This is a genomic window from Streptosporangium vulgare, assembly GCF_042428775.1.
GTDB lineage: Bacteria > Actinomycetota > Actinomycetes > Streptosporangiales > Streptosporangiaceae > Streptosporangium > Streptosporangium vulgare.
Window position 1 is genome coordinate 1 of the sequence record NZ_JBHMBS010000027.1, and the last position, 108581, is coordinate 108581.

Consider the following 108581-nt stretch of genomic DNA (forward strand, 5'->3'; position numbering starts at 1 on the left):
CCCCACCCGAAGATGGGTTGGACGGGGTTGTGCTTCATGCACTGGCTTTTAACACACTGTTGAGTTCTCAAGAAACGGACGCGTACACCATCACCCAGACCCGGCCAACCAGCCGAGCAGAACTCCGGGGCGTTCGTTTTGTTTTATTCTGTTCTTTCGTTGTGCCTTTATTCTTTCAGGCCCGCTTTTTCGTGTCAAACCGGCTTGTTGTGATCCGGTTGATTCGATCTAGCTGACCTGCTGGAATTCAGGCGACTCCGTTTCCGGAGCAACCCCTCTAACTTACCAGCCCCTGAGCGGCTCTGCGAACCGATCTTCGAGACCGTTGGTTTCAAAGGGATTGTCGGCAAACACGACACAAGCCATACGGAAGTCACCGGAGTGATTGGAGTGGTTTGCGCCGGACCTTGCCGACGTCCAAAGATTAGCAGCCCCCGAAGACCGCTCGAGACGTAACGGCGAACCTCACGGCCGGGAAACAGGAGGTGGACGGAGCCGGAGGCGCCCCGGCCCACGAGAGGCCATGAGGGACCACGAGCGAAACGGGCCCAACCGCCCCAACCCGCCCTGGCCGCCGCCCCAACCACCTCCAACCACCCTGGCCACTACCTGGACGTCCCGACCCTCCGACCCCACCGGGCAGCCGAACCAAGACCGAACCAAGACCGCCCAGGACAGCCCAGGACCGCACCAAACGCGCCGGCAAGGTCGGTCGAGTCAGCTGAGCGGGTGGATCCGAACAGGGACCGGCGGAAACATAGACTCGGCTGAGTGAGCAGCCAGACGCCGCCGACGGCGAAGAAGGTTCCCAGCGAGCGCGTGCACCACGGGGACACCGTGGTCGATGACTACGCGTGGCTGACGGTCAAGGACGACCCGGAGGTGGTCGCCTACCTGGAGGCGGAGAACGCCTACACGCAGGAGGCGACCACCCACCTCAAGCCCCTGCAGGAGACGCTCTTCCAGGAGATCAAGGGACGCACCCTGGAGACCGATCTCTCGGTCCCCACCCGCAAGGGCGGCTGGTGGTACTACTCGCGGACGGAGGAGGGCAAGCAGTACGGCATCCAGTGCCGGGTGGCGGCCGACGGCGAGACGCCGCCCGAACTGAAGGCCGGGGAGTCGCTTCCCGGCGAGGAGGTCCTGCTCGACGGCAACGAACTCGCCGGAGACTCCGACTTCTTCTCGATCGGCACCAGCTCGGTCAGCCCCGACGGCACCCTGCTGGCCTACTCCACCAACTTCACCGGCGACGAGCGCTTCACCCTGAAGGTGAAGAACCTCGCCACCGGCGAGACCCTCCCCGACGAGATTCCCGGCATCTTCTACGGCGGTGCCTGGTCCGCCGACGGCACGACGTTCTTCTACACCACGGTCGACGACGCCTGGCGGCCCAACCAGGTCCACCGACACACGATCGGGAGCCCGGCCGAGGACGACGTGCTCGTCCACGAGGAGTCCGACGAGCGGTTCTGGGTCGGCATCGGGCTCAGCCGCAGCGAGCGCTACCTGGTCCTCTCCGCCGGAAGCAAGATCACCAGCGAGGTACGCGTCCTGGAGGCCGACGACCCCACCGGAGAGTTCCGGGTCGTCAGGCCCCGGGAGACCGGTGTCGAGTACGGCGTCGACCACGCGGGCGACCACTTCCTGGTCCTGCACAACCGGAACGCGGAGAACTTCGAGCTGGCCACCGCGCCCCTCGACGACCCCGGCAGCTGGACGCCGCTCATCGAGCACCGCACCGACACCCGGCTGCTCGACGTCGACGCCTTCGAGGGTCACACCGTCGTGCACTTCCGCAGGGAGGGCCTCACCGGCATCCGCATCCTGCCCCGCGGCGGGGAGGCGTACGAGATCCCCTTCCCCGAGCCGATCTACGACGTGGCGCCGTCGGGCAACCCGGAGTTCGTCACGGGACGGCTGCGGCTCGGCTACACCAGCATGGTCACTCCGCCGTCGGTCTACGACTACGACCTCGGCGCGCGCGAGCTGGTCCTGCTGAAGCAGAAGGTGGTGCTGGGCGGCTACGACCCGGCCGACTACGAGCAGTTCCGCGAGTGGGCGACCGCCTCGGACGGCACTCGCGTGCCGATCTCGATCGTGGTCAAGAAGGGCACGGAGCGGCCCGCCCCCACCGTGCTGTACGGCTACGGAAGCTACGAGATCTCGATCGACCCGTCGTTCTCCGTAGCGAGGCTCAGCCTGCTCGACCGGGGCTTCGTCTTCGCCGTCGCGCACGTCAGAGGCGGTGGTGAGATGGGCCGACGCTGGTACGAGAACGGCAAGTTCCAGCAGAAGAAGAACACGTTCACCGACTTCGTCGCCGCCGCCGAGCACCTCTCCGCCTCCGGCTGGTCGAGCGCGATCGTCGCCAGGGGTGGCTCCGCGGGCGGGTTGCTGATGGGCGCCGTCGCCAACCTCGCGCCGGAGACCTTCGCGGGCGTGGTCGCGGAGGTGCCGTTCGTGGACGCGCTGAACACGATCCTCGACCCGTCGCTGCCGCTGACCGTGATCGAATGGGACGAGTGGGGCGACCCGCTGCACGATCCCGAGGTGTACGCGTACATGAAGTCGTACACGCCCTACGAGAACGTGGACGGCCGGGTCTACCCGCCGATTCTGGCGATCACCAGCCTCAACGACACGAGGGTTTTCTACCACGAGCCCGCCAAGTGGATCGCGAAGCTCCGCGAGGTCGCGCACGGCGGGCCTTTCCTGCTCAAGACGGAGATGGGCGCCGGACACGGCGGCCGGAGCGGCAGGTACGACTCCTGGCGCGAAGAGGCCTTCACCCTCTCCTGGATTCTCGACACGACGAAGGTGGCGCAGTGACATATCTCGCGGCGAACGACAGGTACGACGATCGCCAGCCGTACAACAGGGTCGGCAAGAGTGGGCTCAAGCTGCCCGCCGTCTCCCTGGGGCTCTGGCACAACTTCGGTGACGACAAGCCCTTCGAGGTTCAGCGGGACATCCTCAGGAGGGCCTTCGACCTGGGGGTGACCCACTTCGACCTGGCCAACAACTACGGCCCGCCGCCCGGGACCGCGGAGACCAACTTCGGCCGGCACTTCCGCGAGGACTTCGCCCCGTACCGGGACGAGCTGGTCATCTCCACCAAGGCGGGCTACGACATGTGGCCGGGCCCGTACGGCGAGTGGGGCTCGCGCAAGTACCTGCTGTCCAGCCTGGACCGGTCGCTGGAGCGGATGGGGATCGACTACGTCGACATCTTCTACAGCCACCGGTTCGACCCGGACACCCCGCTCGAGGAGACGATGGGCGCGCTGGACCACGCGGTCCGGTCGGGCAAGGCGCTGTACGCGGGCATCTCGTCCTACTCGCCCGAGCACACCAAGGAGGCCGCGCGGATCCTGCGGGAGATGGGCACTCCGCTGCTGATCCACCAGCCCTCGTACTCGATGCTGAACCGATGGATCGAGGGCGGCCTGCTCGACGTCCTGGAGGAGGTGGGCGCGGGCTGCATCGCGTTCTCGCCGCTGGCGCAGGGCATGCTGACCGACCGCTACCTGAACGGGATCCCCGAGGGGTCGCGGGCCTCGCAGGGGCGCTTCCTCACCCCGGACATGCTCACCGAAGAGAGCATGCGGCACATCCGCACCCTGAACGAGATCGCGGGCCGGCGCGGCCAGTCGCTGGCGCAGATGGCGCTGGCGTGGGCGCTGCGTGACAAGCGGGTCACCTCGGTGCTGATCGGCGCGAGCAGCGTCGAGCAGCTGGAGAACAGCCTCGCGGCGGTGGAGAACACCTCGTTCGACGCCGGGGAGCTGGAGGCGATCGACAAGGACGCGGTCGACGCGGGGATCAACATCTGGGCCAGGTCCAGCGAGGCCTGACCTCCCCGCCCATCCGCTCGCCCGCTCTCACGTACGGAGGCCGCCGGTCCAGGTGACCGGCGGCCTCCGTCGTGAGGACCCGTCCATGAACACCCGTCCGCGAAGATCCGTCGAAAGATCCGCCTGGGAAGATGAAGATCCGCCTGCGAGAACCCGTCCGTGAGAGGACGCGGGCGAGGTGGCGAGGTCAGAGCGCCTCGTGTCTCTGCAGGTACGCGAACGAGGCCCAACCCGGCAGGACCGGCAGCCAGAAGGTCAGCAGCCGGAACAGCAGGACGGCCGGGGCCGCCACCTCGCGCGGCACGCCCGCCAGGGTGAGACCGGCCGTGAGGGAGAACTCGACGGCGCCGAGCCCGCCGGGGGTCGGGGCGGCCGAGCCGATGGCGTTGCCCGCGAGGAAGACGATGGCGACGGCGGCGAAGTTGATGGAGCCACCGAAGGCGCGGACACAGGCGTCCAGGCAGATCACGAAGAACAGGGTGAGCATCAGCGTGCCGCCGAAGCCCTCGATGATCTTCCGCGGTGACTGGAGGATGTCGAGCAGGCGCGGGATGACGCCGGAGAACAGCGAGCGGAGCCGCGCGGTGATCATGCGGCGCAGGCGTGGCACGCTCACGATGACCAGGATCAGCACGGCCGCGGCGAGCAGCGTGATCACGAGCGTGCGCGACGGGGTGAACGACGAGGCCGTGTTGGAGCCGGTGATGTAGGCGAACAGCAACAGCAGGGCGATGTGGCAGGCGAGCCCGATGAGCTGTGAGGCGCCCACGCTGGCCACCGCCTGCCCCGGAGGAATGCCACGTTTCTGCAGGTAACGGGTGTTGACCGCGACCCCGCTCACCGCGGCGGGCGCGACGAGCTTGACGAACGACCCGGCGAACTGGGCGAGCACCGTACGGCCGAGGGGCAGCTTCTCCGGCACGAACCCCATCAGCATGAGGGCGGCGGCGACGTAGCTCAGCATCGCGGCGACGAGCGCCACCCCGGTCCAGCTCCACTTGGCCGACGTGATCATGTTGAGGTTGATCTGGGTCAGGTAGTAGACCAGGAAGTACGCGGCGAACGCGGTGCCGATGATGGTGATCAGGGTCCGGGGACGGAAGCGCTCCAGGCGCACCTCCTCGGCCTCGGTCCTCGGCTTGAGCTCGACGATCCGGTCGCGGATCTCGGTGAGCAGCTCCTTGTTCTTGCTGAGCGCGGCCCTGGTCTCCCTGGTCAGCGCGATCCGCTGGAGCAGCGGGAGCGCGTCGGCGAGCACGCCCGACCCGGCCACGGCCGCGGCGGCGGCGACCGCCCGCTCGGCGCCGACGCGCAGGCTGAGATAGGTGAGCAACTGGGCGATGTCGAGGCGCAGCAGCAGGTCGCCGGCGGCGATCTCGCCGCTGCGGGCGTCCGTCAGTATGACCCGGCCCTCGCCGTCGACGTGGATGCTGTCTCCGGTCAGCCGCCGGTGGGCGAGCCGCTGGACCTGCAACAACAGGACCTGCTCCCAGATCTGGGCGAGCAGGTTGTCGTCGATCTCCTTGTCGGGGATGCTGTCGAGCGCGCGGGTGGGGGTGTGCTCGTAGGCGAGCAGCGCGGCCTCGGTGCCGATCTCGCTGGTACCGACGAGCCTGGGGGTGCTCGCTCCGGCCGCCTGCGCGGCGTACGCCATCAGGGCCTCGCGCTCCAGCTCGGCGCGGAGCGAGCGGATGGCCTTGCGGCGGGTCTCCGAGTTGAGGCGGATGCGCCGCCAGAGGCGGTAGAGCACCCCGGCGACCTGACGGTCACGGTCGAGGACGACGACGTCGAGGCGGCTGCCGTCCTTGAGGTCGACGGCGTAGCGGCGGCTGCTCTGGTAGTCGTCGTCGAGCCTGCGGGCCTTGACGGGGACGAAGCCCAGCTTGCGGAGCGCCGCGACGACCGTGCTGCCCGGGGGGCGGGTGTTGGGACTGCCCACGCCGTACAGGGTGGCGTAGCCGACGGCCAGCCCGACCAGGATGGAGACGACGATGCCGAGGATGGTGGCGGCGAGTCCGGCGAACAGGGCGACGGCGTTGAGCGCGACCGCGCTCCACAGGGCCGCCCGCCAGGTGGGACGGCGGGAGATCCGCACCGCGGTGACGTAGGCGATGATCGGGGTGAGCAGGGTGTTGATCGGCTCGACCCCGGCCCGCCCGCCGGTCAGCAGGACCCGCAGGTCCTCGGGACCGGCGCTGACGATCCACTCGCCGAGCACGAAGGAGAACACCATCGCGGCGATGGCCGCGAAGAGCCCCTCGGCCACCCGGAGGCCGTCGCGGTGGAGGACCCGCTCGATGGCGAAGGCGACGGGCACGCCGAGCATCGCCGACGCGCTCAGCACCCCGGCCAGACCGCTGAGCAGGAACGGCGCCCGGCTGGTGCCGTCGGCGACGTCGCCCTCCAGGCCGTTCAGGGTCTTCTTCGCGACGAGGGCGAGCAGGACCACGGCCACGAGCGCGAGCAGGGTCGCCAGGAAGCGCAGCAGGTCGGAGGGACGGCGGATCCTCTGCGGGAGCAGCGGCTCGACGACGTGCACGGTGAGATCGTCGTCCGTCGTCGGCCGTGTGCCGTCGACGGACGCCATCTCGTCCAGTTCCCCGATTTTCGTCACCGCCTGCGATTCTGCACGTTCCGCATTACAGGTGCGTCACCGATCTTCTCCTTGGGTGTCCACAATCAGAGTCATGCGTATCTCAGTGGCCTCCGACAGTCTTGACGGTGTGGCTTCCATCTTGGTGTCTGCGATCGAAAAAAGAGGTCACACGGTGATACCTCATGGTGCCGTGGCCGACGAGCGGGCCGACTGGGCCTGGTGCTGCGCGCGGGCCGCCCAGGATGTGGCCTCGGGGGCCGCCGATCAGGCGATCGTGTGCTGCTGGACCGGGACGGGGGCGTCGATCGCGGCGAACAAGGTGCCCGGGATCAGGGCGGCGCTGTGCGCGGACGCGGCCACGGCGGACGGGGCACGCCGCTGGAACGACGCCAACGTGCTGGCGATCAGCCTCCGGTTGATCTCCGCCCCGCTGCTCGGGGAGATCCTGGACGCCTGGTTCGCGGGGAGTCCCAGTCTCGACGAGGGAGACAGGGCGAACATAGCGTACCTGTCCGAGATGGAGAATTGACCGTTCTACCTGCGGGAACAATCAATTTGATGGATGACGGCCTGAAAAACTGACCAGCATGTTCCGTCACCCGTCCGCGTCCCTTCGAGCCGTGTCCGAGGGGCGGGAAGCCCCCTCCGTCGCTCCGAGGAAACTGCTGGCCGCGATCACCGTCCTGTCGGTCGTGTCCCTGGCCGCCGTGTCCGCCGTGTCCACCGTCCCGGCCGGTGCGGCGCCCGTGCCCGGAGGCGGCGATTCCGAACGGGCCGGCGCGGCGCCCGTCCCCGGAGCCGGTGACTCCGAACACGTCGGTGCGGTGTCCGTCCCCGCGGGCGGTGGTTCCGGACGGGCCGGCGCGGGGCTCGCCCCCGGAGGGCGTGCCCCCGGACCGGCGGCCGGGGACCCCCTGTCGCCGGGCGCGGAGGCGTTCGGGGCGTCGGTCAAGCTCGCGCCCCTCAAGGGGCACCTGGAGAGGCTCCAGGAGATCGCCCACGCCAACGGCGACACCCGGGCGGCGGCCACACCCGGCTACGACGCCTCGCTCGCCTACGTCGCGGGCAGGCTCCGGGCCGCCGGGTACCGGGTCACCTCGCAGGAGTTCAAGATCTCCTTCTTCCGCGAGGTCACGGCCCCGGTGCTCGAACGGATCCGGCCCACCGCCAAGACGTACGTGCCCGGCACCGACTTCAGGACCATGACGTACTCCGGCTCGGGGAACGTGACGGGCCCGGTTCAGGGGGTCGACCTGGTCCTGCCGCCGAAGCAGGGACCGGAATCCACCTCGGGGTGTGAGGCGAGCGACTTCTCCACGTTCGTCCGGGGCGACATCGCGCTGATCCAGCGCGGCACCTGCAGTTTCCAGGTCAAGGCGGAACGGGCCGAGGCCGCCGGCGCGTCCGCTGTGATCATCTTCAACGACGGCCGGACGGGCCAGGGGACCGAGGACCGCAGGGCCCTGCTCGGTGGCTCGATCAACACCTCCGCCGTGCGCATCCCGGTCGTCGGCACCGACTTCGCGACCGGTGAGGAACTGGCGGCGCCGGGGACGAGGACGAAGCTCGTCGTGGACGCCGAGAGCGCTCCCGACCGCAGGACGCGCAACCTCATCGCGGAGAGCGGCTGGGGGGACCCGGACAGGGTCGTCATGCTCGGTGCCCACCTGGACAGCGTCATGATGGGCCCCGGCATCAACGACAACGGCTCGGGCACGGCGGGCGTCCTGGAGACGGCGCTGGCGGCGAAGTCGCTGCGGACGAGGAACAGGCTGCGCTTCGCCTTCTGGGGCGCCGAGGAACTGGGCCTGCTCGGTTCGAAACACTATGTGGCCGCCCTGCCCCCGGCGGAGCGGGCGAAGATCAAGCTCTACCTGAACTTCGACATGATCGCCTCGCCGAACTACGTTTTCGGGATCTACGACGGCGACTCCTCAGGCCCGGTCGCCGGCGCGACCCCGCCCCCCGGATCGGGCCGGATCGAGAAACTCTTCCAGGGGTACTTCGAGGCGGTGGGCGAGCCGTACCAGGACGCCGAGTTCAGTGGCCGTTCCGACTACGGCCCCTTCATCGCGGTCGGCATCCCCTCGGGAGGGCTGTTCACCGGCGCCGAGCGCCTCAAGACCGCCGAGGAGGCCGGGAAGTTCGGCGGCAGCGCCGGGGTCGCGTACGACAAGTGCTACCACCAGGCGTGCGACACCATCGCCAACGTCAACGAGAAGGCGCTGAAGGTGAACGCCGGGGCGATCGCGACGGCGGCGTTCGTCTTCGGGTACGCCCGCGACCTCCCCGGCGCTCCCTCCGCCCTCGGTGACCGCGAGGATCGCGGGCGTCGTGAGGGACCCGGTACGGAGGAGCCCGGTAAGGAGGGGCCCGGCAAGGGGGTCGTCGTCGCCCCGGGCGAGGCGGGCATCGCCGGGCCGGGAACCGGCGCGGGCGGCCTGGAGCCCGGCCACGACCACGGGCACGGCGGCCTTCTCAGGTGACGCCCCTTCTCGGGTGACACGTCCCCGCTGGCGCCGGGGTTGGAGGAGGACCGGACGGCGAGGCCGGAAAGGGGCCAGAAAGGGGCCGGAAGGGGACCTGAAGGGGAACGCGCGTGTGTCCCGGCCAGGGGGCGCGGCTACAGTCGGGGCATGTCGTCAGGCGAATTGCGAGTGCTGGGGGCGTGCCCGCTGGACTGCCCCGACACCTGCTCCTGGGTGGTGACCGTCCAGGACGGCAGTGCCGTCAAGATGCGCGGCAACCCGGACCATCCGTACACCCGGGGCGCGCTCTGCGTGAAGGTCAACCGCTACCTGGAGCACACCCGGGCGGCCGACCGCATCCTGCACCCGATGCGGCGGGTCGGCCCCAAGGGGTCCGGGCGGTTCGAGCGGATCAGCTGGGACGAGGCCCTGGAGGAGATCTCCGTACGGCTGCGCGGCATCGTCGACGAGTACGGCGGCGAGGCGATCTGGCCCTACCTGGGCACCGGCACGCTGGGATACGTCCAGGGGTCGGAGGGGATCGCCGGGAGGCGGTTCTGGAACGTCCTGGGGGCGTCGAGGCACTTCCTGAACATCTGCTCCTCGGCCGGGAACTCCGGCCTGCGGCAGGTCTACGGCACGCCGGGCGGCATGGACCCGGAGACGTTCGCCCTGTCCAGGCTCATCCTGCTGTGGGGGACGAACACGCTGACGAGCGGGCACCACCTGTGGAAGTTCATCCAGGACGCCCGCGCGGCCGGGGCGCACGTGGTGGCGATCGACCCGATCCGCACCCGCACCGCCGAGCAGGCCGACGAGCACCTGCCGATCCGGCCCGGCACCGACGCCGCCCTCGCCCTGGGGCTGATGAACGTCGTCCTCGCCGAGGGCGCCGAGGACCGCGACTACCTGGAGAACCACACGAGCGGCTGGGAGAACCTCCGCGAGGAGATCCTGCGCCATCCCCCGGCGCGCGTGGCGGAGATCACCGGGCTGCCCGAGGCCGACATCCGGGCCCTGGGGACACGCCTGGCGCGTACGCGGCCCACCGGCATCCGGGCCACCATGGGCGTGCAGCGGCACGCGGGCGGCGGCACCGCGATGCGGACGATCGCCTCCATCCCCGGCGTGACGGGCGACTGGCGCCACCCGGGCGGCGGGATCGTGTACTCCACCAGCGGGCACGTCCACCTGAACATCGACACCCGCGACGACCTGCTCCCCGGTCCGGTCCGCACGCTCACCATGACCCGGCTCGCCGACGAGCTGGACGAGTCGGTGAAGTGCCTGTGGGTGTACGCGGCCAACCCGATGGGTTCCACCTCCGGCCAGAACCGGGTCCGCGAGAGGCTGCTGCGCGAGGACCTGTTCACCGTCGTGATGGAGCAGTTCCCCACCGACACCGTCGACTACGCCGACATCGTCCTGCCCGCCACCATGCAGATCGAGCACGCCGACCTGCACGCGGGGTACGGGCACATGTACCTGCTGTGGAACGAGCCCGCCGTCGAGCCGCCGGGCGAGTGCCTGTCCACCACCGAGACGTTCCGCCGCCTGGCGCGGCACATGGGGCTCACCGAGCCGTCCCTGTACGACTCCGACCTGGAGCTGGCCGAGCAGCTGCTCACCTCGGGGCACCCCTCGCTGGAGGGGATCACACTCGACCGGCTGCGCAAGGAGGGCTGGGTCCGGCTCAGCGTCCCCCGGCCGTTCGTGCCGTTCACCGACGGCTTCCCGACGCCCTCCGGCCGGATGGAGTTCGGCTCGGGACCGGCCTACGTCCCGCCGCACACGGCCTCGGCCGCGCCGGGGTCCTACCCGCTGGCGCTCATCACACCCGCCTCCCACACCTTCCTGAACACCACCTTCGGCAACAACCCCGAGCTGCTGAAGCGCTCGAAGGGCCCGCGGATCCTGGTCCACCCCGAGGACGCCTCGCGGAGGGGGCTGAGCGAGGGGCAGCGGGCCCGGGTGTTCAACGACGAGGGCGAGTTCGAGGCCGTGGTGGAGATCAGCGAGAAGGTACGGCCCGGCGTGGTCGCGTCCACCAAGGGACACTGGCGCAAGCTCAGCCCGGGAGGGGCGACGGCGAACGCCGTGGTGGCCGCCCGCGACGCCGACCTGGGCCGGGGCGCCGTCTATCACGACAACCTGGTGGAACTCGCCCCGTGCGCCACGACCGGATGACCGGCGCTTCCGGCCGGAGCCCGCGCGGCCCCAGGGCCGATCATCGTGGCGCCCCGATCGCGAGCCCACGCGAACCCGTGGCCGATCACCGAGGCGGGTCGACGGCCGAGTCGACGTGAACCTTTGGCGAGCCGCCGGATGATCAGGTCAGCGCGAGCTTGTACCCCTCGTGGGACGCGACGAAGCCGAGGGAGTCGTAGAAGCGGTGGGCGTCCGCGCGGGACTTGTCCGTGGTCAGCTGGACCAGGGCGCACCCCCGGGCCCGCCCCCGGTCGAGCGCCCACTCCATCATCGTGCGGCCCAGCCCCCGTCCCCGCAGGCCGGAGGCGATCCGCACCGCCTCGATCTGCATCCGGAGCGCCCCGCGACGGGAGATGCCCGGGATGTAGGTGAGCTGCATGGTGCCCACCACCTCGCCGTCCAGCTCCGCGACGATCAGCTCGTTGCCGGGGTCGGCGTCGATGGCCTCGAAGGCGGCGCGGTGCTCGTCGCCGAAGGCTCCCTGGCGCGAGGCCGCGATGACGTCGTCGGCGAGCATGGCCACGATGAGCGGGACGTCCTCGGCACGGGCGATACGGAATTCCACCGGCATGACGACCAACCTATCCAGCCAGTCCGGAGCCGCTGATCCCCCGGCCCCGCCCTTCCCCCGCCAGCACCCCGGCCACGTCGGCGGGTGTGAACCCCGGCCCCTTGGCGGCCTTGCCGTTCTCGGTGCCGGACTTCGTCATGTTGGCCCGGTGCACCTCGGCGAGCACCCGGTCCAGGTCGATTCCGTACGTCAGGGCGGTGCCGTACGCGACGTAGACCACGTCGGCCAGCTCGTGCGCCACCCCGGCCAGGTCGCCCGCCTCGGCGGCCTGCGCCACCTCGGCCACCTCCTCGTCGAGGAACCTCTGCCGAAGTCGGGCCAGCTCCGCGGAAGGCAGGCCGGGGGCGTCGGAGAGGGGGAGCCCGATCTTCTCGTGGAACTCTCGAACCAGGCGCGCCGGTGATCCATCCATGCCGGCCAGCCTAGGCCGTGCCCTCACCCCGAAAGGCCCTCAGGAAGTCCTCGGAAGGCCCTCGGAGGTTCTCGGAAGGTTCCCGGAGGGCGACCTGCGAGGCCCCGCGAGCGACGAGGTCCCGGAGCGCCGGAGATCTATCCGGACCAGGACGCCCGAGGTCCGGACCAGGACGCCCGAGGACCGGTCCTCCCCCGTGAGCCACCCGCTCCATGGGTCACCCGCTCCGTGTGCCACCCGGAAATCGTCCGGGCGGAGCCGTCGAGTGACCTTCCGTACCGCCGGCGCCGGCGGCGTCCCCGATGCGGCGACTCCGGGGACAGTCAGGGTTGCTCCCCGATGTGGGCAAGGGGGCGTGAAAGGCAGTCTGGTGGCATGAAAGAGGAACTGACTCGAAGTGATGAGATGTCCATCGCCGGGGCGGCGCTGCGCGGTGCTCCCTGGAAGACCGCGGCCGTGGTCGGCGGCGCGACGGCGACCACCGGTTTCGTGCTGAGCGTGTTCGCGGACGGCGGGGACCTGCCGTGGGCGATGGCCATCGGCATCGGCCTGTTCTCGCTCATCGCGGCCATCGGCTCGATCAGCAGGCCCGCCGTCGGAGACCGGGTGACCCGGGAGGCACGGCTCTGGGCGCTGCGCCACCCCTGGAGGTTCGCCCTCTATCCCGCGCTCGGCTCCGCGATCCTCCTCTATCCCGTGCAGCTCGTCCTCGACCGCGAGGGCGTCTTCGGGGCGGCTCTGGACGCGCTCCAGGGGGGTCTCGCGATCTACCTGATCACGGCGTTCGTCGCCATGACCCTCAAGGGGCGCGGCCAGACCTCGCTCCCCGGTGGCCGCTGAACCTCACGGCCCGGCCGTCCGGGCCCCGGTGGCCCCCAGCCTCCTCCCGGTGGCCGTCCGGTCTCACGCGGCCACCCGCTCTTCCCCTGGTTTCCCCTGGTCTCACGGCCCGGCCGAGCCTTTCGGCGTGACCGGGCCGAAGCCCGCCCCGAGACGTTAGACCCTCTCGTACTCGGCGCGGCAGACACAGAACTCGTTGCCCTCGGGATCGAGCATCGTGACCCAGCCGCTGCCGTCGGGGTTGCGGTGGTCCCCGGAGATCGTGGCGCCGAGGTCGGCGAGGCGTTCGACCTCCTCGTCGCGGGTGGTGCCCGCCGAGCCGGTGATGTCCAGGTGGACGCGGTTCTTGACCGCCTTGTCCTCGGGGACCCTGATGAAGAGCAGATCGACCCGGCCGCCCTGGAGGAGGACCTCGTCGTCGTTCTTCTCCGTGTCCGGGTGGAGCTCCCCGCCGGTGGCGTCGCGCCAGAAGGTCGCCAGCTCGTACGGCTGGGCGCAGTCGAAGGTCACACAGTGAACGTCAATCATGAGCCCACCCAACCCGACACCACCAAAGCCGTCAAGCTGGTTTCAGGCGAGCCGTTCCAGGATCCGCGCATCACGCCGCCGGACGCACCCGTACGGCCCGCCGAAACCCCCGGGCGGGCGGTCAGTGGCCGCCTCCGGCGAGGTTGAGCCCGACGACGCCCGCGATGATGAGCAGGATCGACGCGATCTTGAGAGCCGACGCGCTCTCGCCGAGGACGATGATGCCGAGCGCGGCGGTGCCGACGGCTCCGATGCCGGTCCAGACGGCGTAGGCCGTACCGACCTCCAGGGTTTTCAGCCCTATGGCGAGCAGGCCGAAACTGAGCACGCTGAAGACCACGAAACCGATGCTCGGCAGCACCTCGGAGAATCCGTCGCTCAGCTTGAGCGAGTACGCCATCGCGACTTCGAACAGACCGGCGACCAGAATGAAGACCCAGGCCATGACAGCTCCTCCTTGATCAGGAGCGTCGTCTTTGCCTACCGGGTACGGCGCGTCTCGTCCGGGAACGCCCTTTTGAGCGCTCTACCGGAGGAACGAGCCGGATCTCACTTTGATTCCCACCAGAGTGTGAACCACCGGTCGCGGGGCACCGGCCACATGTCCAGCTCGACCACCGCCGCGACGACCTCGTCGGCCCGCTCCGGGCCGAGGCAGAGCCTGCGGCAGGCGCTCTCGGCGAGGTCGTCGAGCCGGGTGAAGCGGGGCAGCGGGGCCACCCGCCACTCGTGGTGGACCTCGTGGCCGAGCCCCTCGGCGACGGCGATCACGTCGTGGGCCGTGGGCCTGGTGGGGCGGGTGATGCCGTGGAAGTGCTGCCAGAGGGGGTTGAGCCAGCTCATCGGGTGCCGGCCGGTGAGTTCCAGGACGACCCGGGCGCGGGCGTGGCGGGTGAGCTCGGTGAGGAATTCCGCCAGGTAGGGCACGTCGTAGACGACGTGGGCCGAGACCGCGACGTCCGCGACCGGTGTCCGGTCCGCGACGTCGGGCCAGCGGCCTCTCACGATCCGGGTGGGAACGCCGAGCGCCGTGGCCCTGGAGGACAGCTCGGCGAGCATGGCGTCGGAGGGGTCGACCGCGATCAGCTCCCCCAGGCTCCGGCCCAGCGGCAGGGAGGCCGCCCCGGTCCCGGCGCCGACGTCCAGCACGCTCCCGCCGGACGGGAGGGCCTCGGCGATCCGCGCCAGGGTCGGCCCCTCGGGAACCGCGAGGGCGAGGTCGGTGCGCTCGGCGAACCGCGCCGGGGAGTGGCCCCAGGGACTCACCGGCGCCCTGGCCGCGATCTCCTCGGGAATCCCCCATGTCCCGAGGTCGGCCCGCCACTGCTCGTCCATGGGACGAGCCTAGGAGAGCTTTCCCCGCCCGTCGATCGACCTCGCTGGAGCATCCGCGGGCCGTATGACGAACGTCCTAGTAGGGGTTGTTTTCTAGGGGTTACTCACGGGTAGCATTACAGGTAACGTTACTGGCGAGTATGGACAGTCCCGGATCCCCGGTTTCAAGGAGCAGACCCCATGGGCCACTACAAGAGCAACGTCCGTGACCTGGAGTTCAACCTCTTCGAGGTCTTCGGGCGCCGGGACATCCTGGGCACCGGCCTCTACGCCGATCTGGACGAGGACGTCGTGCGGAGCATCCTGGAGGAGGTCAACCGTCTCGCCACGGGCGTGCTCGCCGACTCCTTCGAGGAGGGCGACCGCACCCCGCCGGTGTTCGACCCCGCCACCGGGTCGGTGACGATGCCGCAGGGCTTCAAGAAGTCCTTCGCCGCCTACCGCGACGCCGGCTGGACCAACCTCAGTCTCCCCGCCGAGCTCGGCGGCCCCGGTCTGCCCAGCAGCGTGAGCTGGGCACTGGCCGAGATGGTCCTCGGCTCGAACCCGGCCATCTGGATGTACTCCAGTGGCCCGGCCTTCGCCCACGTGCTCCACGTGATCGGCACCGAGGAGCAGAAGCGCTACGCCGAGCTGGCCATCGAGAGGCAGTGGGGCGCCACCATGGTGCTCACCGAGCCGGACGCCGGCTCCGACGTGGGCGCGGGCCGCGCGAAGGCCGTGAAGCAGGACGACGGCACCTGGCACATCGAGGGCGTGAAGCGCTTCATCACCAGCGCCGAGCACGACCTGTCCGACAACATCTTCCACCTGGTGCTGGCCCGCCCCGAGGGGCACGGCGTCGGCACCAAGGGCCTGTCGATGTTCCTGGTCTCGAAGTACCACGTGGACCTGGAGACCGGCGAGCTCGGCGAGCGCAACGGCGTCTACGTCACCAACGTCGAGAAGAAGATGGGTCTCAAGGTCTCCACGACCTGCGAGGTCACCTTCGGCGGCGAGCACCCGGCCGTGGGCACGCTGATCGGCGAGGTTCACGAGGGCATCAAGCAGATGTTCATGATCATCGAGCACGCCCGGATGATGGTCGGCTCGAAGGCGATCGCCACGCTCTCCACCGGCTACCTCAACGCCCTCGCCTACGCCAAGCAGCGGGTGCAGGGCGCCGACCTCACCCAGATGGCCGACAAGTCGGCCCCCCGCGTGACGATCACCCACCACCCGGACGTACGCCGGGAGCTGATGCTCCAGAAGTCGTACGCCGAGGGCATGCGGGCCCTGGTCATGCTCACCGCCACCTACCAGGACGACGTGCTGATCGCCGAGCACGAGGGCCGCAGGGACGAGCACGCCGAGGCGATGAACGACCTGCTGCTGCCGCTCGTCAAGGGTGTCGGCTCCGAGCGCTCGTACGAGCTGCTGGCCCGCTCGCTGCAGACCCTGGGCGGCTCCGGATACCTGCAGGACTACCCGATCGAGCAGTACATCAGGGACGCGAAGATCGACTCCCTCTACGAGGGCACCACCGCGATCCAGGGCATGGACCTGTTCTTCCGCAAGGTCCTGCGCAACCAGGGGGCCGCCCTCGGCTCGCTGTACGCCGACGTGAAGGCCTTCTCCGCCTCCGAGGCGGGCAACGGGCGGCTGAAGGAGGGGCGCAAGCTCCTGGGCGAGGCCGCCGACGACGTCAAGGCCATGGCCGACACCATGGCGGGCTGGGCGATCGGCTCGCTGGAGACCCCGCAGGAGGTCTACAAGGTCGGCCTGAACACCACCCGGTTCCTGCTCGCCTTGGGCGACGTGGTGATCGGCTGGCTGCTGCTGCGCCAGGCCGAGGTGGCCCTGGCCGCGCTGGGCTCGGCCACCGAGGGGAGCGACCACGCCTTCTACACCGGCAAGGTCTCCGCGGCCGTGTTCTTCGCCCAGACCGTCCTGCCCCGCATCGCCGCCGAGCGCCGCACCCTCGAAGCCACCGACCAGGACCTGATGGAACTGCCCGAAGAGGCCTTCTGACCTGATCTGACCCAGCCCGACCCGACCTGCCCCGGCCCGAGCCGCGCCGCTTCGGGCCGACGGACCACCTGCTCCCGCGGCAGGCACGATGAGGGACCGGCCCCGTTCTCACGGGGCCGGTCCCTCATCCTTTTCCCGGCTCCTCGTGCTTTTCCCGGCTCCTCGTGTCGCGACGAGACCTCCCAGACGTCCTGGAACGGAAACCCGAACGGCCGACCGCCGATCCGATGTCGCCCCACCCCGAGTTGGCCGCCCAGGACGATCGGGGGGCGGCGAGGGACGAAGACGGATGGATCATCGCGAAGTCATTGACAGCCACACCTTGTTATTCTCATACTGAGATTGTCTCAACTTGAGAAGGACATGTGATGGATGAAACCGAGTTCCTGGCCGGATACGACCCGCGGGCATATCCGGCGGTCGCGGTGACGGTCGACGTGGTGGCGCTCACCATTCGCGGGGGCGGGTTGCGCGTTCTGCTGATCAAGCGGGCCGAGCAACCCTATGCGGGGCTGTGGGCGCTGCCCGGGGGTTTCATCCGGCCGGGAGAGGATCTGCCGCAGGCCGCGGCGCGGGAGCTGGCCGAGGAGACGGGGCTGGCCGGGCTGGCGGAACGGGTCCACATCGAGCAGCTCGCCAGCTACGGGGCGCCCGAGCGTGATCCCCGGATGAGGATCGTCTCGGTCTCCTATCTGGCGTTCGCGCCCGACCTGCCCGACCCCCGGGCGGGCTCGGACGCGGCCGACGCCTCCTGGCATCCGGTCGACAAGCTGCCGGAGCTCGCGTTCGACCACGACCGCATCCTGGCGCACGGGCTGGAGCGGGCCCGCGGCAAGCTGGAGTACACCCCGCTCGCCACCGCGTTCGCCGGCGAGAGGTTCACGATCTCCGAGTTGCGTGGCGTCTACGAGACGGTCTGGGGCGTGCCGCTGCACGCGGGCAACTTCCACCGCAAGATCCTGTCGGTGCCCGGCTTCGTGGAGAGCACCGGCGAGACCACCGAGAGCGGCGGGGCCAGGGGCGGGCCGCGCGCCAAGCTCTACCGGGCCGGCGACGCCCGGCTCCTGCACCCCGCCCTGTTGCGGCCGGCCAGGGAGGAGCAGATCAGATGACCACCACGGCCGAGGCGATCGCGCTGGTGACCGCCGCCCGCACGCCCGAGGACCTGTTCGGAGGGGATTTCCCGCACCGGACGTACCGGAGGCTGGCGAGGCTGCTCCACCCCGACCTCGCGCCGGGAGCGGAGGCCGCCGAGGCGTTCAGCAGGCTGGCGGGGCTGTGGGCGGCCCGCGGCGGGGCCCGGGACCGGGCCACGGAGCGGGCCAAGGAGACGGTGATCACCACCAGGCGGGGCACCTACCGGATCGGGGGCGTCTTCCGGCGGGGCGCGTCGGCCGTGCTCTACGAGAGCGGCACCGACACGCTGCTCAAGCTTCCGCGCAGCCACGCGGACAACGACCTCATGCGCCGCGAGGCGGAGTCCCTGGAGACGATCGCCCGCGACGGCGACCCGCTGCTCCTGCCGTACGTGCCCCGCCTGGTGGAGTCGTTCCGGCACCGCTCGGAAAGGGTCGAACGGCAGGCCAACGTGATCAGCCGGGTGCCGGACGGGTTCCTGAGCCTGGACGAGGTCCGGTTGCGGCGGCCGGTTCTCGACGTGCGGGACGTGGCGTGGATCTGGCGGCGGCTGCTGGTGGCGGTCGGCGCGGCCCACCGGGCGGGGGTCGTGCACGGCGCGGTGTTCGGGCAGCACGTCCTCGTCCACCCGCTCGACCACGGCCTGGTGCTCGTCGACTGGAGCCAGTCGGTCCCGCTCGGCACCCCGATCACCGCGCTCGTGGCCAGGCACCGCGACGACTACCCGCCCTCGGTCCTGGCCAGGAGGCCCGCGACCCCGGCCACCGACATCCACCTCGCCACCCGCTGCGTGGCCGCCCTCATGGGCGACCACGTCCCCGTCCCGGTCAGGAACTTCGTCCGGGGCAGCCTGCTCAGCCCGCCGAACGACGCCTGGCGGCTGCTGGGGGAGCTCGACGACCTGCTCGACGACCTGTACGGGCCGAGGAAGTACCGGCCGCTCCATCTCTGACTTTCACAAGACTCCCTATCGCAAGACTCCATAGAACGTTCCATCCCTGATCCGAGGAGATCATCCGTGGGAAGCGGAAACTGGTCCACCGACGTCTACTCCGCCGCCGCGAGCTACCGCGCGGCGAGGGGTTCGAGCGCCTTCGCCTACAGCGACAGCGGCGCCCGCTCCGCTCACCCCGACCTCGACCCGCACGGAGTGGCGCTCCGCGAGAGCCGTGACTCCGCCGAACACCCCAACTCCCTGGCCGTGGCCGTCCTGTTCGACGTGACCGGCTCGATGGGCGGGGTGCCCCGCACCCTCCAGACCAAGCTGCCCGACCTGCTCGGACTGCTGCTGCGCAAGGGGTACGCCACCGACCCGCAGATCCTCTTCGGCGCGATCGGCGACGCCACCTGCGACCGGGCCCCGCTGCAGGTCGGCCAGTTCGAGTCCGACAACCGGATGGACGAGCACCTGGGCAAGATCCTGCTTGAGGGCGGGGGCGGCGGCCAGATGACCGAGTCGTACGAGCTGGCGATGTACTTCATGGCCAGGCACACCTCGATCGACTGTTTCGAGAAGCGGGGCCGCCGGGGCTACCTGTTCATCATCGGCGACGAGCTGCCCTACCCGCAGGTCAGGCGGCGCGAGGTCGAGAAGGTCATCGGCGAGCGGCCCCGCGAGGACATCTCGACCAGGGACATGGTCGCCGAGCTGACCAGGATCTACGACGTCTACTACATCCTCCCCGCCGGGGCGAGCCACGCCGGGGACGGCCGGGTGCTGACCGCCTGGCGCGAGCTGCTCGGCCAGAACGTGCTGGAGCTGGACGACCTGGACGCGGTCTGCGAGACCATCGCGCTCACCGTCGGCCTCGGCGAGGACGCCATCGACCTGCGAGAAGGGCTCGACGACCTCGCCGAGCTCGGCTCGGACGCCGGAACCGCCGTGGGCAAGGCCCTCGCCAAGCTCGACCGGGGCACCCTCGTGGTGGCCGACGGGCTCGACCTGGGCGGCGACAGCGGCGTGATGCGGCTCTGAAGACCTCCCCGCCGTGCGGCGGCCACCGCGAAAGCGGCGGGGAGTGCCACCACGAAGGGAGAAGGCCCCTCCCCGGCGGGGACGACGCCCCGCCGGGGAGGGACCTCCGGTGGAGAGCCTGGCGGGCGACACCCCGCCCGCTGAACGGACCGGCAACGCCCCGGAGGGGCCGACAACGCCCCGGAAGGACTGGCCGACGCCCTGGAGGGGCCGGCGGGGAACGGCTCGCCGGGGAGACGGGAAAGGGGAGGAGACGAGGGTGAACGGGTGGACGCATGCGTGAGCACATGATCGTGACCGACCTCGGGTACGGCGACGCGGGGAAGGGCACCGTCGTCGACTGGCTCTGCGCCCGTGAGCCCGTCCAGGCGGTCGTCAGGTTCAACGGGGGCGGGCAGGCGGGTCACAACGTCGTCCTGCCCGACGGGAGGCAGCACACGTTCGCGCAGTTCGGGTCGGGCACGTTCAGGGGCGTGCCGACTCATCTGTCCAGGTTCATGGTGGTGGATCCGCTGTCGCTGGCCAAGGAGGCCGACCACCTGGCCGAGCTGGGGGTCCCCGACCCGTTCTGCCTGCTCACCGTGGACCGGGACGCCCTGCTCGCCACGCCGTACCACGTGGCGGCGGGGCGGGCCAGGGAGCTGGCGCGCGGGGTGGACCGGCACGGGTCGTGCGGGATGGGTGTCGGCGAGACCATGGCCTACGCCCTGGAGCACCCCGATCTCGCGCCGGTCGCGGGCGACTGCGAGGAGCCGGTCCGGCTCGCCCGCAAGCTGCGCGCGCTCCGCGAGGCCCTGGGGGTGACCGGGCCGCCCGTGGAGGACTGCGTCGACGCCTACCGGGCGTTCGCCGAGCGGGTGATCCTGGTCGGCTCCTCGTTCGTGACCGCGCTGCTGCGCAGGCGGCCCGTGGTCTTCGAGGGGGCGCAGGGCGTGCTGCTCGACGAGTGGCACGGCTTCCACCCGTACACCACCTGGAGCACGACGACCTTCGCCAACGCGCTGGAGCTGCTCGACGGGACGCCCGCCACGCGGCTGGGCGTGCTGCGGATCTACACCCCGCGCCACGGCCCGGGACCGCTGGTCACCGAGGACGCGGCGCTCGCGCTGCCCGAGGCCCACAACGGGACCGGCCCCTGGCAGGGGCCCTTCCGCACCGGCCACTTCGACGCGGTGGCCCACCGCTACGCGCTGGCGGTCTCCGGCGGGGCCGACGTCCTCGCGCTCACCCACCTGGACGCGCCGGTGTCGCGGATGTGCGTGTCGTACGACATCGGCGAGCTTCCGGTGGGCAGGGCGGGCGACCTGGACGGGCAGGCCGGGCTGACGGAGCGGCTGCGGGAGGCCGGGCCGCGCTACGCCGACGGGATCGACGACTGGCCCGCGGCGGTGGCGGAGGCCCTCGGAGTGCCGGTGTGGCTGGGTTCGTCGGGTCCCACCGCCGCGGACAAGGTCCTTCTCAGTGGTGTGATCACGCCAGAGAGGGTATGACCAAAGCCGGACTCTCTCTTTGCCTGGCGAACAGCCTTACCCGGAGGAACTCATGGGTGTCGGGGTCAGCATCTTCTTTCTCACGCTCGGCGCCATCCTCCGCTTCGCCATCGATCCCGACGTTCTCGGCGAGGCCGTGCACATCGACGTGATCGGCCTGATCTTCATGATCGTCGGTGCCGTCGGGATCGTGCTGAGCATCGTGATGGCTCCCAAGCGCGGGCACACGTCCGAGGAGCGCCTGATGCACCGCGAGAACAACCCGCCGGAGGTCTGAGGTCTAGAGCCGTGTCGCGGTCCGGACGAGGTCGGCGACGGCTCTGGACCGGCTGTGCGGTGGCCAGGCGATCACGGTGGTGACCGTCGGCGCGTCCAGCACGGGCACGGCGGCGAGGTCGTCGTGCAGCTGGGACCGGCACGACTCCGGTGAGATCGCGCACGCGCGGCCGAGCGCGACCAGCTGCAGCAACTGCGTGTGGTCGCGGACCCGCGGGCCGGGCCCGGGCGGGCAGGTGCCGTCGGGGGCGGGCCAGCGCGGCAGTGGAAGGTCTGGCAACGCGGTGATGTCGGCCATGTGCACGTGGGCCCGGAGGGTGAGTGGATGCCCGGCCGGCAGGATCACGACCTGGCTCTCCGTACTGAGCTCCTCGGTGTCGAACCCGGCCGTCGAGTCGAAAGGCCGGTGCAGCAGCGCCACGTCGGCCCGGCCCTCGCGCAGCAGCCGTTCCTGCTCGCCCGGCCCGCACAGGGTGACCTCGACGGGGACCGCGCCGGGGTCGGCCGCGTAGGCGCCGAGCAGTTTCGCCAGCAGCTCGCTGGACGCACCGGCCTTGACGGCGAGGACCAGGCCGGGACGGCCGGTCGCGGCGAGGGCGGCGCGGCGGGTCCGGCGCTCGGCGGCGTCGACCGCGGCGAGGGCCGCCCGGCTCTCGGCCAGCAGCACCGAGCCGGCCTCGGTCAGCGTGACGGTGCGGCTGGTCCGGTCCAGCAGCGCCGCCCCGAGCCGGCGTTCGAGCTGCTGGATCGCCCGCGACAGAGGCGGCTGCGCCATCCCGAGCCTCCGCGCGGCGCGCCCGAAGTGCAGCTCTTCGGCGACGGCGACGAAGTAACGCAGTTCCCGGGTCTCCACGCGGCCATGCTACCCGGGATCGATACCTGGAGGGTATCGCTGACCACCTGATCGGTGTTGGACCCCCCGCCAAGGTCCGGGGCAGCATCGTTCCCATGAGTCAACGGACAATCGCGCTGGTCACGGGCGCGAACAAGGGAATCGGGTACGAGATCGCGGTGGGCCTGGGCGCCCTCGGCTGGAGCGTCGGCGTCGGCGCCCGCGACGATCGGCGCCGTACGAGCGCGGTGGAGAAGCTGCGCGCGGCCGACGTCGACGCGTTCGGCGTACCGCTGGACGTGACCGACGACGCGAGCGCGACCGCCGCCGCACGGCTGATCGAGGAGCGGGCCGGGCGCCTCGACGTGCTCGTCAACAACGCGGCCATCACCGGTGGCATGCCGCAGGAGCCCAGCCGGGTCGATCCGGCCACCATCCGAACGGCCGTGGAGACCAACGTGATCGGCGTCATCCGCGTCACCAACGCGATGTTGCCGCTGCTGCGCCGCTCCACCTCGCCGCGGATCGTGAACATGTCCAGCAGCGTCGGCTCCCTCACCCGGCAGTCGGGGCTCGCCGGTGAACGGACGACGGGTCCGGTGGCCGTGGCGTACGCGCCGTCGAAGACGTTCCTGAACGCCGTCACCGTCCAGTACGCCCGGGAGCTGAGCGGCACGAACATCCTGATCAACCTCGGCTGCCCCGGCTTCGTCGCGACCGACCTCAACGGCTTCCGCGGCGTGCGCACTCCCGCACAGGGCGCGGCGATCGCCGTCAAACTCGCGACCCTCCCCGACGACGGCCCGACCGGCGGGTTCTTCGAGGACGCGGGCGAGGTGCCGTGGTGACGCGCCCTGGTGACGCGCACCGTGGTCGTCGCCCGCGCGCCTCGAACCGGGCGTTCCCACCCGCGCCCGCGTCCCCGTCGTGGCCACGATCCGGTGCGGCGCGGCCCGGAGCCCGGCCCGTGGGGAGGCGGCGCCACCGGCGACGGTCATCCCTCAGGGACCGGTAGACGGTCGCGTGGGAGATGCGAATGCTCGCGTCGGGTGTCGCCCGGCACCGGTGGCCCGAAGACCGTGCCGCCCTAGACCTCGAACTGCACCGCCGCCCGCGAGGCCACGATCGGCTTGATGTACTCGGCGATCGCGGCCTGGTGCAGCGGGTGGTCGCGGTAGACGATGAAGTCGTCGGCGCTGTCGAAGTCCGCGACGATGGCGAACTGGTGGTTGCCCGGGCTCACGCCCGCGTCGGGGCCGAGGGTGTAGGAGCGGATCTCCGTGATCGCCTCGGGCAGCTTGCCGAATTCCGTGGCGACCCTGGCCCGCTGCTCCTCGGTGGCCTCTTCCGACCAGGTGAACAGCACGACATGCCGGAACATGATCTTCCCTTCGTTCGGGTGCCCCAGGTGTCCTGAGCGCCCGGCCAGCGTACGGCCAGGCGTGCCGGGACCCGGCGGCACCCCGGCCCCGCCGCGTCACGGCGGCTTCCGGCGGCTTCCCGGGCGCTTTCGGAGGGCTTCCCGAGCGCTTCCCAGTGGCTCTCCGACGCTACGGAACGGTGCCGGTCCGCCCGTCTCGTACGGGAACCCGCTCTCGCGACGGACGCGGTGCGGACCCTCGGCCCCTGGCGGACTTGATCCTTATCCGGCTAGAGCGTCTCGGCACGGCTTCGAGCACGATCTTGTGAGCCGCCTCGGGGATGAACCGGAGGTCGTGGGTGATCAGGATGGTGGTGCGCCCGGCCATCAGCCGCTTGAGCGGTTCCATGATCCGTGCCGCGGTGGGCGCGTCGAGGCCCGTCATCGGCTCGTCGAGGACGAGCACGGGCGCGTCGCGCAGGATGGCCCTGGCGATGGCGATCCGCTGGCGCTGCCCGCCCGACATCAGCCGGCCCCGCTGCCCGATCGGCGTGTCGTACCCGAGGGGAAGCGTGGTGACGAAGTCGTGGACGTCCGCCATCACGGCGGCCCTGACGACGGCGTCCGGGTCCGCGCCGGGGCATCCGTAGGCGATGTTCTCGCGCACGGTCCCGGAGAAGAGCAGGTTCTCCTGCTGCAGGATGGTGATGTTGTCGCGCAGTGACTCGCGCGACAGCTCACGGATGTCCGTCCCGTCGAGCAGGACGTGCCCGGCCGTGGGGTCGTAGAAGCGCAGCAGGAGTTTCGCGATCGTGGACTTGCCCACGCCGCTGGGCCCGGTGCACACGACCAGCTCGCCCGGCTCGACGGCGAAGGACAGGTCCCGCAGCGTGGGCCTCCTCCTGTTCGGGTAGGTGAAGCCGACCCCCCGGAACTCGATGTGACCTCGTCCGCGCCCCATGTGGACGGCGTCGTCGCGGTCGGTCACGGCCGGCCGGGTCGTCAGGATCTCGATGACGCGGTCGGAGCCCGCCGCAGCCTCGGAGACGGTGAGGGCGATCTGTCCCAGGCTCTGCACCGCCGGGTAGAGGTAGGCGAGATAGGCGGCGAAGGCGAGCAGGCCGCCGATGGTGAGGCGTCCCGAGGAGATCTCCCAGGCGCCGAACCCGAGGATCGTGATCAGGCAGATGGTCTCGATGACCTGCACGACGGGTCCGTACAGGGAGGAGAGCCACGCCTGCGCCACGTTCGCCCGCATCCAGGTGTCTCCCTCGGAGTGCAGCCGCTCGGCCTCGGCGCCCTGGCGGTTGTAGGACTGGACGAGCGACTGGTTGGACAGGCCCTCCTCGATGACGCTGTTCATGATCCCGTTGCTGAGCCGCTCGCGCGCCGACACGACCCTGAACCTGCTCGCGAAGACCTTGGCGACCAGCAGGAAGGCCGGGACCAGCAGGAACGTCAGCAGCGCCAGATCCCACCTGATGTAGAAGGCGGCACCGGCGAAGAAGACGACGCTGACGAGCGTGGTGAAGAGTTTGACCAGGCCGGAGCCGATGAGTTCCTCGATGGCCTCGATGTCGTCGGTGAGCCTGGCCATCAGGTCACCCAGGCGGCGGTTGTCGAAGAAGTCGGGCGTGAGCGTCTGGATGTGCTCGAACACCCTGTCGCGCAACCGCAGCAGGAAACGCTCGCCACCGAGGGCGGTGAGGTAGGAGCCCACGAAGGAGACCAGCCCCGCGGTCGCCGCGAGGCCCAGCCAGGCGGCGGCGGGGAGCCAGAAGGCCCCCAGGTTCTGCTTGCTGAGGACCTCGTCCGTGATGTGGCCGAACAGGCCGATCGCGGCGACCTCGCAGACGGCCGCGACGATGGCGAGCGTGCCACCGGCCACGAGCAGATGGCGGAGGCCGCGGGTGTACGGCCAGAACTCCCTGAAGGTCCTGCGGATGGAGACAGTCGGCGCCAGCGGGGGACGGCGCACCGCGGCCCTCGTCCCGTGGGGCGAGAGCGATTCTGAGAATGAGAGCCGACGGTTGACCCGCCGACTCTCATTTGTTTCCGCTAGCACCGGATCTGACCTACCACCACCCGCCGCAGCCGCATCCACATCCGCAGCGGCGACGGCGTCGGCAGCATCCCCAGCCGCCTCCCCACTCCAAGAATCGGCCGGTCGGGAAGAGCTGCTTGAAAGTCATGGCTTCCCCCTTCGTGCTGAGCTTGTCGCGCTTACCAACCACGACACTAGCACCCATACCCTGACAAATCACCAAATTCAGCACGCATTAAAAATGTTTTAACAAGCCATTCGCGGAATCCATAAAACGTATCGAGGGTAAAGCCTTTCACAACTTCCGAGCGTCGCCCCACAGCCTAGCCCGAGCTGGGGATACGCACCCTAAAGCTTGATCCACAGGAGGCAAAAAGGGGTTTCTCGTTACCGCCCTTCCGGCGGCAGGTACGGCGTCCCGGCGGTCGGCCGGGATCACTTGAAGTCCTCGGCCGCATTCCCTTCGCGGCAATTGATGCGCGAAACCAGGAAATGTCGGGCAGGTACTCCGGGGTATATCGGAAGGCCCTCTATCCCCACCTTCCCGGCGGGTACAGGGGGCGGCGGGTACGAGAGGAAGGGACGCACCCGGGCCTCCCGCGGACTTCAGACGGAAAAGCCCCCGCGAACCGCTCCCGGACTCAAGCCGCGCAGGCGGGCGCCACCCGTACCCAAGACCGCCCAGGGAAGCACCACCCGTACCCAAGCCGTCCACGGGAGCCACCCCGTACCCAAAGGCCGCCCACGGGAGCGCCACCCGTACCCAAGCCTCAGGGGGGCACCCCGGCCCCCAAGCCGCACACGAGACCGGCAGGCGCCGCCTCCGGGCCGTTCGCCCGTCTCCTCGCCCGCGGGGCCACGACGGCCCGCGAACCGTCCACGGGTCCGCCCCCTCCTTGAGGGGGCGGACCCGTGGGTGTCGCGGGGTCAGCCCCAGGCGAGCATGCGGAGCGGGTCCTCAAGCATGGCGCCGACGTCGCGGAGGAAGAGCGAGCCCAGCTCCCCGTCCACCACCCGGTGGTCGAACGAGAGGGCGAGCGTGCAGACCCTGCGCGGCACGACCTGCCCGTCCACCACCCACGGCATCTCCCTGACCTGGCCGAAGGCCAGGATCGCGGACTCGCCCGGGTTGAGGAGCGGGGTACCCGCGTCCACCCCGAAGACGCCCACGTTGGTGATCGTGATCGTGCCCCCGGCCATGTCGGCGGGCTGGGTGCGGCCCGCCCTCGCGGTCTCGGCGAGGGCTCCGAGGGCGGCGGCCAGGCCGGGCAGCGACAGGCGGTGGGCGTCCTTGACGTTGGGGACGAGCAGGCCGCGGGGGGTGGCCGCGGCGATGCCCAGGTTGACGCGGTGCTTGACCACGATCTCCTGGCGGGTCTCGTCCCAGACAGAGTTGATCATCGGGTAGCGGCGGGCGGCGACGAGCACCGCCTTGGCGACCATGAGCAGCGGGGAGACCTTGACCTCGGCGAAGTCGGGCAGCCCGCGCAGGCGCTGGACCGCGTCCATGGTCGCCGTCACGTCCACCTGGAGGAACTCCGTCACGTGCGGCGCGGTGAACGCGGACGCCACCATGGCCTGCGCGGTCGCCTTCCGGACCCCCTTGACCGGGATCCGCTCCTCCTCCTCGCCCTCCCAGGTCACGGCCGCTCCCCGCGGCCGGGCGGGCGCGGCCTGGACGTCGTTCCCCGGGGCGGGGGCGGCGAGCGCGGCCTGGACGTCGTCCCTGGTGATCGACCCGTGCGGGCCGGTCCCCAGGAGGGAGGCCAGGTCGACCCCCAGGTCCTTGGCGAGCTTCCGCACCGGGGGCTTCGCCAGAACCGCGCCCCGCCCCGGCGACGAGGCCGTGGACGGGGTGGGCAAGACGGTGACCGCACCGGGCCCGTTCACCCCGGGCGGCACCGCCTCGGGGACCCGGGCCGCGGGCGCGCCGGGCGTCCCCGCGCCGGGCCGTGTGGCCTCGGGGGACGTACCGGACACACCTTCGGGAGAGGACGGTTTGCGGGGGCGACGCTTGGCGGCGCCCGGCTTGACGCCGTAGCCCACCAGCACCGGCTGCCGGACCTCGGCCGGAGGGGTCGGCACCATGTCGTCGGCCAGTGCCTCCGCCCGATCAGCCGTCCGGCCCGCCGCCGGGTCCGCGGCGGGAGCGGGGGCCGGAGGGCCGCCGGTGCCGTCGTCCACCGAGATGATCGGCCTGCCGACGTCCACGACCTCGCCCTCGTCCGCCATCAGGGCGGCGACCACGCCCTCGAACGGGCAGGGAAGCTCGACGACGGCCTTGGCGGTCTCGATCTCCACGATGATCTGGTTGACCTTGACCGGGTCTCCCGCCTTCACGTGCCAGCGGACGATCTCCGCCTCGGTCAGGCCCTCCCCCACGTCGGGAAGCTTGAACTCCTTCATCTCCAGCCCTTCCTCAGAACGCGAACGCGCGGTCGACGGCGTACAGGACCCGGTCCAGGTCGGGCAGGTAGTGGTCCTCCAGCCGCGAGGGAGGGTAGGGGGTGGAGGGTCCTCCGGCCCTCAGGACCGGGGCCTCCAGGTGGTAGAAGCACTCCTCGGTGACGCGGGCGGCGATCTCGCCGCCGAAGCCGCTGAAGACCGGCGCCTCGTGCACCACGACGCATCGCCCGGTCCGGCGCACCGACTCCACGATCCTCCCGGTGTCGAGCGGGTTGAGCGAGCGCAGGTCCACGACCTCCAGGGAGCGGCCGTCGTCCTCGGCCGCCTTCGCGGCCTCCAGGCAGGTCTTCACCATCGGCCCGTACGCGAGCAGGGTGAGGTCCGTCCCCGGCCGCACCACCCTCGCCTCGTCGAAGGGGGTCCAGCCGGAGGAGTCGACGTCCACCTCGGCCTTCTCCCAGTAGCGCCGCTTGGGCTCGAAGAAGATCACCGGATCGTCGCAGCGGATCGCCTGCTGGATCATGGTGTAGGCGTCGGCCGGGTTGGAGCAGGCCACGACGCGCAGGCCCGCCGTGTGGGTGAAGTAGGCCTCGGGCGACTCGCTGTGGTGCTCCACCGCGCCGATGCCGCCACCGCACGGGATCCGTACGACGACCGGCAGTTTCAGCTTGCCCAGCGAGCGCAGCGGCATCTTGGCGAGCTGCGTGATGATCTGGTCGGCCGCGGGGAAGACGAACCCGTCGAACTGGATCTCGCAGACCGGCCGGTAGCCGCGCAGCGCCAGGCCGATGGCCGTCCCGACGATGCCCGACTCGGCGAGCGGGGTGTCGATGACCCGCTGCTCGCCGAAGTCCTTCTGCAGGCCGTCCGTCACCCGGAACACCCCGCCGAGCTTGCCGACGTCCTCACCCATGACGAGGACCTTGGGGTCGTCCTCCATGGCCTTGCGCATGCCCTCGTTGAGCGCCTTGGCCATCGTGAGAATGCTCATGCCTCGAACCCCTCCAGGTAGGTGGCGAACTCGGCACGCTCGGCGTCGATCAGGGAGTGCCGCTCGGCGTAGACGTTGTCGAAGATGGCCAGCGGCTCGGGGTCGGGCAGTTCGAGGCAGCGTTTGCGGACGTCCCTTCCCAGCTCGTCGGCCTCGGCGTCGACCGCGTCGAAGAACTCCTGGTCGGCGATCTGGTTCTTGAACATGTAGGCTCTGACCCGCTCGATCGGGTCCTTGAGCTTCCACGCCTCCAGCTCGGCGGCCACCCGGTAGCGGGTCGGGTCGTCGGAGGTGGTGTGGGCGCCCATCCGGTAGGTGAACGCCTCGATCAGCATGGGCCCCTGCCCGGACCTGGCGTCGGCCAGCGCCTTGCGGGTGACGGCCAGGCAGGCGAAGACGTCGTTGCCGTCGACCCGGACGCCGGGGAACCCGAACCCGCTCGCCCTGCGGTACAGCGGGATGCGCGACTGCTTCTCCAGCGGCTCGGAGATGGCCCACTGGTTGTTCTGGCAGAAGAACACCACCGGCGCGTTGAACACCGACGCCCAGATGAACGACTCGTTCACGTCGCCCTGGGAGGTGGCGCCGTCGCCGAAGTAGACGATGCTGGCGGCCTCGGCGCCGTCGCGCTGGATGCCCATGGCGTAGCCGACCGCGTGCAGGGTCTGGCTGCCGATCACGATGGTGTAGAGGTGGAAGTTGTGCTCGGCGGGGTCCCAGCCTCCGTGGTTGACGCCGCGGAACAGGCCCAGGAGGTTCACCGGGTCGACCCCCCGGCACCAGGCCACACCGTGCTCGCGGTAGGTCGGGAACGCCATGTCGGCCTCGGTCAGCGCCCGGCCGGAGCCGATCTGCGCGGCCTCCTGGCCGAGCAGCGAGGCCCACAGACCCAGCTCGCCCTGGCGTTGCAGGGCCACGGCCTCCAGGTCGACGCGGCGGACCATGACCAGGTCCCGGTAGAGCCCGCGGATCTCCTCGGGCGTCAGGTCTATGTCGTAGTCGGGGTGCTCGACCCGTTCTCCCTCGGGGGTCAGCAGCTGGATGAGCTCCGGAGGTGCTTCCGCACCACGAGAGGCGTCGGCTGTCACGTGCCACTCCTGTGTGCTCGGGGCCGTCTGGATGGGTTCTCCACCGTGGTCCGGCCGATTCGCGACGCGTTCGACCCGTCTGGTGGTGGTTCGCCCGCGCTTGTGGCCATGGTGGCAGAGGTCACATACATGTGCGCAAGACCTGCCTCGGCGTCCATATGCTCCCCGTTCCCCGCGCGTTCCCTTTCACCCGCCCGTTTCGTTCGGCGGGGTGCCACCCCGGACTGCTCTCGCGCGTGCGGCGCGGATCCGGCTCCTGATCATCTTCGCGTGTACAGGGCGGGGTCCGGCCTCCCGTCCCCCTCGCCCGTACGGACCGGGGCCTCTCGCACGCGGGGTGTGAGCCGGATCCGGCCCCCGCGCCGGAGCGCGGCCGGAGCCCGTTACTCTTGAGGCGCCGGACCGTCCCCGTCTCAACCAGGAGGAACACCGTGGCGCGCGTCATCGTCGACGTCATGCTGAAGCCCGAGATTCTCGACGCGCAGGGGCAGGCGATCGCCCGCGCACTGCCGCGGCTCGGCTTCTCCGGTGTCTCAGCGGTACGGCAGGGCAAGCGGTTCGAGGTGGAGCTCGAAGGGCCCGCCGACGAGGCGGCACTTGCGGACGTCCGAAAAATGGCCGAGACCCTGCTCGCCAACACGGTGATCGAGGACTACACCGTCACCGTCGAGTCCTAGGCCGTCACCCCCTGCCGACCAACCGCCCAGATCCGGCTATGTCCGGCTTTATGGGCGGAGCAATCCCACGGCTTGACCACCAGTCAATAACATTACGGTTATTTTGCGGTTAGCCCGGATTCTGCAGGGAAGCCTTCACGAGGTGACATCTGACCCCGGGAGGAAACCGGTGGACATGGAGTTCTCGCTGGCTCTGCCGCGACAGGCCGTCGGTATTCCGATGGTCCGCAGGGCGCTCGGTGACTCCCTGCACTCGCTCGGAGTCACGGAAGAGTGCGTTGCCGACATCCTGCTGGCGGTGACCGAGGCGTGCGCCAACGCCGTGCGCCACGGTGGTCCGGCCAACCGCTACGAGGTCGAGACCGCCATCGGCCACGGCCGCTGCGACGTCCGCATCATCGACCGGGGCCAGGGCCTCGTCCGGGTGCCTGAGCACTACCCGCCGACCGACGCCGAGAACGGCAGGGGCCTGCTCATCATGCAGGCCGTGGTGGACGAGATCTCCTTCGACATCACCCCCGGCCGGGGCACCGTCGTGCACCTGCGCAAGCACCTCGACTGGGACGACGACGCCCTCTACTCCCGCGGCCGGGTGCTGGCCGCCGTATAAGGCCGTACGAACCCGGCTGGGTAAAGCCGTACGCCCCGGCCGTCGCCCGCTGAGCTGTGCGATCGGACACTCCGCGCCTGACCGCTCGCCGGGAGCGGATAGCCTGGGAGCACCGCCGCAGACCGACGTCCGAGTGTGTGAGATGTCGGCGCGGCGCTCGTGTGTGGAGGGGAACGCTGTCATGAGTGCTGCCCGTGTGGGCGTGGTCACTTTTCCCGGAACTCTTGACGATCAGGACGCGGCTCGCGCCGTGCGCCACGCGGGCGGCGAAGCCGTCCCGCTCTGGCACGCGGACCCCGATCTCAAGGGGGTGGACGCGGTCTTCCTGCCGGGCGGGTTCTCCTACGGAGACTACCTGCGCTGCGGGGCCATCTCCCGGTTCGCGCCGCTGATGGAGGAGCTGATCCCCGCCGCCGGAGCCGGGCTGCCGGTGCTCGGCACCTGCAACGGCTTCCAGATCCTCTGCGAGGCCCACCTGCTGCCCGGGGCGCTGATGCGCAACGCCGGGCTGCACTACATCTGCCGCGACCAGGGCATCCGGGTCGAGAACACCGCCACCCCCTGGACCTCCGACTTCACCGAGGGCCAGGAGATCGTGCTGCCGGTCAAGCACGGCGAGGGCCGCTACGTCGCCGACGAGGCGACCCTGAGCGCGCTGGAGGCGGGCGGCCAGGTCGTCTTCCGGTACGCGGGCGGCAACCCCAACGGCTCCCTGAACGACATCGCGGGCATCCGCAACGAGGCCGGCAACGTCGTCGGCCTCATGCCGCACCCCGAGCACGCCGTCGAGGACCTCACCGGCGCCCCGAGCACGGACGGTCGCGCCTTCTTCTCCTCGATCCTGAAGAAGCTGGTGAACGCATGAGTCTCGACACCGTCAAGCGGGCCGAGGACACCCCCGACGAGCGCCAGCCGTACGCCGAGCTGGGCATGAAGCTCGACGAGTACGAGCGGGTCCGCCAGATCCTCGGCCGTCGGCCCACCGGCTCCGAGCTGGCCATCTACAGCGTCATGTGGAGCGAGCACTGCTCCTACAAGTCGTCCAAGGTGCACCTGCGCCAGTTCGGCACCAAGGCCCCCACGTCGGAGGCGCTGCTCGTCGGCATGGGGGAGAACGCCGGGGTCGTCGACATCGGCGACGGCTGGGCCGCCACTTTCAAGATCGAGTCGCACAACCACCCGTCCTACGTCGAGCCCCACCAGGGCGCGGCGACCGGGGTCGGCGGCATCGTCCGCGACATCATGTCGATGGGCGCCCGGCCGATCGCGGTGATGGACGCGCTCCGCTTCGGCGCGGCCGACGCCCACGACACCCGGCGGGTGCTGCCCGGCGTGGTCGAGGGCATCAGCCACTACGGCAACTGCCTGGGGCTCCCCAACATCGGCGGCGAGGTCGTCTTCGACCCCTGCTACATCGGCAACCCGCTGGTGAACGCCCTGTGCGTGGGCCTGCTGCGCAAGGACCAGATCAAGCTCGCGGTGGCCCCCGGACCGGGCAACAAGGTCGTCCTGTTCGGCGCCCTCACCGGCCCCGACGGCATCGGCGGCGCCTCCGTGCTCGCCTCGGCCACGTTCGAGGACGAGTCGCAGGCCAAGCGTCCCAGCGTCCAGGTCGGCGACCCCTTCATGGAGAAGCTGCTGATCGAGTGCTGCCTGGAGCTGTACCAGGCGGACGTGGTCGTCGGCATCCAGGACCTCGGCGCCGCCGGGGTCTCCTGCGCGACCACCGAGCTCGCGGCCAAGGGCACCGGCGGCATGGACGTCAGGCTCGACCTCGTCCCGCTGCGCGATCCGTCGCTGCGGCCCGAGGAGATCCTGATGAGCGAGTCGCAGGAGCGCATGATGGCGGTCGTCACCCCCGACGACATCGACGCCTTCATGGCGATCTGCGCGAAATGGGACATCCCCGCGACCGTGATCGGTGAGGTCACCGACTCCAACCGCCTCGTGATGACCTGGCACGGCGAGACCATCGTCGACATCCCGCCGGGCACCGCGGCCGACGAGGGCCCGGTCTACGAGCGGCCGTTCCACGAGCCGGCCGGCCAGGTCGCGCTGAACGGCGACGACCCCGCCCGCCTCGACCGTCCCGCCGACCTGCGCGCGGCGCTGCTTGAGCTCCTCGGCTCGCCCAACCTGGCGTCCAAGGAGTGGGTCACCTCCCAGTACGACCGGTACGTACGCGGCAACACCGTGCTGGCCCAGCCCGCCGACGCGGGCGTGCTGCGCGTCAGCGAGGCCATGCCCGGCGCCGAGGAGACGACCAGGGGCATCGCGCTCGCCACCGACGGCAACGGCCGCTACGCCCGCCTCGACCCGTACGCCGGGGCCCAGCTCGCCCTCGCCGAGGCGTACCGGAACGTGGCCGTGACCGGCGCGACACCGCTCGCGGTGACCAACTGCCTCAACTTCGGCTCCCCCGAGGACCCCGAGGTCATGTGGCAGTTCGCCGAGGCCGTGCGCGGCCTCGCCGACGCCTGCAAGACCCTCGGCGTCCCGGTGACCGGCGGCAACGTCTCGTTCTACAACCAGACGGGATCCGTCCCGATCAACCCGACGCCGGTCGTCGGCGTGCTGGGCGTCATCGACGACGTGGCCACGCGCGTACGGACCGGCTTCACCGGCGACGGCGACAGGATCGTCCTGCTCGGCGAGACCGAGGAGGAGTTCGGCGGCTCGGAGTGGGCGCACGTGGCCCACGGCCACCTCGGCGGACTGCCGCCCGTGGCGCGGCTGGAGTCGGAGCGCGACCTCGCCCTCGTGCTGGCCGAGGCCGCCTCGCGGGGGCTGCTCACCGGTTCCCACGACCTGTCGGACGGCGGGCTCGCCATCGCCCTCGCCGAGGCCTGCATCGCCCAGGGCGTCGGCTGCGAGGTCTCCCTGACGGGCGACGACGCGTTCGTCGACCTGTTCAGCGAGTCGTCGGCGCGCGCGCTGGTGACCGTCGCGCCGGAGTCGTTCGACGCCTTCGCGGAGCTGTGCGCGGCCCGCGAGGTGCCCTGCTACGGCCTGGGCACGACCGGCGGCGACTCCCTGAACGTGACGGGCGTCCTGGACATCCCGGTCACCGAGCTCAGGGAGACCCACACGGCCACCCTGCCGGGCATCTTCGGCTGACCGTCTCTCGTACGAGATCCCAGAGGTCTCAGGGGTCTCAAGAGGTCTTTGGGAGGTCGGGCCCCTCACCGTCACGTGACGGTGAGGGGCCCGACCGATCTATATGAATCACACGGTCGGCGCCAAAAGACGGCGTGGTGAGGACGGTGAATCCCCACCGCGCCGCCCGCCGCTTTCCCGCGAGACAAGTCGGACGGATCACGTGGGTCGCGTTCCCGCGAAACGGGTCGGGCGACTGTACGGATCACGAGGACGGCGCCTGAGACACGAGGATTCCTCTCCCGTGACCACCACCGGTGACATCACACGGTGGACCGCGTGGCCGTCCGCGTTCCACGGCACGTGAAAGGCCCCGACAGTCGTCCGAGGTCTCTCACGTGCCGTCGAGTTCCGCCGTGGATCAGGAGGCGCTCATGCAGAGCGCGTAGACGCTGCCGCTGGCGTTCTTGCCGGCCACGGTCCAGCCGTTGCCGCTGGGCGCGCTCGTGTAGATCTGACCCGAACCACTGCCGCTGCTGCTGAAGCCGCCGCCCGTGACGACCTTGCCCGAACCGCAGCTCACACTCTGGCTTCCGCCCTGACCACCGAAGCTGAACGACCCGGGAACGGTGGTGATGGTGGGGACAGCGCCCTTGCCGTCCTTGCCGTCCTTACCGTCCACGCCGTCCTTACCGGCGGGACCCGCAGGTCCGGCGGGACCCTGCTTGCCGTCGTCACCCTTGGGGCCCTGAAAACCCCGGTCGCCCTTGGGACCGGCGGGACCCTGCCTGCCGTCGTCACCCTTGGGGCCCTGGAAGCCCCGGTCGCCCTTGGGACCGGCGGGACCCTGCTTGCCGTCGTCACCCTTGGGACCGGCGGGCCCCTGAGCGCCCGGCTTGCCCTCTTCGCCCTGCGGACCCTGCGGGCCGGTGTTGCCCTTCTCCCCGTCGGCCCCCTTGGGACCCTGCGGACCGGCTTCGCCCTTCGCTCCCTGCGGGCCGGTGGCTCCCTTGAGGCCCTGCGGACCCTGCGGGCCCTGCGGCCCGGTGTCGCCCTTGAGACCCTGCGCGCCTCGCGGACCCTGCGGCCCGGCGCTGGCGATGCCCTGCTGGCCCTGGGTCGTCTGCCCCCACGTGACCCGGATCTCGGTCGGCCTGCACCTGGCCGTCGCGTTGACGATCCGGGTGTAGCGCGTCTGCTTGTGGACGCACGCGTGGATCTCCGCCCCCGCCGACGATGCGACGGCGCTGCCGCTCGCGGTGAACAACGTTCCGACAAGCACGCCAACGGTCACTGCGGCGAGCGTGCGTCCGCCCGGCAACGTGATAGCCACTGGGCTTCCTTTCTGCGACACCAGAGTCTGGTGTGATGGGAGGGATACACGTAGTACACGTTTCGACCGTTCCATCGGTTGGCACCCGAAACATCACACTTCGGTGTCGGGGACCGGCGACCAACTCGCCTGCCGGCACCGGCCCCGTACGGGATAATCGGACCGTTCGGGGGAACCCGCCCGCTGGGCGTGGACGAACAAGACAGGGAACCGACAGGTTCTCCAGACGCGGAGGCCACCGTGCCGACCATCAACCCGACAGACGCGGTCGCGGAAGACCGTGCCCGACGGGAACCGTACCTGCCACCGGCGACCCAGCCGATCCGCACCGTGGTGTGGGTGCTGCATCTGGCGATGCCGTTGCTCGGCCTCTGGCTCCTGCTGGCCGAACCCGACCTGAACATCGTGTTGCAGGACAACCCCAGCCATTTCTGGCTGATCATCACCGTGGCCGGGATCAACCTGGTCCTGGGCCTCATGGTCGGCGAGGCGTCGGCCCGCCGGGCGGACGCCCGGCTGCTGCTGGTCTCACTGGTCTTCCTGAGCGGCGCGGGATCGTTCCTGGTGCACGGGCTGACCACGCCGGGGATCATCCTGGACAGGACGAGCTACGGCTTCGACCTCTCGCACCCCGTCGGTCTCCTCGTGGCCTCGGTGTTCGCGTTCGCGTCGGCCCTGCCACTGGGTGAGCGGGCGGCCGAGGCCGTGCTGAGGAACCAGGTGTGGCTGCGCGGCGGTCTCGCCGCCCTGATCACCCTGTGGGGGGTGGTCTGCCTGGTGCCGGGCCTCACCTCGCTCAGCGGTTCACCCCCCAACGGGCCTCAGGGGGTCGGCCTGGGCGGCCTGGAGTGGATCGGGGTGGCACTGTTCGCGGCGGCCTCGGCGATGATGTTCCAGCTGCACCGCAGGCGTCCGGCGGTCGTGCTGATCAGCCTGGTCACCGCGTACGCGCTGCTCGCCGAGGCGCTGGTCGCCGGGTTGTCCCACCGCAACTGGCACCTGTCGTGGTGGCTGTGGCACGTGCTGCTGACCACGGCGTTCGTCTTCGTCGCCTACAGCGCCTACCTGCAGTTCCGGCGGGAGGGCACGAGCGCGGGACTGTTCGACTCGGTGGCGCTGTCGGCGACGGTCCGCAGGATCAGGGCCGACTACGAGGCCGCCCTGGAGGAGCTCGTCGGCCACCTGCGGCGCAGGGAGGAGAGCAGGGTCCCGATCGCGAACAGGCTGGCGGGCAAGTTCGGGCTCACCGACTCGCAGGTGGCGGTGCTCGACCGGGCGGGCGAGGCGCTGGCCAACGAGCGGGAGCTGAGCGACCGGCTCGCGGCGCTGGCCGACATCGGCAGGCAGGCCCGCGTGGGCCTGCCGGAGAAGGAGATGCTGGCCCAGGGCCTCGACCGCGTGCGGCAGGCGTACGGGGACGTCCGGATCAAGCTCGTCGACAACGGCCGGGTCACCGTGAGCTCCAGGGAGTACGGCCAGCGGGACTTCCCGGAGAACCGGCCGATCCGCCTGGAGGGGAAGCTCCTGCACCCGCTGATGGTGAAGGGCAGGCTCGCCGGGGCGCTGGAGGTGCCGATCGGCAGGACCCCGCAGGACGAGGCGCTCGCCGCCACGCTGGCCGGGCAGATGTCCATCTCCCTGGAGAACGCCCGCCTCTACAGCGAGCTGGAGACCCTCTTCCGGCAGTACATGTCGCCGGACGTGGCCCAGTCGCTGCTCGCCGACCCGCAGACCGCCGCGCTCGGCGGCGAGCTGGTGGAGCTGACCGCGCTCTTCGCCGACCTGAAGGGCTTCACGAGCTTCTCCGAGCGGGTGGCGCCCGGGGAGATCGTCGAGATGCTGAACCGCTACCACACCGCGGCCGTGCCCATCGTGCTCGGCAACGGCGGCACGATCGTGCAGTTCGTGGGCGACGCGCTGCTCGCGCTGTTCAACGCCCCCGCCCGGCAGGAGGACCACGCCCTCGCCGCGGTGCGGGCCGGGCTGGCGATGCAGGAGGCGGCCGAGGAGATCGCGGCGGGAATGCCCGGATATCCTCGCTTCAGGATTGGCATCAACACCGGTGAGGCGCTTGTCGGAAACATCGGCAGTCCCGAGTTGCGCGGGTTCAACGCGATGGGCGACTGCGTCAACGTGGCCGCCAGGCTCGAGGGGATCGCCGAGCCCGGCAGCGTCGTGATCGGCCAGACCACCCTCGACCTGATCGGCCCCCAGGCCGAGACCCGGTCCCTGGGCCCGCTCAACCTCAAGGGCAGGGAACAACCCGTCCATGCCTACGTGCTGTCCGGACTCTCGTAAAAGTACCTTTCGCCGCGGGAGCCGTACGAACACAATCGAGATCGCCAGGAGGTGGTTATGACTTCTTCCCCCGAACCGGGCGAATTCATCACATTGCTCACGGAAGACGAGGTGAAGGCCCTGTACGCCGCCGGGCGACCCCGGCGCTGGGACAGGGGCGCGACGATGTTCACCGAAGGTGACGTGAGCGACTGGGTGCTCATCCTCACCTCCGGCCGCGTCAAGGTGTCCTCGCACACCGCGGTCGGCAGCGAGGTGGTCCTCGCGGTGCGCGGGCCCGGGGCGCTGCTCGGCGAGTTCGCGGCGATCGACGGGCTGCCCAGGTCCGCCACGGTCACCGCCCTCGAACCCGTGGAGGGGATCACGGTCCGCGACTTCTCCTCGTACCTGCAGGCTCATGGGAGAGTCGCCGTACTGCTGATGCAGATGGTGACCGGCAAGATGCGCGACTCCGACCGCAAGCGCATCGAGTACGGCGCGTTCGACACCACGGGCCGCGTGGCCACCCGGCTGGTCGAGCTGGCCGAGCGGTACGGCGAGCCGGACAACGGCGGGGTGCGGGTGGCGCTGCCCCTCTCCCAGGACGAGCTGGCCGGCTGGACCGGGGCCTCCCGTGAGGCGGTCAGCAAGGCGTTGCGCTCCCTGCGCGATCGCGGGCTGATCGAGACGGGCCGGCGTCGCGTGATCATCCACGACATGGAGGGCCTGCGCAAACGGGCCCGCTGAGGGCGTGCCGCACAACCTGCCGTACGGACCGTTGGAGGGGCGTGCCCGCCCGCGAGGGCACGCCTTCGGCACGCGGGGAACCCCCGGACGGGGCGGCGGCGAACACGAGACGCGGCCCCGGCCACGAAGGCGAAAGCGGGAGCGGGAGGCGCGCTTGGGGGTGACGCCGGACCACGGGCGACGTACAACTTACGTCAGACTGGGAGCCATGGTCGCAATCCCCCAAGACCTGCCCGGATCACCCGAATACCTATCAAAGCTCCGCTACGCGTGGCGGGTCTGCTCGGTCACCAGCCTCGGCCTGGTCATGATCGGCATCTCCGGCAGCACCCTGAACGTGGCGCTTCCCACCGTGGTCAGGCACTTCCACGCGGACGCCTTCTCCGCGGGCTGGGTCCTGCTCGCCTTCCTGCTCGTCAACACCGCGACACTGGTGTTCTTCGGCCGGGTGGCCGACCTGCTCGGCCGCCGGGAGATCTATCTGGCGGGGTTCGTCCTGTTCACCGTCGGATCGCTGCTGGCCGGGTTCTCGCCGGGCATCTGGTTCCTGATCGCGATGCGCGCCGTGCAGGCGGTCGGTGCCGCGATGATCCTCGCCAACGGAACCGTGATCATCACCGACGCCTTCCCTCCCGACCGGCTCAGCCAGGGCATGGGCGTCTACATCGGCACCCTCTCGGTCGCCCAGCTCGCCGGTCCCACCCTGGGCGGCCTCGTCGCCGAGGCCGCGGGCTGGCAGTGGATCTTCTGGATGAACGTGCCCGCGGGGCTGATCGCCCTCACCTGGGGCGCGTTCACACTGCGCCGCGTCTCGCGGGGAGCGCGCCGGCCGGTGGACGCGCTCGGCAACCTGATCGTGTTCGCCGCCCTCTCCGCCGCCCTGATCGCGCTGTCGGAGGCGGGCTCGCGCGGCCTGTCGAGCCCCGTGGTGATCGTCGGCGCGGCGATCGCGGCGGTGCTGGTGCCGGTACTGGTCGTGGTGGAGCGCCGGGCCTCGCATCCCGTACTCGACCTGCGGCTGTTCGGCGAGCGCATGCTGGCCTTCGCCAACGCCGCCTCCTTCTGCAACGCGCTGGCGCGCTCCGCGCTGATCCTGCTCGTCGCCCTCTACTTCCAGGCCGCCAGGGGCGTCGACGCCGTCACCGCGGCCCTGGGCGTGCTCCCCGTGCCGATCGGCATGGCCCTCGCCTCCCCCGTCGCCGGCGCCCTCGGCCGCCGCGTCAGGCCGTACGCGCTGTCGGTGGGCGGCGCCCTGATGAGCGCGGCCGGGCTGGGCGTCCTGCTCCTGAACACCGACCCCGTCACGCCGTACTGGATCATCGCGGTGGGCCTGTTCCTGTGCGGCTGCGGCAGCGGCACCTTCATGACCGGCAACACGACCCAGGTCATGTCCGCCCTGCCCGCCGGGAGCCTGGGCGTGGTGAACGGCTTCCGGCTCATGATCATGAATGTCGGGATCGTGCTGAGCGTCGCCCTCACGCTCAGCGTCCTGACCAGCTCGGTCAGCACCGAGCTGCGCGGGCAGGTGTACGCGGGCACGCTGTCACGAGTCTCCCCCGTCGCCGTCGAGCATCTGATGACCGGCTTCCAGCGGACCTACGCCGTCCTGTTCGCCGTCGCGCTCACGGGCGCCCTCACGGCCGCCCTCGCCCGCCCCCGCCGCTCCGGGCGCGCGGAGTCGTCCTCCTGAGTCGGCGCCCTCCCGAGTCGGCGCTCTCCTGCGTCAGCGCCCTCTTGGGTCAGTGCCCTCCTGAGCGGGCGGAGAGCGCCTCGATGCCGGCCATGAGGAGGTCGACGCCGAAGGTGTCGTAGAGGTCGGGAGCGCTGCCCTCGGAGAGGGGCACGGCCATCTCCACGATGTGCGGGTAGACGTCCGGCGGCAGCGACTGGAGCCTGAGCCGCTTGAGACGCGTCCGCTCGGCCGCCTCCTGCTCGGAGAACCCGGGAGGGGAGTGCCGCCCCGGACCCGCCGCCAGCGCGACCGCGCCGCTGAGCAGGTACTGGGAGATCATGCAGCTCTCGTCGCGGGAGAACCCGCCGCGCTTGGCGAGACCGAGGGCCGTGTCCCAGACCTGCAGGAAGGCGGGCACCTCGATGTGGTCCACCGCGTCCAGCACGTCCGCCGCGCACGGGTGGCGCCGGAGCACCCTGACCAGGCCCGCGACGAGCTCGCGGAGCCCCTCCTGCCACGGGCCCGCATAACCTCCCTCGATCACGAAGCCCTCGATCAGGTGGTCCGCCATGCCGACGGTCAGCTGCTCCTTGTTCTTGAAGTGCCAGTAGAGCGCCATCGGGGTGACGCCCAGCTCCTGGGCGAGCCGCCGGATGGTCACCGCCGCCAGCCCCTCGGCGTCGCCGATCTCCAGCGCCTGCTCTACGACCGCCTCGCGGGTCAGTTTCCCCATCACGCTTGACAACTATACGCCGTACGGGTTCCACTGTGCACCGTACATGTACGTCGTATAAGTACAACGTAGAGGACGGGGAATGACGGACACCCGCAGGTGGTGGGCGCTGGGAGCGATCTCGCTGGCCACCTTCATGACATATCTCGACAACAACGTGGTGAACGTGGCGCTCCCCACGATCCAGCGGGACCTCGGGCTGAGCATCTCCGGCCTGGAATGGATCGTGAGCGGCTACATCCTGGTGTTCGCCGGGCTGATGCTCGTCGGCGGGCGCCTGGCCGACGTCTTCGGGCGGCGGCGCGTCTTCCTGATCGGCCTCGTCGTGTTCACCGCGGCGTCGTTCGCGGCGGGAATGGCCACCGACGGCGGCGTGCTGATCGCCACCCGGGCGGTGCAGGGCGTGGGGGCGGCGTTCCTCACCCCGACGGCGCTGGCCCTGCTCACCTCGATCTTCCCCGACACCAGGGAACGCGCGACGGCGGTCGGCCTGTGGAGCGCGGTCGGCGCGCTCGCCCTCGCCCTCGGCCCGCTCACCGGCGGGTTGATCAGCGAGCGCTGGCACTGGGGCTGGATCTACCTGATCAACGTGCCGATCGGGGTCGTGACGCTCGGCCTCGGACTCTGGGCGATCAGGACCGCTCCCCAGGAGACGGTACGGCGCGGCCTCGACGTCCCGGGCCTGGTGACGTCGAGCCTGACGCTGTTCGCGCTGACGTACGCGCTCATCGAGGGCGCGGGGGCCGGATGGACCTCCCCGGAGATCCTGGGCGCCTTCGGGATCGCGGCCGTGTCGGCGCTCGCCTTCGTCACGATCGAGCGCCGGAGCCGGGAGCCGATGATCGACCTGTCGCTGTTCCGGTCGCGGGTGTTCAGCGGCGGCGTGCTGTCGATGGGCCTGTGGTCCTTCGGGGTGTTCGGCATCTACTTCTTCACCGCGCTGTACCTGCAGAACGCCCTGGGCTTCTCCCCGATCGAGGCCGGGTCGGCGTTCGTGCCGATGGCGCTGGTGATGGCCGTCACCGCCACCCTCGCCCCGAGGCTGGCCGGGGCCTTGGGCACCGCGCGAACCGTGGCGTCCGGGCTCCTGCTGATGGCCGTGTCGGTGTTCGGGATCTCGTTCATCGGCGAGGGCGGGTCGTTCGGCGACCTGCTGCCGTGGTTCCTGGTCTACGGGGTGGGCGGCGGCATGCTGGTGCCGCTCACCACGGCGATCCTCGGCGCGCTCCCGGCGGGCAGGACGGGGGTCGCCTCGGGTGTGCTGAACGTCTCGCGCGAGGTCTTCGGCCTGCTCGGCATCACGGTCCTGGGCGCGATCCTCGGCGCGCGGCAGTCCTCGCTCCTGGCGGAGGGCGCCGGGCAGCTGACCGCCTTCCTGGACGCGTACCGCCACACGCTGGTCGTCGCCGCGGCCATCGTGCTGGTGGGCGTGCCGGTGAGCCTGCTGTCACTGCGCGCCTCCCGGGCCGCAGCCGACCCGCCGAAGGCCGCCGAGGAACGCCCCGCCGTGCCGGTGGGCTAAGGTCCCCCGGACGCGGAACGGCACCGGCCCGCGCCCCCCTGAGCGGGACGCGGGCCGGTGCCGGAAGCCTGTGCCTGCCGGTGTCTGTCGGCGCCTGCCGGCACCGGTCAGTGCCGGTCAGTGCCGGCAGGCACCGGATCAGGAGCCGATCCTGCCGCCCCTCGCGTGCCAGGCGACCACGACGGACGGGCGGGGCTGGGAGGTCCCGCCGTCGGGCCAGTGGCTGGTGGGGGCCTCGGGGGTGGCGCCGGTGGTCTCACCGGGGTGCTGCACGGCCACGAAGACGCTGCGCTGGTCCTCGCTGACCAGCGGGCCGCAGGTCTCCGCACCGACCGGCACGCTCAGGAACTGCTTCAGGTAGCCGCGCTCGGGACCGCGCACCGGCATGACGAACAGGCCGTCGTGGGCGCCGAGCTGGCTGCCGTCGGTGGAGATCCAGAGGTTGCCGTCGGCGTCGAAGGCGACGTTGTCCGGGCAGGAGATCGCCGAGACCTTGGTCTTGTCGAACCCGGCGAAGTAGGTCGCCGGGTCGTTCGGGTCGCCGCAGACCAGGGGCAGGGACCAGGCGAAGGTCGTGGCCCCGGCGTCGTTGCGCCGCTCGACGATCTCCAGGACGTGGCCGTGCTTGTTGGCCGGACGCGGGTTGGCCTCGTCCACCTGGGCCGGGGTCCGGTTGGTGTTGTTGGTCAGGGCCACGTAGACGCCGCCGGTGACGGGGTTGCGCTCCACGTCCTCGGGACGGTCCATCTTGGTCGCCCCGACCTTGTCGGCCGCCGTACGGGTGTAGACGAGCACCTCGGCGGCCGTCATCCCGGGAACGTGCGAGACCTCGCCGGTGACCAGCGGGATCCACTCGCCCGAGCCGTCGAACAACCCGTCGGCGGGGAGCTTGCCGGTACCGTCGATCTCGGTGGCCGGGCTGTCGCCGGTGAACTTCGCCACGTACAGCGTGCCGTCGTCCAGCAGGGTCCGGTTGTGCCGGTCGAAGCCCCGGATGTAGCGCTCCCGGGAGACGAACTTGTAGACGTACTCGAACCGGGAGTCGTCGCCCATGTAGGCCACCACCCGGCCGTCGGCGGCGAGGGAGGTGGTGGCGCCCTCGTGGGCGAGCCTGCCCAGGGCGGTGCGCTTGATCGGGGTGGAGTCGGGGTCGAACGGGTCGATCTCCACGATCCAGCCGGTGCGGTTGACCTCGTTCGGGTGCTTGGCCAGGTCGAAACGCTCGTCGACCCGGTCGAACCTGCGGTTGCCGCCGGGGACGCCCGTGGTGGCGTTCACCCCGTACCGGGTGAGGTACGGCTTCTGCGCCTCGGGCACGCCGTTGCCGTTGACGAAGTACTGGTTGAAGTTCTCCTCGCCGCTGAGCACCGTGCCCCACGGCGTGGTGCCGCCCGCGCAGTTGTTCAACATGCCGACCGGGGTGGTGCCCCTGGGGTCGGCGGCGGTCCTCAGCAGGGCGCTGCCGGCCGCCGGGCCGGTGAACTTCATGGGGGTGTGCACCGTGATGCGGCGGTTGTAGCGGCGGGAGCCCCGGGTGACCAGCTTCCACTGGCCGGACCCGCCCACCCGCTCGATCTCGACCACCGAGCCGCCGTGCGCGGCCATCCCGATCTTGATCTGCTCCTCCGTCGCGGAGGTGCCGTCCGTGTAACCGCGGAACATCAGGTTCTCGTCGGTGTACTCGTGGTTGACCCAGAGCAGGCCCCGGTTCTGCCCCATGGGGAAGAGGGTGACGTAGTCGCAGTTGTAGCCGAACTGCCTGGCCTGTGCGGCGGCCGTCTGGTTCTCGAAGTCGAACGCGGGGGCGCCGGGCAGGACCGGGTCGCCCCAGCGCACCACGGCCGCCGACAGGTAGCCCGCGGGGACCGTCACCTTGTCGTCGGTGTTCGGCGCGATGGCGGTGAAGCGGAGACCGCCCTTCTGGCCGTTCCCGTGACCGTGGCCGCCGCCGAGGGTGTTCGCGTCCACGTCCGGGTCGGCGAGGGCGGGGGCCGCCGCGCCGATCCCGGCCCCGGCGACGATGGCGCCCAGGGCACCGGCGCGCAACATGCCGCGACGGGTCATCGCCTCGGCGACCACGTCGCCGAAGTAGGTGTTGTCGCTGGTGTTCGTCACATCGTGGGCGCACTGGTCACCGCAGCGGAACCGGCAGGTGAGCGCGCTGCGTCCACCCTTGTGAGGGCTCGTGAGCAGGGGGAGCAGTCGGCGCGGCGACATGTTCGCCACAGGTTCCTCCAAAAAGGGGCGAGGTCTTCCGGCCCGGAGGCTACGCGGACCGTCCGAACCCGAGGTGAACGACGTTTGCCGAGATGATGAACCGTTTACCGGAAAGAGCCGCCCGGATGGGCGTCACGCCGTCCCGGGGCGGGGTTCCGGCGGACGCCGGAGAAGGCGCTGTTCCCGAGAGAGGCCCGGCGGACGTGGAGGGCACCGCCCCCGAGACGGCCCCGGCGAGCGTCGAGGACAGCCTTGTCACCGGTGCAGGGCTCCGGCGAACGTTGAGGACGACGCCGTCCCTTCGAGCCGGCTCCGTCCCGGGGCAGGGCTCCGGCGAGTGTCGGAGACGGCGCCGTCCCGGGATGCGGCCGCGGCGGGCATGATGGATCGCGTGCCACCTCACAAACCCGACGCGACCAAGGTCCGCGCCGCCCTCGACACCCAGCTGAGCGCTCTCGACGAACCGCCCTACGACGGACCCGGAGGGCTCGCGGCGCTGCTGGGCGCCTGCGTGAGCGTGGTGCTGCGAGCCTTCGGGCGGGGGATCCGCCCGGAACGGGAGATCACTCGCTTCGCCGTACGGCACCTGCTGGACGAGCTGGCGACGGCCGCGCCGGGCCGGACCGTCGAGGTCCGGGTCCCGCCCTACGCGGCGGTGCAGTGCGTCGAGGGCCCCCGCCACACCCGGGGCACCCCGCCCAACGTGGTGGAGACCGACGCGCGCACCTGGCTGGAGCTCGCCACCGGCGCGCTGACCTGGTCCGAGGCGACGGCCGCCGGAAAGATCGCGGCGAGCGGGGCCCGCGCCGACCTGTCCGGCCACCTTCCTCTCCGATAGCCGTCCTGGGCGGGCCGTGAGCCCCGCCCTCCGTTACGGGGCCGGCACCTGGACGCCGAACCTGTCCTCGATACAGCGCCGTTGCAGCTCCGGGGGCAGGTTGACGCAGTCGCCGACCTTGCTGTAGAGCCAGCTCAGGAACACCGCGGCGATCACCAGGGTGAGAAGGCTCAGCGCGATCCCCACCCAGGCCCGCCCCGGCCTCGACTTCTTGGCGAGCGCGACGATGCCGACGATCAGGCCGACGATCGCCACCAGCACGCCGAGGCCGCAGAGGACGAGCGAGACGATCGCGACGATCCCGAGCACGAGCGCGGCGGTGCCCAGCCCCCCGCCGGGCTTGCGCCCGTCGTCCGGGTAGGCCGGGTAGGGCGTGGCGTGCGGATAGCCGGGCCCGCCCGGAGGGGCCGGGTAGGGCGTGCCGCCCTGGAACTGCTGGGAGGGACCGGTCTCGGGCGACGGCCGCGCACCGGGACCGCCGTAGGGCTGCCCGGCCTGCTGCGCCTCCCCGTACGTGGGCCGCTCCCCGTAGCCCGGCTCGCCGTAACCGTGCTGACCGGTCTGCTGTGGATGGTCCGGCTGAGGCGCTCCCGGAGTGCCCGGAGCCGGTGGCCGGTCCGCCTGGAAGCCACCGGCGGCCCCTGCCGCCCCCGCGCCCCCGGCGGCACCGGCGGCTCGTTGCGAGGTCTCCGGTTCCTCGGCGGACGACGGCTGCTCGTACCGCGAGGGTGGGGTGGGGGCGGCCGGTGTCCCGGGGTGCTCCGTCCCGGGACGGTCCGGCCCGCCGGGGGCCTCCGAGGCGCTCTCCCAGCCGGGGTAGGCGGACGGCGTGGTACCCGGCACCGTGCGGGGCTGCCCCTCGGCCGTTCCCTCACGGGTCCCCTCAGGCGCTCCCTCACGGGTCCCCTCAGGCGCTCCCCCGGTCCTCTCCCCGGGTGTCGCCTCGCGCCCCTCGCCGGGCTCCCCCCCGGACTGCGGGCCGCCCGGTGATCCCGGTTCCCGTCCTCCGGCCGACCCCTCGTATCCGGGGTAGCCCGAGTACTCCGGCGCGGCGTACCCGCCACCCGCCTGGTCCGGCGGGGGCACCTCCGGCGCGGACGGTGTGTCCGGATGCGGCGGGACCTGCGGTTCGGCGGGAATCCCGGACGGCGGCCAGCTCGGGGCCTCGTCGGGATCGGGCACGGGTGTCTCGGGATCCGGTTCCTTCCACGGCGCCGGGGTCGGGGGCGTGGACGCTCCCGACCCCCACACGGCGCCCTCGCCGGACTCCCGGCCCGCGGGCTCGGCCCGGCCGGGGATCTCCGTCCACCCGGTGGGCTCGCCCGCCGGGGTGGGCGGCTGGCGCCACGTGGGCGGCTCGTTCGAGGGCGGGACGGGCCAGGCGGCCGTTTCCGGAACGGCGGGCTCGTGCTCGCCGGGGACGGCCGCCTCCTCGGACTCGGAGGTGCCCGGCGGCTCCTCCGAGCCGGACCCTTCCTGTCCTTCCTGCTCTGGGCGCCTGTCCCGCGGCACTCGTCGCGGGTCGGGCTGGTTCGGGTCCACAGGTGTTGTCACGTCTCTTCTCCCGACGCTCGGGCATGCCGGATATCTCACACTCCCCTGTCAGCCATCGGCGAAACAGGCTGACACGGCAAAACACCGATGATCGTTCGGTCAGGGTGCGACATGCCACGGAACGGACCCTGGGTGCGAGCAGGGAAGAAGCCGACCTAGAATGAAGCATGTGCTGAAGGGCGACGGCCATCTGAGCCATGACCTTGACCCCCGCGACCGGCCTCCGAAGGACGCATGTGGCGTCTTCGGGGTGTGGGCCCCCGGGGAGGAAGTCTCCAAACTCACCTACTACGGGCTGTACGCGTTACAGCACCGCGGTCAGGAATCCGCGGGCATCGCGGTCAGCGAGGGCAGCAGGATCCTCGTCTACAAGGACATGGGCCTGGTGGCCCAGGTCTTCGACGAGTCCGTGCTCGGGACCCTCCGCGGTCACCTGGCGATCGGCCACTGCCGCTACTCGACGACCGGATCGAGCGTCTGGGAGAACGCGCAGCCGACACTGAGCTCGACCGAGTCCGGCGGGCTCGCGCTCGCCCACAACGGCAACCTGATCAACACCCCCGAGCTGTCCAGGCGCCTGGCCCCCGGGGCCACCCGGGCCACCACCGACACCGAGGTGCTGACGACGCTGCTGGCCCAGGACCGCGGCCAGTCCATCGACGACGCGGCCGCCGAGCTGCTTCCCCAGGTCAGGGGCGCCTACTCGCTCGTCTTCATGGACGAGAAGACCCTTTACGCGGCCCGCGACCCGCAGGGCGTCCGCCCACTGGTCCTGGGACGCCTGGAGCGCGGCTGGGTGGTCGCCTCGGAGACCGCGGCGCTGGACATCGTGGGCGCCACGTTCGTCCGCGAGATCGAACCGGGCGAGCTGATCACCATCGACGAGCGCGGCGTGCGCTCGCGCAGGTTCGCGCTCGCCGAGCCCAAGGGCTGCCTGTTCGAGTACGTCTACCTGGCCCGCCCCGACACCACGATCGCCGGGCGCGGCGTGCAGACCACGCGCGTCGAGGTCGGCCGCGTGCTGGCCCGCGAGCACCCGGTCGAGGCCGACCTGGTCATCCCGACCCCCGAGTCGGGCACCCCCGCCGCCGTCGGCTACGCCGAGGAGAGCGGGATCCCCTACGGTCAAGGTCTCGTCAAGAATTCCTACGTGGGCCGGACCTTCATCCAGCCGTCCCAGACGATCCGTCAGCTGGGCATCCGGCTGAAGCTCAACCCGCTGAAGGAGGTCGTCGCGGGCAAGCGCCTGGTGGTCGTGGACGACTCGATCGTGCGGGGCAACACGCAGCGGGCGATCGTCAAGATGCTGCGCGAGGCGGGCGCCACGGAGGTCCACGTCCGGATCTCCTCACCGCCGGTCAGCTGGCCGTGCTTCTACGGCATCGACTTCGCCACCCGGGCCGAGCTGATCGCCGGCTCGCTCAGCGTGGAGGAGATCCGCGCCTCGCTCGGCGCCGACTCGCTCGGATACATCTCGCTGGAGGGCCTGACCGCGGCCACCACGATCCCCGCCGAGCGGCTCTGCCGTGCCTGCTTCGACGGCGAGTATCCGATCCCGATCGACCAGGACAACGTGGGCAAGTACGTGCTGGAGGCCAAGCGTTGAGCGGGCCGTGCGCGCGAAGAGAGGCTTCATGACCAGCTACGCGGCCGCCGGAGTGGACATCGACGCGGGCGAGCGCGCCGTCGAGCTGATGAAGTCGAAGGTCGCGCGGGCGCGCAGGCCCGAGGTCGTGGACGACGCCAGCGGCTTCGCCGGGCTCTTCGACGCCTCGGCCCTGCTGTCGTACCGGCGGCCGCTGCTCACCACGTCGACCGACGGCGTCGGCACCAAGGTCATGCTGGCCCAGCGGCTCGACAAGCACGACACGATCGGGATCGACCTGGTCGGCATGGTCGTCGACGACCTGGTGGTCTGCGGCGCGGAGCCGCTGTTCATGACCGACTACATCGCCTGCGGCAAGGTGGTCCCCGAGCGGATCGCCGAGATCGTGGGCGGCGTCGCCGAGGGCTGCCGCCTGGCGGGCTGCGCCCTCATCGGCGGGGAGACCGCCGAGCACCCCGGGGCGATGGACGCCGGCGAGTACGACCTCGCGGGCGCCGCGACCGGGGTGGTGGAGGCCGACAGGATGCTCGGCCGCGACCGGGTCCGGGCGGGCGACGTGGTCCTCGCGCTGGCCTCCTCGGGCGTGCACTCCAACGGCTACTCGCTGGTCAGGCACATCATCGACCGGGCCGGGCTCTCCCTGGAGGCCGAGCTGCCCGAGCTGGGGCGGACGCTGGGCGAGGAGCTGCTGGAACCGACCAGGATCTACTCCCTCGACTGCCTGGAGCTGGCCCGCGCGGTCGACGTCCACGCGTACGCCCACATCACCGGCGGCGGCCTGGCGGGCAACCTGTCCCGCTCACTGCCTCCCGGCCTGGACGCGCTGCTCGACCGCTCGTCGTGGACCCCGCCCGCCGTCTTCGAGGTGCTCGCGGGACACGGCGGAGTGGCCCAGGCCGACATGGACCGGACGTTCAACCTGGGGGTGGGCATGGCCGCGGTCGTCCCCGCCGAGGCCGTGGACCCGGCCCTGGCGCTGCTCGGGGAGCGCGGCCTTCCCGCCTGGGTGCTCGGCGAGATCGTCGAAGGCTCGGGGCAGGCACGTTTCCGCTGATCCGCGCGCCTTCGCGCCGGAGACGACCATGCGTTCCGACGGTCCGCGCCTTCTCGCCGGAGGCGACCCCGCGGTTCCGCCGGTCCGGGCCCTTCCGCCCGAGGTGACCCTGCGGTCCTCCCCTCCCGGCCGGTGACCCCGGCCGGGAGGGGAGGCGCCGGATGATCCCGTCGTCAGCCGGGCCGGAGCCTGTCACCAGAGAGTGAGAGCACTCCTGATCACCGGCCGCGTGGAGGCAGTGGAGACACCGGATCCGCGGCGGACAGGGCATCCGCGGCGGGTACGGCGAAAAGCGCTCCGGACCACCGGAGCGCCGCATATCGTCGACTCGTAGCGAGAAGAACACCCGGTGGCTTGTGCTCACCACCGGGTGTCCTGCTCACCGTCAACCTGAAATCCGCCTAGCGGCGGCCGGATGTCCCGTCGTCGCGGTCATCTCCGGAGCCGAAGTCATCGGCGTAATCGGCGTACCGATCCGCCAGCTCGTCGTAGGCGTCGTTGGAGTCGTCATTGTGGTTGGAGTCGTCTCTGACTCCGAGCTCGTCGCGCAGACGCTCAAGATCAGTGCCACCGCTGTTGTACTTCAGCTGGCGAGCAACCTTGACCTGCTTGGCCTTTGCTCGGCCGCGCCCCATTGGCTCGACCCCCTCGTGTGGGGTCGTGCCCGACCCCTCGTCGCTAACGCACCACGCACTGACGCCACCTGACTTAGGCGTCAGCTCTCGTTCGCCTACAACCGTACCCGTTTTACGCCCGGCTCGGTACGTCGTATGGGCGTGTGGGGCTAGTGGCCCAGCCAAATGCCCCTAATTCGCCCGACTTCCGACATTCTGCGCTCAGCCAGCCTATCGGCTGCGACCGCCGGAGGGACGCCATCCTCCGCCGCACTGGAGAAGATCTTGAGAGTCGTGTCGTAGATCTGGAGGGCCTTTGCCTGGGCCCGCTCCATGTTGAATCCCCCGATCTCGTCCGCGACCTGGATGACCCCGCCGGAGTTGACCACGTAATCGGGCGCGTAGAGGATCCCGCGGTCGGCGAGCTGCTTCTCCACGCCGGGGTGGCCCAGCTGGTTGTTGGCCCCGCCGCAGACGATCGTGGCGCGCAGGCGGGCCACCGTCTCGTCGTCCAGCGCCCCGCCGAGGGCGCACGGCGCGTAGACGTCGACGTCGGCGGCGGTGAGCTCCAGCCTGTCGGCGACGACCTCGACCTGGGGGTGGATCCGACGGAGCCGCTCCACGGCCCGCTCGCTCACGTCGCAGACCACGACCTCCGCGCCGTCCTCGATCAGATGGCCGACCAGGCGGTGGCCGACCTTGCCCACACCCTCGACCCCGACGCGCCTGCCGCGCAGCGTCGGCGTCCCGTAGGTGTGCTCGGCGGCGGCGCGCATGCCCTGGAACACGCCGAGGGCGGTCAGGATCGACGAGTCGCCGGCCCCGCCGTTGGCCAGCGTGCGGCCGGTCACGTAGGAGCACTCGCGGGCCACGATGTCCATGTCCTCGCTGTAGGTGCCCACGTCGCACGCCGTGTAGTAGCGGCCCCCGAGCGACTGGACGAACCTGCCGTAGGCGCGCAGCAGCGCCTCGCTCTTGTCCTTCGCCGGGTCGCCGATGATGACGGCCTTGCCGCCACCGAGGTCGAGTCCCGCCAGGGCGTTCTTGTAGGCCATCGCCCGCGAGAGGTTGAGCACGTCGGCCAGCGCGGCCTGCTCGCTCTCGTAGGGATAGAACCTGGTGCCGCCCAGGCCTGGGCCCAGGGCGGTGTTGTGGATGGCGATGATCGCGTGGAGGCCGCTGCGCTCGTCGGAGCAGAAGACGACCTGCTCGTGCCTCGCCTGGCCGGTTGCCGGGCCCGCGTCCTTGTGGGACAGCCCGAAGACGTCGGTCACTGTGGTGACTCCCAGTCGTCCGTTCCCGCCGCACCGTTGCGGCGGAGATCACCCTCAGCGTAACCACATGTCCGCAAAGGCACGACGTGCGAGAACGTCCCATCTCAATGACCGAGACGACAGCCGCGGAAGCCGGCCCGCTACGGACAACGGCCGGTCCTTCGTGACACGATGCCGTCGTGCTGCCCTATGCCGCGTACCTCCGCGTCTACGAACCGCTGGTCGCGTTCACCCCGGCTGAGCGCGTCTCGTGGGCCGCCTACGCCGAGGCGGCCGACCGACCGCGCCGGGCGAGCGCCCTCCACGCCGAACACGGCGAGGCGGTGCGGCGCCTTCTGGGGGTGCCCCCGGCTCCGGCACCCGCCCAGGAGAGCCCCAACGCCTATCTGAGGCGCGTTGAGGAGGTCCTGTACGTCTGCCCGTGGCAGAGCAGGCTGAGGTCCTGGCTCGCCTTCTCACGCTTTCGCGGGTCGACCCCGCCCAAGCTGATGGAGCGCTTCGTCCCGCCCGCCGTCGCGGCGCAGACGGCCGACGACTTCGACCGGTTCAAGCGCCGCACCGACTCCGCCGCGCTGCGCACCCACATCCGCAGCTCCACCTGGCACGTTCCGACCTCGTGGTTCGTCCCCTTCGACGGCAACGAGCGCTGGCTGGTCATCGACGGCGACGAGAGCAAGGGGGGCACGACCACCACGCGCAACCTGATCTACGTCACGTCCATGGCCCACGCCAGGCGCCGCAGTGCCCGTGCCCTGCAGATCATCAGGAGGCAGGTGGGAGAGGTCTCGGTCACCGCCGAGGTCGAGGACGTGGCGCGCTGGCTGGAGGAGTTCCATCCGCATTCGCTAGTCGAACTCGACTACGGCGGCATCGTCAACCTCATGGACGACGAGACACTCCAGGCCGACGAGTCCGTGGCGGAACTCGCGGCGGCGCTGACAGGTCTGGAAAAAGGCGAGGAAGAACTGGCGTTCGCCATGTACCAGCGCGTCATCCTCCGCTGGCGATCAATACAACTTCTCGAATCGGCAAACTGAGTCGCAAATCATCCCTGCGACCTGCGTAAGTAGGTCCGTCGATGACCGGGGATGCACCTACGAACTGAGTAGTTTGCCGTTTTCACTGCGATACCACGAAACGTGTCGCTAGAATCACCGAGCGTGACAACAACACGTGCACAAGAGAGATGAGTCGCTCAAAGGCTCGCCAATCGCTCTACGTGGCTGTATGGTCACATCGGGTGATGCCGCATATGGCCCAAACAGCCGCACGCAAGGGCCATAGGCGGACATCCGTGACAAGCGTCAAGTCGCAGGATCGCTGTCGCCGGTCCACATGGAGGAGAGGCCGCACAAATGTCAGCTCGTACACCCGAGGCAGAGCCGCTGCTCACCCCGGCGGAGGTCGCAACCATGTTCCGCGTCGATCCCAAGACCGTGACCCGGTGGGCTAAGGCGGGCAAGTTGACGTCCATCCGCACCCTGGGTGGACACCGCCGGTACCGGGAGACTGAGGTTCGCGCGCTGCTCGCGGGGATTCCGCAGCAGCGCTCAGAGTAAGACGGGGGCCGTCACTGACCTAGGGGGATTGGTGCGCGCTCACCCTTTGAGCGTGTAGGCCACACGGGTTTGTGGGGAGCGGCGTCGCCCGCCCGGCGCCGCCCCAGCAGCTGCCCCGCCCTCCGCCACGTGCCGCCTTCCAGCACGTGCGCTCTTCCAGCACGTACGCCCGAACGGCTCGGCGGCGCCCCGGGGGCCTTCCTCGCCGCGTCAGAGGTTTTCCCGGCCGCAGCCCTGTTTTCCCGGCCGCGGCTCCACAGGAGCCTTCTCAGCCGTCCGTCCCGGTCCTCTCCTGGCCCGTGGAGCCCTGGTCCGCGGAACGGCTCGCCTCGCCTTTGACCAGGTTGTCCAGCAACTCGCCGACCTGCGGGTCGTGCTCGGCCGCCGCGCCGAGCAGCGCCACCATCTGACCGACCAGCATGCGCTCCAGCGCCGACCGCTCGATGTCACGACGCTCCAGCCAGTCGAGGCCCGCGGTCTCGACGGAGGCGATCCACGAGCGCAGCGTGACGCGGAGCACGGGGCCCGGCTCCTCGACCCGCATCCGCTCCATGATCAGCTTGAGCAGCCGGTGCCTGACCGCGTCGACGACCTCCCCGATCTCGCCGCTGCTGTTGGCGGGACCGCCCCTGAGCAGGGCGGCGAAGCCCGCCGCGTGCTCCTCGACGAAGTCGAAGTATCGGGTGAGCCCCCCGGCCAGCTCGTCCAGCGGGCGTCCGCCGCCCTGGGGTCTGAGCCTCGCCTCCAGCTGGGCCGCGGCGCTCCTCAGCGCGGCGACGTAGAGCTCCTGCTTGCCGCCGAAGTAGTGGTAGACCAGGGCCCGCGACGCGCCGGCCGCCGAGGCCACGTCGTCGATCGAGACGTATTCGGCGTCGTGTCTGCTGAACAGCTCCAGGGCCGCCGCCATGAGCTCCTCGCGGCGGCGGTCGACGGTGAGCCTGCGCCGCGCCGGTCGCGCGCCGCCCGCGGCGGGCTTGGCCCGTTCGGCGGCTCCGGATGTCGACCCCACACCGCGAAGCCTATCGGAGCCGATCCGCGCGGCGGCGGGGTCAAGATCGGAGTTCCCTTCCGCGCAAGCCGTACCCCATTCGGAACTCGATCGTTTTGAGTGACAGGTGCCCATCCACCATCGCGGGGGAGAGCCATGTCAGGACCGCCGGTCAACACCACCGTCACCCGAGCCCGCGGGTTCGCCGAACCCGTCATGTCCGACGGGGGCGTCGGGCCACGCCCAAGACCCACGATCCGCAACGTGGCCGAAAGAGCCGGTGTCTCCAAATCACTGGTCTCGCTCGTCCTGCGCGGATCGCCTCACGTCAGCGAGCATCGCCGGCAGGCCGTGCTCCAGGCGGCCAGAGACCTCGGCTACCGGCCCAACGCGGTCGCGCGCAGCCTGGTCGAAGGCCGTACACACCTGGTCGGGGCGCTCGTCGCCGACCTGCACAACCCGTTCTACGCGGAGTTCCTGGACGGCCTGCAGGAGAGCCTGCACGGCGACGGGCTGAGGCTCCTCATCGGCAACAGCCAGTGGGACCCCGCCTTCGAGGACGAGGCGGTCGAGGCGTTCCTCGAACTGCGCGTCGACGGGCTCGTCCTGCTCGGCATCGCGCCCACCAGCGGGACGCTCATCGAGGCCACCGGCTACACGCCGACCGTGGTGGTGGGCGAGCGCGACATCGACCTCGGCGGCGTGGACATCGTCGTCGACGACGACCAGCTCGGCGCCCGCCTCGCCGTCGACCACCTCGTGGAGCTCGGTCACCGCAGGATCGCCCACATCGAGGCCTCGGGCATCTCCTCCGGGCGTTTCCGGTGCGAGGGCTACCTGGTCGCGATGCGCAGGCACTCCCTGGCGCCGTACATCATGGTCGAGGAGGGCGAGTCCAGTGAGGAGGGCGGCGCGCGTGCGGCCCGCAGCCTGCTCACGCGCGATCCCCGGCCCACAGCGATCTTCGCCGCCAACGACCTGGTCGCCATGGGCGTGCTCTCCGCGGCGGCCGAGCTGGGCCTGCGGGTTCCCGAGGACCTGTCCGTGGTCGGGTACGACAACATCCACCGCGCCGGGACCCAGCCGATCTCGCTGACCACCGTGGACCAGCCACGCCGCGCGATGGGCCGCTCCGCCGCCGCGCTGCTGAACGACCGGATCGGCGACCCCGGCAAGGCCTCGCGCCTGCGCCAGGTCGCGCCGCAGCTGGTCGTACGGAACAGCACGAGTTCCACCGAGCGCTAAAGAGCCTGCCTGGAGCGTTACAGCGCGCCCAGGCAGGCTCCATGACCTCCCCAAAACCGGGTCAACATCGCGAACGGCGGCGCGCCGCCGGTGTTGACTCTGGCCAAGACAGACAAGGGGGGTAACAATGCGTGATCCGGAACTGGTGTCATGCGCCCAGCGGGCCGCCGCCGAGCTCGAACGGGCATGGGCGCACTGGCGGGCCGCCCGGGGCCGCAACGGTGACGCGGGGGCCGAATCCGTGGCCAGCTACGTGGCCCACTCGATCGACCACCCCTGGGGACGGCCGCGCGTGGTCCTCGGGCTGGACGCCGAGGACGCCAGGGAGCTCGCCTCGCTCCTGCAGAAGCCGGAGGCCGGCGAGCACGCCTGGTGACGGGGGCACCGCGCCGGTGAGGCCACGTCCTCGGCGGGGCAGGCACGACAGGCGGGCGCCCACCGTGTCCTGCGCCAGGGCGAGCGCGACGGGCGGGCAGGCGCCGCCTCCCGCGACGGGAAAGCACGTCCGGGCGGGAAAGCGCGCCCATGAAAAAGCACGTCCGGGCGGGAAAGCGCGTCACGCTTCGTGACGGTCCGGCACATATCGCGACAACGGCCGAGTCACGCCCTCAAGCCACGTAGGTTGGGTGGTCGACGACTTCCTTGGGGGCGATGAGCGTGACCGGTAGAGCACTCGCGACGACCCTTGTCCTGTGCGGGCTCGGCGTCGCCGCCTGCGGCGGAACCACCGCGGGCGCGGACCTCGCGCGAGAGCGCGGACCCGTCCCTCCCGCGGCGGGCACGGCCGCGACCTCCGGTGGCGCGGCCTCCGACGGCGCGGCCTCGGGTGGCGCGGCCGACGCCCTGAGCGGCCCGGCGGCCGGCGCGGCCGGCGATCCCGCCGCGACCCCCGCCACCGGGCGGAGCGGCGAGGGTCGCGAGCCGCTCAACGGCAAGGTCGTGGTCATCGACCCCGGCCACAACGGTCAGAACTACCGCCACCCCGCGGAGATCAACAAGAAGGTCAACGTCCTGACGCAGTGGAAGGCCTGTGACACCACGGGCACCGCCACCGCGAACGGCTACAGCGAGGCGGCCTTCACCTGGGACGTCTCCCAGCGCCTGGCCAAGATCCTCAAAAGCCGCGGCGCGACGGTGAAGCTGACCCGCGACGGCAACTCCGGCGTCGGGCCGTGCATCACCCAGCGGGCCGCGATCGGCAACAGGGCGAAGGCGGACGCGGCGATCTCGGTCCACGCCGACGGGTCGAGCACCGCCAACCACGGCTTCCACGTGATCATGCCGGAGAAGATCGGCGGCCCGGTCGACCCGGTGGTCGCGGCCTCCAAGAAGCTCGGCCTGGACGTACGGAACGCCTTCAGGCGCGGCACCGGCCTGTCGTACTCCACCTACATCGGCAAGGACGCCCTCGACTACCGCGACGACCTCGGCGGCCTGAACCTCTCCACGGTTCCCAAGATCTTCGTCGAGTCCGGCAACATGAAGAACCCGGCCGAGGCGGCCAAGTTCCAGCAGCCGGCGTTCCGGCAGAAGATCGCGCTCTCCCTGGCGAACGGGCTGCAGCAGTACCTGAGCCGGTAGGACCCCGCGCGTCAGCGGCCCGGCGGGCCGGCCAGGCCCAGGGGTTCGAGGTTGTCGCGGGCCGGATGGCGGCGCGCGGCCGGGCCCGCGGCGAAGGCCCGCAGGATGTTCCCCGTCGCCCTGCGGACGAAGGCCCCGGCCCGTGCCGTGACGCCGTGGCCGCAGCGGGCGCCCCGCATGGCGCACACCCAGCGCATCGTGCCCGAGCTGAACACCGCGGCGCCGCTCGGCACGGTGTAGTAGGCGCTGTGCGCGACCGTGGCGCGGCCTCCGCAGTTCACCGGGGACACCGACAGGACCTCCATCGGGCGCGGCACGTCCGCGCCGACCCTGTCGGTCTCCACGCCCACCATCCCGGGGAAGGTGGTGCCGCGCCGCACCCCGGTCCCCTTGAAGATCCAGTTTCCGGGGCGTCTGACCACGTAGGCGGACTCGGAGGGGAAGCAGTCGTACATCGGGCCGGTCAGCGAGTTCTCCGGCCTGCCGGTGGCGCGCCACAGGACCGTCCCCGGGTCCTCCGCGGCGTCCTTGTGGCAGACGACCAGGCGGCGCGGGCCCAGGCGCGTAGCGGCGAACCTGACCCGCCAGTAGACGGCGTTGGCGCCCAGGAAGGCGAGGTTGGTGCCGCGGTCCCGGGCGGCCTCGACGGTGCGGCGCATGCCCGCCGACCAGTACTCGTCGTGCCCCAGTGACACCAGGCCCCTCGCCCCGTCGAGGATGTGCGGGTCGCGGTCCAGGTCCAGGCTCGTGACGTAGGCGAGCGGTACGCCACGACGCTCGGCGAGCTCGATGGCGTCGCGTTCCATGTCCAGGAAGAGCCGCGCCCCCGAGGCGTCGTACGGGCGGTCGAAGCTGACCGCCCGGGACCTGTCCCCAAAGCCGCCGGGCCCCCGGTAGAGGCTGCGGCCGCCCCAGTCGTTGTACGCCTGCCAGGTGGTGACGGCGTTGACGACGACCAGGCGTCCCCGGGTGGAGGCCGACCTGACGGTGAGGGGGACGTAGCGCCGTCCCCCGGTGGCGGCGTCCAGCCGGATCAGGTAGGAGCCCTCGGGCCAGCCCGAGGTGTCCACCTCGGGGCCGGGTCTCCAGTGGGCGGCGGTCACCGTCCCGGTGGCGGCGATCGTCCTGGGCGGCGCCTGCCTCCTGCCGGGCAGCCCGGACTCCCGCCAGACCTGCCTGGCCCCCGCTCCGCCGTACCAGCCCATCCGGAAGGCCCTGGCGGTGTAGCGGTCGGCGGTGGTCGAGACGTACAGCCGGAAACGCTCTCCGGGCAGCACGCTCACCCGGTCGGCGAAGCCCTCGATCTCGTGCTCGGCGCCGCGCCGGCGCAGCCGCCAGCCGGGATCGCCCTCCTTGGCGTTCTCCGCCACGGTGGTGCCCGCCCCCTCGGCGCTCCGCACCGCGGAGGAGGACGCCGTGGGAGTGGGCGAGGGCGGGGTGACGGGGTCCTCGATGGTGGCCGAACACCCGGCGACCAGCATGATCGCCGCCGGTATCGCCACCAGGGCCGCGAGCGGTGTGCGGGCCGGGTGCCTGGACGCTTGGAACATGAGCAGCAGCATGTCCGCGCGAGGGGCCTCCTCGGGCTCTCCCGCGCGGTACTTGGGCGGTTCTTGGTTCCGTGTCCGGGGTCGCGAAGGTAAAGGGCTTATTTCTCTGGCGGTTTGGCATGATTTAAACCATGGATCTCCTGCCGCTTCCCTCCGCGTCCACCCCTGCCGGCGGTTTTCTCGGCCTTCCCCACGGAGCCGTCGTCTCCGGTCCCGCCGAGCTGGTGGACGCCGTACGCCTGGCGCTCGCCGTGCTCGACCCGCGCCCCGGTGAGGGGGGGACGATCACGGTGGAGCCCGACGCCTCGCTCGGCGCCGAGTCGTACGTCCTGGACGTGACGGACGGGGGCGTGCGCATCGCGGCCGGAGACCGGGCCGGGGCCTTCTACGCGGGCCAGACGCTGCGGCAGCTGCTGCCCGCGGCGGCGTTCCGCGCGGTGGCCGCCACCGGGGCGAGCTGGAGCGTTCCCCTCGGCCGGGTGCGGGACGCGCCCCGGTTCTCCTGGCGCGGGGTGCATCTGGACGTGGCGCGGCACTTCATGCCCAAGCGCGAGGTGTTCAGGATGGTCGACATCATGGCGGCCCACAAGCTGAACCGCCTCCACCTGCACCTGGTGGACGACCAGGGGTGGCGGGTCGAGAGCCTCCGGCACCCCCGGCTGCACGAGGTGGGCGCGCACCGCCCGCGTACGATCACCAGTTACTACCGGGAGGAGCCGACCTTCGACGAGGTGCCGCACGGCGGCTACTACACGCTGGAGGACCTCGCCGAGATCGGCGCCTACGCGCGGGCCCGCGCCGTGACGGTCGTGCCCGAGATCGACGTACCGGGACACGCCTCGGCGATCCTCGCCGCCTACCCCGAGTTCGACGCCCGCGCCACCGGCGGGCGCCGGCCCGAACCCTTCACCGTGCTGGACCGCTGGGGCATCTCCCCGGCGATCCTGTCCCCGCTGCCGGAGACGGTCGACTTCCTGACCGGCGTGATCGAGGAGATCACCGGGGCGCTGGGCGAGACCCCGTACGTCCACATCGGCGGGGACGAGTGCGTGCTCGACGACTGGGCCGCCTCCCCCGAGATCGTCGCGTTCCAGGCGGAGCTGGGGCTGGGGAGCGTGAGCGACCTGCACGCCTGGTTCCTGCGCCGGCTGGCGGACGCGCTGGCCGAGCGCGGCAGCAGGGCGGTGGTGTGGGACGAGGCGTTCGTCAGCGGCAGGCTCAGGCCCGACACGATCGTGATGCCCTGGCGCGGGCAGGGGGTGGCCAGGCGCGCCGCCGCCGCCGGGCACGACGTGGTGCAGACGCCGGTCTTCCCGCTGTACTTCGACTACGCCGAGGCCTCCTCCGAGGAGGAGCCCGTGGCGATCGGCGACGCGATCACCGTCTCGGACGTCGCGGCCTTCGTCCCGGCGCCGGAGTCGTGGACGGACGGGGAGCGGGAGCACGTGCTCGGGGCGCAGTTCCAGCTGTGGAGCGAGCGGCTGCCCGACGGGCGCGCGGTGGACTACCGCGCCTGGCCCCGGGGATGCGCCCTGGCCGAGGTCGCCTGGTCGGGCTCGGCCGGGAACGGGTTCGACGCCCGGCTGGAGACGCACCTGGGCCGCCTCGACGCGCTCGGCGTCGAGTACCGGCCGCTGACCGGCCCGCGTCCCTGGCAGCTGGGCGGGGCCGGCCACCGGCGCCACCGCCCGGGGGCCGTCAAGGTGGACGAGGTCATGAAGCACCTGGAGGAGATGACCCACGAGGCCGACTCGACCCGTCCCAGCATGTGACCGGCCTCCCGGCCCCCTCGGGGGCCGGGAGGACACGGATGGACGGGGCGAGCCGGCGAGCTGTGGAGGCCCCCTGTCAGGCGACGAGCCAGATCCCACGGGAGGCGTTCGCCCACATCCTCATCGTTGGCCGTCCTCACCGTCAGGCATCCTCACCGTCCGGCGAGGACCTCGTAGCCCGCCTCCTTGACGGCGGCGCGGACGGCCGCGTCGTCGAAGGAGTCTCCCGAGACGTCGACCCTGCCGGTCTCGAGGTCGACGTCGACACCGGTGACACCCGGGACCTCACCGACCTCCTCCTTGACCGAGCTCACACAGTGGCCGCAGGTCATACCGGTGACGGTGTATGTGGTCGTGCTCATCGTGCCTCCCATGTCCTGAGGTTACCCACCCAGGGTATACCGTCGGCCGCCTTCCGGCCCGATGGGGTGACGGATCGGGACCCGCCGCAAAGGTTCGGACCGCGATGATTCCGACCGCGCCATGACCGAATCAGGCTGGACCGGGATCGGGCTGGGATCGGCTGGGCTGGGATCGGGCGACGACCCGCGTGGGAAACGGGCCGGACCAGGCCACGGCCCGCGCGGGCCGTGGACAGGACCAGGCCGTGGACAGGGCCGATCCGCGACCGGATCACCGCGCGAGCGGATCAGGTCGTGATCAGGCCAGGATCGGCCTCTGATCGGCCTCTGATCGGTCCGTGATCAGGTCTCGGGCCGATCCGCGGCCGGGTCAGATCGTGCCGGGCCGTGTCGTGCCGCTTCGCGCCGGGTCTCGGCACGACCGGGCCGGGGCCGTACCAAGCCAGGTCGGGCCGACCCGTACCGGGACCGGGTCAGGTCGCGGTGCTCCGGCTCGCGGTACGGCCGATGATCTGGCGGAGGTCGACCACGCCGTGACGGCGGAGGCGGCGGGAGAGGTCGCGGTTCACGCGGTACGCCCAGAGGGGCCCCTCGTAGATCAACGCGCTGTAGCCCTGGACGAGCGTGGCCCCGGCGAGCAGGCGCTCCCAGACGTCGTCCACGTCCTCGACGCCACCGACGGAGACGAGCACCAGACGATCGCCCACCCGGGCGCGAAGCCTGCGCAGGACCTCCAGGGACCGGGCCTTCAGCGGGCGCCCCGACAGGCCGCCGCTCTCGTGGCCGTGGTCACGGCCCGCGGGCTCCGCCTCGGCCAGCGCCTGCCTGCCGATCGTGGTGTTGGTGGCGATGATGCCGTCGAGTCCGAGATCCAGGGCCAGGTCCGCGACCGCGTCCACGTCGGCGTCCGCCAGGTCGGGAGCGATCTTGACCAGCAGCGGGGTGCGCTTGGGCGTGGCGTCGGCGACCTCCTTCACCGCGCGCAGCAGCGGGCCCAGCAGCTCCACGGCCTGGAGGTCGCGCAGGCCGGGGGTGTTGGGTGAGCTGACGTTGACGACCAGGTAGTCGGCCAGGGGGGCGAGCTCCCTGGCGCTGGCCACGTAGTCGGCGACGGCCCCCGACTCGGGCACGACCTTCGTCTTGCCGATGTTGACGCCGACGATCGCGGGGACGCCCCGGGGCCTGGCCAGCGACCGGGCCGCGGCGGACGCGCCCGCGTTGTTGAAGCCCATCCGGTTGATGATCGCCCGGTTTCTCACGAGACGGAACATCCGGGGCCTGGCGTTGCCCGGCTGGGCATGGGCCGTGATCGTACCGACCTCGACGTGGCCGAAACCGAGCGCGGACACGGCCTCGACACAGCCGGCGTCCTTGTCGAAACCGGCCGCCAGCCCGAACGGGCCGGAGAAGTGCACGCCGAAGGCCTGCACGCGCAGCGCGGGGTCACGTGGCGCGAGGCGGCGGTGGACCAGCCGCCTGACCACGGGGGTCACCGAGAGGACGCGGAGAGCGCGCACCGCCATGTGGTGCGCGTCCTCGGGGTCGAGGCGGCTGAGGACCTGCGAGAAGACGAATCGATACATCACCGATCAGGTTAGTGCCCCGGTGGGGTGCGGCTCGCGCCGACCGCGCCTCCGGGGTACCTGATCAGGAGATGACTGTCGAATCCCAGCAGCCGCAGCAGGCGGAGTACCGGGCCCGAAGGCCGCACGATGACCATCTCTTGGCCGAGGCCGCGCAGGTGCTCGTCGGCCCTGAGCAGGGTCCGCGCGCCCGCGCAGTCGATGAAGACCACCTGGTCCAGGTCGAGTTCGACCGTCGCCGCGGTGAGCCCTCCGAGAACACGCCGCAGTTCGGCGCCCTTGACGGCGTCGAGATCACCGCGAACGGTGATCTCGACCCTGTCCTCGGCCGGCTCAGGCGACGTGAGCAGGATCACCGTATTTCGCCCGCCCCCTCACCGAGCACCTCGGCCGCCAGGTCGGCTACACGGCGGCGGGTGTCGCGGGCCTGCTTGCGCAGGCCGGTGAAGGCCTGGGTGGCGGTGAGGTCGTGCTTGCCCATCAGGTAACCGATCGCCCGCTCGATCACCACGCGGTAGTCGAGGGCGTACTGGAGCTGGTCGGCCAGGGCGCTCTTCTCCTCGGCGGCCATCGCGGCGGTGAGAAGCTGCTCGATCACGTCCGCGTAACCGTAGAGCGCCTGGACGTCCGAGTCGTCCCACTCGTAGAAACCGGCCTGATAGACGTTCAGCGTGCCCACCGGCTCGCCTCCAAGACGCACCGGCACCCCGGCCACCGCCCGCACCTCCGGGTGCAGCCGATCGGCGAGCTTCGGCCAGCGCGGGTCGACACGCACATCGCTTGAGGTCACCGCGGAATTCTCCTCGTACGCGGAAACGCACGGTCCCTGACCGAGATGAAGTTGTGCGCCCTCAAGGCTGCGCCCCCGTTCATCGGTGGCGACCAAATAGCGGAGATCTTTACCTTCTTCGGCAAACATCAGTCCCGCACCCGCATATCCGAACAGCGAGTTCACCACATCCACGGCACGCTCCAACTGATGAACTATGCCTGTGGTGGACGAGGTCGTCTGAAGCCTTCTCAGGCTCGCGACCAGCGCTTCCGGATCAATGTGAGTCATACGTGTGGCGCCTTTCAGCGTCGACCTGGTTACTTGACGTGCACACTACGGCTTCCCTGGAAGAGGAGTTCTATGAGCCATGGTCTGGAGGACCATCACCATGAGCTCGCCGAGGCGTTCTCCCGTCCGGACTTTCGCGGGCTGCCATTCATGGCTCGTCCGGTCGTAGAAATTAAGGATGCCGATCAACCGCTCCTCCGCTCGCAGAGGCACGGAGAGCACCGCCCGGACGTCCGAGACCCGCGCGGCCACCCCGGGGAACCCGAAGGGTCTGGCCGCCCTCAGGTCGTCGACCGTGACGTCCGCGCCCCGGGTGAGGGTCTCGATGGCCGGGCCGGCCCCGATCTGCTCCTGGATCAGCTCCAGGCGCCGGCCCTGCTCGTCGGAACCCGCGACCGCGCGCAACCGGTCGTGGTCGTCTATCAACATGAGTGCGGCCCCGTCGGAGCCGAGGACATCGGCGAGGGCGCTCAGGGTACGGTCGACGAGCCGGGAGAATTCAAGGACCTGGGTCATGGCGGGCTTCCTCCATGTCGAGGTAGCTCCGCGGACACAAGGCGGAATGATCTGCGGAGCAGAGCCTAGTGCTGCCCGGCGACTCCGGCCAAGCCGTTCCCCCCTCGGCCGTGCGGCCAAGGCCGGACATCACCGTCAATACATCGTTAAGCATTCGGCAAACGACGATTGGCAGGGTGGGCTTTATGAGCATCTTGTCACGTTCGGCCATCGCCCGGCGCCGCCGCACCCTGGCTAACCTCGTGCTCCGCGACCTCGCCGAGACCGGTGACGTCACCGTCCCGGTCTGGTGGGACGAGGAGATCGAGCGGGAGTTCGGCGGACTGGGCGGGTTCCTCTCCGAACTGAGCCGCCAGTGGTGGACGGCCTACGCCGCGCACCTGGACGCGCTGATCGAGCTGGGCCTCGACGACCCCTCCCAGGCGTGGGACGACGTCACCGAGCAGATGCCGTGGCTGCGGGCCGTCCTCGACGCCTACACGGACGACGCGGCGCTCGCCGAGGCCGAGCGGCGGCACTGCGACGTCCTGCGCTGGACGACCCGCCGCGAACCCCGGCACGCGGCCTGAGAGGAAGCGGTCCGAGAGGACGCGGCCCGGGGCTCGGGGGCGCGGCCCGGGGCTCGGGGGCACGGCCTTCGTACCCGTGGACTCCGGGGGTTCGTGGCCTCCGCCCCCGTGAATTCGGGGGGTTCACGGCCTCCGTACCCGTGGATTCCACGCCCCCGGAGGGCTGCCGACCCGGTCCCTCGCATATCGTGCGGGGAATATTCGCGAGGGATCGGGTAGCCATGAACGATGGTCAGATTTGTCGAGGGTAAACCTCCACCTCACAGAAATTCCAATGATCATGCCGCTGACCTGCGGCTGGGTGTGCGCCTGACGATGGCGATGGCGGCAGTGGCGATCTTCACCGTGCCGTTCGTGATCCTGCTCGTGCTCGTGAGGACCTCTTCCACCCCGCTCACGAGTCTCGACGAGAGCATCGCGCTGAGCCTGCACGCCCACGCGCTGGAGAACCCCGGCTACACCGCCTTCCTCAACGTGGCGACCGAGGTGTTCGGCCCCTGGACGTGGCGTGTCCTGGTGGTGCTGACCGCCGTCTGGCTCTGGCGCCGGGGCGCGCCGCGCCTGGCGATCTGGGCGGTCGCCACGATCACCTTCGGCGGCCTGCTGAACCTCGCCGTCAAGGGGATCGTCGACCGCGCCAGGCCCGACCTGCCGAATCCGGTGGCCTGGGCGCCGGGCGCGTCCTTCCCCTCGGGGCACGCGATGGGAGCGGCGCTGGGGGTGTGCATCCTCGTGCTCATCCTGCTGCCCTTCCTGCGGAGCCCGGCCTCGCGGATCGCCGTCTGGGCCGTCGCGGCGGTCATCATGGTGTTCGTCGCGTACAGCCGGGTGGCGCTCGGCGTCCACTGGACCAGTGACGTGATCGCGGGGGTCGCGCTGGGCATCGTGGTCGTGGTGGGGGCGGCGGCGGGGTTCGAGACCTGGCGCCGGGGAGAGGGCCGCAGGCCCGCCGAACCGCACATGGAAGGCGTCGAACCCGAGGCGTTCCGAGAAGGTCATTCGGGGTAGCTGGCGCGCCATGTCGAAAATGTCGGTGGATTTCAAAGGCGTGACGCGCCTCATCCTGGCGCCACTGGCCATCATGGCCGTACTGACGATCGGCGTCGGGCTCCTCATCACCAAGGTCCTGCAGACGACGACCCTCATCGCGAACGACGAGGGGGTCAACGCGCAGCTGGCCGGAGACCGTACGGCCTACTGGAGTTCGATCACCGACGTGGTGTCGGGCCTGTCCGACACACCGGTGATCATCACTGCCACCGCGTTGCTGGTCATCGCCTTCCGGCTCGCCTTCAAGCGCTGGAACGAGTCGATCTTCCTCGCGCTGGCGGTCTTCTCACAGTCGGCGATCTTCCTGCTGGCGACCGTCTTCGCCCAGCGCAAGCGACCCGCCGTCGAGCACCTCGACCCCGCTCCGCCCACCTCCAGCTTCCCCTCGGGGCACACCAGCGCCGCGGTCGCCTTCTACTGCGGCGTCGCCCTGGTGCTGACCGTCCACACCCATCGCTACAAGATCCTGAACGTGCTCTGGTGGGTGATCGGCCTCGGCATCCCCCTGGGCATCGCCTTCTCGCGCATGTATCGCGGCATGCACCACCTGAGCGACGTGAGCTGGGGTTTCCTGCTCGGCGTGGTCTGCATCGCGGTGGCGGCCAACGCGCTGCTGTTCCGGTCGGTGATCACGGAAAAAAAGAAAAAAGTTCTGAGCACGTAGCGACCCCCGCCCGCACCGGGGATCCGGGGTGGCGGAGATCGCCGGAACGAGGACCGGCGGGGGCGAGAGAGGGACATTCACCACCCGCCGGGTCGCTTCACATGAGACCGTTGTGAAGCAGCACCACCAAGCTTCACAACTGTCACCTCGCGTGTCTCAAAGATCACAATGCGCTACGAAGTAAGATGGAACCCTCGTCGGGGAGATTCAAGTCTTCCTTTCGGGGCACGAGCAGCCAGCCGGCCGGACCGAGAGACGTTCGACGGCTACCCCAAGGAAGGAAGCCGGCCCATGGATCGCCAATCCGTCGTCTGCCATAAATGTTCGGGCGTTCTCCTCGCCACCGACTCTCGCACCTACACCGCGCAGCGAGGGCGTCTGATCCTGACCAACGGCTACTGCACCTGCCCCGCGGAGCAGGCCCCCGTGGAGCAGGTCACCCAGCAGCAGCCCCAGCCCGTCGTGGAGCAGCCCGTCTCGCACCGGCAGCCCACCCACCCCCAGCAGCAGAGCGCCCCCGCGGGCCAGAACTCGATGGTGGTCGCCTAGCGGCACCCCGGGGAGCGGTCGCGACGTCGGGGGGCGTACGCGACGGCTCGGCTCCCCCACGACCGCGCGCCGCCACCGGGCTCTCGCGGGTCGTCCCCTCTGACTGATCGGGTCATATTCGCCGATCAACCGCTGTCACGGATCCGGACGCCTCCACGGTCATCCACCCTCTGGATCCGGGTACGTCTCTTTGATCATCCCTCTTCGGTCGTCCGATTCCCGGAGCTCTCCGGCCGCCCCCGCACGCCCGGCCCCACTCCCCGACCAGTCGCTCCGCCGCTCAGGCGCTCTCTCGGGTCCCGGCGCGTCTCTCGGGTCGTTTCCCGCCTCCGGGGTCCCGGCGCACTCCCGGGACCGGCCTCAGGCCCGCGACATCACCGCGACATCGCGCGGCGGTGCTCAGCCGCTCAGTCCCCAGGCCAGCACCACGGACAGACCACTCGTCGCGAGCAGGCCGACGAGTACCACTATGGCAATCACTCGACGGTTCATGACGGAAAGCCTAGTCAGGCATCCGGGTGGTCTCGCACGCCGACGTACGTGAGGAACCGCGCGGGGAGCACGGTGGGCCCGGGAGAGAGTACGAGATCATGACGGCCAGCTGGTCGGGGGCGTCTGCTCGCTCTCCGCGCGGATGATGTGGATGACCGCGTTGATGAGCGCCAGGTGGGTGAACGCCTGGGGGAAGTTGCCGAGGTGGCGTCCGGTCACCGGGTCGATCTCCTCCGCGTAGAGGCCGAGGGCGCTGGCGAAGGAGAGGACCCTCTCGCAGAGCCTGCGGGCACGGATGTGCTCCCTGATCTCCGTCAGTGCCGAGACGAGCCAGAACGAGCAGATCGCGAAGGTGCCCTCCTCCCCGTTCAGGCCGTCGTCCGTGCTCTTCGTCTCGTAGCGCCGGACCAGCTCGTCGACGGTCAGCTCGTCGGCGATGGCCAGCACGGTGGCGCGGACCCTGGGGTCGTCGGGCGGCAGGAAGCGCACCAGCGGGATGAGCAGGAGCGACGCGTCGAGGACGTCGGTGTCGTAGTGCTGTTTGAAGACCCCGCGCTCGCTGACGCCGTGGGCGCACACGTCGGCGTGGATCTCGTCGGCGACCACCTGCCAGCGCTCGGCGAGTTCCGGCTCCTCCCTGAGCCGGGCGAGCCTCGCGCCCCTGTCGGCCGCCACCCAGCACATGACCTTCGAGGAGGTGAAGTGCCGGGGCTCGCCGCGTACCTCCCAGATGCCACGGTCGGGCTCCCGCCAGTGCCTGATGACGGACTCGACCTGCCGCTTCAGGATGGGCCAGATCCGCTCGTCCAGACGGTCCCGCGAGCGGGTGTGGATGTAGAAGGAGTCGAGGACCGCGCCCCAGACGTCGTTCTGACGGTGCCGGTAGGCGGCGTTGCCGACCCTGACGGGCTTGGCTCCCTCGTACCCGGAGAGATGGTCGAGAACGTACTCGTCCAGCTCTCGTTCGCCGTCGATGCCGTACATGACCTGGAGTTCCTCGTCCCGTTCCGCCACGTCGGCGATGAACCAGAAGAAGTCGTCGGCCTCCCAGTCGAAGCCCAGCGTGTACAGGCCCCAGAGGGCGAAGGTCGAGTCCCTGACCCAGGCGTAGCGGTAGTCCCAGTTGCGGTCGCCGCGCGGGGTCTCGGGCAGGGAGGTGGTCGCCGCCGCGATGAGGGCACCCGTGGGGGCGAAGGTGAGGCCCTTGAGAGTGAGGGCGCTGCGCTCCAGATACCTCCGCCAGGGGTGGTCGGGGAAGGCGCCTCTGGCGAGCCAGTGCTGCCAGTGGTGGGCGGTCCACACGAGCCGGTGGTAGGCGTCCTGGAAGGTGTACGGCGGCTCGTGCATGGTCCACGACAGCGCGCAGAAGCGCGTGTCCCCCTCCTTGAGGAGGGTACGAGCCATCGCGCGCCCGCCCTCGAACCCCAGCCGCATGTCGGTGGTGAGCCGCAGCTCCAGGCTCTCCCCCTCCGCCGTCGCGACCCCCTGCTGGTAGCCCCTGTCGGTGTACTCCCAGCGGGCGGACTTGCGCCCGTAGTCGAAGATCGGCTCGCAGTCGAGCGTGATCTGCATCTCCCCGCTGACGCACCGCACCGTGCGGAGCAGCACATGGGAGGCGTCGTAGTCGGTCGGCGCCCTCCTGTGCGTATGGGAGAGCTCGTCCTCGTCGTGGTGCCAGGGTCCCATGAGCAGCACGTCACGCACGATGATCCAGCCGGTGGGGGTGCCCCAGCTCGTCTCCAGGACCATGGTGCCCGGCAGGTAGCGGCGCGCCGCGGGCACTCTCAGGTCGGCGGGGCCGACCCGGAAGCCCCCCGCGCCCCGGTCGAGGAGTGCGGCGAAGACGCTGGGAGAGTCCATCCGGGGCAGGCAGAGCCACTCGACGTTCCCGCTCGGGGCGACCAGCGCGGTGGTCTCGCAGTCGGACAGGAACCCGTAGTCGGCGATGGGCGGGAAGGGGGAGGGTCCGGGCAGCACGTCCGCCGTCGGATTCGGTGTCATCGGCCCTCCTTGAGCGTGGAGACCTCCGTCTTCGAACGGAGAAGAACGTCAGGCGCACTTCCTACCCCGGCTACCGGGGTCAGGCACGTCTTTCGCCTGATCAGGCGTGTCCTCGCGCGCTCTGCTCCTTCCGCGACTCCTCCCGCGACTCCTCCCGCGACGGGACCGTACTGCGTCACGGCGCGGGCGAACTCCCCACGCCTGTCGGCCCGCGTCCCCCGTCGGCACGGGATTCCCTGCCGGTACGGGAACCGGTCCTCGTCTCCGGATGCCTCCGCATGCGGCTGGATGCGGCTGGATGCGGCTGGATATCCGGCGCTCAGCGAGGAATGTCGCGGTCCATCACCGAATCACGAGCTAACCTCATAAGTCACATTATTCCCAGCTGTATGTGAACTTTTCGGACAAGCCACTGTCGAATCTGCTATCAAGTTGCCCGACCAAGGTTCACGTCAGAGAGGGTCATCGTGGGGCGCGACGATATCCAAGGACCGTACGAGGAAGATCCTCGCGAGCAGACCGGTCCCCTCGGACCGGCGCAGTACGAACCCGAACGTCCCGCCGGCGACGTGTTGTCGGACGGATGGAGCGAGATCGACCTTCCGGAGCTCACCCCGGGCGACGGGTCCCAGGTGATCGTCCACGTCGACGGGTCCCGGGAGATCGTCCGGGCCGACGGGTCCCGGGAGATGGTCTACCTCAACGAGCGTCGCGAGATAGGGGACACCGACATCACGTCCGACGGCCCCCTCTACCACGAGGAGGACGAGGCGACGTCCTCACGCGGTTTCCTGGGGTCGGGCTGGCGCGAGGACCCCGATCCCTACGAGGAGCGTCGCCGCAAGAGCAGGGGCAAGAGCAGGGCCCTGCTGGCGGTCGTGGGCGGCGTCGTGATCGCGGGGGTCGCGGGCGGCTGGTTGCTCTCCTCCTCCCTGGACGGGAAGTCCGGCGCCACGTGCTCACCCGGCGTGCGGTGCTCGGTGGCCGACCTGCCGAAGGTTCCCTCGGAGACGCCGACGCCCCTGCCCGGGAAGGAGACGGCGGAACCGTCCGGCGAACCGACCACGGCCGACGAACCCACGACCGCCGCTCCCACCAGGGCTCCCAGGACCCGGGAGCCCTCCAGCCGGCCTTCGCCGACCCGCAGCACCCCGCAGAAGGAGACCCGTCCGACGGCGTCCTCCGAGGAGGCCGAGCAGGAGGAGACCTCCCGGACGGACCCGGGCCCGAGCTCGCGGATCACCTCCGAGCCCGAGCCCTCGCCGACGAACCAGGCCCCCACGGAGAGCACCACCCCGAGCCAGCAGCCGACGACGGCACCGCCGCCGCCCCAGGACACCGGGTCGAACGGCAACTCGGGCGGCGGCCGGGGCGGCCTGCTCGACTGGCTGTTCTGACCGTCCGCCGCCCGGCACCCCAGGGCTCCGAGGCCGCGGCGGCGCTCCAGCGTCTCCGGGCGCGTCGACCGGCGGGCCGCTACCGTACCGTCACGCCCGCCGGGACCTACGGCGTGAGCGTGCCGACGGCATGGCCGCTCCGGGGCCGCTGAGGGCGGTGAACCCCGGCGCGGTGCTCCTGGGGGCTGATGCCGCGCTCGCGCTTGAAGGCGGCGCTGAGCGCGAACGCGCTGCCGTAGCCGACCTGCGTGGCCACCGCGCCGACGGTGGCGTCGGTCTCGCGCAGCAGGTCGGCGGCCATGGCCAGCCGCCAGCCGGTGAGGAACGTCATGGGCGGCTCGCCCACCAACTCGGTGAAGCGGCGGGCCAGGGCGGCGCGGGAGACACCGGCCTTCGCGGCCAGCGTGGCCACCGTCCAGGGGTGCGCCGGGTCGCCGTGCAGCATGCGCAGGGCCTTGCCCACCACGGGGTCGCTGTGGGCGCGGTACCAGGCGGGAGCCCCGGCCTCGGGGCGGGAGAACCAGGCCCGCAGGACGGCGATGAGCAGCAGGTCGAGCAGCCGGTCGAGAACGGCCTCCTGCCCCGGCTCGTCCTTGACGATCTCGTCGCCGAGCAGCGGGATGATGGGGCAGTTCCAGGCGTCCTCCGGGAGGACCAGCAGCGGGGGCAGCGCCTCCAGCAGACGGCGGCTGATCTCCCCGCGCATCTGGTAGGCGCCGGTGAGGAGCACCGTTGACCCGTCGGGGCTGTTGCCCCAGGTGCGGACGCCCAGGTCCATCTCCTGAGCCAGGCTTCGCCCGTCGAGGGTGGTGCAGTGCTGGCCCGGATGGATCACCACGTCGGGCGGCGTGGCCGGATCGTCGGCGACCGTGTAGGGATCCGGGCCGAGGATGATCGCGACATCCCCCGGCCCCAGGCGCACCGGGTCTCCGTCGTCGAGGATCACCCACGCCTCACCCCGCACCATGGCCGTCAGGGCGAGTGGCGCCCGGTCCTGGATCCGCAGGGACCAGGGCGGGTCCAGGACGGAGCGGAGCAGGAACGCTCCCCTGGCCCTCGGACCGTCCAGGAAGTCGGTGAGTGCGTCCACGACCTCAATGTAGACGCTGAAACATGGGATTGCGCTTCTCGACCATGGCTCGTCTCATCCCTGGCCGGTTCACTGGTCGTATGACAGAGAACATCCGTGAGCGGGACACGACACCGGTCCTCGGCGGCACGGGCAGGACCGGCCGCCGCGCGGTGGAGCGGCTCACCGCGCGGCCTGCCGGTGCGGGTCGGCGAGCACGTCCGGTCCCGACGCCGGGATCTCCCCGACGGCCCAGGAGAATGTGATGTTGATGTTCCGAGGCGTCGCGCTGGTCGCGACGGCCATCACGATGGGACTCGTGGCGGGTCTCTTCTACGCCTACACCTGCTCCGTCATGCCCGGTCTGGCCCGTACGGACGACCGGACCTTCGTCAGCGCGATGCAGCGGATCAACGTGGCGATCCTCAACGGCTGGTTCGCCGCCTGCTTCGGCGGCGCGCTGGTGCTGACCGTCCTCTCCGTGATACTCCACCTCCAGACGGACGGGCGGCCCGTACTGCCCTGGATCGTGGCCGCGCTCGTCCTGTACGTGGTGATGCTCGTCATCACGATGGGGATCAACGTGCCGCTCAACAACGCGCTCGACGCGGCCGGGGACCCCGACCGCGTCGCCGACCTCGCGGCGGTGCGCGAGCGGTTCGAGGCGGCGTGGGTCCGCTGGAACCTCATCCGCACGCTGGCGTGCGTGGCCGCTTTCGGCTGCGTCACCTGGGCCCTCGTCGTGTACGGGCGCACCGGCCTGCCGGACGGGCCATGACCGGGGCCTGACCGCGCGGGTGGCGACCAGGGGCATGGTCACGCGGGTGGTGGCCGGGAGCATGACAGGGCGAATGGCGACCGGGGAACGTGACCTGGCGAGTGGCGACCAGGGGCATGGTCACGCGGGTGGTGGCCGGGGAACATGACCAGGTCTACCCCTGTCCGTCCGAACTTCTGCCAGGATGCCGTCTGGCGCCGCCCCACGATCATCCGGCGCGGATCGGCACGGATCGGTACGGATCAGCGCGTCTCGGGGAGGCCGGTCTCTGACCCCGCGTCCTGACCACCGACACGCACGGGAGCCCTCCGATGACCAGGTACCGGATTCTCGCCGTCGACGACGACCCCGCGATCCTGCGCTCGTTGCGGCGCGGCCTGCGGCTGGAGGGCTTCGGCGTGGAAACCGCGGACTCCGGCGAGCGGGCACTGGAACTGGCCGGCGACGCCGCGCCCGACGCGATCGTCCTCGACGTGTCGATGCCCGGACTGTCAGGGATCGAAGTGTGCGCCCGCCTGCGAGCACGCGGAACGGAAGTGCCGGTGCTGATGCTGTCGGCGATGGACGAGGTCGCCGACCGGGTGGCGGGACTGGCCGCGGGCGCCGACGACTACGTCGTCAAGCCGTTCGACCTGGGCGAGCTGGTCCTGCGGCTGCGTGCCCTGCTGCGCAGGGCCGGCCGCGCGGCCGGTGAGACGGTCCGGGTGGGCCCGCTGACGGTCGACCCGGCCGCCCGCCGGGTCACCGTGAGCGACAGGGAGGTCGAGCTGACCCGGCGGGAGTTCGACCTGCTGGAGGTCCTCGCGTACAACGCGGGTGTCGTGATGTCCAGGTCGGTGCTGCTGGAGCGGGTCTGGGGATACGACTTCGAGGTGACCGGCAACGCCGTGGACACCTTCGTGGGTTACCTGCGGCGCAAACTGGAGGCCGGGGGCGAGCCGCGCCTGGTGCACACGGTGCGCGGGGTCGGGTTCGTGGTGCGGGACGGGCGACGGTGAGGCTGTCCACCCGGTTCGCGGCCTGCCTGGCGGCGCTCGTCCCGCTGCTGGTGCTGCTGGGCGGCCTGCTCGTGCTGAACCTGGTCTCCCGCGACCTGCGCGCCGAGCGGGACGGGCGGATGGCGACGCGGGCACACGCGCTGGCGCCGCTGGCCACCTCGTACTCCTGGCGCGTCCGTATGACCCCCCGCCTACCGCCGGACCTCATCACCCAACGGCTCGCCGGGGCCGCCGCCATGGGGGCCGGCGGCCCCGGTGGGATGCGCGTCGAGGTACCGGGGAGCAAGCCGCTCGACATGGGAGAGGTGCCGGCCACGACACCCGCCGGGGCAGGAAAGGGGCCGGCCACCTTCGCCGACGGCACGCGGGAATGGCGATTCGTGGCATCCGACCTGGGCCCGCGAGGGGGCGCGGGCCGCCTGTGGGTGTTCGAGGCCGAGGAACACCTCGACCGGCAACTCGGGGTGCTCCGCGACCGGCTGGCGCTGGTCACCCTGATCTCGGCGGGGATGGGCGTCGTGGCCGGTCTCGCTCTCGGCAGGTTCGCGGTGCGCCCCCTGGCGGTGCTCCGCGGCCAGGCACGGGGCATCGGCGCGTCCTCCGTGAGGGGAACGCGGCTGGCGACCGCCTCCGGGGTCACCGAGATCGACGAACTGGCCGGTGTGCTCAACGACCTGCTGGACCGGCGTGACGCGGCGGTGACGCGTACCGGCGAGGCGTTGGAGACCGCCCGCGCCTTCGCCGCCACCGTGGCGCACGAGCTGCGGACGCCGCTGACCAGCATGGGCACCAACCTGGAGTTGCTCGGCCACCCCGGCCTGGATCCGGTGGAGCGCACCGAAATAGTCACCGACCTGGGCGCGGAGCACGGCCGGGTCCAGCGACTGATCACGATGCTGCGCCGGCTGGCGCGCGGCGAGCTGGTCGAGCCCGCGGCCTTCGCCGACACCGACCTGGCCGAGATCACCGCCGTCGCCGTCGAGGAGGCGCGGCGCCGCCACCCGAAGGCCGCGATCACCTTCTCCCCCGCGACCGACCTGCCGGTACGGGGATGGGCGGAGGGACTCCGGATGATCGTGGACAACCTCCTCGACAACGCCGCGATCCACGGCACGGACGCCACGAACGGCACGGAGGCCACCGACAGCACGGACCGCCCGGACGGCGCGAACGCCGCAGACGGCACAGACCGTCCCGACAGACCGGACAACGCGAACGGCCCGGACGGGCCGGACGGGCCGGACGGGCCGGACGGGCCGGGGCGTGCCACGATCACGGTGACGCTGTCCGCCGACGGCGAGGCCGCCGTGCTCGTCGTCCAGGACGCGGGACCGGGGATACCGCTCGCCGAACGCGAGTCCGTCTTCACCAGGTTCCACCGCCGGGCAGGCAGCCCCGGTTCCGGCCTCGGCCTCACCCTCATCCGCCAGCAGGTGGCGCTGCACGGCGGCACGGTCGCGGTGACCGACCCCGAACAGGGCCGCGGGACGCGCGTCGAGGTGCGGCTGCCCACCTCCGCTCCCCTCTCCGCCCGCTCCCCGCTGCGGCCCGGCGAGCGCCCCTCCGGCGTCCGGTCCTGGCTGGCCGAGCCCCGCCGGTCCCCACCGTGAGTCCGCCGTAGACCCACCGGAGGCATGCCAGAGATCTGCCAAAGAAGTGCGCCATGCTCCCCGCCGTACGCGAGCGGCTCACCCGCCGCCGGACCCATCGGAGGGAAACATGAACATCCACCGCCTACGAGTACCCGCCGTCGCGACGGTCGCCGCACTCACGCTGGCCGGTCTGGCGGCTCCGGCCGGCGCCCTGTCCACGACGGCTCCGGCCTCCCTCGCACCGGCCTCGTCGCTGTCCGCACCGGCCGTCGCCGAGGCGGGCGCCTTCGACCTCATACGGCCGTCGGCGAGTCCGGTCAAACTGCGGAGCGACCCGAGGAAGCTCTCGGTGACCTACACCTACGAGGGGGGCGAGCGCACTCTGGAGGACTTCCTCACACGTACGAAGACCAACGGTTTCGTCGTTCTGGACGGCCAGAAGATCGTGGACGAGCGCTACGTCGAAGCCGACCGCAACACCCGGTTCCAGTCCTGGTCGATGGCGAAGTCCTTCACGTCGGCCGCAGTCGGCATCGCCCTGCGGGAGGGCCACATCCGCTCGATCGACGACCCGGTGACCCGCTACCTGCCCGAACTGCGCGGCTCCGGCTACGACGGGGTGTCCATCCGGAACCTGCTGCGCATGTCATCGGGGATCGCCTGGGACGAGCGCTCCGACATACCGAAGGTGCAGATGGCCGTGAACCGGGGCCAGTCGGTCGAGAAGCTGGCGGCGCGCCGGGTGCGCGGCTGGGAGCCCGGCAGCAGGTTCGAGTACACCAGCATGAACTCCTTCGTACTCGCCGACGTCGTCAGCCGCGCCACGGGCACGCCGTACCACCGGTACGTGGAGAAGAAGATCTGGAAGCCCGCCGGCATGGAGTCCACGGCGCGCATCGACAAGGACTCCACCGGCGACAGCCTCGGCTACTGCTGCTACCACGCCACCGACCGCGACTTCGCCAGGTTCGGTCTGCTCTACCTCCGTGACGGGAAGGCGGCGGGGCGCCAGGTCGTGCCGCGCGCCTGGGTCAAGAAGTCGACCACGCCCTCCGCCTCCTTCAACGCCGGCTACGGGCTGCACTGGTGGCTCGGCGACGGCGACCAGGGCGACTTCATGGCCGCCGGGTTCGGCGGGCAGTACATCTACGTCTCCCCCGAGCAGGGGGTGGTCGTCGTCAAGTCGACCGTCTCCACCTCGGCCCACGACCAGCGCGAGGCGCTGGCCGCGTTCCGCGCCGTGGCCGCCGAGGTGGTGAGAACCCGCTGACGGCGGCCGGACGGGACCGGCGAGGGTGTCACCTGCCGGAGCGCAGGGATCCAAGCAGGTAACACCCCTGAACCGGGCGCAGCGACGCCCCCGGACGGGGCGCAGCGACGAACGCGGTGACGAGCGCGGTGACGAGCGCGGTGACGAGCGCGGTGACGAGCGCGGCGAGAGAAGCAGTGAAGGGCGCGGTGACGGGTGACGCTGGCGCGGTGACGGGTGACGCTAGCGCGGCTTCTCGCGTAGCAGCTCGACGACCGCGCCGATGTCCCCGTCACCCCAGCCGCGCTCGGCAGCCTCCTCGTAGCGCCGCTCGACCAGCCGGGCGATCGGCAGGTCGAGGCCGGCCGACCTCGCCAGGTCGACGGCGAGCCGTACGTCCTTGGCGGCGAGCCTGGTCGTGAACCACCCCTGGTGGTCGCCGGTCAGGATGTCGTCGACCCGGTTGTGCAGTGCGGGCGCGACGGTGGGCCAGGTGAGGAGGAAGTCGTGCAGCAACGTCTCGTCGAGCCCCACCCCCAGACCCGTGGCGGCCGCCTCGGAGAGCGCGGCGATCCCGGTCATCAGCAGGTAGTTGTTCAGCAGCTTGAAGGCGAGCGCCGCGCCGGGATCCCGGCCGCAGTAGGAGTAGGAGGCGAACACCTCCGACCACACCGGCTTCAGCACGTCGACGACCTCACGCTCGCCACCCACCAGGACCGAGGCCTGCCCCTCGGCGACGGCCGGCGGCCAGCCGATGACGGGCGCGGCCACGAACCGGCTCCCGGGCGCCATGTCCCGCAGCGCGCGGGCCGTGTCCGGGGCGACGGTGCTCGTGTCGGCCACGACGGGCCCCTCGGACCCGATTCCGGTCAGCTGGGACATCACCTCGCGAACCGCCTGGTCGTCGGCGAGTGACAACAGCACCCCCTCGGCCCCCCGCGCGGCCTCGGCGGGCGAGGCCGCCTCGACGGCGCCGAGGCCGACCAGCTCCTCCGCCCGCCCCGGTGTGCGGTTCCACACCGTGACCGGGAAGCCGCGCACCAGCAGCCGCCGGGCCAGTGCCCGCCCCATCATGCCCATCCCGAGTACAGCGACGTGCATAGATCATCCCCCCTCACGCCATTGTGCCCCCCGCGGGTCCGGGCGCCCCGGGCCGCCACGCGGGTGACCCGCGGCATCGCGATGGTCGTACGGGCGGCGTCACGGGGGTTCAAGCCGGGTGGGCACGGGCTACGGGGCCCCGACCCGGGTGACCCGGTCCGTCGGAAGTTCACGCCGGGTAGGCGTGGGTCTCGGTGGCCTTCACGGCCGCCCAGATCCGCTGTCCCGAGGTGAGGTCGAGGTCCGCGACGGCGGCGGGTGTGACGTCGGCCGAGGCGGTGATCGGCCCTTCCAGGTGGATGCGGACGTTGTCGCCGTGCCGCTCGATGCCCTCGATCGTGGCCTCCCAGAGATTGCGCGGGGTGCCGTCCGGACGGGTCCGGTAGAGCGCGACCGCGCCGGGACTGAAGGCGACGAACGCGGGACCGTCCAGGTGCTCGGCGACGCTGAAACCCACCTCGCCCACGGTGACCCGCCGTCCCGCGGCGAGACCCCGGTAGAGGTTGAGGCCGACCAGGCGGGCGACGTAGTCGGTGCGCGGGCGCCGGGCGACCTCGGCGGGGGTGCCGCGCTGCACGACGGTGCCGTTCTCGATGACGACCAACTGGTCGGCGAGCACCATGGCGTCCAGCGGATCGTGGGTGACCAGGACGGTCGCGCCGCCGAAGTCGGCCAGGTGGCGGCGGAGCTGGGAACGGATCTCCAGGCGGGTGTGGGCGTCGAGGGCCGCCAGCGGCTCGTCCAGCAGCAGCAGGCGGGGTTCCACGGCGAGGGCGCGGGCCAGGGCGACGCGCTGGGCCTGACCACCCGACAGCTGCCGGGGTTTCGCCGCGACGTACCCGGCCAGGCCGACACGCTCCAGCCAGGCGGCGGCACCGCGCCGCGCCTCCGCTCTGGAGGCGCCTCGGCAGCGAGGTCCGAAGGCGACGTTGTCCAGAGCCGACAGGTGCGGGAAGAGCAGGTAGTCCTGGAAGACCATGCCGATCGGGCGACGTTCGGCGGCAAGGGTGTGCAGCGCCTCGCCGTCCAGGAGGATCCGCCCTCCGGACAGGGCGGTGAGCCCGGCCAGCGCGCGCAGCGCCGTGGTCTTGCCCGCGCCGTTGGGGCCGAGCAGGGCGACGACCTGGCCGGCGGCGACCTCAAGTTCGATGTCCAGGTGGAAACCGGGCCGGGTGACGACGAGGTGGGCGTTCAGGGTCACGGGGCGCTCACCCACCGGTCGCGCAGGCTGGCCAGGATGATCACCGAGACGGCGAGCAGGACGAGGCTGAGCACGATCGCGGCCTCGGGTTCGCTCTCCAGGGCGAGGTAGACGGCCAGCGGCATGGTCTGGGTCCGGCCGGGGAAGTTGCCGGCGAAGGTGATGGTCGCCCCGAACTCGCCGAGCGCGCGGGCCCAGCACAGCACGGCGCCCGCGACGATGCCGGGGGCGATCAGCGGCAGGGTGACGCGGCGGAAGATGGTCCAGCGGGAGGCCCCCAGCGTCGCGGCGGCCTCCTCGAAGCGCAGGTCGGCGGCGCGCAACGCTCCCTCGACGCTGATGACCAGGAACGGCATGGCGACGAACGTCTCGGCGACGACGACCCCGGCCGTGGTGAACGGCAGGGTGATGCCGAAGGTGGAGTCGAGCCACTGGCCGACCAGGCCGCGCCGCCCCAGGACGAGCAGCAGGGCGACCCCGCCGACCACCGGGGGCAGCACGAGCGGGACGGTGACCAGCGCCCGCACCAGGCGGCGGCCGGGAAAGGCGACACGGGCCAGCGACCACGCCAGCGGTACGCCGAGCAGCAGGCACACCAGCGTGGCCACGGTCGCGGTCACCAGCGACAGGCGCAGCGCCTCCAGCACCTGCGGCTCGCCGAGCCTCTCGGCCAGGGTGGACCAGGGGGCGCGTACCAGCAGCCCGGCCAGCGGCAGCGTCAGGAAGAGCATGCCCACCACGGCGGGCAGCACCAGCACCCAGGGCAGGCGACCCGCCACCCCACCGGCCGCGCCGCCCGCCGCGCCGCGCGGCCCGCCGCCATGAGCCGCACCGCCGGACGGGCCACCCGCCACGCCACGGGACGCCTCCCCCGGCACGGCACCGGACGGGCCACCCGCCACGCCACCGGACGGACCGCTCACGACGCCGTCAACTCGTCGTACGGGCGTGGTCGGCGATCTCCACGACCACGTTGGTGGACTTGATCACGGCGACCGCCATCACCCCCACCTCCAGGCCCATCTCGTCGGCGGCCTGGCGGCTCATCAGCGACACCACCCGGTACGGTCCCGCGGCGATCTCCACCTGGGCCATCACCGCGTCCTTGATCACTTCCGTCACGATGCCGCGAAGGCGGTTCCTGGCCGAGGAGTGCCCCGTGCCGTTCTCGGACTCGATCCGGGCACGCGCGAACGCCGCCAGGTCGGTGCCCGCGACCATCCGGTGGCCGTGCTCGTCCCGCCGGGCCGCGAGCCGCCCGGCATCCACCCACCGGCGGACCGTGTCGGGGCTCACCCCGAGCAGCGCGGCGGCCTCGCTGATCCGAAACGTCGTCACGAACAATCACCATACCTTCGCGTATTCACACCCATATGTCCCTCCCTCATGGCAGTCGCGTCGCGATCCGTCGTCCCGTCGCCGCTCCTGCGAGCCCGAACGTCCTGGGGGACCCTTTCCCTCCACCGGGGACACGCTCACCCCGGCACACCGGACGAGGAACGAGGAACGAGGAACGCCGTCGCGGCGGGACCCACCTCCCGCTTGGAGCACCCGGAGCACCCGGAAAGTACCAGGGAGCACCGGGGAGCGGGAACGCCCTACCCGGAGACGGGACCGGACCAGTAAGAGGTCGGAAGCCCGCGCGTGCCGACGTCCGCGAGGAAGACGCGACCGGCGTCCGGATGGCGCGCGGTCTCCTCCCGCGTCATCCCCGTCCGGGCCGACGTGATGAGCAGAGTGTCGAGCCGCGGGCCCACGAAGGCGACGCTCGTCACGTTGGGCGCCGCGACCTCCACGGTCGCGAGATGCTCACCCTCGGGCGAGTGGCAACGCACCTGGCCGGCGCCCCAGATCGCGATCCACAGGTTGCCGTCGACGTCGGCGCACAACCCGTCCGGCGTGCCGTCGGAGATCTCCAGCAGCACGCGGCGCTCACCGTACGCGCCGGTGACGGCGTCGTAGGCCCTCGCCCAGATCGTTCCCGGCACGCTGTCGACGCTGTACATCGTCGACAGGTCCGGAGACCAGGCGAGACCGTTGGAGAGCGCGAGGTCGGTGTCGACGGCCGTGACGGTCCCGTCCGTCTCGTACCGGTACAGGCACTCCTGGCCGTGCCGGTCGTCGAGGGCGAGGCTCCCCACGAGAAAGCGTCCCGCGGGATCGCACGCCCCGTCGTTGAGGCGGCTGTCCTTCCCCTCGGGAACCAGATCGACGAGGTACGCGCGCTCGCCCCCCGCCCCGTTCCCGGAACTGTCCCCGGCGCCGGACGGCCGTCCCGGCTCGTCCCCGCCTTTCACCGCGAGCAGTCCCCTCCGCCCGGCGACGAGCAGCCCGCCGTCCCGGTCGCACACGACGGCGCCGACGGTCTCGCCGAACTCGTGCCCGCGGTCCACGCGAACGGAGTCACCGACGAGCCGTCCCTCCAGGACCTGACCGGCGTCGATGTCCACCCACAGGAGACGCTCCCTCGCGGCGTCCCACACGGGGCCCTCGCCCAGCAGGTACGCGTCCGCGCTCGCGGCCCGCGCCTCGAAGCGCCGGACCTCCCGGCTCACGACGCGCCTCCGCCGGTCTTCCGCACACCCCGTACGACCCGTACGACCCGTACGCCCCGCGCGACCCGCGCGACTCGTACGGCGGGACACCGGGCCGTGACACCCGCTGTCCGTGGGCCACTGGGGTGGGCGGACGCGGCCGGACGGCCGTCGTTCCGGGGGCGCACGGGCTCTTGGGATCGCATGAAACCCACAGTGTTCCAGACGGCGGGATCCCCCGGAGACGCCCGCCCCGCCGGTCACGTGCTCGCCGCACGACCGGCAGGGCGCCCGCCCCCTCCCTGCCGTCGGGAGGGGGCGGGCACGCGGGCCTCCGGGAGACTACGGCTGCTGGGCGATCTGGAACGACTGGGCGGCGCCGCCGTTACAGGTGCTCTGCACCAGCTGGACGCTGTCGGCCGTCGAGGAGCCCGGCACGCTCAGGCACTTGCCGCTGAGACGGCTGACGAAGTGGAAGTAGCCACCGCCCTCCGACACCGCCTGCCACTGCTGGTTGTCGCCGCCGCCGTACGCCCACAGCTGCAGGAGGGCGCCGTCGGCGCTGGAGACGTCTTTCACGTCGATGACCTGGGCGCTGTTGGTGCGGTTGTTGAGCCGCGCGAAGCCGCCGCTGGTCGGCTGGACCTGGAACTGCTGGGCGAGGGTGCCGTTGCAGGTGTACTGCTGGATCGCGGTGCCGTTCGCCGAGGCGGCCGCGCGGGCGTCCACGCACTTGCCGCTGGCGCGGTTGGCGAGGCTGTACCACGCGGTCGGCGAGATGGTGTCCGTCGGAGGCGGGGTGCTCCCGCCGCCCAGCCACAGCAGGCCGTCGATGACGAACCGGTTCTGCACCTCGCTGGCGAACGTGGACGACAGGGGGGTGTTGTTGCTGTAGTTCATGGCGTTGTGGCCGAAGTTCGCGTACAGCATCTTGTAGTTGCGGTTGGTCCACATGAGCGGGTAGTAGCCGCTGTACCAGGTCTGGTTGGGGTCCGTGCCGACCGGGAAGCTCGACTGGTCGATGGACCCGAGGATCCTGATGTTCGCGTTGTTCCTCAGGTCGTTGGTCCAGCTGTACCACTCGCTGACCGACGAGGTGAAGGTGGCGGGCAGCCGTGCCGTGGAGGGGTGGGCCCCGCCCTCCGTGCGCATGACCACCGAGGTGGGTCCCCAGGTGTTGGACCTGAACGCGCCGGTGCCGAGGAGCTCGTTGTGGTACCACGACCAGCTCTGGGCGTTGGTGTTGAACGCGCTCACGTGGAAGCCCATCCACGCCCCGCCGTTACGCATGTACTGCTCGAACGCCGACCGCTGGGCGGCGTTCTGCGGCAGGTCGTCCAGGAAGAGCACCACCTGGTACTGCTGGAGGTTGCTCGCGTTCAGCTGGCTCCAGTTGTTGGTCGCCGTGTAGGAGAAGTTGTACTGCGTCGCCATCTGCGGGAACCAGCGGTTCGCCTCCTGGACGAAGTTGATGTGGGCCGCGTCCCACGTCCCGTTGTAGAAGGCGAGGACCTTGAAACTCGGGGCGATCGACGCCCGCGCGTTTCCGCCGCCCGGAAGGGTGGTGAGGCCGAGCGCGAGAGCGAGCACGGCGAACAGCCGCACCCACGTCCGCATCGAGCTGACCATGCTTGCCCTGGTCATGTGTGTTTCCTCTGTCTCGTGACGAACGACAAAGGCGAAGCCCGCCCCGCCCACGGGCATAACGGAGACCGGCGTTACCAACAACTTCGGCAAGCCGAGGACGGTTCTTGTCTAACTTAATTCAAGTTATGTGAAGAAAAAATGTCAAGAAGATCACGGAGGCGGGAATACGCGCGGGGGACGGCGCTCGCGTCCGCGGGACCGCGTCCGTTCCGCCCGCGCGAGCCGGCCTCGGCCACCTGGCCGCTCAGTCGGTATCGACTGGTATCAGCGGATCCAACCCCTCCTCGGCCGGTGTGCGGCCGTCAGCCGCCTCAGCCCGCGTCAGGCACTGCTCAGCGATGTTCGACCGGCGGCGGGGCGGCCTCATGGTGGAGGTCCGTGCCGGCTCGGCTGTTCAACCGGGAGCGACTTCGTGGTGGAGGTCCGTGCCGTGCTCGGCTGTTCAACCAGGGCGCCTTCGTAGTGGAGGTCCACACAGGCTCGGCTGTTCAACCGGGAGCGACTTCGTAGTGGAGGTCCGTGCCGAGGCTCAGCGCGAGCCTGCGGGCGAGTCCCGTGTTGCGGCGGTGGTCGAGCCGGCTGACGGCCATCTCCAGAGCCTTGCGCTCGCCGACGACGACCACCCACGACCGCGCCCGGGTGAGCAGGGTGTAGAGCAGCTTGCGGCGCAGCATGACGCCCCCGGACTCGGTGACGAGCGGCGCGACCACGAAGGGATACTCGCTGCCCTGGGAGCGGTGGACGCTGATGGCGTACGTGTGGGTCAGCTCGTCGAGCTCGCCGAAGCCGTACTTCACCGTCTGACCGTCGTCGGTGCGGATCTCGACGAGCCGCTCCTCGGGGGTGATGGCGGTGACCGTACCGGTGTCGCCGTTGAAGACACCCTTGTCGTAGTTGTTGCGGATCGGCATGACACGGTCGCCGACCCGGAAGGCGGAGGCGCCCGACCAGTGCTCGGCGACTCCCTCGCGAGCCGGGTTGAGCCGTTCCTGGATCATGCGGCCGAGCTCGGCGGTCCCCGTCAGGCCCTTGCGCATCGGGCACAGGACCTGGACCTGGTCGGGGCTCACCCCCTGCTTGCGCGGGATCGCCACCGTCGCCAGGTGCATCACCCGCTCGGCGACCCGCTCGGGGTCGTCGACCTCCTCGAACCAGAAGCCTCCCCCGCCGGGGAGCGCGGGCACCTCGCCCGCCCTGACCCGGCGGGCGGCCTGGATGATGCCGCTGCCCTCCGCCTGGCGGAAGACCTTGGTCAGGCGCATCCGCGCGATCGCCTCCACCCGCAGCAGGTCGGCCAGCACGCTGCCGGGGGCGATGCTGGGAAGCTGGTCGCTGTCTCCCACGATCAGCAGGTGGCTGCCGGGCGGGATCGCCGCGGTGAGCCGGGTGGCCAGGCTCAGGTCCAGCATGGACGCCTCGTCGACCACGATCAGGTCGGCTTGCGCGGGCGTCTGCTCGAACAGCGTGCCGCTGTCGGGATCGGGCAGGTGGGCCAGCATCCGGTGCACGGTCATCGCGGGCAGGCCGGTGAGCTCCGACAGGCGCTTGGCGGCCTTGCCGGTCGGCGCCGTGAGGGTCACCGTGCCGCCCATCGCCCGTACGGTCGCCGCGACGGTCTTGACGGTGTGGCTCTTCCCGCACCCCGGACCGCCGGTGAGGATGGACACCGTGCTGGTCAGCGCCATGTTCACCGCCGCCCGCTGGTCCTCGTCCAGCCCGGGGTCCTCCTGGAAGGGGCGCATGGGCAGCGTCGAGGCGGCCTCCCAGAGCCTGGTCAGCTGGGCGGTCAGCGTGACCTCCCGGCTGTGCGTCTCCTTCAGGTAGACCACGGCCGTTCCCTGGCCGTCCGGCGACGCCTCGACGACCACGCGGCGGTCGGCGACGAGGGCGTCGACCATCTGACCGACGAGCTCGTGGTCCTGCTCGACCAGTTCCGCGGACTGGGCGATCAGCGCGACCAGCCGCACGTAGCAGTGCCCGTCGCGGCTCGCCGCCGTCTCCAGCCTGTCCAGGATCGCCGCCTTCACCCGCTGCGGGCTGTGCTCGGCGACCCCCGACCGGAGCGCGATCCTGTCAGCCGTGGCGAACGCGATGCCCCTGACCTTGCCGATGAGCCGGTACGGGTCGGAGGTGAGGACGTCCCCGGAGTCGGCCCCGAAGGCCTGGTAGACCTTCGCCGCGAGCAGCGGGCTGATCCCGAAGCCCTGCAGGACCACCATGAGCTCGGCGATCGCCTTCTGCTCCTCCCACGCGTCGGCGATCTGGGCCTGCCGCGCGGGGCCGATGTTCACGACCTCGGTGAGCCGTCCGGGCTCGGTGTCGATGACCGTCAGCGTCGCCTCGCCGAAGTGGCTCACGATGGCGTGGGCGAGCCTCGGCCCGATGCCGCGGATCAGGCCGGAGCCCAGATAGATGCGGATGGCCCGGACCGTGGCCGGTACCAGCCGTTCGCACGCGACGACCTCGAAGCGCCTGCCGTGACGCGGGTGCTCGCCCCACTCGCCGACGAGCCTGAGCGTCTCCCCCGGCTGGACCCCGCCCAGGGCCCGGCCGGAGGCGACGAAGCCGGGCACGCCCTCGGCGCTCATCCGCGCGATCGTGTACTCGTCCTCGCGGACGTACACCAGTTGCTCGACAGATGCCTCCACGGCAGAAAGCAACCCCTCCGTACTGGCCTCACCTCATCCTTCGCACATCAGACCAGCTCAACCGGTGTCCCCACAAGCCGTGACGGCTCGCCTGCCCCCGGGCCGCCGCCGTGGCGTCCCGGGGGGCGGTGGGCGGTGCCGGGCACGCCGGGGTCGATGGAGGTGACATGTCAATGGAGGTGACGTACGGCCGGCGGCGCGGGCGAGCCGCCGGCGGAGGTGACGGCCGGGCGGCTACGCGCCCGGCCCGGGTGGTCGCCCGCCGTCAGAGGTCGGGAACCCCCGAGGAGGTCAGGCTCCCCCGGCGGAGGTGATCACCGGCTGGCTCGCCACCCGCCAGTGGGGCAGGGGCCCGGGTCCCGGCTGGGGAGGACGCGGACCCGGATACGGAGGCATGGGCCCCGGGTACGGAGGACGCGGCCCCGGGTACGGAGGACGCACGCCGGGATACGGAGGCCAGCCCGGGTACGAGGGCCGCCAGCCCGGGTAACCGACCGGGTAAGGAGGACGCCAGCCCGGATAGGGGGGGTGCCAGCCGGGATACGGCGGCCGCCAGCCCGGGTACGGCGGATACCACTGCCCCGGATAACCGCTGGGGTATCCACCGGGGTAGCCGCCCGGGTAACCACCGGGGTAACCCGGCGCGGGCACGCAGTCGTACTGCGGGCACGGTGCGGTGAAGCACTGCTTGGGCGAGGGGACGCAGATGCGGCCCGGCCCGCAGTTGACCCCCGCGCACGGCGATCCGGGAGGACCGCACGTACCGGCCGTTCGCGCGTCGGTCGTGACCTGCTCGGCCGCCGCGGTCGACGGCGCCCCGTCCGCCCAGGCCGTGGTCGTGATAGCCGGTGCCCCTGCCGCGATGACCGCGGCCAGGACCAGTTTTCGAAGCATTTTTCCCCCAGATGTCATGATCGGTTCTGACTCTCCGACGATGCTTGCACCGGCCTTACCTGCTAACGGCAAACTGGATCCCAGCAAGTCGGATGGCTTGTCGAGAGTCGGGTGATGACGCTGTCGCACCGATGAAATCGACCGTTTTCTCCGCTTCCTGCAGCCATCACTCCGAGGTGAGCACTTCGCTTCCTGCGGCCATCACTCCGAGGTGGGAACCCCGCTTCCTGCGGCCGTCACCCCGAGGTGGGAACCCCGCTTCCTGCGGCCGTCACCCCGAGGTGAGGACTCCTCGCCGCCGCTTCCTGGCGGTGCTGGTTATGCTGACGGCAGGGACACGGCTACCAGGGGGCGCACATGGCTCGGCCCGGCGCGCGTGCGACCGTGCGCGACGTCGCGGCGGAGACGGGCCTGTCGATCGCCACCGTCTCGCGGGTCCTGAACGGGCAGGCCAACGTCGCCCCGCGCACCCGGGAGCTGGTGCTGCGGGCCATCGGCCGCCTCGGGGACCAGGCGCCCCTGCCGCGCGCCGGGCAGGAGACGACGGCCGGCGGCACGATCTACGTGCGCTGCCCCTACCTGCTGACCGACTACTTCGGGCTCATCGTCTCCTCGGTCGGCGAGACCATCGAGCTGCACGGCGGTCAGATGATCCTGAGCGCCGGGGAGTCCGCCCAGCACACCCCCGCGATCGTAGGCCTGCCCGACCGCCCCGGCATCGCGGGGGCGATCCTGATCCTCCCCCCGGAGCCGGGTGACGAGCTCGTACGGCTTCGCGACCGGCGGTTCCCGTTCGTGGTGATCGACCCCAGGACGCCGCCTCCCAAGGACATCGTGGCGGTGTCGGCCGCGCACTTCGCGGGCGCGCGCAAGCTGATGGCGCACGTGGTCGGGCTCGGTCACCGCCGGGTCGGCATCGTCGGCGGTCCGGTGAAGTGGCTGCCCAGCGAGGCCAGACTGGCGGGATACACCGCGTCACTGGCCGACGTCGGTGTCCTGCCGTCGGCCGAGCTGCTGCGCAGCGTGCGTGAGCCCAACTCGGAGAACGGCTACCGCGCGGCCTGCGAGCTGCTGGATCTGCCCGAGCGGCCGACGGCCCTGGTCGCGTTCAACGACAAGATGGCGGTCGGCGCGCTGTGGGCGGCGGCCGAGCGCGGCCTGAGCGTCCCCGGTGACCTGTCGGTCGCGGGCTTCGACGACCTCGACCTCGGCCGGGCAACCCTGCCGACGCTGACCACGGTGCGCCAGCCCCTGCAGGAGATGGGCCGGATGGGGGTCACGCTGCTGATGCGGCTGCTCAGCCGGCACACGCTGGAGGCCCTGCACGTCTCCCTGGGGACCGATCTGATCGTCCGCGGCTCCACCGGCCCAGTCCCCCGCTGAGGGCGATTGTTTCATTTGTTTCAGCGACGGCGAGCATTTCGACTTCCGCACGGAACGCACCGATCCTGCGCGTTTCCAGCCCTTGACAACCGATTTGTGCGTGTGTTGTCCTGTCCTGCAACCGGAAAGTTTCTTATCTGTTACATCGGTTACAGCGACGGTCCCCGAGTCGACGCGTGTGTCCTGATGCGAACGGCCCAGGGCGTCGCGGGCCCGATCGCCCCCCGATCGCCCCGATCGCACCCCCCGAAAGGACCCCCAGCCGTGTTCCGACCACCTCGCCGGGCCCTCACCCTCGCCCTGGCCTGCGCCGCCGCCCTGTGGGCGACGGGACCCGTCGCCGCCACGCCCGCCCTGGCCGCCAACGAGCCCGTGAACATCTGGCTCACCACCACGTCCGACGCGGGCGGCCGGACCGTCACGCGGGGTCTCCAGCAGCAGTCCCCCATCGCCTTCGGCCCGGCCGGAGGCAGCGCCAACCACACCATCACCGTGAACGAGGGCACCACCTACCAGCAGTTCGAAGGCGGCGGAGCCTCGATCACCGACACCACCGCCTACCTGCTGCGCGGCGGCCCGATCAGCGCGGCCACCCGCGACGCCGTGATGCGCAGGCTCTTCCACCCCACCGACGGCATCGGCCTGTCGTTCGTGCGCAACCCGATCGGCGCCTCCGACCTCTCGCGGCCCGGCCACGTCTCGCTCGACGACACCTGCTGCGACCTCAACGACTTCGGCGCCAACGGGTACGACACCAACGTGCGCCTGCTCACCCAGCAGGCCAAGTCGCTCAACCCGGCGCTGCGCGTCAAGGGTGTGCCGTGGAGCGCCCCCGGCTGGATGAAGGACAACGGCCGGATGGACCAGATGGGCTGGCTCAAGTGGGAGCACTACCCCACGTACGCCCAGTATCTGGTGAAGTACGTCCAGAGCTACCAGAACGCCGGCATCCCGGTCGACTACATCTCCGTGCAGAACGAGCCCAACTGCTGCCAGGCGGGCAACCCGACCGCGGCCAACTACCCCAGCATGAGCTGGAACTCCTCCGGGCTCGCCGAGTTCACCAAGAACCACGTCTACCCGGCCTTCCGCGCCGCCGGCATCACGACCAAGGTCCTCGTCCACGACTGGAACTACGGCGACTACGCCGCCATGGGCGCCGGTGTGCTGAACGACGCGGCCGTGCGCAACGACCCGCTGTTCGGCGGCATCGCCTGGCACGGCTACGCCGGTGACCCGGCGGTCGGCACCCAGATCCACAACCAGTACCCGGCCGTACGCCAGTTCAGTACCGAGCACTCGGGCGGCACCTGGATCGGCAACCAGCACAACGAGGACCTCGCCGACATCGTCAACTACGCCCGCAACTGGAGCGGCAGCCTCGTCAAGTGGAGCCTCGCGCTCAACCAGAACATGGGCCCGCACAACGGCGGCTGCGACGTCTGCACCGGCCTGATCACCGTCCAGGAGGGCGGCCCCCGCGCCGGCCAGGTCGACAACACCATCGAGTACTACACGACCGGCCACCTCACGAAGTTCGTCAGGCCCGGCGCGTTCCGGATCGACTCCACCGCCAACGCCACCATCCAGAACGTCGCCTGGCGCAACCCCGACGGCTCCAAGGCCCTGATCGCGCACAACCGCGGCACCTCGGCCCAGTCCGTCCGGGTCAACTGGGGCGGCCAGTCGTTCGTCTACTCCCTGCCGGCCCGCACCACCGCCACCTTCACCTGGTCCGGCACGCCGAGCGGCAACCCCGGCAACCCCGGTGGCGGCGCCATCACCGGCCTCGCCGGCAAGTGCATGGACGTCGCGGGCGCGAGCAGCGCCGACGGCACCGCCGTCCAGCTCTACTCCTGCAACGGCACCGCCGCCCAGCAGTGGACCCGCCCCGGCGACGGCACGCTCCGCGTGCTCGGCAAGTGCCTGGACGTCGTCGGCAACGGCACGGCCAACGGCAGCCAGCTCCAGCTGTGGACGTGCTTCGGCGGTCCCAACCAGCAGTGGACCTACAACCCCACCACCAGAGACCTGGTGAACCCCGCCGCGAACAAGTGCGTGGACGTCACGGGCAACACCAGCGCCGACGGCGCCCGCCTCCAGCTGTGGGAGTGCACCGGCGGCGCGAACCAGAAGTGGACGGTGTCCTGACCCGAACCGAACGGAACACGGGCGCGAACCCTCCCGGGGGCTCGCGCCCGTGACCTTCCGGGGCCCCGAGCTCCTCCGGATGCCGTATGCCCGACGCCGGATGCCTGACGCCGAGTGCAGGTGCTGGTCGCAGGTCGCAGGATGCCTGACGCCGGATGCCGGGTGCCCGGCTCGTGGCGTTCTCGCCGTAGTCCGTCGGCACCGCCCCCTCGGCCGCGGCCGGTGGCCCGCGACCCTTGACACCGACTTTAAGCATCGGAGCGATTACCCAGAGTGATTAAGGTGCATGAGGTCCCATGCAAATCAACCCTCAGCACTCACGGGAGCACCCCATGCACACCCGCACCACCGCGACGGCGCTGGCCGCCCTCGGCCTTCTCACCACGCTGGCCACCGTCGGCGCGACCGCCACCGCCGCGACCGCCTCCACCGCCCCGGCCCCCTGCGCGCAGGAATACCTCGCGATGCTGAACGCCGAGGACGCCCTCGCCAACGTCGACGCCCTCCCGGAGGTCAAGGCCGCCCACGCCGCCCTGATGAAGGCGGGCACCAACGCGAACGTCGACCAGCTCTCCCAGAAGGCGGCGCTGCAGCAGCTCGGTGTGAAGGCACCGGCGCTCGACCCCGCCGCGAAGAAGATGGTGGACGCCTACAACGCCGCCGGAGCCAAGTACGTGCAGGTGCGCGACGCGGCCCTCCTGAAGATCGCGCCGCAGCGCCAGAAGTCCAGGGACACGCTCAAGCAGTGCCTCATCTCCAACTCCGCATGACCCTGAGCGTGTGACACGGACCGGAGTCCCCGAGACCACGGCCAGGGCGGCACGCCTCCTGGCACCCGGGGACTCCGGCAGGGGCCGGCAGAAGCCGGCAAGGGTCGGCTCGGAGGGGGAGCGCGCCTTCCGAGATTCATGAGCAGGACCGGACACCCCGGAACCGAGCCGTGGAACCGACGCCGGACATCGGCACAGACCGCCACCGGCGGGGGGGGCCGGCGGATCGCCGGCCGGCCCAGCCCCCCCCCGCCCGTCCGTCCGTTCTTCGAACGCGACGCCCGTCATGACCTCACGAAGGGGTCAGAAGGAGCCGCGGTAGTAGTTGCCCCAGTCGAAGTGGCCGGAGCGGCCCTCACCGACGCGGACACGGAAGCCGTCGAAGCCGCCCTTGGCGCTGTAGCTGAACTTCCACTCGTGGTGGCCGCCGGTGTCGAAGCGGCGATTGTGCCAGCCGCGGTCGTCGTGGTAGTAGAAATCGATGAAGGTGTTCTCCCGGTCGCGGTCGCGGTCCCAGGTGTTGATGTCGAAGTAGTAGCGGCCGTTGGAGTAGTACCAGTAGCCCTTGTAGTAGGAGCGCTCACCGCGCGACTCGCCACGGCCGAAGTCGGAGTAGCCGGAGAACCAGTGCTTGGTGTACTGCGCCTGGGCGACCGAGGCCGTGCCGGCGCTGGTCGCGGTGGCGGCCTGGGCGGGGGCGGCGACGATACCGGCCGCCAGAGCACCGGCCAGGGCCGTGCCGACCAGGACACTGCGGAGCTTACGCATGAGGGATTTCCTTTGAGTGAGGGTGTTCGGGAAGAACCCGGTTGACCTGCGCCCGGTGCGCCTTTTCCAGTGCCGCGCTCCGGACAGCACTGACATTAGGCAGGAAGAAAGTCCCTTTCTGCGCACAAACACACACATAGCGCCGAGCGTGCACTACGACACACAAACACCCCCATCAGCCCCTGCCGCTCCGTCGAAGCCGGACAACCGGAGGGTCGGAGAAGCCCGAGAGCCGAGGAGCCGAGGAGGCCCGAAAACCGGAGAAGCCGGGAAAGCGAGAAGGCAGGAAAGCGGGAAGTCACCTCACCCCGCTACGGCACTCCCGTGAGGCGAGCGTCACCGGCACCTCGACGAGAGTCGTCGCCGAGACACTCCTCGGCGATCGCCGGGAGCACCCCCGGCTCGACCTCGTGCAACGCGCCCAGGGCGACCGTCCAGGCCGGCCCGCCCAGCACGCGCGCCAGCAGCCGCCGGCCCCTCACCGGCTCGACGGTCCTCGACAGCGCCACCAGGATCTGCGCCTGCCGGTCCGCGGACTCGATCCCGGCGGCCAGGTCCTCGACCCTGTCCGCCAGGCCGCGGGTGGCAGCCGGTCCGGCGCTGTCCACGATGGCCCGCAGCAGGTGGACGAAGGCCATGAGCTGCTGATCCGGATGGGTGACGCGGGCGGGAAACAGGGACTCCGCCCGCCTGGTCACCTCCGCGACCACACTCTCATCGCCGGGGTTCTCCCTGACGAGGACGGTGAACGCCTGGGCCATGTGGTCAGCCGTGGGAATCTCGTTCGCCGCGATCTCGAAGGCGGCGGCCACGTCACCGCGGTCGGAGAGCGCCTTCACGACGGCGACGCACGCACGCGCCCTGGAGGCCGGCGCCAGGATGTTCCTGACCACGGCCAGGGCCTTTCTCAACTGTCCGCGGGAGGCGAGCGCGGCCGCCACGTCGGCCAGCGCGCCCGCCCGCGCCTCGGGGAACGGAACACCGCGGGCCAGCCGCTCGGCGTGGCTCAGCCGGCCGGTGTCGGCGAGCGCCTTCACCAGGACGGTCACCAGCCTGGTCCTCCTGTCCTCGTCCGAGACCCGCCGGACCAGCCTCTCGACCTCCTTCAGCAGCTCGGGGTCACCCCCTCCCGCGCTCGACATCGCCACGGCGAGCAGCGCGTTCGCGCGCTGGTCCGCCGCCCGCAGCGTGCGCGCCAACGCCCTGGCCCGGCGGAGCGCCCCTCGGCCGGCCATCGTCTGGACCAGGCCGGCGCAGACCTGCCCACGCCGATCGGCGTGGGGGATCCTCCGCGCCACGGCGACGGCCCGGTCCATCCGAGGGATCTCCTTCACCAGCAGGGCGAGCGCCTGCGCCCGAAGATCCGTGTCCGTCAGTGACAGGGCCAGTTCCTCGGCGCGGTCGAGCTCTCCGCGGGCGGCGAGCGCCTTCGCGATCCACACCCGCGCCCTGCCCTGATCCTCCACGCCGGGGATCCGTTCGCGGACCACGGACTCGGCCCACGCCACGTCCTGGGCGGCGATCAGCTTCACCAGGTCGATGAGCACCCTCGTCCTGACGGCCGGGTCGGGGATCGTGCGGGCCAGCGCCTCGGCGCGTCCGAGATCCCCGGTGGCCGCGACCGCGTCCGTGATGGAGACCAGCACCCGCGCCCGCCGCGTGAACGGAGTCTGCGTACGGGCCAGTGTCTCCGCCCGCTCGGCCAGGGCGCACGCCCGATCGGGATCCGGCACCGCCCCGGCCGCCGCGATGAGCGCCTGAACCCGGTAGTGGAGGCTCTCCGGCGACAGGGCGACCGTCTCGGCCCTGGGGTCCGCGCAGGCGCCGAACGCCTCCGCCACGGCGACCGTCGCCCGGTCGCGCCGCCCTCGGGGGGTGAGCGTGCGGGTCAGCGCCTCCGCCCGTTCGGCCAGTTCCACCGCCCACTCCGTGTCACCCCGGCCGGCGAGCTCCTTCGCCAGATTGGTGAGCACGCGCACGCGCTGGGCGGGAAGGAGGCGGCCGTCGTCGGCCAGCGCCTCGGCGCCTTCCGGATCGCCGCCGGCGCCGACCGTGTCGGCCAGCCCGGCCAGCGCGTACGACCGCGCGTAGGGGGTGCGGAGGCCGCGGGCCAGGGCCCTGGCCCGCGTGACGTCGCCGCAGCGGGCGACGGCCGTCACCAGCGCGCTCATCGCCCAGCTCTGCTCGTCCTCCTGAGAGATCTTCCCGGCCTCCTCCTCGGCCCGGTCCATGACGGCCTGGATCCGGTCCCGGTCGCCACCGGCGAGCACCTTCAGGATGATGCTCAGCGCCCACACCCGCTGGTTCATGTGCGGGAGCCTGTCGACCAGGGCCTGCGCCCGTGCCGTCTCACCGCACGCGGCGGCCGCCTTCACCAGGGCGCCCGTGGTCCTGGCCTGCCCGTCCAGATCGACGACGGACGGGGCCGACCGCTCCGCCTCGTCGAGGAGCTCGGTGGACCGGCTCGCCTCCGCTGTCGCGGCCAGTGCCCGGACCCGCCACTCCGTCTCCACGGCCTCCTCGGCCTCCTCGGCGGCGGTCTCCCCGATGGAGCGGGCCACGGTCTCCGCGGCGCGGAACTCTCCCCGGGCGGCCATCGCCCTCGCGACGGCGGCCAGGGCCTGGGCCCTCTGCTCCGCGCGGTCGATGGATCGCGCCAGGGTGACCGCCGTGTCCGGCTCGTCCCCCTCGGCCAGCACCTTCGCGACGGCCGCCAGGGCCGAGGCGCGCGAGTCCGCGTCGACGATGGATCGGGCCAGGGTGACCGCCCGGCCGGACCGGCCGAGCCTGGCCCAGAGAGCGGGCAACTCGACCGGTGGTGGCGAGGTGGTCCCGCCGAGCCGGTCGCGAGTGACGGCCAGGCGCGTCAGGGTCAGCAGGTCGGGGTCGGCCTCGCCGCCGACGGCCCGCTGGGCGGCGGCGATCTCACGGACGGCGGCCGACTCGCCGTCCACGAGCCCGCGCATCCGCTCGTGGCGGGCGTGGTCGAGCGCGTACTCCACCAGGCGCGCATGGCCGGCCGGGTGCACATGGCCCGCCGAGTGCACGGGCTCGGCCGGGTGCGCGTGGTCGGCCGGGTGCGCGTGGTCGATGAGGAGCCGGCCGTACGAGCCGAGGAGGTACGCGGGCGTGTCCGGCGGCCAGCCCCGCTCGCGGTAGGAGTCGGCCCACCTGTGGATCCGCGCGCGGTAGCCGTCCAGCTTGGGGGCGAGGTCCTGCTCGCCCATCCGGTGCAGCGTCTCGTGGGCGTACAGATAGCCGTCCTCGGTCCGGGTGAAGACGCGGCCGCCGAGCCGGTCCCTCACCTCGTATCGCGGCAGCTTCGTCAGGGCGGCGAGATCGTCCAGGGTGAGCGCGCCCCGGGCCACCGCGAGCACCCCCAGCAGTCTCTTGTTCTTCGGAACCAGTATCGAGCGGTGGAAGTCTCTCCTGGCCTCGTTCTCCAGGTGCGCGGCGTACGCGTTCGGGGCCAGCTCCTGCGTACGGCAGGTGCGAAGCGGATGGCCGGCCCGCACGTCGTCGGGTATCCCGGGGTGCGGCCGGCTGGTGACGAGCACCCGGACGCCCTCCGGCGGGTTGCCGGGAAGCAGGGCGGCGATGCTGCGGTCCGACCGCCCCCTGTCCTCGTCCAGCCCGTCCACGACCAGGAGCAGGCGTTCACCGTTCTCCCGGCAACGTTGTGCCGCGTCCTCCAGGAGATCGTCCAGCTGGGCCGCGCCGCCCGGCACCTCCGCGACGGCCGCGAGTTGTTCGCCCATGGCCTGGACGAAGGTGTCGGCGTCGGTGTGACCGGAGACGAAGAAGGCGGCCACCCGCACCCCCGGCGGGGGGTCGAGGGCGAAGGAGGAGGCCAGCGCGGTCTTGCCCGACCACGCGGATCCCCGCACCCACAGATACGGCTCCTCGCCCAGGCAGAAGGCGGTCAGCCGCCGCAGTTCCTCGTCGCGGTCCCGCAGCCCCTCGGCGGGGGCCAGATCGCGCACCCTGCCCAGGTGGCCGCCGGGTCTCCGTCCGGCCGGCGGGTTGACGACGGTGACGTCGACGTAACCGATCTGCTCGCGCTGCTCCGGCGTCAACGTCCAGTTGGCGCGCTGGGCCGTCAGATTCCCGGTTCCTTCGTCGGGGTAATGCTCCGAGACGATGCCGACGAGCCTGCCCTCGGCGAAGAGCGCGGCGCCCGACATGCCCTCCCAGGGGGAGCGTTGCCCGTTCCCGGCCGGGGGACCCTCGACCCGCACGTCGAGGGTGCCCGTGTATCGATTCGACAGCGGCCGGATGAAACCGCTCATCTCGACGCTGTCGCGCAGATTGTCCCGCTTTTTGAAGCGGGGAAAGCCGACCGCCTCGCACCTCAGCTCGCCGGCCTGGTTGTCCACGAGCCCGTAGCGCACCGGCCGGAGATCGCCTTCCGGAGGAACACCGGGGGCCGTGTGGTCCTCTTCCGGCGGGTGGTCGCTTTCCGGTGAGAGAACGCGTTCCGAAAGAGGGCCGCCTTTCGGGGGGACGTCATCTTTCGGAGGGGCATCACCTTTCGAAAGGACGTCGCCTTTCGACAAGAGACGTAGGGCCGCGAGGTCGCCCTCCGTCCACAGCACCTCCGCGGGCACCTTGTGCGCCGGGTCCGTGGTGAAACGCACTTGAACGCGCAGGGCGCCCTCAACCACGTGGGCGGCGGTCAGGACCACGTCGGCGGTCACCCGATAGCCGGAGCCGCGCCTCCCCGACCCGCCCGGCAGGTCGACGATGATCTGCCCGACACGTTTGTCGTCCAGCCCTCGCCCGCGTTCCCCGTTCAGTCCTCACCCTCCTCCGCGTAACCCCCGATGTACGGCGAGCGGCCCTCCACCTCGGGCGTGAGGGTGAGCTTCACCCTGTGGGTTTTTCCCTTGGACCCCTTGGCGTCGCTACCGGCCTCCAGGACCCAGAACTTGACCTTGCCGTTCAGTGCGGCCTCACGGGTGACCACCATCGTCACCTCCAGCTCGATGGCCCCCATACCGAACTGGAGCGGCTCATCTTTGGCGGACTCCATCGCCTTTGTCAGCTCGGTGCGCAGTTCTCGGATGACGGTCGACAGCTCAAGCACGATTCCCCCGAAAGGCGGATGGGTTTCATGGCATTATGCCGAAAGATCAAGCATGTAATCCATGTATGGTCAGGAGCATTGTGGCAAGTCAGGGCAGTCAGGTAATCGTCAGCTGGTCGAATCTCTCGTCTTCCGACTGGCCGAAAACCGCGTCTTCCGAGAAGAACGCCCTTACGGTCTCCCTGCCTGCCGGTCCCGAGGATTATGTAACCGCCGTTATGGAGGCATGGACCGGCCGGGGCCTGACGATTTTCGACCAGCGCTCCAGGATGCTGTTCGTGGCGGGTGAGGGTCCCGACGTCATCGCCCACTACACGGCCGTCTGCGGCCTGGCGAAACGATGGATCGAGGTCCAGGTCAAGGGAGTGCCGCTCGATTTCCAGCGGGCCTACGACGAGGGCCGCGCGCTCGCCGACGCGGGCCACCCGGCGGAGCGCCTGGTGTGGGCCCAGGCCGGCGGGGAGGATCCGGGTTACCTGCCGCACGTGGCCTTCGAGGCCGGGACGAACCTCAGCCGGGAGGCGGTGTCGACGATCCGCTACGCGCGGCGGTTGCGCCTGGTCCCGCCCGGCCGCGTCAAACCCGCTCTCCTGTGTTTCGCGCTCGTGGCCGGGATCCGGGGCGCCGAGCGCCTCCCCTTCCTCTCGACCGGCCGCGAACCGGAGCCGGGCGGCAAGGATTCACCGGACCAGGGAATCGACCTCCACGAGATCCGGAAACGGATCGGCACCCACAGAAGGCTCCGCCGGCCGGACGCCGACGAGATCGTCAAGCCCGGCGCCGACCTGGCGAGCTACCGGAGGCTGGCCCAGGCGAACACCACGCCGATCGAGTCGGCCCTGCTCCGGCTGGGATGCTCCACCGCCGACGACGATCCCGCCCTGTGGGACTGCCCCAGGACCGGCCCGCCCCACAGGAAGGACGCGAGACCTTCGCTGCGGATCCGGCGCAACCGGGCCCGGTGCGGAGTCTGCGACAGGGAACCGCTCACCCCGGCCCAGCTGGTCGCGGACACGTTGCAGATCACCCCTGACGAGGCCGCCTCCTTCATCCTCGACCTCAAGTGCGTCACCGGCCGTCCCGCCCTCGGCTACCGCCGCCCGGAGCTGGTCTCTCCGCCGCGTCGCGGCACCCTCGTCACCGCCCACGTCTCCGCGAGCAGGCCGGACAGGTTCGACTGCGTGATCTACGACGCGGGGGTCGGGTACCGGCGGAACGCGGTCATCTGGCGCCCTGACACGGCCAACCTCCCCGAGGGAGTCGCGCCGCTGAGGTTGCGGCGGGGCGACGTCGTCACCGCCCTCACCGCGGAGTTCCAGCCGGCCACTCCCGGCAGGACCGGCTACTGGCAGCTCTCGATCGACGTGCCCGAGCTGGCGGTACGGGCGGTGGCGTCGCAGGTTCAGGAGATCATCGACGGCAGGGTCGTCGTCAAGGACGTCGAGCGGGTCATGGGGGCCCGTACCAAGGTGGTGGTGGCCCCCACGGAGCCGCACCTGGACGCGGTGGGCGCGTGCCTCGGCACCGACAACAGCCGTGGCGGCGCCGCGTACCGCCTCGTCAACAGGCCCGCGCACAACGAGCGGCTGGAGATCATCGCCTACTCCAGCGACCGGCGGACGTACCTCGTGAACGCCATGCGCCCGGCCGAGACCGTCGACGCGCACATCCGGGAGGGCGACGCGATCGTCGTCGTGTCGCCGCAGCAGCTCCACAACGCCATCGGGGAGGGTGGCCTCAACGTGCAGCTGGCGGGCAGGCTGACCGGCCTGTACACCGAGGTCGTCGTCGTGGGCACCGACCTGGACGCCGCCTTCGCCAACCTGGAGGAACGCAGGAGGCGATCCAAGGAGCACCCCGGGATCGGCGAGCGGGACGAGACGGCCGATCCCCGCTGACGGACACGCGGGCGCCTCGGACCGACGATCGCCCCGGGACGTTCGCGCTGTTCAGAGCCGCCGGTCAGGTCCGGTGAAGGTCAGGTGGGCGGGGTCGAGCGCCCGCAGGAAGTCCGCGGCGTCGAAGAGCTCTCCGGCGGCGGCCACCCCGGCCGCGCGGACCCGGCCGTCGAGGATCCGTACGGTCGCCTCCACGACGATGGGCGCGGTGACCGCGTAGATGTCGCGGCCGGACGCCGTCGCGCGGCGCCGCGCACCGGCCCGGCGCGCGACCACGTCGACGAGGAAGGTCTGGGCCGAGCGCCCGTCGGCGTCCGCCGGCGTGGGCGGGGGCGTCGCGGGATCGCGCAGGTCGCGCAGGGGTGCCTGGTTGATGTGGACGCGGATCTCCGGCACCCGCAGGTGGCGGGAGATCGTCACCTGGTCGGCCGTGGAGAGCTCGGTGACCTCCTGGACGCCCAGCGGGGCCGGGAACCGCCATTCGCCCGTCTTCGGCGGGCCGGAGGGCGGGGTGAGCCTGCCGCCGGTGAAGACCAGGTGCCGGCCCGCGTTGCGCCGCACGGTCTCGCGGGTTCCTCGCGTCGGCCGCCAGCTGTCGAGCGCGATCGCGATCGTGATGTCGTCCGCGTCCGGCCAGTCGCCCATCGCCACGCTGGCCAGCAGGTCGCCCAGCCCGCCGTAGAACGCCATCGACGGGGCGACCACCACTCCGGCGTCGCGGGCCTGGCTGGCACGCCGCTGGAACGTCTCCACGGTGACGGCCTGCTCGGCGGCCACGTCCAGGTAGGGAATGCCGGCGCGCAGCGCCGCGTCGACCACGGGAAGCGCGGTGTCGGAGAAGGGACCGGCGCAGTTGACGACCGCCGCCGCGTCCGACAGCGCGCGGTCCAGGGAGGCGGGATCCGCGGCGGAGGCGACCCTGACCTGCGCTCCCGGGTGGGCCTGGGCGGCGGAGTGCAGCCTGGCGGCGTCCCGGCCGACGAGGAGGGGCATGCGGCCGCGCCGGCGCAGCTCGCCGAGGACGAAGGCGGCGGTGTGTCCGTAGGCGCCGAAGACCGCGATCGCCCGGTTCTGTCCGTTCATGCAAACATGATCACGGCCATTGACGTCGGCCACGAGTGGCTGAAACGACGGGATGCGTACACTTTCGGCCATGACCTCTGTGGCGTTGGCGCTCTACGACGAGGCCCTGCTGTTCGAGGCCGCCGCGGCCTGCGAGGTGTTCGGCGTCGACCGCGGCCTGGCCGACCCGTGGTACGACTTCCGCGCCTGCGGCCCGCGCCAGGCCCGGCTCGGCGGCTGGCTGCGCGTCGACACCCCCCACGGGCTCGACGCCCTCGCGGACGCGGACACCGTCATCGTCCCGGCGTGCGGTGACGTCGACGCCGCCCCGCCGGCCGACCTGGTGGACGCCGTACGCGCGGCCCACGACCGCGGCGCCCGGCTCGTGTCACTGTGCACCGGGGCGTTCGTGCTGGCCGCCGCCGGAGTGCTGGACGGCCGCCGCGCGACCACGCACTGGGAGCACACCGCCGCGCTCGCGGCCCGCTATCCCCGGGTCCAGGTCGACCCGGACGTCCTCTACATCGACGAGGGAAGCGTGCTGACCTCGGCCGGCAAGGCGGCCGGGATGGATCTGTGCCTGCACATCGTCACCGCCGACCACGGCGCGGCGGTCGCCAACGAGCTGGCCCGCCGCCTGGTGGTCCCCGCCCGCCGGGCCGGGGGCCAGGCCCAGTTCGTCGCCCTCCCGGCGGCCGCCGACTCCGGCCACGCGCTCGCCGCCCTGCTGCACTGGGCGAGCGGGCGGCTGGACCAGCCGCTGACCGTGTCGGACCTGGCCCGCCGGGCGAACATGAGCACCCGCAACCTGACCCGGCGCTTCACCGCCGCGACCGGCGTCACTCCCCTGCGCTGGCTGCACACCCAGCGCGTCCACCGCGCCCAGGAACTCCTCGAAACCACCGGCGACAGCATCGAGCACATCGCCGCCCGCACCGGAATGGGCACCGCGGCCACCCTGCGGCGGCACTTCCACCGCGCCCTCGGCGTGCCCCCGGAGACCTATCGGAACACCTTCCGCAACCACCACACCCCGCCTCCCCCGTCCACCCCGCCCGCCCCGGCGACCTGACGGCCCGTCGGCGGGCATCACGAGCGCGGCGAAAGGGCGGGGGGCGGGGCGGCAGGCAAGGCCGGCGGGACGGGCGGGGCGGCGCGACGGCGGTGGGAGGAGCATCGCGCCCCTCCCACCGCCGTCGTCACACCGGTTGCTCTTCCAGCCGGGTCTCCTCGCTCTCGCCGGCGCCGTTCGCCCTCGCGGGCAGGAGCAGGGCGGTGACGACCACGGCCACCGACAGCACCGCGCCGACGACGAAGGCCAGCCGCATGCCGCCGAGGGTGGCGATCACCTCGGTGGCGCCCTCGGATCTCAGGACACCGGCTCGCGCGCTCATCACGGTGATCACGAGCGCGGTGCCGAGAGCCGCGAAAACCTGCTGCAGCGTGCTCAGGATCGAGCTGGCGTGGGAGTAGAGCGGCGGCGGGACCGCTCCGAGCCCGAGGGTGAACACCGGGGTGAAGGTAGCGGCCAGGCTCACCATCAGCAGCGCGTGCAGGCCGAGGAGCTGCCAGAACGGCATGGTCATCGTGACCAGGGCGAAGCCGGTGAGCGCGAGCGTGATCCCGATCGCGCCGGGGATGACCAGGATCCGGCCGCCGAACCGGTCGAACAGGCGGCCGACGACCGGGCCGAGCAGCCCCATCGCGAGGCCGCCCGGCATCACGAGGAGTCCGGCCTGCAGGGCGCTGAGCTCGCGGACGTTCTGCAGGTACAGCGGCAGCAGGACCATCGAGCCGAGCATCGCCATGAAGGCCACCGACATCAGGATCAGCGAGACCGTGTAGGTGCGGTAGCGCAGGGTGCGCAGGTCCAGCAGCGGCACACCGCGCTTCTGCAGCGACAGCTGGCGGAAGACGAAGGCGGCGATGGCGACCAGGCCGGCTCCCACGATCGCGGTGGCGAAGGCGATGTCACCGCCCTCGAACCGGCTGAGCCCGTAGACCAGGCCGCCGAAGCCCGCGGCCGCGGTCACCACGCTCAACCAGTCGACGGTGCTGAACTCGGGCTCCCCGACGTTCTTGAGCTGCCTCAGGCCGCCCCACGTGATCACGGCCGCGATGGGGAGCACCACGGCGAACAGCAGCCGCCAGGACCCGAACTGGAGGATCACTCCCGAGACCGTCGGGCCCATGGCGGGCGCGACCGAGATGGCCAGGGAGACGGTGCCCATCACCCGGCCCCGGTCACCCTCGGGCACCACCTGCATCAGCGTGGTCATCAGCAGCGGCATCATCACGGCCGTCCCGGACGCCTGGATGATGCGGGCGCCCAGCAGCACCTCGAACGACGGCGCGACGGCTGCCAGCGCCGTGCCGAGCAGGAACAGGCCCATCGCGGTGGTGTACGCGCTGCGGGTGGACACCCGCTGCAGGAACCATCCGGTGACCGGGATGACGGCGGCCATGGTCAGCATGAAGGCGGTCGAGAGCCACTGCGCGGTCTGCTCGGTGATGTGCAGCGCGCTCATCAGTCGCGGGATCGCGTTGATCATGATCGTCTCGTTGAGGATGACCACGAACGTGGCGAGCACCAGTAGCCGGATCACAGCCGGGGTGCGACCCGGAACGGCGGGCACGGGCTTGGCGGGTGAGTCGAGCTGGGGGCTGAGCACGGTACCTCAATCGGGGTCGTCGGACATGGCGCGGTCATGGCCGGCGTGCCAGCCCTGGGTCTCGCAGAAGTCGCGGTCACGCAAAGAATGACCGTCACCACCGACAAAACTCATCGCTCGTCCACAGCATTCCGGCAAGTGGTGCGAGAGTCATCCGATTTTCGCCGGCGGACGACGATCCCCCGATCACGCGAAGGAACCCCCAAATCGCCCTATGACCTGCGCGAACACCGCACACCCCACTACCGGGTGCCGGGTCGCCACAGTGGCGCACATCACCAACCGGGAAAAGCGTCGATCCCGGATGGCCGTCCCGCAACCGCGGCCGGACGACCCGGCGATCCGAGCCGGCCCCGCTTCGTCGGCAGCCGTCGGCGCGAACGCCGCCGTCGGCGCGAACGCCACCGCCGCCGCCGTCGCGACCGCGACCGCGACCGCGACCGCGACCGCGACCGCGATAAGGACGATCAAGCGTCGTTTCATGCCCGACTCCCTCACGCGGGATCCGCGTATCTCGCCCCAGGGAGCCCCCCGGGATCACACCCTGGCCGGGACCGGAAGGAGAAACCGGCCATGAGCCTGTCCACAGCGTTGAACCGGGCTGGGTAGATCCTCGCGGTGGGCTCGGCGGCCACGGCGGAGGTTCCTGATGACTCCGCCACCGGCTCGACGAACCGGGACCGACACATGCTCGGCGGCCACGTAGAAGGCCCTCGGTGACTCCGTCAACGGCTCGACGAACCGGGACCGACGCATGTTCAGTGGCCGCGTAGGAGATTCTCGGTGTAGGTCATCAGGTGGGCGGCATCGTCGGGATCGAGAGTTTTCAGGGACTTCTCGACCGGCCGCCCCCTGTCGATCGCGGAGAGCGGGTCGGCCGGCGGCTCCCCGATCCATTCGACGATCGGCCGGACCGCGTCGGCCACCGGACGGGCGAAGAACCTCCCGAGCAGCTTGATCGAGCCGCGTACCAGCGGATTCGGGTGCCCGTCGGCCCCGCTGCGGGTGAATCCGGGGTGGTAGAGCACGTAGCGCGCCTTGCTCCCCGCCTGGCCCGCGAACGCGACGCCGAGCAGGTCGTTCGCCCGGCCCGCCTGAAGCTGGGCGCGCACCTGGCCGTAGCGGCGCGTCAGCTGCGGGTCATCCCAGAAGATCCGGCCCGCGGTGGTCCCGACACCGGCGACATTGATGATCACCGGGTTCGGGGCGGCGTCGAGCAGCGGGACCAGCCGGTGGCTGAGCAGGTAGCGGCTCAGGTAGTACAGGGCGAAGGTGAACTCCAGCCCCTCCGCGGTCTCCCGGCGTTTGGCGCTCACCCGGTTGGCGAACAGCGCCAGCGCGTCGACGCTGTCGTGCCGCTCGAAGATACCGGCGACGACCCGTTCGACCTCGGCCGTCGAGGACAGGTCCGCCCGTACGAACCGCAGGTTCGGGTTCGCGGCCCGGTCGAGCAGAGCGCGTCCCTTGGCCTCGTCGCTGCCGATCACGGTGACGTGGTCGCCCCTCGCGAGCCGCTCCAGGGCGGTCGCGCGGCCCATGCCGTCGGTGCCGCCGCTGATGATCACGGTTTTCGGTGGCTGCCCCTGCACGGTGTCCTCCGTAGGCTCGGAATCGGCTGGGTCAATCCTGGGCTCCCCTGCCAAGGGCGGAAAGAAGGCAGTCTCATGTCCGGTACGCACACTGGTGTTCCCTCGGTGCTGGCCCACGAGCTTCCCCGGCCGGTGCCGGTCGACGAGCTCGCGGCGTGCCCTGTCAGCGACGTGTTCCACCGCGTAGGCGACAAATGGAGCATGCTGCTGGTGATCCTGCTCGGAGGCCGCCCGCACCGCTACAACGAACTGCACCGCGCCGTCGAGGGAATCAGCCAGCGCATGCTGACCCGTACGCTGCGCGGTCTGGAAACCGACGGGCTGGTGCGGCGCGAGGTGCACCCGACCGTGCCGCCCAGCGTCGAGTACAGCCTGACCCCCCTCGGGCGAACGCTGCTCGAACCGCTGTCAGCGCTGGCCGACTGGGCGGTGGGCCACGAGGCGGAGATCAACGAGGCCCGGTCCCGTCATGTCGCCACCGGCTCCGTCGCGATGAGCGGGGAGAGTCCTTGAGCGGGGAGAGTCCTTGAGCAGGCAGCCGGTCGCGCTCGCCTCGATCGCGGGCAGTACGTGGGTGCCGTTGTCGTGGATGGTCAGGTCATGGGTGGTCAGGCCGTAGGTGGTCAGAACCAGCACCCGCGCGGTGATGCCGAGCCTGGCCGGCTCGGTGATCGCGGTCAGCCCGTCCATGCCCGGCATGCGCAGGTCCGTCAGGATCACGTCGAGCTTGAGCCCCCTGGCGAGTCGCACGTCCGCAGCGCCCTCCGCAGCGCCGTCCGCGGCCTCGCCCGAGATCGGACCCCGCGTCGTCGGCGCGACCTCCGGCCGCCGTACGAAGTCGATCGCGGCGCACTTGTCCCCCGTGCGAGCTACCCGCGAGTGTCCACCGCGCGGTGACGACTCCAGGCCGCCGGATCCATAGCGTTCTCGACGTGGCCGTCGGGGACCGGCGCGCGTCCGGACCGGCCCCGGCACCGGTCACGGGCCGGGCGCCCGGCGCCGCCGCGATCGTCGGGTTCACCATCGGGCTGGCTCTGGTGACCTACCTGTGGCGCGTCGTGGTGCCGATGGGTGTCTCGATCCTGGGACTGCCCACACCCGCCTACCTGCCGCAGTACGCGGCGCTGTTCAACGTCGGGCTGATCGCGACCCGGCGCGGCTGGCCGGAGGGCCTCTCCAGAACGGCCGGGCGGGCCGGGTTCGCCACCGCGGCCGTCGCCACGGTCGCGCTGCTCCTCGTCCTGGTCTCCGCCGGAGAGGCGATCCTGGGCCACGGAACCCTGCCGTCCCTGATAGCGGCGACCTGCGAGTCGGCGCTCGCCGTCGGCATCATCCTCGGCCTTCTGGTGCTCTTCCGGGAGCCCGGCAGGGCGCGTACCTGGTACGCGCCCTGCCGGGCTCCCGGAAGGTGCTCTAGGCCGTGGTTCTCGTCCAGGGTCAGCGGACTCCGCGCCCCGCGTCGCCCGATGCCTGACGGTGCGGCTCCGGACAACGGGCTGACCCGCTCGGGCGATGCGTGGCACCGATCGACCGGGAGGCGACGTCTATGAACTGTGAGACTCTCCACTTCGATCGGTCTCGGCCTCGCGGCGGCCGGGGTGTGCGGGGCGGCCGTGGTGCTCTCGGGAGCGGTCGGCGAGTCACCGCCCGTACCGGCCACCTGCCCGCAACGCTGGGACGGTGACGGCATCGGCGGCTGGGTGCCCGCCGCCGCGGACATCGAGGGCGTGGAGAAGTCGCTCGTCCCCGGTTCACCGGTGAAGGCCCTCATCTGCGCCTACCCCGGGGACAACACGCGCCCGGGGGGTGAGCGGCTGGCCGGTTCGCGGACGCTGACGGACCAGGCGGCGGCGATGGCCCGTGACCTCGCCTACCTCCCGGTGACCACCACCCCCAGGGGCCGTGTATGCACAGCGATGGGAGGACCGATGACCAACTATCTCATCCGGTTCGCCTACCCCGACGGCAGCGCCCTGTGGGTGGGCGGCGCCGAGGAGGTCAACCGCTGCGCACCGATCACCAACGGCACGGCCGACAGCAACTCCTACGCCGGGCCCGCCATCACCACCGCCTACGAGGACGGGATCTGGCGGCCCGTACCGCCGGAGGACCCCTGCCGCGATCCCGGCGACCGACGGGGGCAGGACGAGCTGATGGTTCCCGGACGCCCCGGCCGCCTCACCGTGTGCAGGGACGCCACGTACGCGAGGCCGCCCTACCGCAAACGGCACAACAGGGATATCGCCCGCACGCTGGCCGCGACCCTGAACTCCCTGGACACCGTGCCGAGCGAGAACACCTGCAAAAGGCTCGGAGCCACCGGCGAACGCGGCATCCGACTCGTGTTCGACTACCCGCAAGGACCCGCCGCCACGGTGAACATCTCGATGGGCTGCGCCCCCGCCATCAACAACGGCCTGCTCCAGGCCGACCTCGACGACCCCGTCCGCGACCAGATCCTCCGCCTCGCCCCACCGTGACGTGGGTCCATCCGTTCCGGGCGTTCACTGCCGCATGAGCCGGAGGCCGCGTTCGCCCAGGCAGCGCGGTGCCGACGCCGGTCCCGGGGCTCCGGCGAGGCGGCGGACAGGTGACGGAACCGCGGCCGGAGGTGACGGAACCCCCTGCCGCAGGTGACGGAACCCCTGCCGGGAAGGATTCGCCGCGAACCGGCCGCGCACGGCGGAAAATCGTCGCCGTCGCTGAACGTTTCATCACCGAGCCGATCTCGTACGGTGCGATCAGATGCCCGTAAGAGCAGATGAAGGCCCACCGGGGGCGGGAGCGCGGGGGAAGGGCCAGGGGCCGCGCTTTGACGCGGATCGGCCACATCGTATTGGCTCCGCGCACCACCACCTCCCACCAGAGAAACGGAGCAGTCCGCCGGTGGACGTGATGTTAGCGCTAACAACAACCGCGACCCCGCGTGTACGTCCGGGTCGCCCCCGGCACGCCATCCACGGGGGCGCCGGACGACGCCGAGCCACGCCCTCCTCTCACCCCGGACACGGGATCGGCCGCCGGGACCGGTTCGATCACGGATCTTCGCCGTGGTTCTCGGCGTCGGCCGTGGAGGTTCTCAGCGTCGGCGTGCGATGTTCCACGGCTCCCCGGCGACGCCTCCCACGACCGGCCGCTCGCCCGGCCTCCTCCACGACCTTCGGCATCACCGCGAACGGCAACGCCGTCACCCCACCACCCGCACCAGTCCCTGACAGCGGCTGGACGAAAAGATGAGGAGCACACACATGCGCCTGCCCTGGAGACCGCGGACACCGCGCCGCTCCGCCGTCACACCGGCGGCCCCGTCCCGACCGGCCGTGCGCCGCGGCTTCGCGATCGTCGCGATCCCGATCCTGCTGGCGGCGGCCGGGCTCATGGCCACGCAGCCCGCGCAGGCGGCCGTCGCCTGCCGGGTCGACTACACCGTCAGTTCGTCGTGGCCGGGTGGCTTCGGCGCCAACGTCACCATCAACAACCTGGGTGACGCGGTCAACGGCTGGCAGCTGACCTGGTCCTTCGGGGGCGGCCAGCAGATCACCCAGATGTGGAACGCCACATCCAGCCAGTCCGGTTCGACGGTGACCGCGACCAACGTCGGCTACAACGGCGCCATCCCGTCGGGGGGCAGCGCCTCCTTCGGGTTCAACGGCTCGTACACCAGCGGCAACCCGTCGCCCACCTCGTTCTCCCTGAACGGCGTGGCCTGCACCGGGACCCCCGGAACCCCCACCCCCAACCCCACTCCCACGCCGACCCCCACTCCCACCCCAACGCCGACCCCGACGCCGACGCCGACGCCGACCGGCACGTGCAACCTCCCGTCGTCGTACCGGTGGAGCTCGACCGGTGTGCTGGCGACCCCGAGGTCGGGCTGGGTCTCGCTCAAGGACTTCACCGTCGCCCCCTACAACGGCAAGCAGCTCGTCTACGCCACCACCCACGACAACGGCACGCGGTGGGGCTCGATGAACTTCGGCCTGTTCACCAACTGGTCGGAGATGGCCTCGGCCAGCCAGAACGCGATGTCGTCCTCCACGGTGGCGCCCTCGCTGTTCTACTTCGCCCCCAGGAACATCTGGGTGCTCGCCTACCAGTGGGGCGGGACCGCCTTCTCCTACCGCACCTCCAGCGACCCCACCAACCCCAACGGCTGGTCGGCGCAGCAGACCCTGTTCTCCGGCAGCATCAGCGGATCGGGAACCGGGCCCATCGACCAGGCCGTCATCGGTGACAGCACCAACATGTACCTGTTCTTCGCCGGCGACAACGGCAAGATCTACCGCGCCAGCATGCCCATCGGCA

At 71.1% G+C, this 108581-nt stretch carries 91 protein-coding genes and 1 riboswitch; of the genes, 49 read left to right on the top strand and 42 right to left on the bottom strand.

Annotated elements, in window-relative coordinates:
- The 3 genes from ACFFRH_RS35575 to mgrA all read left to right on the top strand — a co-directional run.
- A partial coding sequence (locus tag ACFFRH_RS35575; RefSeq protein WP_386161903.1) for a hypothetical protein occupies positions 1-236 on the top strand: 236 nt, incomplete at its 5' end.
- 535 nt (positions 237-771) lie between these two features.
- Positions 772-2832: a S9 family peptidase gene (locus ACFFRH_RS35580; RefSeq protein ID WP_344743206.1), complete on the top strand. Its 2061-nt coding sequence runs from the start codon at positions 772-774 to the stop codon at positions 2830-2832.
- Positions 2829-3857, top strand: a complete 1029-nt coding sequence (gene mgrA, locus ACFFRH_RS35585; RefSeq protein WP_344743208.1) for an L-glyceraldehyde 3-phosphate reductase — start codon at positions 2829-2831, stop codon at positions 3855-3857. The genes ACFFRH_RS35580 and mgrA overlap by 4 nt, the downstream gene beginning before the upstream one ends.
- A 187-nt stretch (positions 3858-4044) precedes the next feature.
- Here the strand turns inward: mgrA and ACFFRH_RS35590 are convergent, their stop codons facing one another.
- Complete coding sequence (locus ACFFRH_RS35590; RefSeq protein ID WP_344743209.1) at positions 4045-6471, bottom strand: lysylphosphatidylglycerol synthase transmembrane domain-containing protein; 2427 nt, start codon at positions 6469-6471, stop codon at positions 4045-4047.
- A gap of 73 nt (positions 6472-6544) precedes the next feature.
- Between ACFFRH_RS35590 and ACFFRH_RS35595 the strand changes: the two genes are divergently transcribed.
- From ACFFRH_RS35595 to ACFFRH_RS35605, 3 genes are all read left to right on the top strand, one after another.
- Positions 6545-6982, top strand: coding sequence for an RpiB/LacA/LacB family sugar-phosphate isomerase (locus ACFFRH_RS35595; RefSeq protein ID WP_344743210.1), 438 nt, complete (start codon positions 6545-6547; stop codon positions 6980-6982).
- Between the two features lie 91 nt (positions 6983-7073).
- Positions 7074-8939: a M28 family metallopeptidase gene (locus ACFFRH_RS35600; protein WP_386161906.1), complete on the top strand. Its 1866-nt coding sequence runs from the start codon at positions 7074-7076 to the stop codon at positions 8937-8939.
- Between the two features lie 150 nt (positions 8940-9089).
- On the top strand, positions 9090-11108 hold the full coding sequence (locus ACFFRH_RS35605) for a molybdopterin-containing oxidoreductase family protein (RefSeq protein ID WP_386161907.1): 2019 nt from the start codon (positions 9090-9092) through the stop codon (positions 11106-11108).
- 142 nt (positions 11109-11250) lie between these two features.
- Here the strand turns inward: ACFFRH_RS35605 and ACFFRH_RS35610 are convergent, their stop codons facing one another.
- Positions 11251-11700 carry a GNAT family N-acetyltransferase gene (locus ACFFRH_RS35610; RefSeq protein ID WP_386161909.1) on the bottom strand — a complete coding sequence of 150 codons (450 nt, stop codon included), beginning with the start codon at positions 11698-11700 and terminating at the stop codon, positions 11251-11253.
- A gap of 10 nt (positions 11701-11710) precedes the next feature.
- Entirely contained in the window at positions 11711-12112 is a 402-nt protein-coding gene (locus ACFFRH_RS35615) for a pyrophosphohydrolase domain-containing protein (RefSeq protein WP_386161910.1), read from the bottom strand.
- A gap of 375 nt (positions 12113-12487) precedes the next feature.
- Between ACFFRH_RS35615 and ACFFRH_RS35620 the strand changes: the two genes are divergently transcribed.
- Positions 12488-12952, top strand: a complete 465-nt coding sequence (locus tag ACFFRH_RS35620) for a hypothetical protein (protein ID WP_386161912.1) — start codon at positions 12488-12490, stop codon at positions 12950-12952.
- Between the two features lie 156 nt (positions 12953-13108).
- Here ACFFRH_RS35620 and ACFFRH_RS35625 read toward each other — a convergent pair whose 3' ends face one another.
- The 3 genes from ACFFRH_RS35625 to ACFFRH_RS35635 all read right to left on the bottom strand — a co-directional run bounded on the left by ACFFRH_RS35625 (position 13109) and on the right by ACFFRH_RS35635 (position 14815).
- On the bottom strand, positions 13109-13480 hold the full coding sequence (locus ACFFRH_RS35625; RefSeq protein ID WP_386161913.1) for a VOC family protein: 372 nt from the start codon (positions 13478-13480) through the stop codon (positions 13109-13111).
- Positions 13481-13601: 121 nt separating this feature from the next.
- Positions 13602-13925 carry a DMT family transporter gene (locus tag ACFFRH_RS35630; RefSeq protein ID WP_344747650.1) on the bottom strand — a complete coding sequence of 108 codons (324 nt, stop codon included), beginning with the start codon at positions 13923-13925 and terminating at the stop codon, positions 13602-13604.
- Between the two features lie 19 nt (positions 13926-13944).
- A riboswitch (guanidine-III (ykkC-III) riboswitch) is annotated at positions 13945-14010 on the bottom strand.
- Between the two features lie 19 nt (positions 14011-14029).
- The gene (locus ACFFRH_RS35635; protein ID WP_344747649.1) at positions 14030-14815 is read right to left on the bottom strand and encodes a class I SAM-dependent methyltransferase; all 786 of its coding nucleotides are present in this window, start codon (positions 14813-14815) and stop codon (positions 14030-14032) included.
- A gap of 180 nt (positions 14816-14995) precedes the next feature.
- Here ACFFRH_RS35635 and ACFFRH_RS35640 point away from each other — a divergent pair, with 180 nt between their 5' ends.
- From ACFFRH_RS35640 to ACFFRH_RS35665, 6 genes are all read left to right on the top strand, one after another.
- Entirely contained in the window at positions 14996-16825 is a 1830-nt protein-coding gene (locus ACFFRH_RS35640) for an acyl-CoA dehydrogenase (protein ID WP_344747648.1), read from the top strand.
- 368 nt (positions 16826-17193) lie between these two features.
- A complete protein-coding gene (locus ACFFRH_RS35645) occupies positions 17194-17937 on the top strand; it encodes an NUDIX hydrolase (RefSeq protein ID WP_344747646.1) in 744 nt (247 codons plus the stop codon).
- Positions 17934-18914: a molecular chaperone DnaJ gene (locus ACFFRH_RS35650; protein WP_386161916.1), complete on the top strand. Its 981-nt coding sequence runs from the start codon at positions 17934-17936 to the stop codon at positions 18912-18914. Before ACFFRH_RS35645 ends, ACFFRH_RS35650 begins: the two co-directional genes overlap by 4 nt.
- Positions 18915-18980: 66 nt before the next feature.
- Positions 18981-19937, top strand: coding sequence for a hypothetical protein (locus ACFFRH_RS35655; protein ID WP_344747643.1), 957 nt, complete (start codon positions 18981-18983; stop codon positions 19935-19937).
- 275 nt (positions 19938-20212) lie between these two features.
- The gene (locus ACFFRH_RS35660) at positions 20213-21427 is read left to right on the top strand and encodes an adenylosuccinate synthetase (RefSeq protein WP_344747642.1); all 1215 of its coding nucleotides are present in this window, start codon (positions 20213-20215) and stop codon (positions 21425-21427) included.
- Positions 21428-21479: 52 nt separating this feature from the next.
- Entirely contained in the window at positions 21480-21704 is a 225-nt protein-coding gene (locus ACFFRH_RS35665) for a DUF6458 family protein (RefSeq protein WP_344747641.1), read from the top strand.
- Positions 21705-21707: 3 nt separating this feature from the next.
- Here ACFFRH_RS35665 and ACFFRH_RS35670 read toward each other — a convergent pair whose 3' ends face one another.
- Positions 21708-22556 carry a LysR family transcriptional regulator gene (locus ACFFRH_RS35670; RefSeq protein ID WP_344747640.1) on the bottom strand — a complete coding sequence of 283 codons (849 nt, stop codon included), beginning with the start codon at positions 22554-22556 and terminating at the stop codon, positions 21708-21710.
- A gap of 95 nt (positions 22557-22651) precedes the next feature.
- Between ACFFRH_RS35670 and ACFFRH_RS35675 the strand changes: the two genes are divergently transcribed.
- Positions 22652-23383 carry an SDR family NAD(P)-dependent oxidoreductase gene (locus ACFFRH_RS35675; RefSeq protein ID WP_344747639.1) on the top strand — a complete coding sequence of 244 codons (732 nt, stop codon included), beginning with the start codon at positions 22652-22654 and terminating at the stop codon, positions 23381-23383.
- A gap of 239 nt (positions 23384-23622) precedes the next feature.
- On the opposite strand, the gene ACFFRH_RS35680 is transcribed toward ACFFRH_RS35675, so the two are convergent.
- The 5 genes from ACFFRH_RS35680 to pdhA form a co-directional block, all read right to left on the bottom strand.
- Positions 23623-23916, bottom strand: a complete 294-nt coding sequence (locus ACFFRH_RS35680; protein ID WP_344747638.1) for a Dabb family protein — start codon at positions 23914-23916, stop codon at positions 23623-23625.
- A 169-nt stretch (positions 23917-24085) separates the two neighbouring features.
- Positions 24086-25873 (bottom strand): ABC transporter ATP-binding protein, encoded by a 1788-nt coding sequence (locus tag ACFFRH_RS35685; protein WP_344747637.1) that lies wholly within the window; start codon positions 25871-25873, stop codon positions 24086-24088.
- 993 nt (positions 25874-26866) lie between these two features.
- Complete coding sequence (locus tag ACFFRH_RS35690) at positions 26867-28345, bottom strand: dihydrolipoamide acetyltransferase family protein (protein ID WP_344747636.1); 1479 nt, start codon at positions 28343-28345, stop codon at positions 26867-26869.
- Between the two features lie 13 nt (positions 28346-28358).
- The gene (locus ACFFRH_RS35695; protein WP_344747634.1) at positions 28359-29336 is read right to left on the bottom strand and encodes an alpha-ketoacid dehydrogenase subunit beta; all 978 of its coding nucleotides are present in this window, start codon (positions 29334-29336) and stop codon (positions 28359-28361) included.
- Positions 29333-30424, bottom strand: a complete 1092-nt coding sequence (gene pdhA, locus ACFFRH_RS35700) for a pyruvate dehydrogenase (acetyl-transferring) E1 component subunit alpha (RefSeq protein ID WP_344747633.1) — start codon at positions 30422-30424, stop codon at positions 29333-29335. The genes ACFFRH_RS35695 and pdhA overlap by 4 nt, the downstream gene beginning before the upstream one ends.
- A gap of 431 nt (positions 30425-30855) precedes the next feature.
- Here pdhA and purS point away from each other — a divergent pair, with 431 nt between their 5' ends.
- The 4 genes from purS (at position 30856) to purL (ending at position 34828) form a co-directional block, all read left to right on the top strand.
- Positions 30856-31101, top strand: coding sequence for a phosphoribosylformylglycinamidine synthase subunit PurS (gene purS / locus ACFFRH_RS35705; protein ID WP_329087025.1), 246 nt, complete (start codon positions 30856-30858; stop codon positions 31099-31101).
- A 175-nt stretch (positions 31102-31276) separates the two neighbouring features.
- Positions 31277-31711 (top strand): ATP-binding protein, encoded by a 435-nt coding sequence (locus tag ACFFRH_RS35710; RefSeq protein WP_386161921.1) that lies wholly within the window; start codon positions 31277-31279, stop codon positions 31709-31711.
- A gap of 181 nt (positions 31712-31892) precedes the next feature.
- Entirely contained in the window at positions 31893-32576 is a 684-nt protein-coding gene (gene purQ, locus ACFFRH_RS35715; protein ID WP_344747657.1) for a phosphoribosylformylglycinamidine synthase subunit PurQ, read from the top strand.
- Complete coding sequence (gene purL / locus ACFFRH_RS35720) at positions 32573-34828, top strand: phosphoribosylformylglycinamidine synthase subunit PurL (protein WP_344747632.1); 2256 nt, start codon at positions 32573-32575, stop codon at positions 34826-34828. The genes purQ and purL overlap by 4 nt, the downstream gene beginning before the upstream one ends.
- A 400-nt stretch (positions 34829-35228) precedes the next feature.
- Here purL and ACFFRH_RS35725 read toward each other — a convergent pair whose 3' ends face one another.
- Positions 35229-36140 carry a collagen-like domain-containing protein gene (locus ACFFRH_RS35725; protein WP_386161922.1) on the bottom strand — a complete coding sequence of 304 codons (912 nt, stop codon included), beginning with the start codon at positions 36138-36140 and terminating at the stop codon, positions 35229-35231.
- Positions 36141-36380: 240 nt separating this feature from the next.
- Between ACFFRH_RS35725 and ACFFRH_RS35730 the strand changes: the two genes are divergently transcribed.
- The 3 genes from ACFFRH_RS35730 (at position 36381) to ACFFRH_RS35740 (ending at position 40854) form a co-directional block, all read left to right on the top strand.
- Entirely contained in the window at positions 36381-38438 is a 2058-nt protein-coding gene (locus ACFFRH_RS35730) for an adenylate/guanylate cyclase domain-containing protein (RefSeq protein ID WP_386161923.1), read from the top strand.
- Positions 38439-38495: 57 nt separating this feature from the next.
- Positions 38496-39164, top strand: a complete 669-nt coding sequence (locus ACFFRH_RS35735; protein WP_344747629.1) for a Crp/Fnr family transcriptional regulator — start codon at positions 38496-38498, stop codon at positions 39162-39164.
- Between the two features lie 208 nt (positions 39165-39372).
- Entirely contained in the window at positions 39373-40854 is a 1482-nt protein-coding gene (locus ACFFRH_RS35740; protein WP_344747628.1) for an MFS transporter, read from the top strand.
- Between the two features lie 49 nt (positions 40855-40903).
- Here ACFFRH_RS35740 and ACFFRH_RS35745 read toward each other — a convergent pair whose 3' ends face one another.
- On the bottom strand, positions 40904-41569 hold the full coding sequence (locus ACFFRH_RS35745) for a TetR/AcrR family transcriptional regulator (protein WP_344747656.1): 666 nt from the start codon (positions 41567-41569) through the stop codon (positions 40904-40906).
- A gap of 82 nt (positions 41570-41651) precedes the next feature.
- Here ACFFRH_RS35745 and ACFFRH_RS35750 point away from each other — a divergent pair, with 82 nt between their 5' ends.
- Positions 41652-43091 carry an MFS transporter gene (locus tag ACFFRH_RS35750; protein ID WP_344747627.1) on the top strand — a complete coding sequence of 480 codons (1440 nt, stop codon included), beginning with the start codon at positions 41652-41654 and terminating at the stop codon, positions 43089-43091.
- Positions 43092-43229: 138 nt separating this feature from the next.
- Here ACFFRH_RS35750 and ACFFRH_RS35755 read toward each other — a convergent pair whose 3' ends face one another.
- A complete protein-coding gene (locus tag ACFFRH_RS35755; protein ID WP_344747654.1) occupies positions 43230-45308 on the bottom strand; it encodes a PhoX family protein in 2079 nt (692 codons plus the stop codon).
- 382 nt (positions 45309-45690) lie between these two features.
- On the opposite strand from ACFFRH_RS35755, the gene ACFFRH_RS35760 reads away from it, so the two are divergent.
- Positions 45691-46146 carry a sterol carrier family protein gene (locus ACFFRH_RS35760; RefSeq protein WP_344747653.1) on the top strand — a complete coding sequence of 152 codons (456 nt, stop codon included), beginning with the start codon at positions 45691-45693 and terminating at the stop codon, positions 46144-46146.
- 33 nt (positions 46147-46179) lie between these two features.
- On the opposite strand, the gene ACFFRH_RS35765 is transcribed toward ACFFRH_RS35760, so the two are convergent.
- Positions 46180-47700, bottom strand: coding sequence for a DUF4190 domain-containing protein (locus ACFFRH_RS35765; RefSeq protein WP_386161926.1), 1521 nt, complete (start codon positions 47698-47700; stop codon positions 46180-46182).
- A gap of 160 nt (positions 47701-47860) precedes the next feature.
- Here ACFFRH_RS35765 and purF point away from each other — a divergent pair, with 160 nt between their 5' ends.
- Positions 47861-49306 carry an amidophosphoribosyltransferase gene (purF, locus tag ACFFRH_RS35770; protein ID WP_386161928.1) on the top strand — a complete coding sequence of 482 codons (1446 nt, stop codon included), beginning with the start codon at positions 47861-47863 and terminating at the stop codon, positions 49304-49306.
- A gap of 28 nt (positions 49307-49334) precedes the next feature.
- Entirely contained in the window at positions 49335-50360 is a 1026-nt protein-coding gene (purM, locus tag ACFFRH_RS35775) for a phosphoribosylformylglycinamidine cyclo-ligase (protein ID WP_344747623.1), read from the top strand.
- A gap of 401 nt (positions 50361-50761) precedes the next feature.
- Here the strand turns inward: purM and ACFFRH_RS35780 are convergent, their stop codons facing one another.
- Together ACFFRH_RS35780 and ACFFRH_RS35785 are read right to left on the bottom strand one after the other, a co-directional pair.
- Complete coding sequence (locus tag ACFFRH_RS35780) at positions 50762-50995, bottom strand: DUF3073 domain-containing protein (RefSeq protein WP_344747622.1); 234 nt, start codon at positions 50993-50995, stop codon at positions 50762-50764.
- A gap of 149 nt (positions 50996-51144) precedes the next feature.
- Positions 51145-52248 (bottom strand): Leu/Phe/Val dehydrogenase, encoded by a 1104-nt coding sequence (locus ACFFRH_RS35785; protein ID WP_386161930.1) that lies wholly within the window; start codon positions 52246-52248, stop codon positions 51145-51147.
- A gap of 179 nt (positions 52249-52427) precedes the next feature.
- Between ACFFRH_RS35785 and ACFFRH_RS35790 the strand changes: the two genes are divergently transcribed.
- Positions 52428-53285, top strand: a complete 858-nt coding sequence (locus tag ACFFRH_RS35790; RefSeq protein ID WP_344747620.1) for a DUF8083 family protein — start codon at positions 52428-52430, stop codon at positions 53283-53285.
- 318 nt (positions 53286-53603) lie between these two features.
- Positions 53604-53807 (top strand): developmental transcriptional regulator BldC, encoded by a 204-nt coding sequence (gene bldC, locus ACFFRH_RS35795; RefSeq protein ID WP_013133571.1) that lies wholly within the window; start codon positions 53604-53606, stop codon positions 53805-53807.
- Positions 53808-54075: 268 nt separating this feature from the next.
- Here bldC and ACFFRH_RS35800 read toward each other — a convergent pair whose 3' ends face one another.
- Positions 54076-54816 carry a TetR/AcrR family transcriptional regulator gene (locus ACFFRH_RS35800; protein WP_344747619.1) on the bottom strand — a complete coding sequence of 247 codons (741 nt, stop codon included), beginning with the start codon at positions 54814-54816 and terminating at the stop codon, positions 54076-54078.
- Positions 54817-54951: 135 nt separating this feature from the next.
- Here ACFFRH_RS35800 and ACFFRH_RS35805 point away from each other — a divergent pair, with 135 nt between their 5' ends.
- From ACFFRH_RS35805 to ACFFRH_RS35815, 3 genes are all read left to right on the top strand, one after another.
- Positions 54952-56040 (top strand): LacI family DNA-binding transcriptional regulator, encoded by a 1089-nt coding sequence (locus ACFFRH_RS35805; RefSeq protein ID WP_344747618.1) that lies wholly within the window; start codon positions 54952-54954, stop codon positions 56038-56040.
- A 127-nt stretch (positions 56041-56167) separates the two neighbouring features.
- The gene (locus tag ACFFRH_RS35810; protein WP_350972203.1) at positions 56168-56416 is read left to right on the top strand and encodes a hypothetical protein; all 249 of its coding nucleotides are present in this window, start codon (positions 56168-56170) and stop codon (positions 56414-56416) included.
- Between the two features lie 275 nt (positions 56417-56691).
- The gene (locus tag ACFFRH_RS35815) at positions 56692-57621 is read left to right on the top strand and encodes an N-acetylmuramoyl-L-alanine amidase (RefSeq protein ID WP_386161932.1); all 930 of its coding nucleotides are present in this window, start codon (positions 56692-56694) and stop codon (positions 57619-57621) included.
- A gap of 11 nt (positions 57622-57632) precedes the next feature.
- On the opposite strand, the gene ACFFRH_RS35820 is transcribed toward ACFFRH_RS35815, so the two are convergent.
- The gene (locus ACFFRH_RS35820) at positions 57633-59171 is read right to left on the bottom strand and encodes a N,N-dimethylformamidase beta subunit family domain-containing protein (RefSeq protein WP_386161934.1); all 1539 of its coding nucleotides are present in this window, start codon (positions 59169-59171) and stop codon (positions 57633-57635) included.
- Between the two features lie 131 nt (positions 59172-59302).
- Between ACFFRH_RS35820 and ACFFRH_RS35825 the strand changes: the two genes are divergently transcribed.
- Positions 59303-60943: a beta-N-acetylhexosaminidase gene (locus ACFFRH_RS35825; protein WP_344747614.1), complete on the top strand. Its 1641-nt coding sequence runs from the start codon at positions 59303-59305 to the stop codon at positions 60941-60943.
- A 152-nt stretch (positions 60944-61095) separates the two neighbouring features.
- On the opposite strand, the gene ACFFRH_RS35830 is transcribed toward ACFFRH_RS35825, so the two are convergent.
- The 5 genes from ACFFRH_RS35830 to ACFFRH_RS35850 all read right to left on the bottom strand — a co-directional run bounded on the left by ACFFRH_RS35830 (position 61096) and on the right by ACFFRH_RS35850 (position 64464).
- Complete coding sequence (locus tag ACFFRH_RS35830; protein ID WP_344747613.1) at positions 61096-61305, bottom strand: heavy-metal-associated domain-containing protein; 210 nt, start codon at positions 61303-61305, stop codon at positions 61096-61098.
- Between the two features lie 473 nt (positions 61306-61778).
- Positions 61779-62888 (bottom strand): quinone-dependent dihydroorotate dehydrogenase, encoded by a 1110-nt coding sequence (locus ACFFRH_RS35835; RefSeq protein ID WP_386161937.1) that lies wholly within the window; start codon positions 62886-62888, stop codon positions 61779-61781.
- Between the two features lie 11 nt (positions 62889-62899).
- The gene (locus ACFFRH_RS35840) at positions 62900-63244 is read right to left on the bottom strand and encodes an STAS domain-containing protein (protein WP_344747612.1); all 345 of its coding nucleotides are present in this window, start codon (positions 63242-63244) and stop codon (positions 62900-62902) included.
- Complete coding sequence (locus tag ACFFRH_RS35845; RefSeq protein WP_386161939.1) at positions 63241-63948, bottom strand: GAF and ANTAR domain-containing protein; 708 nt, start codon at positions 63946-63948, stop codon at positions 63241-63243. Before ACFFRH_RS35845 ends, ACFFRH_RS35840 begins: the two co-directional genes overlap by 4 nt.
- A 45-nt stretch (positions 63949-63993) precedes the next feature.
- On the bottom strand, positions 63994-64464 hold the full coding sequence (locus tag ACFFRH_RS35850; protein ID WP_386161941.1) for a GAF domain-containing protein: 471 nt from the start codon (positions 64462-64464) through the stop codon (positions 63994-63996).
- A gap of 185 nt (positions 64465-64649) precedes the next feature.
- On the opposite strand from ACFFRH_RS35850, the gene ACFFRH_RS35855 reads away from it, so the two are divergent.
- The 4 genes from ACFFRH_RS35855 (at position 64650) to ACFFRH_RS35870 (ending at position 67296) form a co-directional block, all read left to right on the top strand.
- Positions 64650-65033 (top strand): hypothetical protein, encoded by a 384-nt coding sequence (locus ACFFRH_RS35855; protein ID WP_386161943.1) that lies wholly within the window; start codon positions 64650-64652, stop codon positions 65031-65033.
- Between the two features lie 303 nt (positions 65034-65336).
- Positions 65337-66041 carry a phosphatase PAP2 family protein gene (locus tag ACFFRH_RS35860; RefSeq protein WP_386161945.1) on the top strand — a complete coding sequence of 235 codons (705 nt, stop codon included), beginning with the start codon at positions 65337-65339 and terminating at the stop codon, positions 66039-66041.
- A 40-nt stretch (positions 66042-66081) separates the two neighbouring features.
- On the top strand, positions 66082-66747 hold the full coding sequence (locus ACFFRH_RS35865) for a phosphatase PAP2 family protein (RefSeq protein WP_344743633.1): 666 nt from the start codon (positions 66082-66084) through the stop codon (positions 66745-66747).
- Positions 66748-67038: 291 nt separating this feature from the next.
- Positions 67039-67296, top strand: coding sequence for a hypothetical protein (locus ACFFRH_RS35870; RefSeq protein ID WP_344743634.1), 258 nt, complete (start codon positions 67039-67041; stop codon positions 67294-67296).
- 588 nt (positions 67297-67884) lie between these two features.
- Here ACFFRH_RS35870 and ACFFRH_RS35875 read toward each other — a convergent pair.
- On the bottom strand, positions 67885-69789 hold the full coding sequence (locus ACFFRH_RS35875) for a glycoside hydrolase family 15 protein (protein ID WP_386161946.1): 1905 nt from the start codon (positions 69787-69789) through the stop codon (positions 67885-67887).
- Positions 69790-70256: 467 nt separating this feature from the next.
- Between ACFFRH_RS35875 and ACFFRH_RS35880 the strand changes: the two genes are divergently transcribed.
- Positions 70257-71186, top strand: coding sequence for a hypothetical protein (locus ACFFRH_RS35880; RefSeq protein ID WP_344743637.1), 930 nt, complete (start codon positions 70257-70259; stop codon positions 71184-71186).
- 106 nt (positions 71187-71292) lie between these two features.
- On the opposite strand, the gene ACFFRH_RS35885 is transcribed toward ACFFRH_RS35880, so the two are convergent.
- Positions 71293-72276, bottom strand: coding sequence for an AraC family transcriptional regulator (locus ACFFRH_RS35885; protein ID WP_344743639.1), 984 nt, complete (start codon positions 72274-72276; stop codon positions 71293-71295).
- Positions 72277-72520: 244 nt separating this feature from the next.
- On the opposite strand from ACFFRH_RS35885, the gene ACFFRH_RS35890 reads away from it, so the two are divergent.
- The 4 genes from ACFFRH_RS35890 to ACFFRH_RS35905 all read left to right on the top strand — a co-directional run bounded on the left by ACFFRH_RS35890 (position 72521) and on the right by ACFFRH_RS35905 (position 76893).
- Positions 72521-73033 carry an anthrone oxygenase family protein gene (locus ACFFRH_RS35890; protein ID WP_344743640.1) on the top strand — a complete coding sequence of 171 codons (513 nt, stop codon included), beginning with the start codon at positions 72521-72523 and terminating at the stop codon, positions 73031-73033.
- Positions 73034-73344: 311 nt separating this feature from the next.
- A complete protein-coding gene (locus ACFFRH_RS35895; RefSeq protein ID WP_344743641.1) occupies positions 73345-74031 on the top strand; it encodes a response regulator transcription factor in 687 nt (228 codons plus the stop codon).
- Entirely contained in the window at positions 74028-75641 is a 1614-nt protein-coding gene (locus ACFFRH_RS35900; protein WP_344743643.1) for a sensor histidine kinase, read from the top strand. The genes ACFFRH_RS35895 and ACFFRH_RS35900 overlap by 4 nt, the downstream gene beginning before the upstream one ends.
- Before the next feature lie 109 nt (positions 75642-75750).
- A complete protein-coding gene (locus ACFFRH_RS35905; RefSeq protein WP_344743645.1) occupies positions 75751-76893 on the top strand; it encodes a serine hydrolase domain-containing protein in 1143 nt (380 codons plus the stop codon).
- A 222-nt stretch (positions 76894-77115) separates the two neighbouring features.
- Here the strand turns inward: ACFFRH_RS35905 and ACFFRH_RS35910 are convergent, their stop codons facing one another.
- From ACFFRH_RS35910 to recD2, 7 genes are all read right to left on the bottom strand, one after another.
- On the bottom strand, positions 77116-77973 hold the full coding sequence (locus ACFFRH_RS35910) for an NAD(P)-dependent oxidoreductase (protein ID WP_386161948.1): 858 nt from the start codon (positions 77971-77973) through the stop codon (positions 77116-77118).
- A 169-nt stretch (positions 77974-78142) separates the two neighbouring features.
- Positions 78143-79174: an ABC transporter ATP-binding protein gene (locus ACFFRH_RS35915; protein WP_344743649.1), complete on the bottom strand. Its 1032-nt coding sequence runs from the start codon at positions 79172-79174 to the stop codon at positions 78143-78145.
- On the bottom strand, positions 79171-79905 hold the full coding sequence (locus tag ACFFRH_RS35920) for an ABC transporter permease (RefSeq protein WP_344743679.1): 735 nt from the start codon (positions 79903-79905) through the stop codon (positions 79171-79173). The genes ACFFRH_RS35915 and ACFFRH_RS35920 overlap by 4 nt, the downstream gene beginning before the upstream one ends.
- Positions 79906-80104: 199 nt before the next feature.
- Entirely contained in the window at positions 80105-80512 is a 408-nt protein-coding gene (locus ACFFRH_RS35925) for a TOBE domain-containing protein (RefSeq protein ID WP_344743650.1), read from the bottom strand.
- Positions 80513-80772: 260 nt separating this feature from the next.
- Positions 80773-81729: an SMP-30/gluconolactonase/LRE family protein gene (locus ACFFRH_RS35930; protein WP_344743651.1), complete on the bottom strand. Its 957-nt coding sequence runs from the start codon at positions 81727-81729 to the stop codon at positions 80773-80775.
- A gap of 321 nt (positions 81730-82050) precedes the next feature.
- Positions 82051-83352 (bottom strand): ThuA domain-containing protein, encoded by a 1302-nt coding sequence (locus tag ACFFRH_RS35935; protein ID WP_344743653.1) that lies wholly within the window; start codon positions 83350-83352, stop codon positions 82051-82053.
- A 491-nt stretch (positions 83353-83843) separates the two neighbouring features.
- On the bottom strand, positions 83844-86003 hold the full coding sequence (gene recD2, locus ACFFRH_RS35940) for an SF1B family DNA helicase RecD2 (RefSeq protein WP_344743655.1): 2160 nt from the start codon (positions 86001-86003) through the stop codon (positions 83844-83846).
- A gap of 1251 nt (positions 86004-87254) precedes the next feature.
- Here recD2 and ACFFRH_RS35945 point away from each other — a divergent pair.
- The 3 genes from ACFFRH_RS35945 to ACFFRH_RS35955 all read left to right on the top strand — a co-directional run bounded on the left by ACFFRH_RS35945 (position 87255) and on the right by ACFFRH_RS35955 (position 91201).
- Positions 87255-88280 carry a LacI family DNA-binding transcriptional regulator gene (locus ACFFRH_RS35945; RefSeq protein ID WP_344743657.1) on the top strand — a complete coding sequence of 342 codons (1026 nt, stop codon included), beginning with the start codon at positions 87255-87257 and terminating at the stop codon, positions 88278-88280.
- A gap of 264 nt (positions 88281-88544) precedes the next feature.
- Positions 88545-90431 carry a ricin-type beta-trefoil lectin domain protein gene (locus ACFFRH_RS35950; RefSeq protein ID WP_344743659.1) on the top strand — a complete coding sequence of 629 codons (1887 nt, stop codon included), beginning with the start codon at positions 88545-88547 and terminating at the stop codon, positions 90429-90431.
- A 296-nt stretch (positions 90432-90727) separates the two neighbouring features.
- A complete protein-coding gene (locus ACFFRH_RS35955; protein WP_386161953.1) occupies positions 90728-91201 on the top strand; it encodes a hypothetical protein in 474 nt (157 codons plus the stop codon).
- Positions 91202-91504: 303 nt separating this feature from the next.
- Here the strand turns inward: ACFFRH_RS35955 and ACFFRH_RS35960 are convergent, their stop codons facing one another.
- The 3 genes from ACFFRH_RS35960 to ACFFRH_RS35970 form a co-directional block, all read right to left on the bottom strand.
- Positions 91505-91969, bottom strand: a complete 465-nt coding sequence (locus tag ACFFRH_RS35960) for a hypothetical protein (RefSeq protein ID WP_344743662.1) — start codon at positions 91967-91969, stop codon at positions 91505-91507.
- Positions 91970-92280: 311 nt separating this feature from the next.
- A complete protein-coding gene (locus ACFFRH_RS35965) occupies positions 92281-96765 on the bottom strand; it encodes a trypsin-like peptidase domain-containing protein (protein WP_386161963.1) in 4485 nt (1494 codons plus the stop codon).
- Positions 96762-97055 (bottom strand): trypco2 family protein, encoded by a 294-nt coding sequence (locus ACFFRH_RS35970; RefSeq protein ID WP_344743664.1) that lies wholly within the window; start codon positions 97053-97055, stop codon positions 96762-96764. The genes ACFFRH_RS35965 and ACFFRH_RS35970 overlap by 4 nt, the downstream gene beginning before the upstream one ends.
- Before the next feature lie 218 nt (positions 97056-97273).
- Here ACFFRH_RS35970 and ACFFRH_RS35975 point away from each other — a divergent pair, with 218 nt between their 5' ends.
- A complete protein-coding gene (locus tag ACFFRH_RS35975; RefSeq protein ID WP_344743665.1) occupies positions 97274-98953 on the top strand; it encodes a hypothetical protein in 1680 nt (559 codons plus the stop codon).
- A 51-nt stretch (positions 98954-99004) separates the two neighbouring features.
- On the opposite strand, the gene ACFFRH_RS35980 is transcribed toward ACFFRH_RS35975, so the two are convergent.
- Positions 99005-100036 carry a saccharopine dehydrogenase family protein gene (locus ACFFRH_RS35980; RefSeq protein WP_344743666.1) on the bottom strand — a complete coding sequence of 344 codons (1032 nt, stop codon included), beginning with the start codon at positions 100034-100036 and terminating at the stop codon, positions 99005-99007.
- 70 nt (positions 100037-100106) lie between these two features.
- Between ACFFRH_RS35980 and ACFFRH_RS35985 the strand changes: the two genes are divergently transcribed.
- The gene (locus tag ACFFRH_RS35985; RefSeq protein WP_386161956.1) at positions 100107-101087 is read left to right on the top strand and encodes a helix-turn-helix domain-containing protein; all 981 of its coding nucleotides are present in this window, start codon (positions 100107-100109) and stop codon (positions 101085-101087) included.
- Positions 101088-101214: 127 nt separating this feature from the next.
- Here ACFFRH_RS35985 and ACFFRH_RS35990 read toward each other — a convergent pair whose 3' ends face one another.
- The 3 genes from ACFFRH_RS35990 to ACFFRH_RS36000 all read right to left on the bottom strand — a co-directional run bounded on the left by ACFFRH_RS35990 (position 101215) and on the right by ACFFRH_RS36000 (position 104276).
- Positions 101215-102687 (bottom strand): MDR family MFS transporter, encoded by a 1473-nt coding sequence (locus tag ACFFRH_RS35990; protein WP_344743668.1) that lies wholly within the window; start codon positions 102685-102687, stop codon positions 101215-101217.
- Between the two features lie 186 nt (positions 102688-102873).
- A complete protein-coding gene (locus ACFFRH_RS35995) occupies positions 102874-103170 on the bottom strand; it encodes a hypothetical protein (protein ID WP_344743669.1) in 297 nt (98 codons plus the stop codon).
- Between the two features lie 275 nt (positions 103171-103445).
- A complete protein-coding gene (locus tag ACFFRH_RS36000; protein WP_344743670.1) occupies positions 103446-104276 on the bottom strand; it encodes an SDR family NAD(P)-dependent oxidoreductase in 831 nt (276 codons plus the stop codon).
- 75 nt (positions 104277-104351) lie between these two features.
- Here ACFFRH_RS36000 and ACFFRH_RS36005 point away from each other — a divergent pair, with 75 nt between their 5' ends.
- Entirely contained in the window at positions 104352-104789 is a 438-nt protein-coding gene (locus ACFFRH_RS36005) for a winged helix-turn-helix transcriptional regulator (RefSeq protein ID WP_344743671.1), read from the top strand.
- Here ACFFRH_RS36005 and ACFFRH_RS36010 read toward each other — a convergent pair.
- Positions 104685-105251 (bottom strand): response regulator, encoded by a 567-nt coding sequence (locus tag ACFFRH_RS36010; RefSeq protein ID WP_344743672.1) that lies wholly within the window; start codon positions 105249-105251, stop codon positions 104685-104687. The genes ACFFRH_RS36005 and ACFFRH_RS36010 overlap by 105 nt on opposite strands.
- Between ACFFRH_RS36010 and ACFFRH_RS36015 the strand changes: the two genes are divergently transcribed.
- The 3 genes from ACFFRH_RS36015 to ACFFRH_RS36025 form a co-directional block, all read left to right on the top strand.
- Positions 105209-105826, top strand: a complete 618-nt coding sequence (locus ACFFRH_RS36015; RefSeq protein ID WP_344743674.1) for a hypothetical protein — start codon at positions 105209-105211, stop codon at positions 105824-105826. The genes ACFFRH_RS36010 and ACFFRH_RS36015 overlap by 43 nt on opposite strands.
- Positions 105827-105829: 3 nt before the next feature.
- A complete protein-coding gene (locus ACFFRH_RS36020; RefSeq protein WP_344743675.1) occupies positions 105830-106756 on the top strand; it encodes a hypothetical protein in 927 nt (308 codons plus the stop codon).
- Positions 106757-107524: 768 nt separating this feature from the next.
- Positions 107525-108581: non-reducing end alpha-L-arabinofuranosidase family hydrolase (locus ACFFRH_RS36025; protein ID WP_386161959.1), on the top strand; the 1057-nt coding region annotated here is incomplete at its 3' end.

Bases quoted from the DNA above. Each gene is read 5' to 3' on its own strand.
- ACFFRH_RS35595 (WP_344743210.1), top strand. From the start codon at position 6,545: ATGCGTATCTCAGTGGCCTCCGACAGTCTTGACGGTGTGGCTTCCATC.
- ACFFRH_RS35605 (WP_386161907.1), top strand. From the start codon at position 9,090: ATGTCGTCAGGCGAATTGCGAGTGCTGGGGGCGTGCCCGCTGGACTGC.
- ACFFRH_RS35610 (WP_386161909.1), bottom strand. From the start codon at position 11,700: ATGCCGGTGGAATTCCGTATCGCCCGTGCCGAGGACGTCCCGCTCATC.
- ACFFRH_RS35615 (WP_386161910.1), bottom strand. From the start codon at position 12,112: ATGGATGGATCACCGGCGCGCCTGGTTCGAGAGTTCCACGAGAAGATC.
- ACFFRH_RS35620 (WP_386161912.1), top strand. From the start codon at position 12,488: ATGAAAGAGGAACTGACTCGAAGTGATGAGATGTCCATCGCCGGGGCG.
- ACFFRH_RS35625 (WP_386161913.1), bottom strand. From the start codon at position 13,480: ATGATTGACGTTCACTGTGTGACCTTCGACTGCGCCCAGCCGTACGAG.
- ACFFRH_RS35630 (WP_344747650.1), bottom strand. From the start codon at position 13,925: ATGGCCTGGGTCTTCATTCTGGTCGCCGGTCTGTTCGAAGTCGCGATG.
- ACFFRH_RS35635 (WP_344747649.1), bottom strand. From the start codon at position 14,815: ATGGACGAGCAGTGGCGGGCCGACCTCGGGACATGGGGGATTCCCGAG.
- ACFFRH_RS35640 (WP_344747648.1), top strand. From the start codon at position 14,996: ATGGGCCACTACAAGAGCAACGTCCGTGACCTGGAGTTCAACCTCTTC.
- ACFFRH_RS35645 (WP_344747646.1), top strand. From the start codon at position 17,194: ATGGATGAAACCGAGTTCCTGGCCGGATACGACCCGCGGGCATATCCG.
- ACFFRH_RS35650 (WP_386161916.1), top strand. From the start codon at position 17,934: ATGACCACCACGGCCGAGGCGATCGCGCTGGTGACCGCCGCCCGCACG.
- ACFFRH_RS35660 (WP_344747642.1), top strand. From the start codon at position 20,213: ATGCGTGAGCACATGATCGTGACCGACCTCGGGTACGGCGACGCGGGG.
- ACFFRH_RS35665 (WP_344747641.1), top strand. From the start codon at position 21,480: ATGGGTGTCGGGGTCAGCATCTTCTTTCTCACGCTCGGCGCCATCCTC.
- ACFFRH_RS35675 (WP_344747639.1), top strand. From the start codon at position 22,652: ATGAGTCAACGGACAATCGCGCTGGTCACGGGCGCGAACAAGGGAATC.
- ACFFRH_RS35680 (WP_344747638.1), bottom strand. From the start codon at position 23,916: ATGTTCCGGCATGTCGTGCTGTTCACCTGGTCGGAAGAGGCCACCGAG.
- ACFFRH_RS35690 (WP_344747636.1), bottom strand. From the start codon at position 28,345: ATGAAGGAGTTCAAGCTTCCCGACGTGGGGGAGGGCCTGACCGAGGCG.
- ACFFRH_RS35695 (WP_344747634.1), bottom strand. From the start codon at position 29,336: ATGAGCATTCTCACGATGGCCAAGGCGCTCAACGAGGGCATGCGCAAG.
- ACFFRH_RS35710 (WP_386161921.1), top strand. From the start codon at position 31,277: ATGGAGTTCTCGCTGGCTCTGCCGCGACAGGCCGTCGGTATTCCGATG.
- purQ (WP_344747657.1), top strand. From the start codon at position 31,893: ATGAGTGCTGCCCGTGTGGGCGTGGTCACTTTTCCCGGAACTCTTGAC.
- purL (WP_344747632.1), top strand. From the start codon at position 32,573: ATGAGTCTCGACACCGTCAAGCGGGCCGAGGACACCCCCGACGAGCGC.
- ACFFRH_RS35735 (WP_344747629.1), top strand. From the start codon at position 38,496: ATGACTTCTTCCCCCGAACCGGGCGAATTCATCACATTGCTCACGGAA.
- ACFFRH_RS35740 (WP_344747628.1), top strand. From the start codon at position 39,373: ATGGTCGCAATCCCCCAAGACCTGCCCGGATCACCCGAATACCTATCA.
- ACFFRH_RS35745 (WP_344747656.1), bottom strand. From the start codon at position 41,569: ATGGGGAAACTGACCCGCGAGGCGGTCGTAGAGCAGGCGCTGGAGATC.
- ACFFRH_RS35750 (WP_344747627.1), top strand. From the start codon at position 41,652: ATGACGGACACCCGCAGGTGGTGGGCGCTGGGAGCGATCTCGCTGGCC.
- ACFFRH_RS35755 (WP_344747654.1), bottom strand. From the start codon at position 45,308: ATGTCGCCGCGCCGACTGCTCCCCCTGCTCACGAGCCCTCACAAGGGT.
- ACFFRH_RS35760 (WP_344747653.1), top strand. From the start codon at position 45,691: ATGGATCGCGTGCCACCTCACAAACCCGACGCGACCAAGGTCCGCGCC.
- purF (WP_386161928.1), top strand. From the start codon at position 47,861: ATGAAGCATGTGCTGAAGGGCGACGGCCATCTGAGCCATGACCTTGAC.
- purM (WP_344747623.1), top strand. From the start codon at position 49,335: ATGACCAGCTACGCGGCCGCCGGAGTGGACATCGACGCGGGCGAGCGC.
- ACFFRH_RS35780 (WP_344747622.1), bottom strand. From the start codon at position 50,995: ATGGGGCGCGGCCGAGCAAAGGCCAAGCAGGTCAAGGTTGCTCGCCAG.
- bldC (WP_013133571.1), top strand. From the start codon at position 53,604: ATGTCAGCTCGTACACCCGAGGCAGAGCCGCTGCTCACCCCGGCGGAG.
- ACFFRH_RS35805 (WP_344747618.1), top strand. From the start codon at position 54,952: ATGTCAGGACCGCCGGTCAACACCACCGTCACCCGAGCCCGCGGGTTC.
- ACFFRH_RS35810 (WP_350972203.1), top strand. From the start codon at position 56,168: ATGCGTGATCCGGAACTGGTGTCATGCGCCCAGCGGGCCGCCGCCGAG.
- ACFFRH_RS35815 (WP_386161932.1), top strand. From the start codon at position 56,692: ATGAGCGTGACCGGTAGAGCACTCGCGACGACCCTTGTCCTGTGCGGG.
- ACFFRH_RS35820 (WP_386161934.1), bottom strand. From the start codon at position 59,171: ATGTTCCAAGCGTCCAGGCACCCGGCCCGCACACCGCTCGCGGCCCTG.
- ACFFRH_RS35825 (WP_344747614.1), top strand. From the start codon at position 59,303: ATGGATCTCCTGCCGCTTCCCTCCGCGTCCACCCCTGCCGGCGGTTTT.
- ACFFRH_RS35830 (WP_344747613.1), bottom strand. From the start codon at position 61,305: ATGAGCACGACCACATACACCGTCACCGGTATGACCTGCGGCCACTGT.
- ACFFRH_RS35835 (WP_386161937.1), bottom strand. From the start codon at position 62,888: ATGTATCGATTCGTCTTCTCGCAGGTCCTCAGCCGCCTCGACCCCGAG.
- ACFFRH_RS35845 (WP_386161939.1), bottom strand. From the start codon at position 63,948: ATGACTCACATTGATCCGGAAGCGCTGGTCGCGAGCCTGAGAAGGCTT.
- ACFFRH_RS35850 (WP_386161941.1), bottom strand. From the start codon at position 64,464: ATGACCCAGGTCCTTGAATTCTCCCGGCTCGTCGACCGTACCCTGAGC.
- ACFFRH_RS35855 (WP_386161943.1), top strand. From the start codon at position 64,650: ATGAGCATCTTGTCACGTTCGGCCATCGCCCGGCGCCGCCGCACCCTG.
- ACFFRH_RS35870 (WP_344743634.1), top strand. From the start codon at position 67,039: ATGGATCGCCAATCCGTCGTCTGCCATAAATGTTCGGGCGTTCTCCTC.
- ACFFRH_RS35875 (WP_386161946.1), bottom strand. From the start codon at position 69,789: ATGACACCGAATCCGACGGCGGACGTGCTGCCCGGACCCTCCCCCTTC.
- ACFFRH_RS35890 (WP_344743640.1), top strand. From the start codon at position 72,521: ATGTTGATGTTCCGAGGCGTCGCGCTGGTCGCGACGGCCATCACGATG.
- ACFFRH_RS35895 (WP_344743641.1), top strand. From the start codon at position 73,345: ATGACCAGGTACCGGATTCTCGCCGTCGACGACGACCCCGCGATCCTG.
- ACFFRH_RS35905 (WP_344743645.1), top strand. From the start codon at position 75,751: ATGAACATCCACCGCCTACGAGTACCCGCCGTCGCGACGGTCGCCGCA.
- ACFFRH_RS35910 (WP_386161948.1), bottom strand. From the start codon at position 77,973: ATGCACGTCGCTGTACTCGGGATGGGCATGATGGGGCGGGCACTGGCC.
- ACFFRH_RS35920 (WP_344743679.1), bottom strand. From the start codon at position 79,905: ATGCTCTTCCTGACGCTGCCGCTGGCCGGGCTGCTGGTACGCGCCCCC.
- ACFFRH_RS35935 (WP_344743653.1), bottom strand. From the start codon at position 83,352: ATGACCAGGGCAAGCATGGTCAGCTCGATGCGGACGTGGGTGCGGCTG.
- ACFFRH_RS35945 (WP_344743657.1), top strand. From the start codon at position 87,255: ATGGCTCGGCCCGGCGCGCGTGCGACCGTGCGCGACGTCGCGGCGGAG.
- ACFFRH_RS35955 (WP_386161953.1), top strand. From the start codon at position 90,728: ATGCAAATCAACCCTCAGCACTCACGGGAGCACCCCATGCACACCCGC.
- ACFFRH_RS35960 (WP_344743662.1), bottom strand. From the start codon at position 91,969: ATGCGTAAGCTCCGCAGTGTCCTGGTCGGCACGGCCCTGGCCGGTGCT.
- ACFFRH_RS35975 (WP_344743665.1), top strand. From the start codon at position 97,274: ATGGAGGCATGGACCGGCCGGGGCCTGACGATTTTCGACCAGCGCTCC.
- ACFFRH_RS35980 (WP_344743666.1), bottom strand. From the start codon at position 100,036: ATGAACGGACAGAACCGGGCGATCGCGGTCTTCGGCGCCTACGGACAC.
- ACFFRH_RS35985 (WP_386161956.1), top strand. From the start codon at position 100,107: ATGACCTCTGTGGCGTTGGCGCTCTACGACGAGGCCCTGCTGTTCGAG.
- ACFFRH_RS35995 (WP_344743669.1), bottom strand. From the start codon at position 103,170: ATGAAACGACGCTTGATCGTCCTTATCGCGGTCGCGGTCGCGGTCGCG.
- ACFFRH_RS36005 (WP_344743671.1), top strand. From the start codon at position 104,352: ATGTCCGGTACGCACACTGGTGTTCCCTCGGTGCTGGCCCACGAGCTT.